Source organism: Runella sp. R5_40, assembly GCF_057652295.1.
The window spans coordinates 1-115,343 of the sequence record NZ_JBYFCH010000016.1; the positions used below are offsets into that span (position 1 = coordinate 1).

The 115,343-nt window shown below is 45.0% G+C and carries 105 protein-coding genes (1 of these 105 running past the window's edge); 23 read left to right on the forward strand and 82 right to left on the reverse strand.

From position 1 onward, the window contains the following. Positions 1-121: 121 nt before the first annotated feature. The 3 genes from AC23N5_RS21940 (at position 122) to AC23N5_RS21950 (ending at position 3,010) form a co-directional block, all read left to right on the forward strand. Entirely contained in the window at positions 122-1,579 is a 1,458-nt protein-coding gene (locus AC23N5_RS21940; protein WP_487757267.1) for a gluconokinase, read from the forward strand. 84 nt (positions 1,580-1,663) lie between these two features. Then, positions 1,664-2,188, forward strand: a complete 525-nt coding sequence (locus tag AC23N5_RS21945) for a thioredoxin family protein (protein ID WP_122931575.1) — start codon at positions 1,664-1,666, stop codon at positions 2,186-2,188. A gap of 30 nt (positions 2,189-2,218) precedes the next feature. Continuing rightward, the gene (locus tag AC23N5_RS21950) at positions 2,219-3,010 is read left to right on the forward strand and encodes a PhzF family phenazine biosynthesis protein (protein WP_487757268.1); all 792 of its coding nucleotides are present in this window, start codon (positions 2,219-2,221) and stop codon (positions 3,008-3,010) included. Between the two features lie 88 nt (positions 3,011-3,098). Here the strand turns inward: AC23N5_RS21950 and AC23N5_RS21955 are convergent, their stop codons facing one another. The 7 genes from AC23N5_RS21955 to AC23N5_RS21985 form a co-directional block, all read right to left on the reverse strand. Then, positions 3,099-3,476, reverse strand: a complete 378-nt coding sequence (locus tag AC23N5_RS21955) for a hypothetical protein (protein WP_487757269.1) — start codon at positions 3,474-3,476, stop codon at positions 3,099-3,101. A gap of 602 nt (positions 3,477-4,078) precedes the next feature. Beyond that, positions 4,079-6,085 carry an OmpA family protein gene (locus AC23N5_RS21960; RefSeq protein ID WP_487757270.1) on the reverse strand — a complete coding sequence of 669 codons (2,007 nt, stop codon included), beginning with the start codon at positions 6,083-6,085 and terminating at the stop codon, positions 4,079-4,081. Between the two features lie 42 nt (positions 6,086-6,127). Then, positions 6,128-6,457, reverse strand: coding sequence for an MGMT family protein (locus AC23N5_RS21965; protein ID WP_487757271.1), 330 nt, complete (start codon positions 6,455-6,457; stop codon positions 6,128-6,130). Between the two features lie 77 nt (positions 6,458-6,534). Continuing rightward, entirely contained in the window at positions 6,535-7,098 is a 564-nt protein-coding gene (locus AC23N5_RS21970) for a DUF3109 family protein (RefSeq protein ID WP_183973980.1), read from the reverse strand. Further along, positions 7,095-9,341 (reverse strand): LysM peptidoglycan-binding domain-containing protein, encoded by a 2,247-nt coding sequence (locus AC23N5_RS21975; RefSeq protein WP_487757272.1) that lies wholly within the window; start codon positions 9,339-9,341, stop codon positions 7,095-7,097. The genes AC23N5_RS21970 and AC23N5_RS21975 overlap by 4 nt, the downstream gene beginning before the upstream one ends. 23 nt (positions 9,342-9,364) lie before the next feature. Beyond that, the gene (locus AC23N5_RS21980) at positions 9,365-10,006 is read right to left on the reverse strand and encodes an O-methyltransferase (RefSeq protein WP_028522959.1); all 642 of its coding nucleotides are present in this window, start codon (positions 10,004-10,006) and stop codon (positions 9,365-9,367) included. A 176-nt stretch (positions 10,007-10,182) separates the two neighbouring features. Further along, entirely contained in the window at positions 10,183-11,427 is a 1,245-nt protein-coding gene (locus AC23N5_RS21985) for a M16 family metallopeptidase (RefSeq protein ID WP_183973976.1), read from the reverse strand. Positions 11,428-11,605: 178 nt separating this feature from the next. Between AC23N5_RS21985 and AC23N5_RS21990 the strand changes: the two genes are divergently transcribed. The 3 genes from AC23N5_RS21990 to AC23N5_RS22000 all read left to right on the forward strand — a co-directional run bounded on the left by AC23N5_RS21990 (position 11,606) and on the right by AC23N5_RS22000 (position 13,199). Then, on the forward strand, positions 11,606-12,145 hold the full coding sequence (locus AC23N5_RS21990) for an RNA methyltransferase (protein WP_487757273.1): 540 nt from the start codon (positions 11,606-11,608) through the stop codon (positions 12,143-12,145). Between the two features lie 30 nt (positions 12,146-12,175). Continuing rightward, on the forward strand, positions 12,176-12,673 hold the full coding sequence (locus AC23N5_RS21995; protein ID WP_487757274.1) for a hypothetical protein: 498 nt from the start codon (positions 12,176-12,178) through the stop codon (positions 12,671-12,673). A gap of 79 nt (positions 12,674-12,752) precedes the next feature. Further along, on the forward strand, positions 12,753-13,199 hold the full coding sequence (locus tag AC23N5_RS22000) for a hypothetical protein (RefSeq protein WP_183973971.1): 447 nt from the start codon (positions 12,753-12,755) through the stop codon (positions 13,197-13,199). Between the two features lie 249 nt (positions 13,200-13,448). On the opposite strand, the gene AC23N5_RS22005 is transcribed toward AC23N5_RS22000, so the two are convergent. From AC23N5_RS22005 to gloA2, 4 genes are read right to left on the reverse strand one after another with little or no spacing between them, the layout of a single operon-like run. Continuing rightward, the gene (locus AC23N5_RS22005; RefSeq protein WP_487757275.1) at positions 13,449-14,870 is read right to left on the reverse strand and encodes a 4Fe-4S binding protein; all 1,422 of its coding nucleotides are present in this window, start codon (positions 14,868-14,870) and stop codon (positions 13,449-13,451) included. 11 nt (positions 14,871-14,881) lie between these two features. After that, on the reverse strand, positions 14,882-15,814 hold the full coding sequence (locus tag AC23N5_RS22010; protein ID WP_487757276.1) for a 1-phosphofructokinase family hexose kinase: 933 nt from the start codon (positions 15,812-15,814) through the stop codon (positions 14,882-14,884). 33 nt (positions 15,815-15,847) lie between these two features. Continuing rightward, positions 15,848-16,447 carry a ribosome biogenesis GTP-binding protein YihA/YsxC gene (gene yihA / locus AC23N5_RS22015; RefSeq protein WP_028522953.1) on the reverse strand — a complete coding sequence of 200 codons (600 nt, stop codon included), beginning with the start codon at positions 16,445-16,447 and terminating at the stop codon, positions 15,848-15,850. A gap of 57 nt (positions 16,448-16,504) precedes the next feature. Further along, the gene (gene gloA2, locus AC23N5_RS22020; RefSeq protein ID WP_183973967.1) at positions 16,505-16,894 is read right to left on the reverse strand and encodes an SMU1112c/YaeR family gloxylase I-like metalloprotein; all 390 of its coding nucleotides are present in this window, start codon (positions 16,892-16,894) and stop codon (positions 16,505-16,507) included. 65 nt (positions 16,895-16,959) lie between these two features. On the opposite strand from gloA2, the gene AC23N5_RS22025 reads away from it, so the two are divergent. Continuing rightward, positions 16,960-17,952, forward strand: a complete 993-nt coding sequence (locus AC23N5_RS22025; protein ID WP_487757277.1) for a phosphotransferase — start codon at positions 16,960-16,962, stop codon at positions 17,950-17,952. 19 nt (positions 17,953-17,971) lie between these two features. On the opposite strand, the gene AC23N5_RS22030 is transcribed toward AC23N5_RS22025, so the two are convergent. The 23 genes from AC23N5_RS22030 to AC23N5_RS22140 all read right to left on the reverse strand — a co-directional run bounded on the left by AC23N5_RS22030 (position 17,972) and on the right by AC23N5_RS22140 (position 41,738). Continuing rightward, positions 17,972-18,166 (reverse strand): DUF433 domain-containing protein, encoded by a 195-nt coding sequence (locus tag AC23N5_RS22030; RefSeq protein WP_487757278.1) that lies wholly within the window; start codon positions 18,164-18,166, stop codon positions 17,972-17,974. 278 nt (positions 18,167-18,444) lie between these two features. Beyond that, positions 18,445-19,056: a hypothetical protein gene (locus tag AC23N5_RS22035; RefSeq protein ID WP_122931589.1), complete on the reverse strand. Its 612-nt coding sequence runs from the start codon at positions 19,054-19,056 to the stop codon at positions 18,445-18,447. Between the two features lie 62 nt (positions 19,057-19,118). After that, complete coding sequence (locus tag AC23N5_RS22040; protein ID WP_183973963.1) at positions 19,119-19,508, reverse strand: hypothetical protein; 390 nt, start codon at positions 19,506-19,508, stop codon at positions 19,119-19,121. A 19-nt stretch (positions 19,509-19,527) separates the two neighbouring features. Continuing rightward, positions 19,528-20,886, reverse strand: coding sequence for a vanadium-dependent haloperoxidase (locus AC23N5_RS22045; RefSeq protein WP_183973961.1), 1,359 nt, complete (start codon positions 20,884-20,886; stop codon positions 19,528-19,530). 168 nt (positions 20,887-21,054) lie between these two features. Continuing rightward, positions 21,055-23,151: a TonB-dependent receptor family protein gene (locus AC23N5_RS22050; protein WP_487757279.1), complete on the reverse strand. Its 2,097-nt coding sequence runs from the start codon at positions 23,149-23,151 to the stop codon at positions 21,055-21,057. A 148-nt stretch (positions 23,152-23,299) separates the two neighbouring features. Continuing rightward, entirely contained in the window at positions 23,300-23,809 is a 510-nt protein-coding gene (locus AC23N5_RS22055; protein WP_487757280.1) for a hypothetical protein, read from the reverse strand. 103 nt (positions 23,810-23,912) lie between these two features. Then, on the reverse strand, positions 23,913-25,070 hold the full coding sequence (locus tag AC23N5_RS22060; protein ID WP_487757281.1) for a DUF3179 domain-containing (seleno)protein: 1,158 nt from the start codon (positions 25,068-25,070) through the stop codon (positions 23,913-23,915). Positions 25,071-25,149: 79 nt separating this feature from the next. Further along, positions 25,150-25,719, reverse strand: coding sequence for a carboxymuconolactone decarboxylase family protein (locus AC23N5_RS22065; RefSeq protein WP_487757282.1), 570 nt, complete (start codon positions 25,717-25,719; stop codon positions 25,150-25,152). A gap of 12 nt (positions 25,720-25,731) precedes the next feature. Next, positions 25,732-26,796, reverse strand: a complete 1,065-nt coding sequence (locus AC23N5_RS22070) for a cobalamin-independent methionine synthase II family protein (protein WP_487757283.1) — start codon at positions 26,794-26,796, stop codon at positions 25,732-25,734. Positions 26,797-26,859: 63 nt separating this feature from the next. Continuing rightward, complete coding sequence (locus AC23N5_RS22075) at positions 26,860-27,408, reverse strand: carboxymuconolactone decarboxylase family protein (RefSeq protein WP_487757284.1); 549 nt, start codon at positions 27,406-27,408, stop codon at positions 26,860-26,862. Positions 27,409-27,457: 49 nt separating this feature from the next. Next, on the reverse strand, positions 27,458-28,912 hold the full coding sequence (locus tag AC23N5_RS22080; RefSeq protein WP_487757285.1) for a vanadium-dependent haloperoxidase: 1,455 nt from the start codon (positions 28,910-28,912) through the stop codon (positions 27,458-27,460). A 109-nt stretch (positions 28,913-29,021) separates the two neighbouring features. Then, complete coding sequence (locus AC23N5_RS22085) at positions 29,022-30,386, reverse strand: vanadium-dependent haloperoxidase (protein ID WP_487757286.1); 1,365 nt, start codon at positions 30,384-30,386, stop codon at positions 29,022-29,024. A 73-nt stretch (positions 30,387-30,459) separates the two neighbouring features. Then, positions 30,460-31,683 (reverse strand): MFS transporter, encoded by a 1,224-nt coding sequence (locus AC23N5_RS22090; RefSeq protein WP_487757287.1) that lies wholly within the window; start codon positions 31,681-31,683, stop codon positions 30,460-30,462. 5 nt (positions 31,684-31,688) lie between these two features. Then, the gene (locus AC23N5_RS22095; RefSeq protein ID WP_487757288.1) at positions 31,689-34,463 is read right to left on the reverse strand and encodes a TonB-dependent receptor; all 2,775 of its coding nucleotides are present in this window, start codon (positions 34,461-34,463) and stop codon (positions 31,689-31,691) included. 31 nt (positions 34,464-34,494) lie between these two features. Then, positions 34,495-35,052, reverse strand: a complete 558-nt coding sequence (locus AC23N5_RS22100; protein ID WP_183973941.1) for a carboxymuconolactone decarboxylase family protein — start codon at positions 35,050-35,052, stop codon at positions 34,495-34,497. 97 nt (positions 35,053-35,149) lie between these two features. Then, a complete protein-coding gene (locus tag AC23N5_RS22105) occupies positions 35,150-35,698 on the reverse strand; it encodes a hypothetical protein (RefSeq protein ID WP_487757289.1) in 549 nt (182 codons plus the stop codon). Positions 35,699-35,720: 22 nt separating this feature from the next. Next, entirely contained in the window at positions 35,721-36,164 is a 444-nt protein-coding gene (locus tag AC23N5_RS22110; RefSeq protein WP_487757290.1) for an SgcJ/EcaC family oxidoreductase, read from the reverse strand. An 83-nt stretch (positions 36,165-36,247) separates the two neighbouring features. After that, entirely contained in the window at positions 36,248-37,795 is a 1,548-nt protein-coding gene (locus AC23N5_RS22115) for a vanadium-dependent haloperoxidase (RefSeq protein WP_487757291.1), read from the reverse strand. Between the two features lie 8 nt (positions 37,796-37,803). Continuing rightward, positions 37,804-38,697, reverse strand: coding sequence for a hypothetical protein (locus tag AC23N5_RS22120; RefSeq protein ID WP_487757292.1), 894 nt, complete (start codon positions 38,695-38,697; stop codon positions 37,804-37,806). Positions 38,698-38,757: 60 nt separating this feature from the next. Beyond that, the gene (locus AC23N5_RS22125) at positions 38,758-39,861 is read right to left on the reverse strand and encodes a hypothetical protein (protein ID WP_487757293.1); all 1,104 of its coding nucleotides are present in this window, start codon (positions 39,859-39,861) and stop codon (positions 38,758-38,760) included. A gap of 160 nt (positions 39,862-40,021) precedes the next feature. Beyond that, the gene (locus AC23N5_RS22130) at positions 40,022-40,246 is read right to left on the reverse strand and encodes a hypothetical protein (RefSeq protein ID WP_487757294.1); all 225 of its coding nucleotides are present in this window, start codon (positions 40,244-40,246) and stop codon (positions 40,022-40,024) included. Positions 40,247-40,341: 95 nt separating this feature from the next. Then, positions 40,342-40,890, reverse strand: a complete 549-nt coding sequence (locus AC23N5_RS22135; RefSeq protein ID WP_183973929.1) for a hypothetical protein — start codon at positions 40,888-40,890, stop codon at positions 40,342-40,344. 83 nt (positions 40,891-40,973) lie between these two features. Further along, positions 40,974-41,738 (reverse strand): DUF2490 domain-containing protein, encoded by a 765-nt coding sequence (locus tag AC23N5_RS22140; RefSeq protein ID WP_487757295.1) that lies wholly within the window; start codon positions 41,736-41,738, stop codon positions 40,974-40,976. 86 nt (positions 41,739-41,824) lie between these two features. Here AC23N5_RS22140 and AC23N5_RS22145 point away from each other — a divergent pair, with 86 nt between their 5' ends. Next, positions 41,825-42,973, forward strand: coding sequence for a glycosyltransferase (locus AC23N5_RS22145; RefSeq protein ID WP_487757296.1), 1,149 nt, complete (start codon positions 41,825-41,827; stop codon positions 42,971-42,973). 36 nt (positions 42,974-43,009) lie between these two features. Here the strand turns inward: AC23N5_RS22145 and AC23N5_RS22150 are convergent, their stop codons facing one another. The 10 genes from AC23N5_RS22150 to AC23N5_RS22195 all read right to left on the reverse strand — a co-directional run bounded on the left by AC23N5_RS22150 (position 43,010) and on the right by AC23N5_RS22195 (position 52,233). Further along, a complete protein-coding gene (locus tag AC23N5_RS22150) occupies positions 43,010-43,426 on the reverse strand; it encodes a hypothetical protein (RefSeq protein ID WP_183973926.1) in 417 nt (138 codons plus the stop codon). Between the two features lie 87 nt (positions 43,427-43,513). Next, complete coding sequence (locus AC23N5_RS22155) at positions 43,514-44,176, reverse strand: hypothetical protein (RefSeq protein WP_487757297.1); 663 nt, start codon at positions 44,174-44,176, stop codon at positions 43,514-43,516. Continuing rightward, the gene (locus AC23N5_RS22160; RefSeq protein WP_487757298.1) at positions 44,176-46,878 is read right to left on the reverse strand and encodes a M4 family metallopeptidase; all 2,703 of its coding nucleotides are present in this window, start codon (positions 46,876-46,878) and stop codon (positions 44,176-44,178) included. The genes AC23N5_RS22155 and AC23N5_RS22160 overlap by 1 nt, the downstream gene beginning before the upstream one ends. Positions 46,879-46,909: 31 nt before the next feature. Further along, a complete protein-coding gene (locus AC23N5_RS22165; RefSeq protein ID WP_183973923.1) occupies positions 46,910-47,392 on the reverse strand; it encodes a hypothetical protein in 483 nt (160 codons plus the stop codon). Positions 47,393-47,422: 30 nt separating this feature from the next. Beyond that, positions 47,423-48,112 (reverse strand): TapB family protein, encoded by a 690-nt coding sequence (locus AC23N5_RS22170; RefSeq protein ID WP_487757299.1) that lies wholly within the window; start codon positions 48,110-48,112, stop codon positions 47,423-47,425. Positions 48,113-48,125: 13 nt separating this feature from the next. Then, positions 48,126-48,878: a hypothetical protein gene (locus AC23N5_RS22175; RefSeq protein ID WP_487757300.1), complete on the reverse strand. Its 753-nt coding sequence runs from the start codon at positions 48,876-48,878 to the stop codon at positions 48,126-48,128. Positions 48,879-48,881: 3 nt separating this feature from the next. Continuing rightward, the gene (locus AC23N5_RS22180) at positions 48,882-49,145 is read right to left on the reverse strand and encodes a hypothetical protein (RefSeq protein ID WP_487757301.1); all 264 of its coding nucleotides are present in this window, start codon (positions 49,143-49,145) and stop codon (positions 48,882-48,884) included. A 32-nt stretch (positions 49,146-49,177) separates the two neighbouring features. Beyond that, positions 49,178-50,119, reverse strand: a complete 942-nt coding sequence (locus AC23N5_RS22185; protein ID WP_487757302.1) for a hypothetical protein — start codon at positions 50,117-50,119, stop codon at positions 49,178-49,180. Positions 50,120-50,133: 14 nt separating this feature from the next. Further along, entirely contained in the window at positions 50,134-50,823 is a 690-nt protein-coding gene (locus AC23N5_RS22190) for a hypothetical protein (RefSeq protein WP_122931620.1), read from the reverse strand. Positions 50,824-50,835: 12 nt separating this feature from the next. Next, complete coding sequence (locus AC23N5_RS22195) at positions 50,836-52,233, reverse strand: OmpA family protein (protein ID WP_487757303.1); 1,398 nt, start codon at positions 52,231-52,233, stop codon at positions 50,836-50,838. Between the two features lie 253 nt (positions 52,234-52,486). On the opposite strand from AC23N5_RS22195, the gene AC23N5_RS22200 reads away from it, so the two are divergent. The 3 genes from AC23N5_RS22200 to AC23N5_RS22210 all read left to right on the forward strand — a co-directional run bounded on the left by AC23N5_RS22200 (position 52,487) and on the right by AC23N5_RS22210 (position 56,677). Then, positions 52,487-54,454: a histidine kinase gene (locus AC23N5_RS22200; protein WP_487757304.1), complete on the forward strand. Its 1,968-nt coding sequence runs from the start codon at positions 52,487-52,489 to the stop codon at positions 54,452-54,454. 139 nt (positions 54,455-54,593) lie between these two features. Then, positions 54,594-55,925: an ATP-binding protein gene (locus AC23N5_RS22205; protein WP_487757305.1), complete on the forward strand. Its 1,332-nt coding sequence runs from the start codon at positions 54,594-54,596 to the stop codon at positions 55,923-55,925. Continuing rightward, positions 55,922-56,677, forward strand: a complete 756-nt coding sequence (locus tag AC23N5_RS22210; protein ID WP_183973908.1) for a LytR/AlgR family response regulator transcription factor — start codon at positions 55,922-55,924, stop codon at positions 56,675-56,677. The genes AC23N5_RS22205 and AC23N5_RS22210 overlap by 4 nt, the downstream gene beginning before the upstream one ends. Positions 56,678-56,740: 63 nt before the next feature. On the opposite strand, the gene AC23N5_RS22215 is transcribed toward AC23N5_RS22210, so the two are convergent. After that, complete coding sequence (locus tag AC23N5_RS22215; RefSeq protein ID WP_487757306.1) at positions 56,741-56,947, reverse strand: hypothetical protein; 207 nt, start codon at positions 56,945-56,947, stop codon at positions 56,741-56,743. Positions 56,948-57,103: 156 nt separating this feature from the next. Here AC23N5_RS22215 and guaA point away from each other — a divergent pair, with 156 nt between their 5' ends. Together guaA and AC23N5_RS22225 are read left to right on the forward strand one after the other, a co-directional pair. Beyond that, the gene (guaA, locus tag AC23N5_RS22220) at positions 57,104-58,630 is read left to right on the forward strand and encodes a glutamine-hydrolyzing GMP synthase (protein WP_183973904.1); all 1,527 of its coding nucleotides are present in this window, start codon (positions 57,104-57,106) and stop codon (positions 58,628-58,630) included. Positions 58,631-58,721: 91 nt separating this feature from the next. Next, positions 58,722-60,152 (forward strand): hypothetical protein, encoded by a 1,431-nt coding sequence (locus AC23N5_RS22225; protein WP_487757307.1) that lies wholly within the window; start codon positions 58,722-58,724, stop codon positions 60,150-60,152. A 281-nt stretch (positions 60,153-60,433) separates the two neighbouring features. On the opposite strand, the gene AC23N5_RS22230 is transcribed toward AC23N5_RS22225, so the two are convergent. From AC23N5_RS22230 to AC23N5_RS22275, 10 genes are all read right to left on the reverse strand, one after another. Next, entirely contained in the window at positions 60,434-61,816 is a 1,383-nt protein-coding gene (locus AC23N5_RS22230; protein ID WP_183973900.1) for an L-serine ammonia-lyase, read from the reverse strand. Between the two features lie 109 nt (positions 61,817-61,925). Further along, complete coding sequence (locus AC23N5_RS22235; RefSeq protein ID WP_487757308.1) at positions 61,926-62,366, reverse strand: transposase family protein; 441 nt, start codon at positions 62,364-62,366, stop codon at positions 61,926-61,928. Between the two features lie 84 nt (positions 62,367-62,450). Continuing rightward, positions 62,451-63,434 (reverse strand): helix-turn-helix domain-containing protein, encoded by a 984-nt coding sequence (locus AC23N5_RS22240; RefSeq protein WP_487757309.1) that lies wholly within the window; start codon positions 63,432-63,434, stop codon positions 62,451-62,453. 119 nt (positions 63,435-63,553) lie between these two features. Beyond that, positions 63,554-64,642, reverse strand: coding sequence for a helix-turn-helix domain-containing protein (locus AC23N5_RS22245; protein WP_487757310.1), 1,089 nt, complete (start codon positions 64,640-64,642; stop codon positions 63,554-63,556). A gap of 205 nt (positions 64,643-64,847) precedes the next feature. Further along, positions 64,848-65,678, reverse strand: a complete 831-nt coding sequence (locus AC23N5_RS22250; protein WP_487757311.1) for a carboxypeptidase-like regulatory domain-containing protein — start codon at positions 65,676-65,678, stop codon at positions 64,848-64,850. Positions 65,679-65,724: 46 nt separating this feature from the next. Then, the gene (locus AC23N5_RS22255) at positions 65,725-66,735 is read right to left on the reverse strand and encodes a S41 family peptidase (protein ID WP_487757312.1); all 1,011 of its coding nucleotides are present in this window, start codon (positions 66,733-66,735) and stop codon (positions 65,725-65,727) included. Between the two features lie 9 nt (positions 66,736-66,744). Beyond that, the gene (locus AC23N5_RS22260) at positions 66,745-68,091 is read right to left on the reverse strand and encodes a hypothetical protein (RefSeq protein WP_487757313.1); all 1,347 of its coding nucleotides are present in this window, start codon (positions 68,089-68,091) and stop codon (positions 66,745-66,747) included. Between the two features lie 89 nt (positions 68,092-68,180). After that, entirely contained in the window at positions 68,181-68,828 is a 648-nt protein-coding gene (locus AC23N5_RS22265; protein WP_183973887.1) for a response regulator, read from the reverse strand. After that, positions 68,818-70,650, reverse strand: a complete 1,833-nt coding sequence (locus tag AC23N5_RS22270; RefSeq protein ID WP_487757314.1) for a sensor histidine kinase — start codon at positions 70,648-70,650, stop codon at positions 68,818-68,820. The genes AC23N5_RS22265 and AC23N5_RS22270 overlap by 11 nt, the downstream gene beginning before the upstream one ends. 36 nt (positions 70,651-70,686) lie before the next feature. Continuing rightward, complete coding sequence (locus tag AC23N5_RS22275; RefSeq protein ID WP_487757315.1) at positions 70,687-71,853, reverse strand: serine hydrolase domain-containing protein; 1,167 nt, start codon at positions 71,851-71,853, stop codon at positions 70,687-70,689. A 202-nt stretch (positions 71,854-72,055) separates the two neighbouring features. Here AC23N5_RS22275 and AC23N5_RS22280 point away from each other — a divergent pair, with 202 nt between their 5' ends. From AC23N5_RS22280 to AC23N5_RS22290, 3 genes are read left to right on the forward strand one after another with little or no spacing between them, the layout of a single operon-like run. Continuing rightward, positions 72,056-72,658 (forward strand): TetR/AcrR family transcriptional regulator, encoded by a 603-nt coding sequence (locus AC23N5_RS22280; RefSeq protein WP_183973881.1) that lies wholly within the window; start codon positions 72,056-72,058, stop codon positions 72,656-72,658. Between the two features lie 59 nt (positions 72,659-72,717). Continuing rightward, positions 72,718-73,410, forward strand: a complete 693-nt coding sequence (locus tag AC23N5_RS22285) for an aspartate/glutamate racemase family protein (RefSeq protein ID WP_487757316.1) — start codon at positions 72,718-72,720, stop codon at positions 73,408-73,410. 36 nt (positions 73,411-73,446) lie between these two features. Continuing rightward, positions 73,447-74,385, forward strand: coding sequence for a ketopantoate reductase family protein (locus AC23N5_RS22290; protein ID WP_487757317.1), 939 nt, complete (start codon positions 73,447-73,449; stop codon positions 74,383-74,385). A gap of 180 nt (positions 74,386-74,565) precedes the next feature. Here AC23N5_RS22290 and AC23N5_RS22295 read toward each other — a convergent pair whose 3' ends face one another. From AC23N5_RS22295 to AC23N5_RS22310, 4 genes are all read right to left on the reverse strand, one after another. Further along, positions 74,566-75,888, reverse strand: a complete 1,323-nt coding sequence (locus AC23N5_RS22295; protein ID WP_028522737.1) for an ammonium transporter — start codon at positions 75,886-75,888, stop codon at positions 74,566-74,568. Between the two features lie 93 nt (positions 75,889-75,981). After that, complete coding sequence (locus AC23N5_RS22300; RefSeq protein ID WP_487757318.1) at positions 75,982-77,229, reverse strand: porin; 1,248 nt, start codon at positions 77,227-77,229, stop codon at positions 75,982-75,984. A 376-nt stretch (positions 77,230-77,605) separates the two neighbouring features. Beyond that, a complete protein-coding gene (locus tag AC23N5_RS22305) occupies positions 77,606-79,321 on the reverse strand; it encodes a GMC oxidoreductase (RefSeq protein ID WP_487757319.1) in 1,716 nt (571 codons plus the stop codon). A gap of 35 nt (positions 79,322-79,356) precedes the next feature. Continuing rightward, positions 79,357-79,989 (reverse strand): gluconate 2-dehydrogenase subunit 3 family protein, encoded by a 633-nt coding sequence (locus AC23N5_RS22310; RefSeq protein WP_487757320.1) that lies wholly within the window; start codon positions 79,987-79,989, stop codon positions 79,357-79,359. Between the two features lie 277 nt (positions 79,990-80,266). Here AC23N5_RS22310 and AC23N5_RS22315 point away from each other — a divergent pair, with 277 nt between their 5' ends. After that, the gene (locus AC23N5_RS22315; protein ID WP_487757321.1) at positions 80,267-81,052 is read left to right on the forward strand and encodes a cupin domain-containing protein; all 786 of its coding nucleotides are present in this window, start codon (positions 80,267-80,269) and stop codon (positions 81,050-81,052) included. A gap of 213 nt (positions 81,053-81,265) precedes the next feature. On the opposite strand, the gene AC23N5_RS22320 is transcribed toward AC23N5_RS22315, so the two are convergent. The 10 genes from AC23N5_RS22320 to AC23N5_RS22365 all read right to left on the reverse strand — a co-directional run bounded on the left by AC23N5_RS22320 (position 81,266) and on the right by AC23N5_RS22365 (position 94,892). After that, positions 81,266-82,048, reverse strand: coding sequence for a polysaccharide deacetylase family protein (locus AC23N5_RS22320; RefSeq protein WP_487757322.1), 783 nt, complete (start codon positions 82,046-82,048; stop codon positions 81,266-81,268). A gap of 174 nt (positions 82,049-82,222) precedes the next feature. Further along, positions 82,223-84,163, reverse strand: a complete 1,941-nt coding sequence (locus tag AC23N5_RS22325; protein WP_487757323.1) for a sialate O-acetylesterase — start codon at positions 84,161-84,163, stop codon at positions 82,223-82,225. Between the two features lie 82 nt (positions 84,164-84,245). Then, a complete protein-coding gene (locus AC23N5_RS22330; protein WP_487757324.1) occupies positions 84,246-85,280 on the reverse strand; it encodes a glycoside hydrolase family 43 protein in 1,035 nt (344 codons plus the stop codon). 17 nt (positions 85,281-85,297) lie between these two features. Next, positions 85,298-86,575 carry a TlpA family protein disulfide reductase gene (locus tag AC23N5_RS22335; protein WP_487757325.1) on the reverse strand — a complete coding sequence of 426 codons (1,278 nt, stop codon included), beginning with the start codon at positions 86,573-86,575 and terminating at the stop codon, positions 85,298-85,300. A 184-nt stretch (positions 86,576-86,759) separates the two neighbouring features. After that, positions 86,760-87,518, reverse strand: coding sequence for an SDR family NAD(P)-dependent oxidoreductase (locus tag AC23N5_RS22340; protein ID WP_487757326.1), 759 nt, complete (start codon positions 87,516-87,518; stop codon positions 86,760-86,762). A gap of 64 nt (positions 87,519-87,582) precedes the next feature. Further along, on the reverse strand, positions 87,583-89,682 hold the full coding sequence (locus AC23N5_RS22345) for an alpha-glucuronidase family glycosyl hydrolase (RefSeq protein ID WP_487757327.1): 2,100 nt from the start codon (positions 89,680-89,682) through the stop codon (positions 87,583-87,585). A 154-nt stretch (positions 89,683-89,836) separates the two neighbouring features. Further along, on the reverse strand, positions 89,837-91,063 hold the full coding sequence (uxuA, locus tag AC23N5_RS22350) for a mannonate dehydratase (RefSeq protein WP_487757328.1): 1,227 nt from the start codon (positions 91,061-91,063) through the stop codon (positions 89,837-89,839). A 155-nt stretch (positions 91,064-91,218) separates the two neighbouring features. Beyond that, positions 91,219-92,118: a DUF6807 domain-containing protein gene (locus AC23N5_RS22355; RefSeq protein ID WP_487757329.1), complete on the reverse strand. Its 900-nt coding sequence runs from the start codon at positions 92,116-92,118 to the stop codon at positions 91,219-91,221. A 49-nt stretch (positions 92,119-92,167) separates the two neighbouring features. Then, positions 92,168-93,334: a Gfo/Idh/MocA family protein gene (locus tag AC23N5_RS22360; protein ID WP_487757330.1), complete on the reverse strand. Its 1,167-nt coding sequence runs from the start codon at positions 93,332-93,334 to the stop codon at positions 92,168-92,170. A 151-nt stretch (positions 93,335-93,485) separates the two neighbouring features. Continuing rightward, complete coding sequence (locus tag AC23N5_RS22365; protein WP_487757331.1) at positions 93,486-94,892, reverse strand: Gfo/Idh/MocA family protein; 1,407 nt, start codon at positions 94,890-94,892, stop codon at positions 93,486-93,488. A 339-nt stretch (positions 94,893-95,231) separates the two neighbouring features. Here AC23N5_RS22365 and AC23N5_RS22370 point away from each other — a divergent pair, with 339 nt between their 5' ends. Then, positions 95,232-96,383, forward strand: a complete 1,152-nt coding sequence (locus AC23N5_RS22370; RefSeq protein WP_487757332.1) for a LacI family DNA-binding transcriptional regulator — start codon at positions 95,232-95,234, stop codon at positions 96,381-96,383. A 25-nt stretch (positions 96,384-96,408) separates the two neighbouring features. Here AC23N5_RS22370 and AC23N5_RS22375 read toward each other — a convergent pair whose 3' ends face one another. From AC23N5_RS22375 to AC23N5_RS22395, 5 genes are all read right to left on the reverse strand, one after another. Next, complete coding sequence (locus AC23N5_RS22375) at positions 96,409-96,834, reverse strand: putative toxin-antitoxin system toxin component, PIN family (RefSeq protein ID WP_487757333.1); 426 nt, start codon at positions 96,832-96,834, stop codon at positions 96,409-96,411. After that, a complete protein-coding gene (locus AC23N5_RS22380) occupies positions 96,818-97,012 on the reverse strand; it encodes a hypothetical protein (RefSeq protein ID WP_487757334.1) in 195 nt (64 codons plus the stop codon). The genes AC23N5_RS22375 and AC23N5_RS22380 overlap by 17 nt, the downstream gene beginning before the upstream one ends. A 77-nt stretch (positions 97,013-97,089) precedes the next feature. Continuing rightward, a complete protein-coding gene (locus tag AC23N5_RS22385) occupies positions 97,090-98,667 on the reverse strand; it encodes an NFACT RNA binding domain-containing protein (protein WP_487757335.1) in 1,578 nt (525 codons plus the stop codon). Positions 98,668-98,819: 152 nt separating this feature from the next. Continuing rightward, the gene (locus AC23N5_RS22390) at positions 98,820-99,551 is read right to left on the reverse strand and encodes a hypothetical protein (RefSeq protein WP_487757336.1); all 732 of its coding nucleotides are present in this window, start codon (positions 99,549-99,551) and stop codon (positions 98,820-98,822) included. 111 nt (positions 99,552-99,662) lie between these two features. Further along, positions 99,663-100,337: a ClpP family protease gene (locus AC23N5_RS22395; RefSeq protein WP_229601323.1), complete on the reverse strand. Its 675-nt coding sequence runs from the start codon at positions 100,335-100,337 to the stop codon at positions 99,663-99,665. Positions 100,338-100,459: 122 nt separating this feature from the next. On the opposite strand from AC23N5_RS22395, the gene AC23N5_RS22400 reads away from it, so the two are divergent. From AC23N5_RS22400 to porV, 3 genes are all read left to right on the forward strand, one after another. After that, positions 100,460-101,071: a sprT domain-containing protein gene (locus AC23N5_RS22400; RefSeq protein WP_310586990.1), complete on the forward strand. Its 612-nt coding sequence runs from the start codon at positions 100,460-100,462 to the stop codon at positions 101,069-101,071. A 40-nt stretch (positions 101,072-101,111) separates the two neighbouring features. Then, on the forward strand, positions 101,112-104,486 hold the full coding sequence (gene porU / locus AC23N5_RS22405) for a type IX secretion system sortase PorU (RefSeq protein ID WP_487757337.1): 3,375 nt from the start codon (positions 101,112-101,114) through the stop codon (positions 104,484-104,486). A gap of 84 nt (positions 104,487-104,570) precedes the next feature. Then, entirely contained in the window at positions 104,571-105,782 is a 1,212-nt protein-coding gene (gene porV, locus AC23N5_RS22410; protein WP_487757338.1) for a type IX secretion system outer membrane channel protein PorV, read from the forward strand. Between the two features lie 118 nt (positions 105,783-105,900). Here porV and AC23N5_RS22415 read toward each other — a convergent pair whose 3' ends face one another. The 3 genes from AC23N5_RS22415 to AC23N5_RS22425 form a co-directional block, all read right to left on the reverse strand. After that, positions 105,901-107,784 (reverse strand): heparinase II/III family protein, encoded by a 1,884-nt coding sequence (locus tag AC23N5_RS22415; RefSeq protein WP_487757339.1) that lies wholly within the window; start codon positions 107,782-107,784, stop codon positions 105,901-105,903. A gap of 64 nt (positions 107,785-107,848) precedes the next feature. Further along, positions 107,849-108,298, reverse strand: a complete 450-nt coding sequence (locus AC23N5_RS22420) for a DUF5606 family protein (protein ID WP_183973830.1) — start codon at positions 108,296-108,298, stop codon at positions 107,849-107,851. Between the two features lie 156 nt (positions 108,299-108,454). Then, entirely contained in the window at positions 108,455-109,333 is an 879-nt protein-coding gene (locus tag AC23N5_RS22425; RefSeq protein WP_487757340.1) for a hypothetical protein, read from the reverse strand. 130 nt (positions 109,334-109,463) lie between these two features. On the opposite strand from AC23N5_RS22425, the gene moeB reads away from it, so the two are divergent. Together moeB and mnmC2 are read left to right on the forward strand one after the other, a co-directional pair. Beyond that, entirely contained in the window at positions 109,464-110,543 is a 1,080-nt protein-coding gene (moeB, locus tag AC23N5_RS22430) for a molybdopterin-synthase adenylyltransferase MoeB (protein WP_487757341.1), read from the forward strand. Positions 110,544-110,575: 32 nt separating this feature from the next. Next, positions 110,576-111,247 carry a tRNA (5-methylaminomethyl-2-thiouridine)(34)-methyltransferase MnmC2 gene (gene mnmC2, locus AC23N5_RS22435; RefSeq protein WP_487757342.1) on the forward strand — a complete coding sequence of 224 codons (672 nt, stop codon included), beginning with the start codon at positions 110,576-110,578 and terminating at the stop codon, positions 111,245-111,247. Between the two features lie 78 nt (positions 111,248-111,325). On the opposite strand, the gene AC23N5_RS22440 is transcribed toward mnmC2, so the two are convergent. From AC23N5_RS22440 to AC23N5_RS22460, 5 genes are all read right to left on the reverse strand, one after another. Next, positions 111,326-112,528 (reverse strand): NAD(P)/FAD-dependent oxidoreductase, encoded by a 1,203-nt coding sequence (locus AC23N5_RS22440; RefSeq protein ID WP_487757343.1) that lies wholly within the window; start codon positions 112,526-112,528, stop codon positions 111,326-111,328. Positions 112,529-112,813: 285 nt separating this feature from the next. After that, positions 112,814-113,203: a DUF983 domain-containing protein gene (locus AC23N5_RS22445; RefSeq protein WP_183973820.1), complete on the reverse strand. Its 390-nt coding sequence runs from the start codon at positions 113,201-113,203 to the stop codon at positions 112,814-112,816. Positions 113,204-113,221: 18 nt separating this feature from the next. Further along, complete coding sequence (locus AC23N5_RS22450; protein ID WP_183973818.1) at positions 113,222-113,725, reverse strand: DUF6691 family protein; 504 nt, start codon at positions 113,723-113,725, stop codon at positions 113,222-113,224. A gap of 19 nt (positions 113,726-113,744) precedes the next feature. Continuing rightward, positions 113,745-114,317 carry a YeeE/YedE family protein gene (locus AC23N5_RS22455; protein WP_183973816.1) on the reverse strand — a complete coding sequence of 191 codons (573 nt, stop codon included), beginning with the start codon at positions 114,315-114,317 and terminating at the stop codon, positions 113,745-113,747. A 43-nt stretch (positions 114,318-114,360) separates the two neighbouring features. Next, positions 114,361-115,343, reverse strand: the 3' portion of a protein-coding gene (locus AC23N5_RS22460; protein ID WP_487757344.1) for an OprD family outer membrane porin. 433 nt of this gene lie beyond the right edge of the window; the window shows 983 of its 1,416 coding nt (coding positions 434-1,416); its start codon lies beyond the right edge, outside the window — the gene reads right to left on this strand; it ends in the stop codon at positions 114,361-114,363.

Sequence of the window (115,343 nt, forward strand, 5' to 3'; positions counted from 1 at the left end):
TGATTTTCAGGCTAACAGAATGGCGCTCGCAAAATAATATTTGCCTTACTATTTGGTTTTTAACACAGTTCATAACCCCGTACAATGAAGACCTATCAGTAACCAAAAACAATTTTAAAGAATGAAAACTTGGATTGGGGTGGATATTGGTACTACCAATGTCAAAGCAACAGCCATTGATGAAACGGGAGAAACCGTCGCACACGCCTCGGCAGCCTGCGTTACTTACCACCCAAAGCAGCGCTACGTTGAGCAAAATCCTGACGAAATTTATGGTTTGTTCGTCGCTGTCATCCAGCAAGTTTCGGAGCAATTGCGCCACAAAAACGCCCACATCGAAGCCATTGGCTTGTGTTCGGCCATGCACAGCGTCATTCCCATCGACGCCCAAAATCGTCGGCTTACGCGTTCACTCCTTTGGGCCGACAACCGCAGCGAAGCCCAAGCCGATGCCCTTAAAACGCACTCCATCCTCACAAAACTATACCCACAAGTAGGCATACCTGCCCATCCGTACGCACCATTGACCAAAATGGTGTGGTTTCGCGAACAAAAACCCGCCGTTTTTAGTAAAATCAGCCGTTTTGTTTCCCAAAAAGAATACATCTGGTACCGACTTTTTGGAAAATTTCAAATCGACTATTCGATGGCTTCGGGCACTGCCCTGCTCGACAATCGACGGTTTTGGTGGAGTGCGTTGGCCATGGACTATGCGGGTATTAACGCTTCCCAACTCTCCGACCTAGTTCCAACTTATCACCAAGAAAAACTTACCCAACGAAGCCTTGCCAAGCAACTAGGCATTCCTGTTGGTACCCCGTTTGTGATTGGCGCGGGCGATGCCTGTTTGGCCAATTTGGGTTCAGGAGCGTTGGAAACGGGCGTCACTACCCTCACCATTGGCACCAGCGGAGCGGTGCGTCAAACCGCCGCTACTCCCGCCCGCGACCCTCAGCAGCGTTTGTTCACCTACGTTTTGGACGAAACCCATTACGTATCGGGTGGCCCCACCAACAACGGCGGAAATGTGCTAGAATGGCTTTCCAAACACTTGCTTTTAAAAGATACCAGCGAACTGCTTGCCATGGCCGAAAGTATTGGCGCAGGTGCCGAAGGGTTATTGTTTGTCCCTTACCTTTTGGGTGAGCGCGCGCCCGTTTGGGATGCCCACGCTTACGGGAGCTACCAACGCTTACAATGGCAGCACACCCAAGCCCACATGGCCCGCGCGACCTTGGAAGGAGTACTGATGAACCTTAACCAAATTCGCCAAATTATCGACTCTCAACTCAACAAAACCCGCATCTTGCACGCCAATGGTGGCTTTACACGCTCAAAATTCTGGGTTCAATTGTTGACCGATATTTTCAATACGCCCGTTCGGGTTAATGAAAGCAACGAAAGCGGCTGCCTTGGGGCGACTTTGTTGGCCATGAAATCACTGGGTAAACTTGAAAGTTTGGAAGAAGGCGTCCATCAATACGTTCGATTTGCCGATACTTATCACCCCGACCCTTCGCAGACCAAAGTCTATCAAAAAGCCCAGCGTGAATTTGTAAAAGCGATGGCTGTGAGGTAACTACAAAAATGGCTTGGTATTTGTATTGGAACAAATTGAAAACTTTAAACGTTAAACAATCATCTTAAAATAATACGCCAAACCATGAAAAAGATTGGAATCGCCGCCGTCATCACTACTGTAATGGTAAGCCTTATGGCTTTTAAATCCGTTGAACCCAAAACCGAAGAAGCCAAAATTCAGTGGGTGACGTTGGAAGAAGCCTACAAACTTAACCAAAAACAACCACGCAAAATTTGGATTGATTTATACACAGAGTGGTGCGGATGGTGCAAAGTAATGGATAAAAATACCTTCAAAAATGCGGAAGTGGTTCAATTTACGAACAAGAAATTCTACGCCGTAAAATACAATCCTGAAAAAGATGCCGACGTAATGTTTGGAAAAGTGTCGTTCCGTAGCCTAATCAATGGCAAAGTGACGGGCTATCCAACCACGGTTTTCATGGACGAAAAAATGAACCTCATCCAACCGATTGCTGGTTATTTGGAACCGCGTATGTTCCACCAAGTGCTCGCTTATTTTGGCGACAACAATCACCAAAAAGAGCCTTTTGACCAGTTTCAACAAAAGACTTACCCTACTAAATACACCGCTAAAGCACAATAACGGGGTATTTTAGTTCTTCTAATTACTCTTATGCAATTATCACTTTATCAACTCGACGCGTTTACCGACAAAGTTTTTGGCGGTAATCCTGCCGCTGTCGTACCACTTACCTCATGGCTTTCTGACGAAACCATGCAGGCCATAGCCGCTGAAAACAACTTGGCCGAAACGGCCTTTTACGTCCCAACGGAAGCAGGTTTTCACATTCGTTGGTTCACCCCTACGGTGGAAGTTGACCTCTGTGGTCATGCCACTTTGGCGAGTGCCTATGTCTTGTTTGCACTCGAAAATTATGCCCACGACGAAATAAACTTCGACTCTCGAAGCGGTGTTTTAAACGTTCGCAAAGAAGGCGATTGGCTTGTTCTTAACTTCCCCGCTGACAGCATTCACAAGCAGTTGCTTTCGCCTCCTGCCTTATTGGAAGCGTTGGGGGAAATCAGTCCCGTTGAAATTTTACGCGGCAAAACCGACTTTATGGCGGTACTAGAATCTGAAGAACAAGTACGCACGCTTCAGCCCGACATTATCGTTTTATCGACTTTACCAGCACGAGGTGTCATTATCACTGCTCCTGGCGATTCGGTCGATTTTGTGTCACGCTTTTTTGCCCCACAATCAGGCATTGCCGAAGACCCAGTCACGGGTTCAGCACACACCACGCTCACGCCTTATTGGGCCGATAAATTGGGCAAAACCGAGATGGAAGCCCTGCAAGTTTCTGCCCGTGGTGGTGTTTTAAAAACAAAACTTATCGGTGACCGCGTAGAAATAGCAGGCCAAGTAAAACTCTATTTACGAGGCACGATTGAAATTGGGTAACCCCATTGGTTCACAAATAGAAGTTGGTTTTGAGAAATCAATGGCAAAGCGTCGGCAGGGGAATTTCCCACCGACGCTTTTCTTTTCTCTATTTTTCCGTTATAGCCTTCGCCAAACGCCTTCCTTTTAAAGGCATTTCCTTAGACTCTTCGTCTGGCAGGGTCAATGGGCGTTCAGGCTCTTCTTCTACAGGAGCAATTTCGAGGCCCGAGGCTCTCAGTTTTTCGATAATGGAAATAATCTCGTTTCCACGCCGACCTTGCTCCTCAATCGCAAGCTGATTGTATTCTTTTTCGCGCGCGGCTTCCCAGATAAACAGCTCTGTTTTAGCATCATAAATCCCTAAAGGCAATCCTTTTGAGATTTGGGAAAAGTTTTTAATCGCATCTTCCGCCTCGGGACGCGTGCTGTATGTTAGGTGATAAAAACTTCCTTTGAACAAATATAAAATTGAAAAACGGTTCATAGCAGTAGTGATTGAAGTAGGGCTTTATTGAAAAGCAAAAACGAATAAAACAATGGATTCTTGTACCGAATGATTTTCGGTAGGGCTTCCTCGTTAGAGTGGTTTTAATTTGTAGGTTGATTGATGAGCTGTAGCATTGTAGGGTAAGCTACGTTAGGCTCTGAAATAGACAAAAGAAAGAACAAGGTCTCTTTGAAGCGAGATATTTACTTAAACAAATATCAAGAAAATATAGCATTAAACAAAAGAACCGAAGAAAATATTTTTACATTTCCTTCGGTTCAATTTTATCAAAATATGATTTTTTCTAGTTTTGAACCATATAAGACATATAAGATTTTCTTATAATCCCTTGTATTTCTTAGATGATTCAGGTTGAACGCATTAAAAAAAGTAGCCTCAGCGAGGCTAAATCTTAGTAGAAAAAAGAGGTAAGGGACATCCAAAAGCCCCATCGGGGTGACATCTTTCACCGAACGTCGGCCGCCCAGATAGGGATTGGGGGGATTTCATTCATTTTTCTACTAAGATGTAGCTCCTCTGGAGCAATCAATAGCCATTCTACATTTTAATGCGTTCAACCTGTAGATGGTTCAAAAAATTTACTTCTTCAAAATCGTAAACTCTACGCGGCGGTTTTTCTTCCGGTTTTCCTCCGTCGTATTGGGGGAAACTGGCCGTGTAGGGCCATAACCTTTGGTCTGAATTCGGTCGCCCGCAACTCCTTTGGTGCCCAAATAACGCTTCACCTCCTCTACCCTATCTTTTGATAATTGTAAGTTGGCGTCAAAATCCCCGACGTTATCCGTATGCCCTTCGATGAGCACTTCCATCGTCCCATTTTCGGTCATCATTTGCGCGATTCGGTCCAATTCTGGCAATGAAGCAGGCAACAAATCAAATTTACTTTGGGCAAAGCCAATCGTGTTTAGCGTCACTTTTTGACCAATTTCAATGGGTGATAAAACGATTTCGCGGCGAAGTTCGCGGTACTGCGTTTCTTTGGTCAAATCAATCACCATGCCCCCCGACTGATACCCTTTTCGTTGGGCCGTTAGGCCGTATTGTTTTTGGGTATCCAAGACCACTTTGAAATCACCCACGGCAGGATCGTAGTCGATGCGTTGAGGGGTTTGTTTTTGGTCCAAATCCTCCACAATTACCTCCGCTGCTACTGGTTGTTTCGTAGTTTGGTCAAGCACCACACCTTTCAACATCACCGTCGGAACGGGGCGAATCTGCTCTGGAAGCTTCATTCTGAAAATATCAAATTCGCCCAATGAGTTTTCGGACGAACAAAAATACGCGTATGCCCCCGAGGCAGGAATGGTAAAATGAGCTTCAAAATCGGAGGTATTGAAGGCTGGGCCAAGGTTTTCTGGCTCCGACCAACGCGTCCAGGTTTCGTCCAAACGACGACTTACGTAAATGTCCATTTCACCGTATCCGCTGCGACCACTGGAGGTAAAATAAATCGTTTGATTATCGGTAGCCAAAAAAGGCGTAAACTCGTCATCGGCCGTGTTCAAATCAGCCCCCATGTTTTTAGCGGGCGACCAAGTACCGTCAGCTTGTTGGAAAGACACGTACAAATCTGCTCCCCCTTTGGTATTTCCATCTTGCAACGACAACACCATTACTTTTCCGTTGGGGCCAATGTAAAACCCTGAAAATGAGTGCTCGTTGACATAGCTCTGAAGGCGTAGCTCCTGCGGTGCCGTCCAGCCTGTGCGGTTTTTACGGCTCACCGACACCCCCTTCGACAAGCTTCCGTCGGGGTGATAAATGTTCATTAAGAGCGCTGTACGGTCGTCGGGAGAGATATAACAAATAGAATTTTCTTGGGCGTTGTTGATGGGCTTACCCATGTTCTGCGCTTTTTGCCACACCCCATTTTTTTCCTCGGCATACCAAACATCGTAATCTTCGGAAGTGCGAATATTTTCGGGGTGATCGTAGCGGGTAAAATAGATGGTGCGCCCATCGGGAGAAATCACAGGCGCTACTTCATTGGCTTTGGAGTTGACATTCGGACCAAGATTTTCTTTCTTCAATTCTTTGGGAACATTCTTGGCGAGGTTAATCATGGCCTCCACGGGCTTTTCGGACGCCGATATTCCAATGGCATCTATTTCGTTCCAACCTTCTACCAATTGCGTGTTAAGGGTTACTTTCAAAGAAGTTACTCTAAACGCCGTGAGTTGCGGTAGCCAAATACGGTGCATTCCTGCGCCGCGTTTACTGGCTTCGGGCTTGGCTTTGTAAAAAGTATATTCTTTGTTGTCGGTATCGTACCCCACAACGCTCGTCACACAGCCAGCGCCGTAGTTTTCGGCAATGACAATCTGACGAATCTGTGCGGGAGTTTCAAAGCCCACTTTTATCCATTCTTCGCCCGCGTCAGGTTGCGCTGGCCGCCAAGCAGATGCGCCACTTTCTCCCTGAGGAAGTTTGTTGGGTTTACCCAAAAGTTGAGACGGGCGGTACTGCGCACCGTTTCCTTGAGCATATTCGGAGGATACACCAATGACTTTTGAAGCCCACTGAACTTCCTGTGAATGAAGCACATAACTAGCAAGAAACAGTACAAAAAACGAAAAAAAACGCATGATTACAAGTTTTTTTAGGTAGCCACACATTTATCGTGCCAATTACAACAATTCGTCCGAAGGATTCCAAAAGACTTTCTTAAAATCGACGATTTTATCATTTTTCACTTTCACACCTTCCTGCTCCAGAAGTTCTTGCATGGCCGTAGGCGTTCCAAAAAAGTGTTTGCCCGTGAGCATTCCGTCACGGTTGACCACGCGATGTGCAGGGACGTCGGGCATTCCGTGGCAGGCATTCATGGCCCAGCCAACCATGCGAGCCGTCAATTTTGTTCCTAAAAAAGTAGCGATTGCCCCGTAAGAAGTAGCGCGCCCTTCGGGTATTTGCCGAACAACGTCATAGACGTCATCAAAGAAGTTTTTTGATTCCATGGCTCTTTTTGAACCATATAAGACATATAAAGGCAAATAAGTTTTTCTTATAATGTCTTATATGGTTACAAGTCGTACTAAGGCTTTTCGATTTTATTGACCAGCTCGCCATACCACTTTTCTCCATATTTGGTAATCAGCGGGTCTTTCAAGAACTTATACAAAGGCACACCTAGCTCCCGCCCATTTTCACAAGCAGGGCGACAAATGTGCCAGCGGTCGTAATTGAGCGCATCAAAATGGTCGTATTTAGTGATGCGAATGGGGTATAAATAACAAGAAATCGGTTTGCGGAACGTAATTTTTTTGTCCAAAAACGCTTGCTCAATCCCACATTTCAAAATTCCTTTTTGGTCGTAAATGGCGTACGCACACTCCCGCCCATTGACGGTTGGAGTAACGTAATCCCCATCAGCATCTTGTTCGTACAAGCCCGTTTTCTCAATAGCATCAAGCCCTTTTTTATTCAAATAAGGCTTCACTTTAGGAAAAACCTCTTCTAATTTCTCCAGTTCGTCTTCGTTGAGCGGCGCACCCATGTCGCCTTCAATACAGCAAGCTCCTTTACATTTTGTCAATTCACAAACAAAATACTGGTCAGCAATGTCATCGCTGATGACGGTATTATCAATGACTATCATTGTTTCTTAATCTTAATTTGTTGACCAATCTTTACTCCCGTATCAGGCAATTCGTTCCATTCCTTGATTTGATCCACTTTTACGCCGTATTTCTGCGAAATGCTAAACATCGTTTCGCCTTGTGCTACGGTGTGCGTGACAAACTCAGTGGCCTTAGGTTGCTGGTCAAGGGTATTCCCTACGGGGCGAATGTTCAACTTTTGTCCGCTCAACAACTTCGCATCTTGCGGTAGGTTATTCCAATACAAAATGTCGTTGACCGTTACATCGTACATTTTCGAAATGCTGTAAAACGTTTGCCCTGCTCCTACTACGTGTACAATTGCCTTGCCAGTCGAAGTTGCTGGTGTCGTGTTTTTAGGCGTTGAGGGAGCGGGTTCTTCGGTTGCAGGCTTAGTAGCAACTTTGTCCTGTTTTGGCGGAGTAGTAGTAGCCGTCGTAGGTTTCTGAGGGGTATCGTTGGTCGTAGGTTTCGTAGTTGGCGTTGTTGACGACGAAGCTGGGGTCGTATTTTTAGTAGTTGACGATTTAGGCTTTGAACTAGAAGTCGTCGATTCATCATTGATAATGACTACACGATCATCATCGCCTGGATTAAACGATGGCGCGCGACGGTTCGGCTTAGTCGTTGAATTCGACGAACTTGCTTGTTTGCTTGGTTTAGGCTCTGCCGATGTACCCGAGTCCGTAAACTCCACCCCTCCACCTTTGGAATCAGTTGTTGTTTGGGGCTGAGTTTGGGCGGGTGTAGAGGTTGTCGCAGGGGTATCCGCCATTTTTGGGGTATAAACCTTACGCTCCGACGCATTTTGTGGAACTTTATTGTTTGTTGTATTCGCTCCCGCCGTTTGCTCAGTACGCACAGGCTCTTGAACCGCTGGACGAGGTTGCGACTTATCCATTCCTGGCTTCCATTCATCTTGCGGGGTTTCAATGATTTCTACGGGTTTGCTTCTTGGGCGTTTTTTGGTCAACCAAAGCACACGTCCCGTTTGAAGGCGTGTGTTGCGGTTATCAATGCGGTTGTAACGAACCAAAAATTTCAAACGAACGCCATAAATCTGCGAAACTTTCCACAACGATTCTCCTTCACGCACGGTATGAAAAGGCACCACGGCACGTTTGTTTTTCTTGGCCAAATAATACACTTCCCCTGGCACCACTGGCCCGCGTTCCGACATATCATTATAACGTAAGAAACTACTAAAACTCACGCGGGCTTTTCTGGCCAACGACTCCACATTATCATTACCACCCGCCATAATTCCAGGCAAACCGTTGATTTCGTATAAAAGCAGGTCATTGCTATATCCTTCTGCCCGCACAAGCACTGGAAAACCAATGTCTTTTTGGGTAAAATTATCACGTTGATTTGGTTTTTTGAACACCGACAAACGCGAACGCACCGTTTCGTACTGGTCGTTGGTTACTGGTAACAACAAGGAATAATCTTTATCGCTAGGAATATCGTTGGTAGTCACCCAGCGGTTTTGGGCGCGAAGATTTGTTTCATCAACGGCAAATTCTTTGGCAATTCCTTCCAATGAGCGACCACCTGCTTGTGGATACTCCAACAACACAAACTGGTTAGGCGACTGATAGCGTTCGATGGCCGACTCAATGGCAATTTTATGGGCCAAAAAGCGCAAAATATAACGGTCAGACTTACCATCTAGCTTGATTTCGCGGGCATATCCCCATTCGGCGGGTATCGTTTTACTAATTCCACCCGCTCCCAAATAATACGAATACAACGACGCGACCCAGTTATTAAACTGCGTATTGCTTTTTTTAAGGTACTTTGCCGCAGCCCGCGTTGACGAAGTAATGTTTTTACGCTCGTCTATCTGGTCATCTACACGCAGACCATAATCCAAAGCCGTTTCTTTCTTGAACTGCCAAAATCCTACCGCATTTGACGCCGAGACGGCATCGGGCTGTAGGTTGCTTTCTTGCACTGCTAAATATTTAAAATCAACTGGTACATCTTCATCAATCAAAATTCCTTCAACGATGGGAAAAAACAGCAGGCACCGATCCAATTTCGCTTCCCAAAATTTTTTGTTGCCCATCAGAGCCTTTACATCTGTTTGAACTACGGCCCGCGCATCTTCATCAAGCTGCACGTTCATCCCAGCAAAGCCAACGCTACGCGGTACAGTAGGCACGGCAGGGGCTTGCGCAACGACAAATCCTACCAAAAAGAATGAAAAAAGAGTGGTTAGGGCTACAATACGTTTCATTGTGGTTTCGGTTCGCTTCATAACTAATTTTTATATGCAATCATCAAGCCGTCGCGGATAGGCAAAAGTAGGTTGCTTACCCGTGGGTCGTTGTGTACTTTTTGATTAAAGTCTAAAAGGTTCTGCGTATCCTTATCTATTTTTTTGTCTGTTTGTACAACTTTTCCGCTCCAAAGCACATTATCGGCAATAATAACGCCGCCTGGGCGCACTTTGTCAATGACCAAATCGTAATAGAGCGCGTAGTTAAGTTTGTCGGCATCAATAAACACCAAATCAAACGTATCGGGCAAGGTAGGAATCAATTCTACGGCATTGGCGATTCGGTAATCAATCTTGTTTTTATACGGAGATTTGTCAAAAAACGACCTCGTAAAATCCTCTAACTCTTCATTGACATCAATGGTTATCAGAAGCCCATCTTCGGTTAATCCTTCCGCCAAACATAAGGCTGAATACCCTGTGTAGGTACCTATTTCGAGAACCCTGCGCGGGCGCATCATGGTAGAAAAAAGTGCCAGCAAACGGCCTTGCACGTGCCCCGACAACATACGAGGCTGCAAAACCTTTGCGTGCGTTTCTCGATTGAGAAGAGCCAACAGCGTACTTTCGGGCGAGGTATGCGCCTGCGAATATCCCTCTATGGCCTCTGACAAAAACTCCATTTAGTGTAGGTTGTTTAACAAATATAAACGGAAAAACGCCTAAAAGTATATAAAATGCCCTTTTTTCACAAGACAGCCGTTTGTTCGGGTTGTGAGCAACACGTGAGGAGGGTTGCTCACAACCCGACTACTTGCCGTGGGAAGGGTTGCTTACAACCCGACTTTTACCAACCCGACTACTTAGAATCGTCTTCAGGCACAAAGCACAAGCTACTCCATTGGCTTTCGTCGAGCATTTCTTGGGCAATATCTTGGAGTTGTGAGGCAGTTACGGCTTCAATCTCCCGAAAAATTTCTTCCAACGAATCTATTTTTCCCGTATCTAAAATGCTTTTAGCCATCATCAGCATAAAGCTTTGATTACCTTCTTCCGACATAGCCAATTGCCCCATAAGCTGCACTTTCAAATTACGAAGCTGAATCGTCGTCAACGGTTTTTCTCGGACTTGGCGCAGTTCGCGATGTATCAATTGCATAGCACGATCAAGGTTTTTGGGTTCTGTTCCAAAAAAGACACCCAAAAAGCCTGTATCCAAAAAGGGGGCATACGTGGCTTCGATTGAATAAACTAGGCCGTATTTTTCCCGAAGCGTCATGTTAAAACGGGAATTCATGCCAGGGCCACCGAGCAGGTTAATCAGCATAAAAAACGGCAAACGTTTTTCATCCATCATTGCATACGCTGGCCGCCCCATCGCCACTTGGGTCTGGGTCATACCACGAGCTACCCGCAGCGTTTGAGGCACATAAATACTCGGCGATGTACGAATCCGTTGGCTGGTTGAATGAGGAAGGTCATACAGGTATTTTTCGGCTTGCTTCACCGCCTTGTTGAAAGGCAAATTGCTCACCAACGACACCACGATGCGTTCGGTATCCAGGTTATCGGCAATAAAAGTTTGTAAATCGTTACGCCCAAACGAGCGAACGCTTTCGGCTGTGCCAAGTATATTTTTCCCCAATTGGTGATTTTGAAAAACCAGTTCGTCAAAATCATCTTGGATGGCATCTTCGGGCGAGTCGTGGTACATGGCCATTTCTTCCAAAATCACGCCTCGTTCTTTTTCGATTTGTTTTTCGGGGAAAATGGAGTGAAACGTGATGTCAGACAACAATTCAATCGCTTTATCGCTGTGCGATGCCAACAATGACGCATGAAAACACACTTTTTCTTTCGTCGTGTAGGCATTCAACTCCCCTCCGACTGTTTCGAGGCGATTGATGATGTGGTACGATTTGCGTTTTTGAGTTCCTTTGAAAGCCATGTGCTCCCAAAAGTGCGCGAGGCCCTGCTGGTGTGGTTGCTCGTCCCGACTACCAATGTCGAGCATAATCCCCCAGTGAGCGATTTGGGTATGTGGTACTTGTTTGTGTACAACACGGATGCCATTAGGCAAGGTGTGTAAGCGGTATTCTTCCATTCTTTGCGATTATCACTTCTACAAAGGTAACAGTTTTTGGTGGATGTGGGTTTCGTCAACGCACCTTAAAGCCTGCTGTTCCTTGAGATTTTGCAGTTTTCTGCGTTGTTTTGAGGTTTAATCAGCCCCTTTCCGAAAGTTTTAAACCTTCAGGAAAGGTTACAATTTAATAAACCGTATGGCATTCCAAAAACTTTCCATGGACGAACTCAACCGCTTGTCGGTCGAAGAATTCAAGTCCGCCGCCAAACATTCCTTTGTATTTATCCTCGACGATATTCGTAGCCTCAACAATGTGGGTTCGGTTTTTCGCACTGCCGATGCCTTCAAAGCCTCGAAAGTCTATTTGTGTGGCCTGACGGGCACCCCTCCTCACCGCGACATTACCAAAACTGCCCTCGGTGCCGACGAATCGGTGGAATGGGAGCACGTGGAAGAGATCCTTTCACTCATCGCCCGCCTCAAATCGGAAGGCTACGTGATTGTCGCTATTGAACAAGCCGAAGGCAGTACGTTTTTACACGAGTTTAAACCCGTCGCTAACCAGTCGTACGCGTTTATTTTGGGAAATGAAGTTTTTGGAGTCAACGAAGACGTTGTGAATCAAAGCGATATTTGTTTAGAAATTCCTCAATTTGGAACTAAGCACTCGCTCAACGTATCGGTAACTGCTGGAATTGTGGCGTGGGATTATGTGTCTAAATCTATCAATATTTAACTGCTCCGCAGCTACGTTTTCAGACTAATTATGCGCCTTATCATTGACCCCTTAGGTGACGGCCATCATGACCTTTTCTTAAAAATTGACGTGATGCCAAGTCAACTCAAAATTGCTGACAGTTATTATCTTTTTGATTTTTTGGAAATTGGTCAAGAAGAAATAAAAGTGATAACACAACAAAAAATGACACCGATAGCCTATGGTACCTTACGGCTAATCGACTATTGGGAAAGTCGTATTTGGGCAATGACGAAAGGGCAAACTTTATTCTTATTGTTTGATTTATCGGATCAGTGCGTCGGAGGATTTCGAGTTACGAAAGTAAAATATGGGTATCAGTTTGAAGAGGTCTTTTCTGAACAAACAACCGGCTACGCTGTCAATAAATCTACACTTGACTCCGTTCTTCCTCTAACATTGCTTCAAACAGGCAAAAACTCTTCGTCTAGGTGGCTGATTAGCGAAGAAAAGCTGCGAGAGGGGCTGAATTGGAGTAAAAAAGAAATTTTAAATAAAAATCCCTGACCAAAGTTTTTGTTTTAACGACATTTGTTGTATCTATTTGTAAAATCTTTTCTTTCAAACTATATCCTCTGTTATCCCAATGAAATCAGACAAGAAAAAAGCAGCGACCGATATTGCGCAGAAAATATCAGCTGCCCTTACCACCGAAAATGTTTCTAAAAAAATAGCCAAGGCGATTGAAAAAGCCTCTGAGAAATTGGCTAAAAAGCTCCTAAAAATCAGCAAAGAAGCAAAAAAAGCCCAAGAAGCGGCCGAAAAAGAAGCGGCTAAAAAGGCGAAGAAAGCTGCCGAAAAGGAAGCTAAAAAGGCTAAAAAAGAGCCTAAGAAGAAAAAAGAGCCAAAAGTAATTACGCCCAAAGTGGAGGAGTCTGTAAAAACAGTCACTTCTGAGGTAACACCCGCACCGCCCAAAGCAGCCCCAAAACCTGCGGCGGCTAAACCCGCGGCTCCTGCCAAACGCCCCGCTCCTAAAAAAGCCCCTGCCGCATCGAAGCCAAAAGAATCGGATACATTAGCCGAAAGCTAGGTATCTCATTGATTTCTTGAAGGCGGTCTGACTATCGTCTGACCGCGACACAGGTCAGACGATAGTCAGACCGTAAAACCGCGGCAAAGGTCAGACCGTAAAACCGCGGCAAAGGTCAGACCGTAAAACCGCGACAAAGGTCAGACCGTAAAACCGCGACAAAGGTCGGACCGTAAAACAACGAAAGCCTCCCAAAGAGTTTTATGCGATGCATTGTCTTTGGGAGGCTTTCGTTTATTGTTACCCTTTTTATTCTTGTTTTGGTTTCTTAGGCACAAAAACAGGCTTAGGTCGAGCAGCAGGCTTTTCTTCCGTCGGCTGCGGACTATCGACCGTGGACTCTGGACTTAAAATTGGCTTCTTCGGCACAAAAACTGGCTTAGGTCGAGCAGCGGGCTTTTCCTCCGTCGTCTGCGGACTATCGACCGTGGACTCTGGACTTAAAATTGGCTTCTTCGGCACAAAAACTGGCTTAGGTCGAGCAGCGGGCTTTTCTTCCGTCGTCGGTGGACTATCGACTGTGGACTGTGAATTAGATTTATCTTCCGTCGTCTGCGGACTATCGACCGTGGACTCTGGACTTGAAATTGGCTTCTTCGGCACAAAAACAGGCTTAGGTCGAGCAGCAGGCTTTTCTTCCGTCGTCGGTGGACTATCGACTGTGGACTGTGAATTAGATTTATCTTCCGTCGTCTGCGGACTATCGACCGTGGACTCTGGACTTGAAATTGGCTTTTTAGGCGCAAAAACTGGCTTAGGTCGAGCAGTAGCCTTTTCTTCCGTCGTCTGTTGACTATCGACTATGGACTGTGAATTAGATTTTTCCTCCGTCGTCGGTGGACTATCGACCGTGGACTCTGGACTTAAAATTGGCTTCTTCGGCGCAAAAACTGGCTTAGGTCGAGCAGTAGCCTTTTCTTCCGTCGTCTGTTGACTATCGACTATGGACTGTGAATTAGATTTTTCTTCCGTCGTCGGTGGACTATCGACCGTGGACGACGGACTTGAAATTGGCTTTTTAGGCGCAAAAGCAGGTTTGGGACGAGCAGCGGGTTTTTCTTCCGTCGTCGGTGCACTATCGACTGTGGACGCAGGATTCGCCTTTTGCTTTTTCAGCTCTTCCTTCTCCCGCATGAATTGCTCATACAAAGCTTTCTTTTCATCGGCTTCTTCGGGCGAGAGGTTAGCGTAGTGATAGTTCATATCACGCACATCAAACTCACTGTAATCGAAGGTTTTAGTCATCGTCAAACACTCCGTGGGGCACACTGTCGTACACAGGCCACAATAGCAACATTTAGCCATGTCGATGTCAAACTTGGCCGCATACAAGCGAATGGGTGAACCATCAGACGCTTTTCCGACTTCTCCCGTTGCTTTAATTGGCTCAATATCAATACAATCGACTGGGCAAACCTTGGCACATTTATCACAGACAATGCAATCATCCATTTCATTGTGCAAACGATAACGGCCATTATCGGGAATGGGCATGACTTCGAGTGGGTACTGCAACGTCACCATTCCTTCTTGTTCATTGAAATAACCACTTGTCCCGACATTGTGGTTGCTTCGACGATTTCGCGCTTGCCACAGGTGCCTAAAGGTGAGTTTTAATCCTCCTAACGTGGTACGAATACCGTCGTTGATATGTTCAAAATATGTTTTCAAAGAATTTGTTTTTAACTCTTCCCAAATCGTTTCAACCAATCCATTAATCTTTCAACATCAGCGCGGAGAAAAAGTTGCGTTCCTTCGTTCATGGTTGCAGCCGAACCGCAAGCCACACCCCAGCGAATCATTTCGGAGTACGTCAGTCCTTGCATCAGTGCCCACGTCATTCCTGCTACCATGCTATCGCCCGCTCCTACTGTACTTCGTTTCTGAACGGGGGGAGCGGGTACGTGCTCACACAGGTCTTTCGTAACCAAAATAGCTCCCTTAGGCCCCATCGACACAATCACCACTTCACATTTTCCGTCTCCTATGAGCATTCGAGCGGCGTCATCCACGTCGTCGATTTGTAAATCTTTCGCACCAACCAACGCTTCCAGTTCGCCGATGTTGGGTTTCAACAAAAACACGCCTTCATCACAAGCAGCCCGAAGGGGTTCTCCCGAAGTATCCAACACCAGCCTTGCTCCTATTTCTTTGCTGATAGATGCTACTTTTTCGTAAAAATTGACGTCCATTTGGGGCGGTAAACTTCCACTTGCTACGACGTATTCGGCTTTTGACTGCCGTAATGTTTCCAAAACAGCCTCGGTTTCGGCTTCGCTCAAAGCGGCTCCTGGCATCCCGAAACGGTATTGGGCGTTGGTAGAAGTTTCGGCAACAATAAAATTCTCCCGCGTCCACTGTTCGGTCTGAATCACCTCACAGTCAATCCCTTCTTGAGACACCAAATCGCGAAGAACTTGTCCCGAAGGACCACCTGTTGTAAAAATAGCGGTACTTTTTCCTCCCAATCGCTTGATGGCTTTGGAAACATTGATACCTCCCCCTCCCGCATCAAAACGTGGCGCATCACAACGCAGTTTTTGTTCTGGAATCAGTCGGTCGATGTGGGTGCTTTTATCTACCGCAGGGTTGACGGTTAGGGTGACTATTTTCATCGTGTGTCTTGTCGTTATTTTAGGATATTAGACTTATTTGGACGCCTTATTCCACTCCTCAATTTGAGCCAAAATATCTTGTTGCCCCACTCGTTTTTCCGATGAAGTAACAAAAATAAGCGGCAGCTCTACCCACGTTTCTAACAGGGTCTTTTTGTAGTTTTCAAGTCGAGTTTGCAACTGGTTCGCAGTTAGTTTATCTGCTTTTGTAAACACCAAACAGAACGGCACTCCTTTTTCTCCCAGCTTTTGCATAAACTCAAGGTCTATTTTTTGGGGCTCAATGCGGGAGTCAATAAGCACAAAAGTACAGGTAAGGCTTTCACGGTTGAAAAGATAATCGTCTATCATGATCGACCACTTTTGGCGTTCGGTTTGCGATACTTGGGCGTATCCGTAGCCAGGCAAATCGACCAAATACCAAGCATCGTTTATCATAAAGTGATTGATTACCTGCGTCTTACCTGGCTTACCTGAGATTTTAGCAAGGTTTCCGTGGTTGGTAAGCGCGTTGATAAGCGACGATTTACCTACGTTCGAGCGGCCGATAAATGCGTACTCGGGACGGTCGGGCTTAGGGCACTGTTCGTGCTGCGAAGAGCTTTTGACAAAAACGGCAGTTTTGATTTTCATAGTGCAAAATTACAAATAACTCACCAATGACGTCGGGATTTGTTTGTTTTGACCAAATTAGTTTTCGTAAAACTCAATCGGAAGGTCGTCGGGATCAGCAATAAAGAAAAAACGCTTGTGGGTAAATTCATCCACCCGAATCGCTTCACATTCAACACCTTTTTCGGTCAAATAGCCGTGCGCTTGCGAAACATCTGCCACACTAAAAGCCAAATGCCGCAGTCCAGCGGCTTCGGGGCGAGAAACCCGCGCAGGAGGATTCGGAAACGAAAACAATTCGATTTGGTAGTGGTCATTGATGGCCAAATCAAGTTTGTACGAATCGCGTTCGGCACGATACACTTCCGCGACCACCCTTAAACCCAGTAATTGCGTATAAAAATGCTTTGAACGCTCGTAATTTGAACAAATAATGGCTACGTGGTGAATGTTTTGAAGTGAAAGCATGTTGTTATTTTCCTTGTTTAAAACCTCCTTGGTTGTCTTTTGCTCAAATTTAAAAAAATTTAGCCATGCCCCATTTACCCGTTTACGACACTCGTCTGCAAGCCGCACCATTAGCCGAGTACCTGCAAACCTTGTACCCATTTTTAGACATAGTCGAAGCACGCATTCTCAAAACGGGTATTAATCATACGTACTTACTTCGCACAGCGACCGATTCGTACATTTTTCGGTTGTACTTTTATCAGTGGCGCAGTCGGTTGGAGATTGAGGAAGAAGTTCGACTGCTACTTCACCTAAAAGCATCAGAAGTACCTGTTTCGTACCCAATTGCCGACAAAAATGGGGTATATATCCAAGAAATAGAAGCACACGAAGGCTTACGTTTCGGCGTCCTTTTTTCGTTTGCGGCAGGTGAGAAGGTTCGTTTTTTTAGTTCCGAACACAGCTACGGCATCGGACAAGCGATGGCACGTTTTCACAAAGCAACTCAGAACTTTGATTTACAACGCGTTACATACAATTCTGAGATTTTGCTCAAACAGTCACTGGGACGAATCCGCACCTATTTTTCTCCCGATTCAGAAACCATGAAGTACATTGAGCGAATTGTTCCTTTGCTAACCGATGTATTGGATTCAACCGACACAGCTTCGATTCGTGCGGGGGTCGTTCACCTCGACATTTGGTTTGACAACTTGAACATTGCTACCGACGGGAAAGCGACGTTCTTTGATTTTGATTTTTCGGGAAATGGCTGGCAATGCCTAGACTTGGCCTATTTCAACATTCAACTGTTTAATACCGAACCTGACACCCATCGCTACGAAGAAAAATTAGCTCGTTTTTGGGCGGGTTATGAAGCGATACAACCTGTATCTGACGAAGAAAAAGCGCTGATTCCTCCGCTTGCCGTGTGCATTTGGTTGTTTTACTTAGGTACTCAATGTCAACGCCACGACGACTGGTGCAACCTTTTTATCAGCGAAGATTACCTAAAACGCTTTATCGGCATGGCGCAGCGTTGGAGTGATAAGCATGGTTTGTTCAAGGGAGAATAAAGAGCAAAGGGGCAAGGTCTTAAATTATACATTGTAAGCAAGCATCTATATCTTCTTTTTCAAGAAATGGATATGCTTCCAAAAGGTTCTCGACTGTTTCACCTGCTGCAATGTATTCCAAAATTGTTCTCACTGTAATCCGATACCCCCTTATTGTCGGTTTACCATTGCATACATTCTCATTAATAGTAATTCTTTTCAATAAATTTTCCATGAGACTTTTTTTATACAAAATTAAGAATTTGTTTTCACTGCAGGTTAAACACATAAAAAACCAGCCTCAGAGAGGCAAAACCTTTGTAATAAAAGTAAACAAACCCCTCCCCAAAGCTCCATCGGGGTGGCCAACGGGGCTTCAGGCGAGGCTAATTATTTCTTTCTACGAAGATTTGGCTCCTCTGGAGCAATAAATAGTCACTTTATATTTTTTATGCGTTCAACCTATTTTCACTGGGACAAAGGAAACAAAGAGGCAAAATGGCAAAGCCAAACCTACTCTACCGAAAGCATTTTGGCATTTACTTCTTTTTCGATGGTGATATAGCCTGGGTAATTGATTTGTGAATTACCAATCCCCAAAGTAGGTCGTAGTTTGATGGTCAACTTCGAGGGCGTTGTGTTGGCTTTTCCCGATAAGTTTTGCATCATATTGACGATGGCTTCTCGGGCTTTGCTGTCGGTAATAAACCGATACGCGTTGGTGGTCAATTGCATCGGAACGCGGGTCGTTCCGCCTTTGGGTTGTACTTCAATACGCTGGTCGTACAGCCCCGTAAACAACTCATTTTCTGACAAAAATACCTTGTACTCAAACTGGTTGATACCTGCCAAGTTTTTGGTTGGATTGGTGATATCAAGATTAAGGCGGAGGTTGAGCGGGACGTCTTTGGTCAATATCGCTAACCCTATTCTTGGCGACTGCGACAAATCAAGATTTTGTAGGCTTCTAACATCTACGCCTGCTAACGTAATATTATCGGCCGACGCAACAGTGTATCTGCAGTCGCCAAGGGTTTTTACTTCTGAAATTTGTTTCGTAACAGCGCAGCGCTGAAACAGGCCAATCAAGGCCAAAATCACTACCAAAAGGCTAATTCTTTTCATTCTAGTACGGATGTTTGATGTACCCAACGTTTATTAGCCCGTAAAATTGCGACCTAGAATAGTTACTGGCAAATCTTTTGCAACACTTTTTCCGTTGCCTCATCAAGTTGCCCACGTTCTTCTTGACTACGGTATGTAGTTGCAAAAAGGCTGTCCATTGTTTTCGTGATTTTATCGGCCAACTCTCCCGTCCGAATAGTATAGCTTTCTTTCACCGAATCAATTTCAGCTATTTTCTTTGGTGACAATCGAAGTTTATTTTTGGTCAACGAATCTTCCATAAACCGAATGTCGTTGGCTACTTTAAAACGTTCTTCTTTCAATTGACGGGCTTGGCACTCCAATTGAGCCATAAGTTGAGCGTCGTTTTCCAGTTGGGCTTGGTTATTTTTTTGACAACCTAGCATCAACAAGCTACCCAACATTACCCCCACTCCTATCAGTCTCTTCATCTTCATTAGGCGTAAAATACTATTTAACATTCTGTGGCCATTGAATCGCACTAAGTACATTGTTACCAATACCGCGCCCCATCAACAAGCCATTTTCGTTGTCCATAACGTAGTGAATACCACCGTACAAACGCGAATTGGCACATTCTTGAGACATGGCCGAAAAGTTGGTAAACTTACGCGGCTGGAAACCATGCTGTACTTGCGAACGGTCAGTAAAGGTATAATTGCCGTCACCGTTGGTAAATAATTTGATAAAAATCCGCTCTCCAACGCCAATTTCTGTGGCGTGCCCCGATGTATAAGCAGGGAAAGCAGGAGTTCCAATCACCGTTTTAAAAGCTGGGTCGATGTATTTTTGGATGTAAGAAACTGGGCGAATCAACGAATAATCGTATTTCGCTTTCCAACAAGCAATAAAAGCATCAATTTCGGCAATACCCAACATGGCATAGCCCACTACGGCCTTCTCAAGCGTCGCATTTGTTTCTTCCAACAGTTGGGTAAGAATGTTAAATGTGTGTCCTGTAGGCGTACAAGTGGCAAACGGATCGTCGGCCCAAAACTTCGTAATTTCAACCTGCTCAGGTGTGTTATTTTTCACTTGATTATACACATCCAACGCCTCTTTGTAAAACGCAGAGCTTTTATCGGTTGAGAACGCAAGAGGTTTCACAGGATTGGCATAGGTCATATCAGAAGCTAAAATGGGGCGGCACTTAGCCCAATAAGGACTCAACGGTGTAGCATTGTTGGCATCAGTAGGTACCCATTTGTCAACACCAGTTACGGGCGTAAAAGGCCGCGAAAACGGATTTAAGTACGAATCGTGCCCACCGTCGGTGAGCGAGTATTCGTAAATACCCTGCGAAACGGCCCGCCCATGCTTTACCGACTCATCAATCAACAACTTTGAGGTTGTTTTCAAAAACGCCGATAGGTTATCGGCTTCCATCTGGTTAATTTTTGCTAGGTTGTCGGCGCTCAATTTTTTGTCAAACATCTTACGCATCATGTCAGCTACGGCGGCATTGACTACCGCACCCCAATGATAACGTACATTGAGCGGAAGCGGCACGGGCATCGTTGCGGGCATCAAGCGATTGATTTGACCCGCCAGAGGTTTTCCATTGGGGATTCCACTATAAACGGCTTCGTAGGCCGTAATGCCCACATACCCAAACGCCCGAGACGCTTGCGGAGGCAAAAAGCCTGCGGTCTCTTTCACAATTCGACACTCAAGCTTCATCCACTCACGCAGAAAATCAGCCGAATAGTCCGATACATTGTTTGTTTTGGTGGGTTCTACCACCTCAGGCGTTGTTGTACATCCTGCCAACAAAGCCACAAAAAGCACAAAGCACAGTAAACGTTTCATAATCATTACAAAGAAGGATTTGGTGTAGTTCGCAAATCTGTTTTAAGTTAAAGTTCTTATCTGACCTTTGTTAGACCTACCAAGTTTTAGAAACTTGGCAGGTATTCTCCGTTATTAGACCTACCAAGGTTTAGAAACTTGGCAGGTCTTTTCTGTTTTATTTTCTCTTTACAATTTCACTCCTACCGACAGCGCCACACTCCGCCCATCCGACGACCAAATACCTGGTCCTGGGTAAAATGTAGGACGTTTGGTAAAATAAGACGCATTCAATAAGTTGTTGATGCTCAAACGCACGGTGTATCGTTCACTGATACGAACCGTGGAGTTCCAGTCGATGATGGTGTAACTTGGAACCACCCCTTTCGCTCCGTTAGCCGAAGGTTGCACCGTATTGAGGGCGTCGGCAAACGTTTTTGACACATAACTACCCAACAATGTTGTGCTCAACCAGCGGTGGTTAAACTCAATCCCATTGCGGCTTGTCCACTCAGGTACTGACTCCACTCGGTTGCCTACAATGTCTTGGTTGTCTTTTCCGTTGCTCACTTTGCCTTTTACGTAACGGGCATCAATGTAGGCCGTTGAGGTAAATACCGACAAGCGAGTACGACGGCTACGCAAAAACTCGTATTCTAAGTACATCTCAACGCCTTTGTTGAGGTTGTCGCCGATGTTGGTTCGGAAGATGTACGACGTGCCATCGGGGTCGCTCAAAATCAGGCTACCAAGGCGGTTTTTGTAGCTTAGGACAAAACCAGTGATGTCGTAATGTAGCTTGCCAGTACGGCCGCTCATTCCTACCTCAAGATTGTACCCATGCGCATCTTTCAGGTTTTTATCAGCCCGCTCCAACACTGAGGCAGGGATAATATCCTTCAAAATCACGGGGCGATACGCTTGCGACCAGCCCGCATAGATTCGGTTTTGTTCATTCAAACGGTACTGCGTACTGACTCCAAACAACGGAAAGCGATGCGGAATACTGTTGGGAACTACCTCAGGTTTGAGGTAACGGATGTATCCCGAAAAATCGGTTTGACCACTTTCCAAACGGAAACTTGGGGAGACTGTCCAGCGGCGGGTCAAATACAATAAGTTTTCGGCAAATACTGCCACGTTCTTGGTTTTAAAGTGCATGTCACGTCCCCAGCCGTCGGTTCCTACGAGTGTCAGGTCGTAATCACTGCCTGTGGTGCCTTTGCCTAGTTGTCTGCGGTTCAAATCGTTGTTCATCACCTGCACTCCTGCCACCAATACCGAGCTCATCTGCCCAATTTGGTAATCATGCGAAAGTTTAAGTTCAGACGTAAAACTGTTGAATTTGTCAACATCCACTTGGCGATTTTTGTACTGCAACGTACTAGCTTCGATGGCGTCTTTGACCGTGGCAAAAGCATCAATCATCACGCTGTTGCGCGCTCCAAGGACCATTGAGTTTACCCATTGCAAACGCGTCCGAGGCGTTATTTCCCAACGCAGCGTGAGCGAAGGCAGGTAGATGTCTGGTTCATAATAATTGCGCGAACGGGTGGACATTCGTGGATTGGCCAAAAACATACTGTCGGTCAGCGGCCCAGGAATTTGATACACATAATCGGTATGTCCTACTTCCGCTTTTAACGACAATTTTGGCGTAAAATCGTATTGCAAACCAACGTACTGCGACTCCGATTCCGAGCGGCTATTCTGACGATATCCGTCTGACTTACGGCGGTGGTAATACGCATAATACGTCAGCTTTCCGACTTTCCCGCCAATGGCATTGTAAGAACTTAGCAAGCCAAAAGAGCCCAACGAACTGATGTTTTCAAACCCAAATTTGCGGGTAGTGTCCGCTTGTTTGCTCACGTAATTGACCATTCCACCAAACTGCGCGCCGTACTGGAGCGAGCCCGTGCCGCGCACCACCTCAATCCGCTCAAACGATTCGGCAGGAGGATTATAGTGGCTGGCAGGGTAGCCATACATATCGGTATTGCCAATGACGCCATTGTAACGGACATTAAACTCCCAGCTACGGTGCGGGTCAAGCCCCCGCGTGGCAATGTTTATTTGGTTGCCCGAACCGTCCATGTCATACACGAATATGCCAGGAATTTTGGCAAAAAGTTGACGAGGATTGCGTTCGGCGATGTTCGCATTTAGTCCCAACAAATGAATCACTTCGCTCTTTTTTCCTGCGGCAATCAGCATTTGATGCACGTCAGGTAAGCGTTCGATTTGGATTCGTTCACGCAGCCCAACAACCTCTACTTCTTTCAAGTTTCGAGTGGTGTCTGGCTTCGTTTTTTGAGAATAACCCTGTAGGCCAAGGCATAACCCTAGCAACAGGAATGATGTATTTTTTATCATTCAATAGCTCCCTAATAATTGGTTAGTAAACTTTTTTAGCTGGCACAAAGCCAAGAAATTACGCAAGTTTACCGAACTCGGGAGGGGGCGACAAAAGATGAAAAAAGGAATCTGAAGGAATCTGAGAAGAAAGGTAATAGACGGATTTAGGCAAATAACCTGCAAATAGCAACGGAGGCCAAACCAACTCTGCATTGGATACGTACGACTTGGATAACCCTAAAAATAGCGCAATCGTTTTTTTCACAGGATTCAGTGGCGCTTTGGACGTAGCATCCAACGACTCCTGAATTTGATTGGAAAGTTCGGTAAAACGCTCGCGGGCGTCGTGGTTGGTTTTCAGGACAATGTAGAGCGTATCGTCTTTGTGATACTGCTTCACAATATTATAAAAATCGCCGTCTTTTCGAATCAGCCCTTCCTGTTCGGCAGGGATTTCTTGGTAAGAAACGTAAGGCAATTCTTGAAGAGGTATCTTAATTATATCCCATTGGTCATTTTTGGCAACGGGAGAAGCGCTTTGGTATTCATCTTCAAAACACAACAATGCCACCGACAGCCCAAACATGTGGTAGAGCAGTACGATTAATAGACCGGTGGAGAGTAGTTTTTTCAATGAAATTGGCACAATAACGGGTACAAATTTAAGCCACCAATTATCATGCCAAAAATTATTTATACCTTTTTGTATTGGGATGAAACGTTTTCCAACTGTGCCAATACTCTTGATACGCATTGGCTCTTTCCAAATCAGGGATACCTTTTCGGTGCGACTTGCCCAGCAAATCATACACGCAGCCTCCCTCATCATACAGCGAATCGTTTTTCATACTGAGTTTTTGCCCAGGCGTGGCCCGTTGTAGTGCCACAAAACTCTGTTTATCAGATGTCAGCACCACCGTTACTGGCAAATAACCAATCATGTCATTGATGATTTTTTCTTTTTGCAATTGATTCCAATCATACGCTTTGACCCCTCCGTTGACCTCTACACCCACCACCCACGATTTATCATTCCACGAGCCGAAGTCACGTTTGGTCAGCTCTCCCGTCCGTTTTCCTGTTTCGTATTTACTTAATGAATCATATTTTTCTTGAAATTTTGCATCGGGTTGCATCACCAACGTCGTTGGGTGCAGCTCCATCCATTTCGCCAAAGTAAGTTGCATCACAGGAACTTCAGGTAAAAATTTCCCTTTTAGCTCACCCGCTATCGCCTCCCCGTTGGCCTGCCGCCACCAGCTACCTGTGGTTTTATCTTCAAACATGGCGTTGAAATGATCCATCCCGACCAATCGGAACGTTTCCTTTTTCCCGTCCACCAGCGGCTCAAACACCCTACCCGTGCGGCAAACGGTACAGTACGTCACAATAATCGGTTTTCCTCCCAACGTATCTTGCACTTGGTGGTGATACCCAATGTATTGAATCGGATACGCCCGCGTTTGTCCATTGACTTCCACCCCAATCACAAGACGTTCTTTGGCTACTTTATTATCGATTCTATTTTTCAGCGTCAGTACTGAAGGCTGGTAAAACATCGAATCGGCCGCCATTTTGAAATTGGCAGCGTAGGTAACTGCTGCCACCGCAAGGATACAAATACCAGCGACGTACGGCTCCCATTTTTTCCCTCGGAAAGCTACAAAAGCCCCAACCAAAGCCATTGCCCCGAACACCGCGCGAAACACCCACCGACACGTATGTAAAAAATAGGCCGCGTCAATGCTGTTCATGCGTTGGCTGCCTGGCATGGGCATGATGAAATACACGTTGGCGATTTCAAAAAGAATCAGGCCAATAATACCGATGTAAAAAAGCTTTTTCATAGAAAACTATCCATTTTGATAGGGTTAATTTTGGTAAAAACTCCCAACAAAACTGCTGGGAGTTTTCAATCACTCCAACCTATGATATAATCTTTTCAGAAGTATATTTCCCTTCCGATGAATATCCTTTTTCAACAACCCTAGCAGCTCTCGAACGATAGACCTCAGGGTTTTGAGGCGCAATCGTCGCTAACCCATCCACGTACCGATTGAACATGCAAAAAGCCGCTGCAATGAGTACCGTGTCGTGAATTTCACGGTCGGTAGCACCTTGTACTTTTGCAGCCTCTACTTGTTCGGTCGTAACGTGTTTTCCACCTTTTTGCACGCTACCCGCAATCGCCAACAATGCCTTCATTTTGTCCGAAAGCGCGGTTTGTTCGTAATCACATTTTACGGCTTTAACCAACGACCAGTCGTCGTCTCCCAAATACTCACTTGCCACCGCTCCGTGAATGGTTTGGCAGAAAAAGCAGTCGTTTTGGGATGAAACGTAGGTGGCTATCAGTTCACGTTCGCCACGGCTCAGTCCTTCGTCGGTTTGCAAAAGCGCATTGGCCAGTGCATTCATCGGTTCGGCCGTATGTGGACTAAAATTCATGGGACCCAAAATCCCTGGTAAGTCGTTTTGAAATTGTATATGTGGCATGGCCAGTTTGTGTTACTTAATTTTTTTCTCCGCCAACTTGGTCCCTTCTATTCTTGATTTAATTTTTGCAAAAGCAATGCTACGTGCCGTTGATACATCATCAGCAAAAGGGGAAAAACCACAATCATCCGTAGAACCCAGTTGAGAAACGGGAATATAAGCAGAAGCTTCTACGAGCAAATCACAGATTTCTTCGGGTGTTTCGATACGAGGGTCAAGTACGTTAGTTACTCCCAGAAATATTTTTTGATTGGGGTTAATAGTGGCCTGAATCGCTTCTAAAACCGTTTTTTTATCTTTTTCAGCAGCATATTCCAAATAAAAATTACCTGCTTTTAATTTAAAAAACAGGGGCAAAAGTTCTGAATAAGGAATATCAGCACTATGGGTAGAGTCATGATCGCCGCCAGGACAGGTATGAATGCCAATGCGACTGCGCTCTGCTTCGGTAAATCGATCTAATACTTGATTATTCAAATCAATAAACGCCGATAAAAGCCCTTTGCTCGGGTCTAACTTTAACGCTAATCGCGCTTCTGTAAAGTCAATCTGAACATTGTAAGCACCACTATTGAAGCATTCACGAATATCCGTTTCAGCCTGATTGATTAAATCAGCTAAAAATTCGGCTTGCGAGTAGCCTTCAATCCCTTCTTGCGGATACAGCAAACTGATGGCTGATGCAGTAATAACAGCCTGTTTAATGGGTAAATTTGTATATTTTTTTGCTCGTTCGAGGTAGCTACTGGCAAAAGTATGGTAGCGAAAAGGACCTGCTGTCAATTTAGGAAGTTGACGGGTATGTCCATCTGCAAAAGGAATGATGACCCCATCAGCAGCCAAATTTGTCAGCCCCGCAATAGGATATGTGGCAAAACTCGGTTTTGATTGCTCACCATCAGAAATAACGGGTGAACCAGTGGCTTCCAGCTCTTTGATGGTTTCCTGCGTGGCTTTTTCAAACAATTGCGACAATTCTCCCTGCTTTATTTCACCTTTTCCAAAAGCCTGCATGGCCTGTTGCAAATACGCTGGACGTGGAATACTCCCAATCGGTTCAGTTGCTATCGTGCTCATCTGTTTTATCGTTTTAATTTGTGAATACCTTTTTGCGACTTACATGTTCAATTCCTTTATTACTCAAACAATCGGCTTCGGCGGCACATATCCCAGCGTACCCATACGTTCACCCATTGGGATATAATCAGCAACATCGGTAGGGGTCACGGTGGCCAAGCCGTCCACGTAGCGATTGAACATGCAAAACGTGGCCGCAATCAGCACTGTGTCATGGATTTCGCGGTCGGTGGCTCCGAGTAAGCGAGCATTGGCCACTATGTCTTCCGAAACAGTGCGGGCGTCTTCTTGAACACATTTGGCAATGGTCAACAACGCTTTCATTTTATCCGAAATCGGTGCAGTGTGGTAATCCGCCATGACTGCATCGACGACGTCTTGGTTGCTTTCAAACAGAAAACGGGCAGCGGCGGCGTGGCTACACGTACAAAAAGTACATTGATTGAGCGACGAGGTAAAGGTGGCAATCAACTCCGCGTCAGCTTGCGAAAAAGACGAATCGCCCCTCAAAAGTGCTTCCGCCAGCGCATACAAAGCCGCCCCCGTATCAGGACGATAAGCCGCCAAACTACGGATTCCAGGAAAACCTTCGGGTAATGAAATATGTGGCATAAATGTATTTTAAGTTAACAAGGGTTGTTTTTTGAATAACTTTTTACGCTTATTTCCGCCAGCGTAATGCGTTGATATTCTGGCCAATTTTAGTCCCTTCTGCGAGTCCAACGTCATTGTCGTGCCGTGTATGAATCCCCCCTTTCAAACGCGACTCCGCACATTCTTTGGCCGCCTCCCAAAATGAGCCATAGTGACGTGGCTGAAATTTCACTTCTTTTTCAAGGTACTCGGGGATGTAGTCTCCCATTGCTAACAGTTCTTCATATTTGGCAGGAAGCGGTTTGACTACGTAGTAACGTTTGGGACTGCGCCCCGCATGTGTAGCGTCGGTGAATGAAAAGTTGTCGCCGTACATTTCGGTCAACACAGTAGCCGTAGCTGCCGACTGCACAGCATGACCCGAATAAAATGCGGGGAAAGGCGGCTCTAAGAAGAACGGCAACCAATTAATCATTTCTCCCGGATACCGCTCTTTTTTCCGATGAGTTTGCCTGATAAATGACGACGGGCGCTGAACCATGTGGGCAAACTTTGCTTTCCAACAACAAATGAACGCATCTGCCACGGCCATCCCGACGCGGGCGTAAGTTTCGGCCGCTTTGATGGCATCGGCATTGCTATTCAGAATGGCGATGGTCGCCAAATGGTACGAATGCCCTGGGGGCGAGCACGTTTCGGTAGGATCATCGCCCCACCACATGACTATCGCTCGATCTTCTTCTGTTAGTTTTCTTTTTTGCTCTGCTACTTCGGTATATTGTTTATAGTACTCACTGGTGGTGTCTGTTGAGTAAACCAAAGGCTCGGGCAAAGGCAATTGGGCATTTTTTGACGAAAAAGTACGGTTCTGCCCCCACGTTGGATGCATCGGAATTTTAGAATTTGATTGACCAACAGTAGGCGGCACCCACTTCCCTTGTCCCTCTGGTCGCTTATAGTCTTTGGGGAAATTTCTCAAATGCCCCTCATGCCCACCGTCTAATTTGGCCCATTCATAGATACGATTCGCCAGCGCCCGACCGTAAGCAACCGAGGCTGCGGCGACCGCAGGCGAAACGTGGGAAGAATACTGTTGGTAAATGGCATTTTCCAACGAGTCGATGCCGCTCGTTTTTTGGGCATAACCATAAAACGCCTTCACAATGTGCGCTTGACCTGCATTCATGGCCAATTCCCACGAATAGTTCTTATTGGGTTTAGCGAGCGACAATGTATCACAAAGCGATTTCGCGATGGAACGATGCGTTGAAGACGCAGGCACCAACGTTTCGTACATCGTAAGCCCAATGTATCCCAATGCCCTGGAGCCATACGTAGGGGTATTGTTTTGCGCTTGCGCCATTACTTGCACGGTCATTTTAGCCCAAGCCGTGGGCAGCGAGGCATCTTTTAGGTTGCCTTTATCTCTGTTTTGAGCCTGAAGCAATGGCGTCACTAAAAAGATGATTCCAAGTCCCAACCAACTGCTTACTTTCGCTATTGTCTTCCGTTTTTTATCCATTTTTACCATACGTTCTACTTGTTAGGTTTTGATAAAAAACAGGCTTACCAGGCGATAAGCCTGTTTAAGTCATCAATTACCTATCAATTATTTTGTATTGTCTTTTACACTAATTCACTGGTTTCCATTTCATTGCATTCACTTTTCGGCCTACATTATACCCCATTCTCAGCCCTTCGTCGCAATCCATGCGGTAATGCACCCCGAGCAAAATCCGTGAGATGGCATTTTCATAGGCCATCTCGTTGAAATTGTGGAAGCTTCGAGGTTTCCCAATAAACTCCACCCGAAACTCATGGCTTTTATCGGTCATTTCGTACTTATAGCCAAAGATGTTTGACAATATCTCGGCGGCAACGGCCCCAAACGTCGAATGCCCCGATGGATAAGCGGGAAAGGGCGGCGTAATTCCCTTCATTTTTCTTACCGTATTGTCAAGCAGCGTTATCCATTTCGGATTGATGGAGCGATTGATGTAAGAAATCGGGCGTTCTACGTTGTAGAGGTATTTAGAATTCCAACAAGCCACACCCGCATCACTCAGCCCCATTCCTAGTTTGGCATACGTATAAACGGCCGTTTCGAGGTGGGCTTTTTCTTGTATCATTACTTGGTTAGCAATCGCAATCCAACGTGCGGCGGGCTCGAACGTCTGTTCAAAAATATCGTCGCTCCAAAACTCACCAATCCATCTATTTTCGTAATTATCTGGAAACGAGCACACTTCCAGCGCTTGCGCAAAAAACTGCGACGTGATTTGCGAACTGTATTCGATGGGTGGCTTGGCCACTTTGTCTTCTACCGTAATAGCGAAAGTGCGCGTGCGCCCCCAGTAAGGCAACAAAGCCCTCGTAAAATCGGGTTTTGTAGGTTGCCACTTTCCTACCCCCGTCGGCGGTACATAATCCGTAGGATGCGGATTCAAATACGCCTCGTGTCCATTTTTATCCGTTTTTGAATACTCAAACATGACCGAAGCCACGCTTTCGCCCAACGCCCGCGAACGCGCAAAAGTCTCCGCATCGGTTTCTGCCTGAAACTCCTTGAAGAGCGATTCGCCCAACTGGTTTATTTTTGCCTTTTGGTCGGTACTCACGTGCGGAAAAAACTTCAACATCATCGACAGGTACGAGGCATTCACTGCCGTTGGCCAATGGTACGCTTTTCCCGCTTCGGCTTTTGGTATGCTTATTCCAGCGTAATAAGGTGCAAGCGATTGGTATTCTTTTGTACCCGACACCACCGTTTCGTAAGCCGCTAAACCAATGTAGGCAAAAGCCCTCGCCGCCACGGGCGGACGGTAGCCTGGTGCATAGCGATCAAGTTCTAAAAACAATTCCCCCCATTTCAGCACGACTTTCGCGTCGTATTCATTCAGTTGTTTTTGGGGAGTAACGTCTTGGGAGCGATTACAGGCGGCCACGACCGCCATTAGCATCATCCAAGGGATCCATTTTTTTATCAACGAGTTCATAATTGATTCTTTTAGATTTGAGTCATCAAATTCTTTATCAATTATTTATGGGTTATAAAGCAACCCCTATTCGTCATCTATTTTTATTGAGAATAGCCCCCACCAAAGCGACCACAAACGCCGCTGAGAATGTCAGTAGGGCATTGCCTAAACCTCCCAAAAAGGAGACCATCGCCCCTACAAAAAAGACGGAGGTTGCCGTGAAAAATCGGCCAATGTTGAAACAAAAGCCCGTGGCTGTGGCGCGTACTGCAATCGGAAAAAGCAAGGGAATATAGCTCGAAAGCGTGCCTTGACTTATCCCAAAGAAGAGCGACAAACAGGCCATTTCGATATATACCAATTGACTAAAATGCCGATTGGTTAAAAACAATATCAAAGACAGAATAGCGCATCCCAAAAACGTTAAAATCAAGGTGGAACGAACACCCAGTTTTTTGATTAAAAAGCCCGACAGAATTCCGCCAACGATGCCTCCCGAACCGAGCAACATCATGGTAAAACCACGCTCTTGCTGACCGCTTTGCCCCTCGGGCAACAATGACTGAATCCAAGTTGGAATCCACGAAAAGATGCCCCAAAGTCCAATCAATACCGACCCAAAAATGACCATACCCATCAGCAGATTATAACGATTTGAGGTACTCCACAGGGGGGATTTCGAGGCTGTTGAAGCCATTTTCGACGCTCCCCAAGCCCATGATTCGGGAAGCCACAGCGACATGGCAAGCGCCGTCCCGATGGGAATCAGTCCTAGCCAAAACGCTTGACGCCATTCTTCAAAAAGTACGTTTAGGCCACCCGTAGCTACAATGCCAATCGGGAAAGCCACCGCCAATATGCCCAATGCGATGGGGCGAGATGATACGGGCCATATTTCTGAGATATAAACCGTTGAAATCAACAACACTCCTCCAATGCCCATTCCCGCAAAAAAACGACAAACCATCAGCGAGTACCAGTCTGGAACAAAGGCCGTTAGTAAAGTAGCCGTGCCATAAAGCCCCGTCACCAAGGTCAATGATTTTGCGCGGCCGATGCGGTCGCTTACCCAGCCAAAAAGTAGCCCTCCAAGCCCCCATCCGTATAAAAAGGCCGCGCCCACGAATGCGCCAATTTCGCCCAAACGAGCTTCCGAAATACGGGTTTCTCCCAATAGTTCTGGAATGGCCACGGGCAAATAGACCGACATGAGCGTAGCCGCAGTTCCGCCAAATAAATAGCTAATAAAACAGCACCCAAACGCCCAAAGGGGGATTTTTGACGATACCTCCCTTGTATGAATCGCTTTATACATGTGGCTTAGTGGGTATCAAACGTCAAACTCACGTAATACAAGCCCCCTACTGCTGGCGAGCCAAACGCCTGCACCACGTAGTTGTTCCCCAAATTAGAAGCACCCAACTTGAGCATCGTTTTTAGCTTCGTCAATTTGTACGAAACCTGCGCGTCAATCAAATTGTAAGCAGGAACAGGGCCTGGGCGGTTTTCAGTGAACGTACCGTACCACAAAAAGGCGTCTTGCCAGTGCCACGACACGCTAAAACCGACTTTTTCCGTTAGGCGCGCGTTGCTAAACGTGACGTTGGTTTTCCACTTGGGAGTATTAAAAGCGGGAACGTTGTTGGGGTTAGCATCCAAAATATTGAACTGCGCCCACGTGGCATTCGCGGCCAAGCGATAGCCTTTGTCCAACAACACCGTCACTCCTCCGCTGGCACCGTCGGTCGATACTTTATCGGCGGCATTGGTATATAATTGGAAGGTCTGACGCGTGGTAGTGCTCAAAATTTCTTGGGCTGCGGCAGGATTGATGCTTCCATCGGCCGCCAACACCGCCGCCGAGTTGGGGCGAATCACCACTTGATTTATCAGGAAGTTGGTGTATTTTCCGTGGTAATAACTCACATCAAACAACAAACGGTTGTTAATGGCGCCTTTGTACCCAATTTCAAACGCCTGCATTTGCTCAGGACGAATGTAGGGAACAGCCGATTTGACCAATTTGTCTTTGTGCTTCGCAACGGCCTGCGCAAACGGCGTTCCTGCGGCTGTTTCTTGTCCGAAAGCCGCCCCAAAAGCACCCACCGAAGCCGCCGTGAAGGAATTTTCGTAGGCATTAAGCCCTGCCGAGTTGGAAGGGGCACCGCCCAACAAAATCAACGGACCAACGTTCAGTTTGATGTATTGGTCAACGACCGTTGGGTTACGAAAACCCGTTTGGTAACTTACCCGAAAATTGTGGTTGGTATTGGGTGAAAAAACGGCCGAAGCTCGGGGGGTGAAGTTCCCCGCAAAACTTTGGTTTTTATCGTAACGACCTGAAACGGTCAACTTTAACTTGTCTTCAAAAAGCGTTTTCGACGCTTGTACAAACGCCCCGTATTCTTTGACCCGCACTTTATTGGTTTTGTCGTCAAACAATGTTCCGTTGGTATTCATGTCATAATAGCGCAAGTTTCCTCCTGCTTGGATGCTCACCCACTCAAAGTGCGGCGTAAAATCGTACAACCCTTCGACGTGGTACATTTTGCATAAACTCAATACGCCTGCGCCTTCCAAACCGTACAAGTGACTGTACTTGTCTTTGGCTGCGTCAAAAGCAGGTGTTCCTGGCAAAATCCGCCCTTCGTCGGCAAATGCCCGTGCTGCCGTGTGGTTTTGGGAAGTAATTCCGTTGACTTTTCCGTTGTAAGCCGCGCCATAACGCTCAAACCAAGTGGCATCTGCTTTCCCAATGGGCACCACGTTTCCGCTCAAATCTTTTACCCAAGTACGGTTGATAAATTGCCCCAACGAACGGGTATTGTACGCATTTTGGGAGTTTTCGGCCACCGAATACGCGCGGATAAAAAAGTTGGCTCCTTTCAACTCCAAACGCTGTTGCGTAAAACGAAAATCGCGCAACATGTTACGGCTACTACTGGTATAATTGGCCGTTCCTTGGTTGACGTTGATTTGGTAAATGGCCTCAATTTTATCCGAAATGCGGTAGTGAAGCGCGGCATTGGCTTTCAGGCTATATACATCGTAAGTGGTTACGTCTTTTTCCAAGTAACCCGTACGAGACACCCGTCCGATGCCTGGCAAAGTCGAAGCTACTTCGTCTCCGTAAATGTTCAGTCCGTTCTTCCCTGGGTTGTTGTTTCCTCTATTTTCAACGGGTGTATTGGGGTCAATATCGCTATAATCCGTTGCGTACCAATCGGTTCCTTTGATGTACGAAGCATTCAATTTAAACGCCAAACGGTTGTTAAAGGCTTTGGCATAACGAATTGCCGTTTCGGAAAATGGCTTCGCTCCGCCTCCATTTGGATCATTGACGTGATTGATACCCACTTTTTGCTGCACCGTAAGTCCCTGAAAATCAAACGGGCTTTTGGTTTTTGTCATCAACAAACCATTAAACGCGGTTGGGCCGTACAGTGCCGAAGCTGCCCCAGGAATTAGCTCAATCGACTCCACATCTAGGTCCGAAACCCCGAAAAAGCTCCCCGCTGCAAAACCCAAACCCGCCGATTGGTTATCGACGCCATCGGTAAGCTGCAAAAAACGGCTATTTCCGATGTTGTTAAACCCACGGGTATTGATTTGGCGCAAGGTCAACCCGCTCGTTACCATGTCCACACCTTTCAAGCTGTTTAAGGCTTCAAAAGCCGTGGCAGCGGGTGCTTGTTGGATAGCACGAGCTTCCATTTTTTCGATGGTTACGGGCGTCCTTAAACTGCTTTCTTCCACCCGCGACGCTGATACAATCACCTGATTCAGCTCGGCCACGTCCGATTTTAGGGCAATCGCCAAAGGCTGTTTTTCTTTCACCATCACTTCTTGACGTTCGTAGCCTACCATCGAAATCACCAAGGTAGCTGGCGTGGCCGTAGCCAATTCAAAATGCCCTTTGGCGTCGGTCACTGTCCCGATTACTTTTCCTTTCACCGCCACCGAAACTCCCACCAACGGCTGCTGATTTTCGGGGTCAGTGACAGTGCCTGTCAGGCGCGTTTGCTGGGCTAATAATAAATTGGTAGTCAATCCGAGACAGCTCAGAAAGACTAAAAATGATATATATTTTTTCATTGAATTTAACGATTTTGACAAAGAGGGTGCATTATTTAGGAGCCACAAAACCACCTGGTGGGCGGGTATAACCGCGTCCCACGATGCGTTCGCCCAACGTCTGGTAAAATGCTGGGTCAGATGGCGCGACCGTTGCCAATCCATCCACGTACTTGTTGTAAAGGCAAAACAACGCCGTAATCAACACCGTGTCGTGAATTTCAAGGTCGGTAGCACCCGCCAAGCGAGCGCGCTCCACCGCTTCGGTTGTTACCGATTTCCCATTGATTTGTGCCAAGGCAGCGATGTTCAGTAAAGCTTTCATTTTGTCGCTCACGGGAGCGGTTTCAAAATTTTGCTTTACCAAACGCGCCGTTTCCGATTCGCCCAGCAGCAAATCAGCAGCTTTGGTGTGCGCAGCTTCGCAAAAATTGGTGCAGTTTCGAGAAGAAACCAGCGTCGCAATCAGCTCGCGTTCGCCTTGCGTCAGGGAAGATTCTCCCCGCAGTAAAATCTGCGTAAGGTCACGAATCGGCAGCGCTGTGTCCAAACGGTATTCGAGCAGCCCTGTAATACCAGGCAGATGCTCAGGAAGAGGAATATGTGGCATGAGTTAATGTCATTGATTTTCAGGAAATAGTCAACACTCCACCCAATACCCTACAAAGGGCAAAAGGGAAACGAGCAAAACCAATAAAAGCTAAAAATCACGCTAACTCAGGTGGCGGAGAAACGACTCGCATTGTGCGAGACAAGAAAGAAGACAAAGAAGTTGTTAACGGTGTGGAGTCGGTCAGCCATTCTACTACGTAAAATACGTGTAACCGTTGAAACGAAACGTATTCTTTTAGCCACTGCCCTGCCCAAGCCTTTGACGGCTTCGGAAGTTCAGTAGTCTGATTTTTAATGTGTTGGTCAATGTGTTCTGACAACGCCTCAAAATTGGCGCGGGCGTCGCGGTTGGGTTTACATTTGATAAAAAGTGTATCATTGAGCATGATTTGCTCCACCATTTCGTAAAATTCACTCCCTGCTTGGATGGTGCCTTGGACAGGTTCGGGTGCCGTCCAATCGGTTTGGTACGGCAGCGAAACGGGCACTTTTACGGTGACAAAATCACCTTCCTGTACAGCAGAAAGAGGTTCGTCTTTTTGTACTTCAAGCGCCACATTGCCCCCCAACCAATAGACTACCGAGTAGCCTACCATGTTGTAGAGCAAGAGCCCAAAAAGTAGTATAGAGACGAACCTTTTCACGTTGCTAGTACCTTGTTTTTACTTATTTTTTCTCAGGAAAGGCCGAAACGTGTTGTTCGATAATGAGCCATTTTCCTCCTCTTTTTTCATACACAAATAAATAACGGACGGGCTTTTTTTCGCGGCTACTATCGGCGGCATTTACGTCAAACATCCACGTCCCTGAACTTGTGGCTACATCCCCAAAAATGCGAATCCGTTGGTCATTATTAACAGTCGCTACGGGCTTTTTGGCAATCAAGGTTGTCAAGAACGCTTTACGCGCTTCTGGAGTATTGGCACTATTGATAAACGTCGGAAAAAAGACCGCGTCGCTCGCATACATTGCGTTTACTCCTTCTAAGTCTCCTTTTACCAAGCCATTGTGCCAATTGGTCAATAATTGTGAAATTTCAGAGGGTGTGGTTTGGGCTGCTACAAACGTGTAACTAGCCACTGTCAAAAGTAAAGTAACGATTAGTTTCATTGTTTTTAATATGAAATCGCTCAATAAAGCGATTGTTTAAATGAGTATTAAGGTGAGTTTTTCATTGAAAGTTAAACAAGTCTTTACAAGCCAGAACCGTCGGCTTTTCCGCGAGCAATGGCGTATTCTCCAATCACTTTGCCGTGCTTTAAACCTAAGTCGCAGTCGATACGGTAGTGAATCAAGCCGTAAATACGTGAAACCGAAGCTTCCTGTGCTTGAGCGTTAAACTTCTCTGCTTGGTCTGGGAAAATATAACCCAATACCGTTGCTCCTGCGGCCGAGAACGTAGAGTGGCCTGATGTGTAAGACGGGAAGTTAGGCAAACCCACCGACGTCTTTGCCCCAAACTGCTGAGGGCGAGGCGTATAGTAATAGTATTTGGTTTCCCAACACGCAATACCCGCATCCATTTCGGCCGTTCCGAGCAAGGCCAACGTACGAGCCATTTTGATTTCGCTGAACTTAGCCTCGTGCGCTGCATTGGCAGCGGCACGGTGCCAGTGGCCTGGAGGCGTGTAGCTACCTGCTCCGTCGGCCCAGTAGTTGGCGATGCGCGCTTGTTCGCGCGTTTGTTTATTTTGGATGCTTTTCAACTCATCCAACTCTTTTTGCCATTCTGCCGAACCTACTACGTACGGCATCACGGGACGAATTTGCTCCAACGTTTTACGGTCAAAATTCCACGTTTGTACTGCTCCGAAGTTAGGCAACATCGGCGGACGAGCAGGCGCTTCTTGGCTTACCCACGGCTCTTTGATACCACGGCTTTTGGCCGCTTCAATCATACCTGCGGTCAGTGCTTGGTTGTTAGCAGCCCCCATTCCATCGGTTCTAGCACGTCCCATTACTTTGGCCGCTACCGCATTGCCGAGGTTGGTACCTGCTGTCAAATCAGAGGTAACGTTCATCCCTGCCCACTGACGACTCGCCAAATGTTCCTTTAATTTTGCATCCAAATAGGGTACTTCACCAGGAAACATCGCCTTTAAAATCGTCACCGAAGCTGCCGCCACCACCGCATCTTCTGAAGGGTAACTTGGCAAAGCCGATACAGGCAACGCTGCGGGAATACTTGCATCCACTTTTGAGGGAGCAGAACGCTTAAATTTGTACTTAAAATTCCACGCCGACACCAACGCATCGTACTGAGCTACTGACAAATACGCCAACGCACGCGATGTATAAGGCGGGTTAGCAAACGGAAATTTAGGGTCAGCCAATGGATTTGCCGCATCGGGTACAGGATATTTTCCGTCGGCATTAGATGCGGGAGGAATATTATAACGCGCCGCTAACTCACGGGCAATTTCGTTCCAACGATACACCGCTCCAGCTCCCCAATACACCACGGCTTCTTTTTGCTCTTGGCTCAGGTTACTGGCCAAACCTTTCAAAGCGCTTAATTCGGCCACATAATCCGATGACGTTACGGCCGTAGGTGCAGGTACACTGATTTCCTCAGCAGAAGCCAACAAATAGGTTTTCCACGCCCCTGCTTTTTCATCGACACTGGCAGGGGTATAGCCTACTCGTTGTGGTTCTTCAATGGTTTTATCACAGGCAAACACGCCCACTAAAATTGCCAGCGTAATGCCGCTATATTTCAAATATGGAAAATATTTTTTCATGGCCATTATTACTTTTTGAAATTAAACAAATACAATACCCCTACCATTATGCTCGTACTTTGTCCCATGTTGAGGCCGTTGGTTACGTAGCTTACGCGGGCGTTCATTCCCAAGGCTTTGGGCTGAAGTTTTCCGTACCAGCCCACGGTAGTGGCTTCCATGTTGTTGGTTGGGAAAGGCATGTCATTGCGGCGAATATTATCCCCGTTTACACAAGAGAAGTTCTCCACAAACACTTCTGTTTGCCATTTTCTTTTCAAAATCCCTACCCTTGCGCCCCAATCGGTGGCATTAGGAACACTCACTTCGTTGGTATTATAGACACGGTCATCGGCCTGATACGCATCCCGATCCACGTGAATGTTGCTGCGCCATGAGTACGTCCAATGCCCCGTCACATACGCCCCTGATTTGTGCTGAAAGCTAGGCAAAATACGCGCTGACACCGTACGGCACTGAAGCCCAATCGACATCGGTAAAAAGTCGGGCACGTACTTACTCACTGGGATAGAAGCTCCAATTAAACCATTTAAGGAGAATCCTTTCACATCAACAGCTTTCCACTTGAGCCATCCCGACAAATCTTGTAAACCTTTCTGTCCCATCAAGTTACCTGCCGATGTTTGTGTCCAAACATAAGGCAAAGCCAACATCACGTTTAGGCGATTGCTCACCCCAATGGCTGGCATCACCATCACGCTCTGAGTGGTATGCGTGCCAATGTTGAGGTTTTCGCGCTTGAGGGTATTTTCCCAGTATTCTTTCCAAGAACTATTGGTGTACATGGTAGCTACACACACCTGCCCTTTCGACATGTAGATCGCGTCGTTGGGCATCTGGGCCATGGCCGACAATGAGAAGCAAATTGCTGCTATCGTCGATAAAAGAGGTAACTTTTTCATTCAATAATCTATTAATACGTAATTATAATTCATCAAAAAATATAACGCTATACCTATACGTTAGAACCAGCGACTAATGTTTACCGAAACCAAGTAGTCGGCAAATGCTGCATCTCCGTGACGTACCCCAAGTGGGTCGAGGCGGTCAGAATAGCTTCTAGTACGGTTGCGGTAAAGTGCATAAGGCACCGTAGCGGCGGCCGAAAATTTACCCTTCATAAAAGCAACACCAGGTTCTACCGAAATAATGTAGCCTGGGCGGCGGAAACCGCTGCTTCCACCGATGGCATCAATGGCAGGAACTCCTTCGGCACGACCACCCAACATCACCGAGAAATATTTGGCAAACGTTTGGCTCACGCCCGCACGCGCTGCAAATTGGTCAGCCACTGAAAATGTCCCCGTGACTAAATCAATGGTAGTAGCTTCTGGGCTACGTACGACACCGTTGGTTTCTTTGGGGTTAAACAAATAAAATCCGTTGAAATAAGCCGTTGTTGTTTTAGCAATTTGCCAATAACCTTGGGTTTCTAAGCTAAAACCTACGCCACCATCCCCCAACTGAATCGACTGGTCAACGGGTTTGACGATGGTATAATCTTGTTTTTCTTTATTGAGTTTGTGAAACGCGTCGGTAACGTGGTAGTTGCCCGTTGGCAATTTAAGACCACCACCGATGGCAAAATTAAACTTTGGTAGTTTGTAAGGATTTATCATCCAATACGTTGCCGAGATACGTACGTCGCCAATACCCTGCGATTTTGTGTGAAAACGTTTTTGATCAGGATTGCCACTGACTGCATTTCCATAATGTTCGTAAAGCGAAGAACGGTCGTTGTATTGAATGGGCAAATTAACCCCCAAAGACAAACGGGCGTTGGGTTGGTAGCTAATTCCCAAATCTAGTGCGTGCGACAAGTTGATTACTTCTGTTCCCTGTTCTACGCGGTGTTTTTGCTCTTCATCGCCCACAAAGTGTTTGTACGAACGAAAATAGCGGTAGCCCATGTTGACCTGCCACTGGGCATTTTTTTGTTTAAAATATTCGGAAGATGTAAGCGAATTAGTAGCTGCACAACTCATGTGACGAACCGCTACGCAACCTTGCGAAAAGCTTTCATTGGCTAAAAATAAACCGATTAGAGAGTATATAATTTTTTTCATCTGGTTATGATAATCTTAGGCTTCCGTGTACAAACGAGGAGCTACGTCAGAAAGCAATTTGCTCAATAACGACGGCCTTTCGTCAGCTTACGAAAGAGGGTTGTTGAAAATGATTTGTTTTCAACCCAGCATTAACATAGATGAATTTGTTACAGGAGCGTTATTGTACTACCTTTTCTAGCTGCGCCATTGGCAAAGCACACCCCACTGGCGGTATGTCTTTTACCGATGTTTCACTGGTTGTTGAAAGGCTAAACGTACGAACTTCGTTCGGACGAGTACATAATTGCGCGCTTTTACTAGACCACTTTTTAGCTGCTTGCGTATCTCTACAGGTAAGCAGAGCCGTAGCCAATAGTAATAGTACCCCTATAAGTGTCTTCATTATGAGCTTGGGTTAATGAAAAATGGTTGTCAATAGGCGATAAATAGCCTATTTGAATGAGCTACCCTTGAGGCAGTCTTCACCCATAGTTTTCATTAAACGTGCTCTGGAGGCGGACAATGAAGCAATAAAACAGCTTGAAGCAATGAATGTGTTGGTGTGGCATAGTTCTCTTGGCTCAAAGTTTTAATCACCTGAGCAGTAGGCCATTCCATGATAGAAGTGGGAAGATAAACTTTCAATAAATCGGACAAGAGTTTCACCGCTTTCCCCATTGGGCTATCGGGCGACTGCGCCGTTTGGTCGGTCATCTCTTGAATTTGATCGGCCAACTCAAAAAAGCGATCACGCGCTGTTTGGTTGGTTTTCATAGTTACGTACAAAGTATCATTTTCGTGACGTTGTTCGGTCACGTTATAAAACTCATCCCCATGTCTGATTAATCCTTCCTGCCCTTGCGCATTTTCCCAGGTTGTATTATAAGGAAGCGTAGGGAGGTGCATTTTGAGGGTTTGCCACTCGTCGTTTGCGGCGGTCGGCGATGCTGTTCTAAAATCCTTGTCAAAAAGCAAAACGGTTACTGTCAGCCCAAACATATTGTAGAGCAGCAGTAGTAGGAGACCGATTGCAGTTAATTTTTTCAAGGAATAATGAAATTTTACCCCAAAGGTATTGAAAACTTTAAAATACTATCATACAAACAATAACAATTTTCGTGCCTAACTTCTCACAAATACCACCAATATTGAATATCATTCCAATTAATTGTGTGATAAATATTAAGTTGGAGCAGGTTAAAGAAACGATAGTCTTGGGCTTTATTACGTACCAAAGCCTGAAAACAATATCCCAATTCGGCCCGAGTCAGTCCAAAATTATATCCTCCGCCGAGGTGCATCCAGTTTTCCGAAACCAATGACCCGTTGCGTGAGCTCACTGGACCGTTTGTTGCTCCTTTAAAGTATAAAAATGCTTCGTTAGAGGCCGACAAGAAAAAGCCTTGTTTTTCTTTTTTGGGATCGTACAAAGGCAAAGTTGCCCATACTTGATAACGTCCAATGGACGCCTGAGAAGTGATACGGGTCTGTAAGTTAGTGGGTTGCCGCCACTCGAAGCGGCCACGGTGGGTTATGATAAAATTCCCAAGTTTGTGTTGGTATGTCGCTTGCGCTATCAGGCGATGTTCGTTTTCGCGGAGTCCAAAAATACTGTGTCTCCCAAACGCGTACCCAGCGGCAATCGTTAGCGGTTTTGACACCTGATAAGTTGCCAAGCCGTGTAAAACAAGGTGCGTGTGCCCACTTGGAAAACGTTTTCCATCGACGGTCTGGCTAAAGGCATTCATCACCGAAGAGGCATTTATATTGTACCCTAGCTTTTTGGTGAATTTCCCTGCTTGGGAATAACTAGGCGAAATTCCGTATAGCATTAAATCTTGGGCTTGAGTAGCAATGCTCAATGCACACCCTAACACTAGAAGTAGCTTTTTCATCAAATAATGGGTCTTAATATGGTATAGAAAACCCTTCACAAAGAGCGTGCCAAAAAACTCCGCGATTCGTTTGTATCTTTGCCCCCATGAGAATCTTGAATATTTGCGCTTATACCTGGGCCATTGGTGGCCCCGCCCGAATCATTTACGACCATACCACGGTGGTGCTCAAGCTAGGGCATGAAGTTGATATTTTGAGCCCGATTACACCAGGCGACAAGGTGTATCCTGCCCCCGAAGGTGCCCGCGTCATTGTGTGCAAGCGCACGACGCCCATAAGCCGCGTTTTTCCCGAATTCTCGCTCGAAGCCTGGGATTATCTTCGACAACATATTCACGAATACGACGTGGTGCATTGCCACGGAATTTGGCATTTTGGAAGTGTAGCGCCGTTTTTGTTTAAAAATAACACCCCAAAGGCCATCACCATCCACGGCTTGCTCGACAAATGGGCGATAAATCACGGTTATTGGAAAAAGAAGTTATTTGGAATCTTGTTCCAAAAACGTTTTTTGAAAAAAGCGCAATTGATTCAAATCAATAACCACGACGAACTCAACGACTTGCGCCAATTTTTAGGTTTTCAGCATCCTAACGTAGCTATTATCCCCAACGGTATGCAGTTGGATGAATTGGCACACTTACCTCCAAAAGGGACATTCCGAAGCCAATTTAACTTGCCCACTGATAAAAAACTGGTTTTGTTTATGGGACGCTTGAACATCAAAAAAGGCTTGGATTTGTTGTTACCTGCGTTTAAAAAATATACCGAAAAGCATAATGATGCCTTGCTAATTTTGGCAGGCCCCGACGACGGCTACCAAGCCGAAACGGAGCGGTTTATTGCCGAACATCAATTGCAGGATAAGATGATTATGGTAGGGATGCTGACGGGTGAAGCCAAAAAAGCAGCTTTGGCCGATGCCGATATTTTTACGCTTCCCTCCTACTCCGAAGGCTTTTCCATTGCCGCCCTCGAAGCCATGACGGCGGGCGTGCCATCCCTCGTTTCAGACCGCATTGGATTTGACGGAACAGTGGCAAAATACAATGCCGCCCATGAAGCCCCACTTACTGTCGAAGATGTTTACGAGGGATTAAGAACAATGCTCCAAAACCCTAAATATGGCCAAATACTAGCCCAAAACGCCAAAAAGATGGTCTGGGAGCTTTACGACATCAACATTGTGGCGGGGAATTTGGCCAAGGAATTTGAGAAAATTCGTCGAAAATAAGCCAACTTTCGGGAAGCTTCGAGCTTCCCGAAAGTTTTATACGTGCAACACCCCGTCGAGTCCCAATTCAGCAATTGGCTGGAGGTTTTCCTCGACGATGCTATCGGGAACGAAGATAAATTTCTTGTCAAAAATCTTACTGCCGACGTAAAAACTCACCCAATACTCATTATTAAGGTGAAATACATCGGGCATGATGGTTTCTACTTGAACCCACTGCCCCGCCCCGATTTCAGTAAAAAAGTGGCGTAAGGTAGAGGTGCGTTCTTGGTCGGCTTTCGATTTAGCATCATCGCCCGAATACCCTCTGGAAGTCACAAAAACGTTGGTGATGGTCGTTTCATTCTGATTTATCAAATACACGCCCCACTCGGCTTCGTTTAGTTCGTTGAAACGGCGGGCAATGGTCACCACAACACCCTCAACGGGGGTAAAATCAATGTCTTTTTTCATATTCTTGGATAAATAAAGCCCCAAAATTAACCCTTTTTGGTACTACATTCCAAGTGATGAGAGAGGAGTGATGAACGATGAGTGCTTCTATTTTTTTGGGGGAAGCATTCTATACGGTCTCAAATCAATAAAGTATTCTGTGGGAGAAAGACTTTCCAATTTAAAAACCCCATCGGAGACAACCAACTGGTTTTTAGGTAAATAACTTGGATAATCAATCTGATTGAAAATGGGCAAATAATGCTCAATTCCCAACAAAAAATTGTAGGCATACAACGGACGACAATCAAACGCTACGGTTGACAAAAATACTTCTTGGGTCATCCGACCTGCGTTTATTTCAAACAATTGGGCTTTGAGCGTCGGCCAACCGTAGTTGTTTTTGCCAAATACTTGGGTTTTCCCCAACGCTTTCCCACTCACTTTTGGCGTATTTTTTCTCGCTAATGGCATGTCAAAAGTTTGACATATTTTGTGGTCACCGTCATCTATTCCACCAACCAAATACTTCCCATTAGGATAAGCCACCACAAACTCCAAACCATCGGCTGTACCCTCAAAACTATCGGCATTGGTAAATAGCCAAATCGAACTACGACGGTCGAGGTACACACTAAACTCCTTCTTTTGCCCATCTTTTTGGTACGAAAAAGTAAGCTGTTCGGTAAATTTCAAGGTTTTTTGGGCAAAACTAGCGCAAGTAATGCCAAAAAGCAGCACTATTAAAAAAGGAGCATGAATAGTTTTCATCAGTTAAATACAGGGCTTGGGGAGAACAAAGCGTTAAAGGTAGCGGGGATGGTTTCTTTGATATTTCGGACGCTTACCCCTCCAAACATTTTGAGCGGAAAACCCCTCATAAAATGGTCCACGCCCATGCGCAATTGGCCCGTGTTGAGCGGCACAAACAACCCTAGGTCAGAATACCGTAAGGGAATTTCGGTGGTGGATTCCCAGCTAATTCCTCCTTTAAGCACGTAGCGTTTTGCTACATACTTGCCTTGGTAGAGGTAAGAACCTTTGATATTTTCCTTATCAAATTCTCGCTTTCCTTTTCGCCCTCCCCAAAATGCCGCTTCGCTAGTCAGGTGAGTACCATCGCTCAATTCTTTGAGGTTTTTCTTGGTTTCGTTGGCTGCTTTGCGACCTTCTGCTAGGTATTTTTCTACTTGAGGAATCACTTCTTTTAACTCCGCTTTCCGCTCGGGCGGTGTGGCTGGATTACGAAGTTCGGCCTTTGCTTTTTCAAGTGCCTCTTCATTCATTTGATCCATCACGGGCTCAATTTCTTCCATTTTATTATAAATCGTTCCCGCCCAGTTTTTAGGAATGGTCAAATTTTTCACCCCTTCCTCATCTTTCGACACAACGTGCATAAACGCGCTATTTCGCTCAGAATAGGTTTTTACCCAGCCGTCTTCCGTACGCACTACCGACACGATGCTATCACCTTTGACGTAAAAGCGAATGGCTTTGTCAGGCTCGGGGTCATACGTCCAGTCAAAGGTCAAATCCATGCAACGGGCGGGGGCATCCTCAAATACGCCCACGGCATACCAAGCGTGTTTGACGCGGTGGGTTTCGGTAGCGCACTTCCCAAACATCTGTTCGGCCGTTTTGACGGTGGCTTCTGCAAAACGTTCAAAGTTGGTGTAGGGCGACAGGCTAAAAAGCGTTTCATACACCAATTTGGCTGCTTTTTGGATACCAATTCCTTTTTCAATGTTATACATTTGATTGTGGTCGTTGGTCCCTTTTCCACCTTCCGACAACAGATAAAACCAATGCGACGCAACCGTGCTGTTGTTATGAACCCAGCAATTACCATTTTTTTTGTCTGCTATACAGCCATTCGTATCTTGCCAATACTTCCCTTCGTAGGTATCAGGGTGCGGGAGAGATGTTCTGGTTTGAAAGGTTGTTTTAGGCCATTTTAGGTTTCGGATACCATTGGGCAAGACATACGGCGCAATCACCCAATCAGGCGTAGCGGGATATCCCCAATGTTTGATGGCAATCCCCAGCATATCAGCAACGGCTTCATTGAGCGATCCAGACTCTCCTTCACTGATAAAATCGGCCACTCCCGAGCGTATAACCCCATGGGTGAACTCATGTCCAATCACCTCCAACGTTACCAAGGGTTTATCTACATAATTTCCAAAACCGATACGATTTTTCTCAACTTCCCAAAAAGCACCTTCCCTTAAATTGCCATCCTCATCGTAAGCCCGACGTAATACAAGCATAGAGCCTTGGTCATCAAAACTGTTACGTCCTAGTTGCGTTTTGTAGTAATCTATTGTTTTTTTCCCCGCAAAAGCCGCATCAGCAAGCCCTTCTTTGGTGAGGCGCGGATCAGTCCATTGGGTAGTAGGATAGTTGACAACCCATTTGGCCGTATCATACACTGACACAAAAGGTTCCTTGTGTGATACCAATATATATTTAGCAGAATCGTTATTGACGTGAATTTCGATGTTTTGAGGCCCATAATGGAACGTTTGCATCGTCGTAATCGTCGGTTTTTTATCCTCTTTACGAACGGGAATGTGTGAATCAAGACATTCTAAAATGAGCGACTCACTCCGCACGACATCCCCTCGATACGCATCCAAATAGTACCTCGTTTTACCTGCAATAATTTGGTGCGCAAGGCGCAACTTTTGGGTAGCTACGTTCAAACGCTCAGGGACAATGATTAAACTTTCGTAAATAGGAGCCGCAATTTTGGACTCTTTGGGTAGCTTTTGAAAAATTTGATTTTCATTAATCATTTTTCCCGTAAGCTCAGGCCAACGCGTTTTATCAAAAGCGTCGCCCGAGGCAAAAAGGGCTTTGCCGTTTGATTCGTGTCTTACTTTAAAATAAGCACCAAAAACGGGGTAATCTTCGATAAACTGCTGAAATGTGGTGATTTTTGAACCCGTTGGGAGTGCAACCGTCTTTTGTTTTCGTACTTGAACTCCGTATTTTTTCTGCATAAACGCAGCAAAGGTTTCAATCGTCACTTCGCTTTCCCGATAAAACTGAAACGACGAAGGAACTTTAGAATACGGACTTTCCACTTCATCAAAATTGGTTGGCACGGGCTGTTCTACTGGCTTTGGTGCGGGGGCAACGGTTTCGGTTGGTTCGCTTGGTTCTTCGGGTTGGGCGGGTGCAGGTGCTCCGCCCCCCTTGGCCATTTTAAGCATTTCAGCCCGCGCTTTTTCCAATTCCCTCAATAAATCAGGCGTGGCATGTCCCTTGGCTTTGAGTTCTTTGATTTGCTCATCGAACATCTTATTGATGTACGCAGGGTCTTTGAGCTTGGCCATTTCGGCCTCGGCTTCTTTGACCGCTTTATCAAGTTCGGCCTGTTGTTGCTTCGACGGTTTTTGCTGCGCCAAAACCTCAACAGAAAGCCCCAAAAACATGACCAATAACCAAGTGAGCTGTTTTGATTTCATGACTTTTATCGGAGTTTTTCGCCGCTTTTACTTATAAATTAATCACAAACGTACCCGACTGTATTTCTGCATTTGCATTGATATAATCCGTCACTTGGGCGTCAAATGTTCCTTCAATTTTTTTGTTGGTAAACGTCGAGAAGCGTACTTTCCCACTTTTAGCAAACAGCGGACTATTCTGTCTTTTGTAAATCAGATTGGCGTTTTTGTTGGTTTCATTGGCAGGAATTTCAAACAAATAATCTACGCCCGTTTGGATGTCTTTCCCCACCATCTGAATGGAAATTTCGTTGGCATCGTCTATTTTTCCAGCGATGGTTAGCAACCCTCCAACGACTGCAATGCCTCCGCTGGCAGCGTTGGCTTTCCAACTTTTACCATCCACTGTCGCAGCAAAAGAGTTGGAGCCGCCTGATGGCGTTGGGTCATCTTCTTTCGACGTTCCTAATTTACAAGCACTTACCAGCACCACTAAGGCTACCAGTGAGACAATAGATTTAAGATTTGTTTTCATTTTGTGTGGTTTTTGGATAACGGTACGATTTTATTTTTCCAGCTTGGTCAACAACATCGACGACTGTTTTTTCCCTTTTTCGTCAAATTGGTCTTGTTTTACAACCCCAACCCCTTTGGCCAAATATTCGGAGCAGACCAATTTTCGGTCGCCCAGAAGTTTCATTTTGGCATCCATGACATACGTAATTTTCAGGCACTCAAATTTTCCTGCGGGAGTTTCCACAGTCTCCATACTTTCCACTTTTCGGTTTGAGATTGTGGCGTTGATATTGATGAGATTCATGCCACTCGCCAACGTTGATGTGATATTTATGGCCGCATCGGGGAGTTTATCACCGACTTTCATTCCTGCGGGATACACCATTTTATCGCCGTCAATATTGAGTTTAATATCGGCCGATTTGGGAATCATATCGCTACTAATATTACGAATATCAGTGACATAGTCGCCCTTATTGCAAGTTCCAGATGCTTGTCCCTTAGCTAAAAGCCGCCCCTTGGTATCAAAAGTTTGAGAATCTAAAACCAACAAAATACCACCATTAACGGGCTTCATGTCCACTACTTCGGTTTTCACGGTAGCAGTTGGCTTGTCTTTTTTGTCGTAACTAACCATTTCAATTTTCATCCCTTTCGAGAGCTTGAAATATTCTGAACACTCTTGAGCAACCAGCTGATACGAACAAAAAAATGAGAGTAAGACTAAGATTTTTTTCATTGGAAATTTGTTTTTATTTACACTTAGCCAGCACTTCGGCGGCCAGTTTTTTTGCCAATTCGATGTTTTCGTTGTCATTATTACTGATTTCCACGCTCACTTGAAAGGTAATTTTACCCACCAAAACCGTCAGTTCTTTTTCTTTGATGCGCCACGAGGCCGCATCTCCTATCCCAGCAATTTCTTTAAACGTGATGTCATCACCCGATAAGTCTTTGGCCATCTTCGTGGCGGTTTCGGTGGTTTTGGCATCGTAGCCTTTTTCTTTCATCGACTCTCCCGCTTTTTTGAAAGCGGCCTCTTTTTCGGCGGCAGTGGTGTTTCGATAAAAAGCCTTGAAATTTTCCAAAGGAGTCGGTTTTCCCATGATTGTAAACAAGTCACTTCCTACCCATCTGAGTCCTATTCGATTGGACGAAGGATATTCAATTTCACGGCCCGAAATCGTCATTTTCCGCACCCTATCACTATCCCACGTGTATTCGTAGGTGTCTTTGTCGTGCTTTTTGGCCTCTGAGCGATAGCTATAACTTTTCTTGGCCTGCGCAGGAATAGTGTAATGTTTCTTAATGACATCAAGCGGCAGCAGTTGGTCGAGCGTCCCTTTATCAGCGTGTGATTTGAGGCAGTCGGCATTTCCTGAAGTTGAAACAGCTTCCGTTTTTTCTACTTCAGTGGTACTTTTTTCGGTGCTGTTGGCCGTGGTGTTGTTGCACGCTGTGATGGCAAAAGCTGCAATAACAGGCAGAAGAATGAATGATTTCATGGTTTATTCGCAGTCAATGTCTTTGATTTGGTCTTCATACACTTTTCGTTGGGCGGCTGTGTAAACGCTACACGACCGAATAATGTCGCTCAACGATTTTTTGACAGCTTCGCATTTTGTTTTGTTGTTAATGTCTTGCGACCAGGCGGTGAGTACCTTTTCATACTCGGCAGAGGCTTTTTCGCAGGTAGTACCCGTTGGGTCTAAAGCCCCTTTTTTACAGGACAACACTGCCAACAAACAGAAGAAAACGATGAGTTTTTTCATAGCATTTTGAATTATGTTAGTATAGAAATGGATTATCGGTGCTGATACGTAATGACAAGGCTGTGAAATCTGAGTGTGTCTCCCGTCCAGTTTCCAACCGACGAGATATTGACATAATACGAGTTGTTCTGATTGTCCACCGTTTCTGTCACCGACGCGGCTACACTTCCTATCGCGGCTACGTTCGTAGAAGTCTGTGCCGTTGCGATGGTTGTAAACGCATTGGTCGTGTGCGTGTTTTTACTAAACACAAAAGAGATATTAGAGGCAGAGTTGTCCAGCACGTACATTCTCACGTTGGTAATCACCACGCCATCAGGGAGGTTTACAGGCAAATACATGGTTTTTCCAGCGTTTGTCGAATTAAACCACGCGTAGCCACTTCCTTTGCGGAGTTGGTCGTCCCAGTCCTGTGCTTGCACACTGCTAAAATTGTAACTTTGGTAGTAGTTTGACGTATTGGAGACGCGCAGAATCCCGTCTTTATCGGCAAACACAGGGCGCCGTTCGCTATCGGATACTTGGTTAAAATCAAGCTCTCTGGAGCGGATGGTTCCTATTCCATTGGTTCCATCTACGTCCAATGCCGCTTTCGACTTCCCAGATTCTCCCACAAAGAAGCTCCCAAATTCAAAGTGAGCCGCTGGAATATCGTCAATCTGAAACTCCAACCCTTCATACCCCCAAATTTTCAATTGCTTATCTAGCCCATACATCCCGCCGACAAACGTGTTGTTTTTGGTATATAGTGGTAACATGATGAAACTCTGATCACTTTGTAGGGTCAAAGGCACGGAGCTTTTTCCGCGAATGACAACGGAATCCGAAGTGCTATTGTGAAGAAATGTGCTTTTAGAGGGGCTAATGACGACGCTTTGGGCGTAGCCAATTTCTCCTAAAAAAAAGAAAAAACACCCCACCCAAAAACAACGAACTACCGCAAAAATGCCAACACTTTTGTTTCTATTTTTCATTGACTATAAGCCGTTTACTTACGCTTAAACGTAAAGTTCGTTGTTACTTCGCAGGCAGCTTGGGTCGGTATCTGAAACGATACGTGGAGTGCTCCTTTGATTTCTTTGGTAGTGACTACCTCAAAATCGTAAACACTTTTAATCGTTGGCTTCGTTTCGGGCAAAATAATTGCCTTGTAGCTATTAGGGGCATTAGTAACCCAAGGTGTTTTGGGTGGCAATAAGTCCTCGGGCGTAAACGGTTTTTTAAATGTTTTATTCCCACTTTTTAGTCCTGCGGTACTTTTTAGCTGGGTCGCGAGTTGAGGGGAGCAGTTCTTAGTAACAGCGGGTTCGGTAATGGCCACCCAATTCCCATCTTCAGGCTGAATCACAGCCTCAAACGGAACGGTTCCACCCTTGGCCACAGGAGGCTCTCCTTTTCCTCCAAAATACGCGTGCAACTCCTTCAAATTACGTTTTGTATCGGGATAATGTACATCCTGATTTTGCTTATTTTTGAAAAAAACCAACGTGCCTTTGTCCTTCTCAAAAGTTCCCAAGTAATTAAACATTCCATCGAGCTGGGCGTAGGTGTATTGGGTTTGGTAAAACTTACAACCTCCCCCCAACTTACAGTACGCAATCGTCACTTGGGCACGAAGCTGCATCCCTAACGCTAAAGTAACGGTAAGTAGTAGAGCTATTTTGTTGCGTGTTTTCATGGCGCTGAATGGTTATAGTTTGACAAACTCCACGCGGCGGTTATTCGCTTTTCCTTCAGCAGTCGTATTCGGCGCAACGGGCTGCGACTCGCCTTTGCCATCCGTTTCCATGCGAGCGGCTTCAATGCCAAACTCCGTTTGAAGGGCGTTTTTGACCGATGCAGCTCGGCGTTTCGACAGGTCTAAGTTTTTGGCATCTTCGCCATCAGCATCAGTATGACCAATGATGCGAACTTTGACCGTGGCGTTTTCTTTTAATACCGTACCCAATTCTTTTAAAACACCGTACGATTCGGGCTTGATTTTATCAGAATTGACGTCAAACAAAATGCCCGTCGTGCTAAATTTCCCTTCGGTAATGAGCTTAGAACGCGTATCGGGTGCGCCTACCGCTACGCGCAGATTGGCCAGATAAACCGTTCCTTCAAAGATACTGGTCGCAAAAAGCATCGAATACTTGAGAGAAGAATCAAACGCCTTCGGCAAGTCCCATATCTTGGTTTCGTTTACGTAAATCCGCAAGCGGGTTTTCTGTTTCCAGATAGAAACGCGGTTGGCGACGTTGGTTTTCCACACCAACCGATTGGTATTTTCTACCACCTTCTCACTGTTTTTGTCGAATACCCACACACTGCTCGTGCTGCTTTCTCCGTCGGCCGTTGGGTGAATATCAATGCCTGCCTGGGCTGATGAGTTGAAGTTTTGGTCGAACGTCAATTTCCGTTCTTTAAACTCAGGAAAAAAAACTTTCAACCCCGACATATTGACGCTCAAGTCTTCAGAAGCCAACATATCAAACTCCATTGTGAAGTTCTCGGGCAATTCTTTCACAAATTCAGGGTAGTAAACGCCACTTTTGGCAAACTGCAAAAACTTTGCGCCCTCCATGGTCACCACTTCCCCACTGGCATTGGTATTCCATTTGGCAGGAAAATCGCCCACGGCATCTTGCGAAAAATCTTCAGTAGCGACGATTTTTTCGCCTGGCACAAAATCAAACTTAGAATATGCCTTCATACTCTTGGGCTCGTCTTTGGCCGCTGCCGCTCCTCCTTGCGAGTTCGCTTTTGTAGAACTTGCTTTGCTCGACGACGTTTCGTTTACTTGCGCATCATTGCTATCTTCCTGCTGCTGCTCGTCGTTGTCTTTCGTGGTTTTTCCTTTCGTTTTTTGGTCTTTTTCTCCTTTATTTTTCTTTTTAAAGATATTACCAATTCCTTCTTCAACTTTATCGAGACCTTTGTTAATACCTTGGTCAATACGGCTATTTACCCGTCCTTCTACGCTTCGTTCAGTCGTTTTTTTGGGATCTTCCACTCGAATTTGCGCCGTGGCCGAAACCGCCAACATGGCTCCAAAAAAACTACTTAGGCCAATTCCTCGAACCTTGAAAGCTACGTTGATTACCATAGTGTGTATGTGTTTGAATAAAAATCTGATGGGCTCAAAGTTGGGCAATCTCTTTTATACCATTTGGCTTCATTTCATACATCGCGATTTTCGCTCCATCAAACCGCCATTTCAATCAATAATTTCAATTTACAACGCCCATTGATTCAGACCGAGGCTTAATCAATTCAAAACCTACCTACATAGAGTGATAAAAGGAGATTGGAAAAAATTTGTCTTTCTTTGAGGGTATAATTTGATTCGCTCTGCCACTATGTATCGTCGGTTTGTGTTTTGGGTGTTGTTTGTTGTGGGCTTGCCACTTTGGGGCAAATCCGACACCCTCTATGTCAGCCACATCAATGGCCGTACGATGCTGTATGACATCGCCTACTGCACAACCAGTTTGCTCAACAGCGACAAAGATTCTCTTCAGCATTTGCTCCAACAGCCTCAACGTTGGCAACGGCTTACGGCTAAAACTCCCAGTTTCGCCCAGCGTTCGCACTGGCTTCGCTTTTTCCTGACCAACGATACCGACACGACGCAGACGTTTTACGTTTATCTCACCAACGCCAACCAACGGGTAACGCTCTTTTATGCGCACCACGGCCAGTGGCATTCTACGACCAATGGTACTATGGTTCCCACTTCGGCTTGGGCGGTGCCTTATTCGGACAACTATGTTTTGTTCAACATTCCTGCTCGCGCTACCTTTACAATAGTGAGCCGAATCGCCCACGAACAAGGTGCACTGCCTTTTTGGACGCATTTTACCAATCCCAAACCCTCGTGGGGGCTACAATTCCAAAAACCAGAATACCATGCCGAGCGCATCCTCGATGAGTATCGCCGCAATATGCCTGAGTTTCAGTACCGAAGCTGGATTCAAGGGGCTTTGGCGTTGGTTACGCTTTTTTTAGCCTTGCTTTACTATCAATACCGCCACCGAATTTATGCCTACTACGGGGCCTATGTCTTGTGTAGTTTCGTATTTTCTTTGCTTAAAACACGCGCTTATACCCCACTGGGTCAGGCACTTGGCGAGTGGCCATTGCTGAAAACCCACTTAATGGAATCATTGCTGTGGTGGGGAATTGGGGCGTACCTTTTTTTCATGACGGAGTTACTTGACTTGTCCAAAAACCACCCCAACATGAAAAAGTGGTTTTTACGACTGGCTTTTGTCTTGATGGGCTACGGAGGGTTATATTTGACGGTGATGTTGCTTACCAACGACCTTGGTTTTCAGCAATTTTCGTTTTGGGGCGGACGTTTTGTAGCTTTCCCGATTTACATCCTTACCCTTTTTTGGATTCGTCGCAGCGTTCGGTCGCCGATGGTGCCGTATGTCATTTGGGCGAATGTCGTTTTGGGCTTTTTTGGATTATTGGCGTGGTTGCGGGCGGGGCGCGTTATTTTGGAAGGGGTTAAACTTCCCGCCAACGTCGATGATTTGTTGACACTTTCGTTTGCCGTAGTGATGGAAATCTTGGTATTATCGTTGGCCATTGCGCATCGTTTCAGGTTAAACGAAAAAGAAAAAACCGAAAGCCAACGCGCTTATTTTCAAGAACTTCAAACCAAGGCAGCCAACGAAAAACGCATTGCCGAAACCGAAATGCTGGCCTTGCGGTCGCAAATGAACCCGCATTTTTTGTTCAATAGCCTCAATTCCTTAGAATACTTGATTGTTGCCAACGACGAACAAAAAGCGACCCAGTACCTTTCTAAATTCTCCAAACTGCTTCGGATGATTTTATCGCACTCGCGGGAAGAAGCCATTTCGCTCGAAGAGGAATTAAACGCACTCAATTATTATTTAGAGATTGAAGCCACCCGACTGGGCGAGGATTTTGCTTACCGCTTAGAAGTTGCCTCCAGCATCGACACGGCTTCGGTGATGATTCCCCCGTTGTTGTTGCAGCCATTTGTCGAAAATGCCATTTGGCACGGACTCATGCCCAGCGACGAACCCGAGAAAAAATTAGCGATTCGGATTACCCAAAAAAGCGAGCAACTGCTTGAGTTTGAAATTGAAGACAACGGCATTGGCCTAAAAAAAGCGACCGAAATCCGAAACCGTTCTACGATGCGTCGGAAGTCACACGGGATGGAAATTACCCAACGACGCATTGAGTTATTTAACCGAAATTACCCCAACCAACTCGCCATCGAAGTATTCGATTTGAAAAAAAGTAACCACACAGGAACGTTGGTGAAGATTGGGTATAATTTGTAATCAAATCCGAGGCACAACAGCAGATTTTATCATAACCCACAATCAATTGATTTGTAATTTTATCAAACAAATCACTTGTTCGGCTTGTAATTTTATCAAAAACTACCAATATTTGATTTGTAATTTTATCAAATAACAAATGTACATTCCCCGTAACATAGATTCTGAACTTGAAAATTGGCGAGTAGCGAAACTACGAAAGCCATTACTTTTGCGTGGTGCGCGACAGGTTGGAAAATCGGCGGCGGTACGACAATGTGCGCAAAAATTTGACTTTTTTATTGAACTTAATTTTGATGAAAACCCGCGTTACAAGGGTATTTTTGAACAAAACCTTGGCATTGATGAAATTATTGAATTAATACAAGCAGCGACAAATACATCACTTGTACCAGGTAAAACACTGTTGTTCTTAGACGAAATTCAAACCTGTATTCCTGCTATTTCGTCATTACGGTATTTTTACGAAAAAGCGCCTGACTTACATGTAATCGCCGCAGGGTCATTATTGGAGTTTGTGCTATCCGAAATCCCCTCATTTGGGGTAGGGCGCATCCGTTCACTTTTTATGTACCCACTTGATTTTGAAGAATTTTTGGGTGCATTTAATGAACAAATTTTACTAAAAACACTCCGCAACGCATCGCCTGAAAAGCCACTCCCCGATCTCTTACACGACAAGCTCAAATACTATTTTAAACGCTTTTTGGTGGTAGGTGGAATGCCTGAAGTTGTACGAAACTACGCCCAAAACAACGATATTCTTGAAACACAACGGGTAATAGATGACTTGATAGTATCGTTTGAAAGTGATTTTGCCAAATACAAAAATCGCGTCCCTGTTGCACGAATTCGAGAAGTTTTCAACGCCGTTGTTCGACAAACAGGTGCACAATTTACCTATTCATATCCACAAGCCACCCTCACAAATATTCAAATTAAAGAGGCGCTCGACCTACTTCAAAGGGCAGGATTGGCGCACTCTGTTACCCACTCCGCCGCAAACGGACTTCCCATCGGTGCTGAAATCAACCCCAAAAAACGCAAATGGATGCTTTTCGATACAGGTATAATGCAACGTATTTTGGGCCTATCCATCGGGGATTTGTTGCTTGAAGATACGTTGGAAGTCATTAATAAAGGAGCCATTGCCGAACAACACGTCGCACTCGAACTCATTAAAAGCCAATCACCTTACCAGCAAGTACAGCTCTATTATTGGCACAGAGATGCCAAAAGTAGCCAAGCCGAGATAGATTTTTTAGTACAAAAACACAGCGACATCATTCCTGTCGAAGTGAAGGCTGGCTCACGAGGAAGTATGCAAAGCATGTATATTTTCCTGAAAGAAAAACAAAGTCGCTATGGTATTCGGTTTTCGCTCGAAAACTTTTCCAGCCTCCCTTCTATCATGGTTTTTCCGCTCTATGCGGTCAAAAATGCAATGCACACTCAAGTCCCTCAAACATGATACGCGCTATTCTCATTGACGACGAAAAACCCGCCACCGAGTTGTTGGAGCTCAAGCTCAAACGACTCAACATGGGTGTGCAAGTCGTTGCCAAATTTAACCAGCCCGAAGCGGCCGTGGAATTTATCCGAATGACGCCGTTTGATGTGCTTTTTTTAGACATTGAAATGCCCCGCCTCAACGGCTTCGACTTGCTCGCACAATTTGCTGATTTTCACTTTGATGTCATTTTTACGACGGCCTATGACCAATACGCCATTCGGGCGTTTCGCGTGAGTGCCTTGAGTTATTTATTGAAACCCATTGAAGAACATGACCTCCGCGAAGCCCTTGGGCGTTGGCAACAGAAACGCATCAAACAACTACAAACTCCTCAAATTCAACTCTTTCACGAACATTCGTCGCCCAAACAAGCACCGCAAAAAATAGCCCTACCAACCAACGAAGGGCACGAAATCATTGAGATTGTCAACATCGTTCGCTGCATGGCCGACGCCAGTTACACGCATTTTTACATGAACGATGGCCAAAAAGTGATGATTTGCCGCACGCTCAAAGAAGTAGAACAGGCCCTCGACCCCAACGGCTTTGTGCGGGTACACCAGTCGCACCTGATAAACCCTCAGTTTTTAAAGAAAATTGTCAAACAAGAGGGCGGCTACTTGTTGATGTCCGATGGGGCGCAAGTGCCTGTTACCAAACAAAAGAGGGATTGGTTGATAGAGCAATTTCACGGCCTAAGTCGAAGTTAAGCACTTTGGCTTTGTTATCTGTTAATCGTTATCAGTTAACCGTATTGATTGACTGATAATGTATTAAACATTTTTATGCCTTAAATACTTCTGAATAAGCGACCCGATAAATGCAAACAAAAACCCGTTTAAAATGGCAGCAATTAACACCATCCCTGGCGCTATTTCATCGTTGGGTGGAATGGTGGGAAGTACAAATACTTTGAATGTCAAAAGGAAACCTACTAATCCAAGGGCAAATCCGATGATTTTGACTATGTTCTTTTTCATGGCTGTTGTTGTTTTGTGATTGATGGACAAAGGTAAAATAATTAACTTTGTTTTTCAAAGTACTTTTTATATTTTATTTTTCAACTGAAACGTTTTTTCGCAACGAATACGGTATTTCAGAAGGGTTTTGTACCTTTGCACCTTAGAAATACGTCTATGACCGAACAAATCCTAATTCTTGATTTTGGTTCGCAATATACCCAACTCATCGCTCGACGCGTCCGCGAACTAAACATTTACTGTGAAATTCACCCCTTCAACAAAATTCCCGAAATTACGCCTGCTATCAAGGGAGTCATTCTTTCTGGTAGTCCTTGCTCCGTGCGCGACGTCGATTCGCCACGCGTTGACTTGGATTTATTTCGGAATAAACTACCGTTGTTGGGCGTTTGCTACGGTGCCCAGCTCATGGCGCATACCCTTGGAGGCGAAGTAAATGCCTCTAAGCACCGCGAATACGGCCGTGCCATTCTCAACCATCCCGAACACTCGCTTTTGTTGGATTCGGTATCACCGACTACCCAAGTTTGGATGTCGCACGGGGACACCATCACCAAAATCCCTGATAATTTTGAATTGATTGGCTCCACCGATTCGGTAAAAGTAGCCGCGTTCAAATTGACGGGCGAACAAACCTACGGCATTCAGTTTCACCCAGAAGTAACGCACTCTACGGAAGGCAAAACGATTTTGAAAAACTTCGTGGTGGACATCTGCGGATGTACGCAAAACTGGACGTCGGAGTCGTTTGTGGAAAGCACCATCCGTGACCTAAAAGAAAAACTTGGCGACGATAAAGTGGTGATGGCTTTGTCGGGCGGGGTTGACTCTACGGTGGCAGCGTCGTTGGTTCACCATGCCATTGGCAAAAACCTCTACTGTATTTTTGTTGACAACGGACTTTTGCGTAAAGACGAGTTTGAAAGTGTATTGCACTCGTACCAAGACATGGGCCTCAACATCAAGGGGGTTAACTCGAAAGACCATTTTTACGGCCTATTAGAAGGTTTGACCGACCCAGAAGCCAAGCGTAAAGCGATTGGAAAAGCATTCATTGATATTTTTGACCAAGAAGCCCACCTCATCGAAGATGTAAAATGGCTTGGTCAAGGAACGATTTATCCCGACGTCATTGAGTCGGTTTCGGTCAAAGGCCCTTCGGCGACCATCAAGTCGCACCACAACGTGGGTGGTTTGCCCGATTTTATGAAACTTAAAATCGTGGAACCGCTCAATACGCTCTTCAAAGACGAAGTTCGTAACGTTGGGCGTGCCCTTGGAATTTCCGACAATATTCTCAAGCGCCACCCATTCCCTGGCCCAGGGCTTGCGATTCGTATTTTGGGGGATATTACTCCCGAAAAAGTAGCCATTTTGCAAGAAGTTGATGCCATCTTTATCAATGGTCTCAAAACGCGCGGCCTTTATGACCAAGTTTGGCAAGCAGGCGCTATGCTCCTACCCGTACAAAGCGTGGGTGTGATGGGCGACGAACGTACCTACGAGCGCGTGGTAGCGCTGCGGGCCGTTACGTCAGTCGATGGCATGACCGCCGACTGGGCACACCTACCGTACGATTTCTTGGCCGATATTTCCAACGAAATCATCAATCGTGTCAAAGGCGTTAACCGCGTTGTTTACGATATTTCGTCAAAACCACCCGCAACGATTGAGTGGGAATAAAGTATGAAGTCCACGGTCGATGGTCGATAGTCCATGGTTTTAAACCGTAGAGGATTGACTATCGACTGTGGATTATCGACCATCGACTCCAATGTTAAGTTTCTTCCGCGTTAATGCTCCTTATCAAATCTTGAGTTTCATCGTTGTGTTGATGATACTACAAGTGCCTTTGTACATCAGTTCGCCCGATTTGCTGATTCCAGAACTCCAATGGATGCTTGTCGGCGAAAAAATGTCACAAGGATTTATGCTTTATCGCGATGTGTGGGACAATTTGAGTCCGTTGTCGGCAGCCGTTTATTGGGGAATGGATGAGCTCTTTGGCCGCTCTCCTTTGGCACATCGAACGGTTGCCAATATCCTCATTCTTTTTCAGGCCATCTACTTCAATTACATTTCCAGCGAACGGCAGCTTTTTACCGAACGCAACTACGTTCCAGGAGTTCTTTACATTTTATTTTTAAACGTCTCTTTCGATTGTAGTACATTGTCGCCTGCCCTGATGGGTACGACCTTCATTTTGCTTGCTTTCGGCACACTCATTCGTCAAATGCAGCGCGAAGGGGTAACCGACGAGGTTTTTGAAATGGGCTTTTACCTGAGTGTCGCTACCCTATTTTATTTGCCCATGGGGCTTTTTGCTCTTTGGACATTTGCTTCCATGCTTTTGTACACGGGCGCTACTTTTCGTCGGCATACGTTGGCATTTTTTGGGTACATTTTTCCTTTAGCACTCCTATTGCTCTTCTACTTTTTCCGTAATGCACTGGATGATTTAAGCCAAAATTTGCTCACCTCAGCTTTTCGGACACGGCGTTATAATTTCAACGATTTTATTGGTGTACTTGGCGTGTTGGGAGGCGTGTTTTTGATAGCTGGCTTAGGCTTTTTTCAAACATTAAGCTATCCTCGGTTCATCAACTATCAGACGCGTATTCACCAAATCATGATGTTGTGGACCATCACTGCCGTGATTTCGATTGGCTTGATGCCGTTTATCGCTCCGATGCAGTTTTGTGTGTTTATACCGCCGTTGGTCATGTTTTCGGTCAACTTTTTTATGCTGATGAAACGTCGCTGGATGGCAGAGGTTCTTTTTTTGGGTCTTTTTGTCATTCTATTTTTCTTTCGCTATCAGTCAACATTCCTTGATAACGCATTCAGTATCAACGAATCTACGCGTTTGGAAAATCTAAAAATTCAGCCGTCATTGTTGCCTGAACAAATTCGTCAGCAAAAGATTTTGGTGATTGGTGAAGATGAAGGTGAATACAAAGACAATTTTCCCGCAACGGCGTACCTCAACTGGGAGCTTGCCCGCTACGATTTTGATAACTTAGACAGTTACGAAAGCGTTATTAGCATTTTTGATAATTTCCAAGCCGACCCACCCACCTACGTCATCGACAAAGAAAAGCTTTTGCCCATTTTATTCAAACGCCTTCCGGAGTTGGGCGAGTTGTACCAACCCACCCAATGGAAAGGAATCTATCAGCGCAAATCTTCTAATCTCTCGAAATAAAACGCACGGCGTGCCTCACCATGTGCCTGAGGTTGCTCATCATCTCAGTACTCGTCCTCCACATTCGCAGAAACGTCAGGTTGTGAGCAACCTGACCACCATGTGCCTGAGGTTGCTCACAACCTCAGTACTCGTCCTCCTCATTCGCAGAAACGTCAGGTTGTGAGCAACCTGACCACCATGTGCCTGAGGTTGCTCACAACCTCAGGACTCGTCCTCCTCATTCGCAGCAGCGTCAGGTTGTGAGCAACCTGACTCACGGCGTAAGAACCTGACTCACATTAACACTCCGTCATACTCAGGGCCAAGCCCGCTTCTGAAGTCTCTTTGTATTTTTTGGACATATCACGCCCCGTGGCACGCATGACTTTAATGACACTATCAAACGAAATTTTCTGCATTTCGGGGTCAATCGTCATGGCCAATAAATAGGCATTGTAGGCTTTGGCAGCCCCCATGGCGTTGCGCTCAATACACGGGATTTGGACATAACCACCAATGGGGTCACAAGTCATTCCGAGGTGGTGCTCGATGCCAATCTCCGCCGCTGCTTCCACTTGGCCCATCGTTCCGCCATACGCATACATCAACATCGCCGCTCCCATGGCCGATGCCGTCCCTATTTCTCCCATACACCCCATTTCTGCTCCCGAAATACTGGCATTGTGTTTAACCAAAAAACCAATGGCCGCCGCCGCCAGCATTCCTTCTCGCATTTTTTGAGGCGAGTAATGAAAATGGTTTTTCATCAAATACGTCAACCCTGGAAATACCCCAGACGCCCCCGAAGTCGGCGCCGTCACGACAATACTTCCAGCGGCGTTTTCTTCCGAAGCCGCCAAACAATAGGCGTTTAAAAACATCAAAAAGCTATCGGTTGTAGCGGCATGGAGTTTGGCTTTTTCGTATAACAAAGCTGCTTTCCGCTGCAAGCGAATACTGCCAGGCAACAGCCCTTTGGCCCGAATTCCCCGCTTGACAGCCTTGTGCATAAACTCTAAAATCTGGTCAATTTTTCGTACTATTTCTTTTTCTGGTACTCCCGTAATAGCTTGCTCGTTTTGAATCATCAACTGCGCCAGCGTCAGTTGGTGTGTTTTCAAATGTTTTTTTAATTCATCCATCGTACTGTAGGGGTACTTGGGTTCGCCTTGTGAGGTTCCTTCGGGCAATTGCCCTTTTTGTTGGATAAATCCCCCTCCTACCGAGTAATACTCTCCTTCCAGCAACACCTCTCCTTGGGCGTTACACAACCGCAAAATCATCGTATTTGGGTGCGGGAAGTTGGCTTTACCTTTATGATAAATGATGCTCTGCCCCGAAATGGGCACTTCCACTCCCTGAAAAGTGACGTAGTACTGTTCGGCTTCGTTTTTCATCAGACCGCTCAGGTTCTTTGGGTCGCAGGTATGCGGTTGCCAGCCCAAAAGCCCGCCTACAATGGCTCGGTCGGTGCCGTGGCCTTTACCCGTGGCGCTTAGGGAGCCGTACAAATGGATTTCGAGCGTGGTAGCACGCATCGCTATTTCAGTGGGCAGCGAGGCGAGGTCTTGTAAAAAACGATACGCCGCTTTCATTGGGCCAATGGTGTGTGAGCTCGATGGCCCAGGGCCCACTTTAAATAAATCGAACAGCGAGGTGGTGATGGTATTTTTGGAAGACATATAGTAGTTTGTAAAATGAAGTGCGAGATTGTTGCCAAAAATACAAGAAAAAACGCGAACAAATCAGCTAGATTCGTTCGCGTTTTAAAGTATTAGATGCCTTATTTTTCTACTCTTCCATTCCTTCTTCGTAGGTACTTGTGCGTGAAAATATAGCATCTCTTAGTTTCTTTTGCTTCCATTTAGGAATAATGTTCGGGTTTTTGAAAATCACTTGCAACAATAATTTTTGCGTAATTGTCAAATATCGGCTCACTTTTGGTTGGTCCATCCCAAAGGTTTCAGCCAATTCCTCTTGCAAAACACCTCCTTTGAGGTACGTCAACACGAACAAAAGTGCATCTCTCGAATCACTGAAAATGCTGTTTTTACGGACAGAAATTTGCTTTCTTTGGCGCTGCTGCCCCGTAAATGTGAAAAAGTAGAAATACAATTGCCATTCTTCGCGAAAAGCATAGTACAAAGCCAAAAACTCTTCGTTTTTAAGCCCCGTTAGTCTCCTAAGACCTTGTTCGTCGGCCTCAAGCTCGTTGTAGCGCCTTACTGGCATAAAGTTCATTGTCATGATGATATAAAAATTGAGAATGGGTGTGTTTAATTAACTTTTGAAAATGGGTTGATTATGAAATATAGGTTAGCTTGCGTTTCGTAACATCGTTGACGGGTTGACCATAAACCTTTTTTTGAAAGCCTTGTCAAAATTGGCCGTACTGGTATAGCCCAACTGCGACGCTATTTCTGAAATTGTCCACTTTTTTTCCAACAATTGATTTTTTGCTTCGTCTAGTTTCAGGTTCAAGTAGTACTCATACGGGGAAGCACCAAAACGAACTTTGAAACATTTCTTGAATTTTGAGACACTCATACCCGCCTCCTTTGCCAAGAAATCAATGGACGGCAAAATCATGTTTATTCCAAAAAATTGGGCTTCAATAGCCTCAATTTTCTGTAAATCCTGCCCATTCAACTGGCAGGCAACCGACTTTTTTCCTTTCAACTGCGAGCTTAAATCTGCAATTAACTGCAAACACTTTGCCTGCAACATCAATTTCCAGTTGAATGCCCCTACGTGTTCAACCAAATCGTCAATCCAGTCGGGGTAAGTACTGATGCACAAAAAACTCGCCGATTCTGACATCAATAACTCCCGTAACTTAACTTCATCAGGGTCCCCCGACTCGTTAATGCCCAGTTGCTCGCACAGCCAATCTCTGTGTAAGTTTACCGACAGTACAGTAGTTTCTTGGTTAGCTTCTAACTCCAAATCGACTATCATACTTGAACTAAAAAACACGCCAGAGGTATATGATTCAAATAATCTTACATCTCCTGAGTCGTTTCTTAATTCCAACTTGTGTTTTCGAGACGACTTGATTAATTGGAGCGTCCAATACTCATTTGTCCCAAAATTCTCCTTACAAAAACCCAATGGTTGCTGAGTCACCAATTTTCCAACAAATGGAATGAAGTTTTTGTTATAAGGCACCGTGTTGACTCTCAAAAAAGAGTCTTCATAACGCATTGTAAATGTTGTCGCAGTTTCGGGAGTTGTACCTAACTGCCTCGCAAGATCATCCAGCCATTTTTCAGATGGTTGGATATTAAAATTGATTTTCATTTTAGTACATACTTATGGCGTGTGAAACAAATGTGCTTTAGGGCATAAATTTTCGACCAAAGTTCGGGTAAAGCATGTAGTACAAATGAACATACAAATGCGCAACAAACACTCTAAAATTATAATTCTGAAGTAGATTTTATGGAATCTTTGAATTTTTTGGGAGAAAGACCCGTGTTTCTTTTGAAAACTGTGTAGAACGACGACTCCGAATTAAAGCCTGAGTCAATCGCAATGGCAAACATAGTGGCTGTTTCGTTGCCAGGTTCTAACAACAACTGCTTGGCACGGTTGATGCGATATACATTGAGAAGTTCATTAAAATTAAGCTCCCATTCGCGGTTAATGATGTAGGATAAGTGGTGCGGATTCATGCCAATTTCTTTGGCAAACTCGCTAAGGGACAACTTAACATTTAGATATAATTCTTTGGTTTCAAGGGCTTCTTTTACGCGCTGTACGTATTCTTCTCGCAACTCTGGCGCTAATTCTTTTTTCGGACTAAGGGTATTGGTCGCACTTGCGATGCGAACGGCTTGTAAACGCTCGTCTTTGACTTTAATAGGAAGCGAAACGGCAGGAACGCCCGCTTGAAACCATTCCATTGTCACGGCCAAAATAGTCAGTGCGCTGATTAAACCTACTACCGTTAAAGAGACATATTGGGGTACAACGAAAAATACCTCAACTCCCATCATTAAAATACATGTCAATATACCACCTATCAATCCCTGAATACTATAGAAAAGTTTATCTTTGGTAGCTATTTCGTAATGTTTAAATACCAAAGTTTCAAGGTATATGGCCGTACCGACATTAAACAGGAAAGCGCCTCCGAGTGCCGTAAAGAAAAACGTGCTTTGGTAAAAATTATCATGTTGAACCATTCCAGCAGCATACATGTAAGAAAATGCCTTCACATACAAACCCGCTGGCACCAGCAGCCACTTGGCCGAAAACGCCTCTGTGTGCCCCAAAGCAGTCCGAACCGACTGTACAAGGGCCACGGGAATCAATAATAACAACGTTTCGGGAATCCAGCGCATAAAGCCTTTCATCATACCTATTGGGAGCAACGAAAACGCTTGGTGAATGCCTAAAATCACAAAAATAGCCCCTAAATAGTAGGGGTAGCTTTCTTTTTTAAAGCGAAAGCAAAGCACGCTCGCCCACAAGCACAGTCCGATATTGATGATGTTTGCTCCCATTTCTGTGTAGCATCAGCTATTTTGGATATAAAAATAACTCAGTTTTTCGACATTTGTATTCCAAAATAAACACATTTTAATTAAATTTTCATGTTTTAATTTCATTTTTTACCCTCTTAGACTATTCATCTTCATATCTTTTCAATAAAAATAGAGCCCCCTTTTCAGAAGGCTCTATTCCTACTTTTCCTATCTTCAAGAACTATTATTTACTCATTAGGTAATAATAATATTCATTGGGGGAGATTAAGCCGTTTTCATAAGAACCCGACCCACCTTCAGGCTTAAAGTAATACTCCATACTGGCCAAAAACTCATCCGAACTACCACTCGCGACGTGTACTGCTTTTTTTACCCCATTTTTAAGGCTTGAAACTGTGATTTTATATTTTGTGGCGGGAATATCATTTAGATAATACGCCTGACCAACCCCTGAAGCAATCGTAAATTTGCGTTCAATCGTTTTACCAACAGCCGATGTTCCGTCAAGGTATTTAGCTTCTGCGACGGGGGTAAACAAGACCGAAACTTCAGTTCCTGCGGGCATCTCGTCGGTAAAGGCATTGTAATTGATAAATTTTATGGTGCCACCAAAATATCCTGTGCCGTTTTCTTTGCTTGCGACCCTGTCAGGAATTCGTCCGCTCAATTTCCAAACAAAATCTTTCGTTGTACCGCTTGCTGGCACATTAAACGCGTCGTAATCGCTTTCTTTTTCCATCCCTAACCTGATTTGGTAGAGTTGGTCTTCAAACACTGATTCTTTCCAAGCGTATATCTTGTACCCTCCAATAGCGCTCACTGTCACACTATACTTGCCCGCCTCGTTGGTAGTGGCTGTATAATGTATATTGTTTCCGTTTGGGTTTTCGACTCTAATCCTCGCTCCTCTTAGTGGGTTGCCAGCGGCATCCTTCACCGTACCGCTAATGGTGTAAGGTTGTGCATTGTTGGGATTCATGGGGGTAACCTCGCAGGACATTACCAATAAACCTGCTAATAAAAAAAAGAATGCTGTTAATCTTGACGTTGTCATCGTACATTAATGTTTTAAAATTTTGTAAATACGGTTGAGCGATTATTCAGTGTCTCAACCAATTGATGGCTGCTTTAACTATTTCATCCTGCATCAATTCCTGAAAAGACTCTTGACCATGGATGGGTATATTGGGTTGGATGGTCTCTGGGAAACAAACCTTCGACGCATCTGCAATACGGGCGGTAGAAAAAAGGAAATAGGTCTTGTTATCATTAAAAACAAATCCATTGGTGGCATTCGCTAAGCCCGCTGTAGGTGCTCCAATGAGTACGGTGTTGCTGCGTTTGCTGAAAACGGCCGCAGTTATCTCACCAGAACTGGCAGTGCCTGGCCCTACCAACACGGCTACTTTGGCAGCTGGAAATTGGGCAATTTTGTCGTTTATAGTCGCCTGCACTTGACCATCTATCACAAAATCACCATTTTTAAACGATGCCTCGTCACTAGCTTCCCCATTTCTACTGATATAATAACTGACGACCCCTTCACTAAAAAATGGAGCCAAGCCTGCCAACATAGGTCGAATATTCCCGCCGCTATTCAGGCGGAGGTCTATTATCCATCCTTTGGGGTGTTGTTTGTGAAGCTTGGCCACTTCATTATACAGCCAGTTGGCGTACCAGTCAATCTGTTTTTGTCCTTTTGCCCCCATATAGGGTACTACAAAATAGGCAAACCCATCAATCATTCGGGGGGCAATCTGCGGGCCGCGTTTCCATGCTGCTTTGAGTGAATCCGAATACCTTTCCAGCAGTGCTGTATTCTCTAGCCTAAACGACTTATCCTCATGGTAAAAAGCCGCGTGCATGTCCCCGAGTGATGTAAAAACTACTTTCAGCGCTTCGAAGGCTTCGGCCTTTGTTTTGGCCCTGGCTCGTACTTCTGCTTCTTTTTCCTTCCAATTGACACGATTGGCATACAAGGCGTTGTTTTTCAATACAATCAGGCAGGTATCAAGGTACGTTTGGACTGAGTCAGGCATCTGGGCTTTTCCTTGGTAGGCAAGGACAATCAGCAATACTACCGTCGTCAAGCAGGTATATTTGCTTCGCATACCAGCCGATTAAATGGTATTTTTAAATCTAAATTTGCCAGAAAGATTTTTACTTGAAGGTTTTTGGCAATACCCAAAACTAAACAGTGTGACCGTAAACTCCCCCTCAAAATACTCTCCTTTTCTGTTCGGAACCGCTTTCATGTTTAGAGCTCCAGGTGAAAAATAGAGTTCTGGGTCTTTACCGCTACAGTCTTTGGGGCGCATTACTATCATGCCACCTTTTCCCTCACTTTGTGACAACTCAATGACCGCAGCCCCTGGCGTACCGTGAAGATTGTATTTAAACCCTCCCACGCTTCCGTCATAGGTATATAAAGAAAGAATATAACCATTAGGAAAGTGAGCGACAAGCTGAGAGCCAACTAGCTGTATAAATTCGCCCGAAAAATCATGCGCTGACATTTCACTCCCGTTTTCACTTATTATAAAATACCCCTCTGGATTAATAACCACGGGCTGTCTTATCTGCATTTGCTGCACGACATTTCCGAGGTTATCTTTCCCAAGATTGCCATTGATAGTGACGTTGATATAAACCCGTTCCACCTTATCTACTTTTGCGGGAGCTTCATAAACAATAGAGCCCTCCCCTGCATTAACAATCAATTTGCCTATTTTGGGACTATAATCCCAGACTGTTTTCTTGATTACGTTGCCATAATTTACCTCTGGAAGCTGTATCTGACTGTATTCCCCTTCAAAGTTATCTTGAGGAGTTGCTTTCAATTCGATGGCGATTTCCTCTCCCTGCACAAGGCTTATTTCGCCGTTCAGGAGTTTGTTTTCTGAGTACAAATCATATTGCGAATAAAAAGTCCAATCGCTGAAGTGAGACGTTTGTACCGTCAACGTTTTATTTTGGCGGTTGCCTTTGGTTTTATTGGCCCAATAAAAATTTCCATCCTTATCTTGGTAAGCCAAAAACAACATATCAGGATTGGTGCCCTCCATCGAGATTTTATCGTAATGATAGGTAAGGGTTACAGGTTTTTTGAAGTCCACATTCTCGGGCAGCAACCTGAAAGACTTGCTTCTCGATTTTAGGACATTTTCAACTTCTTGTACGCTAAAAGTCGTGGCGGCATCGACAGCACCCGCAGGAACCTCAATCGTCATGATGCCGTCTGTACTGGTCAGTATGCCTCCCTCTTTACCTATCTGTGCCGTAGCAATTTCACCGATAGCTTTACCATGTGGCAACCTCAAAGGAGGACTAGGCGTGTCTGGGTTTTGGGAATTGATGTTGTTTCTCTCGCACGAAAAACAAATCAACAGTGCACATAATGCACTGAACGAAAGGGAGAAAGCGCGCCATAAACTGGGCTTTCGGGGAGTTGTTTTTTTGGATTTCATACCTATTTTTTTTTGTACAAAACTATGCCCATTGCCACTCAGCAGCAATGGGCATATCCCCTCAAATTCATAGGTAGTAATGCTTATAATTAGGCACTTATGTGCTCAATGGCAAAGCGAAGTAGGCTATTTTTGCCGCTGAGATCCAATTTTTTGGCAATATTCATTCGGTGGTTGGAAACTGTCTTTTCACTGATAAACAACTCTTCGGCTATTTCTTTGGTGGACTTATACTGAGCCACTTTTTCCAAGATATTCATTTCGGAAGGCGTGAGTGATTCGAGTCGGAAAGAAACATCGTTTCGGTTTCGGTTTTTGTGTTTCAACAAAAAAGACGACATTTCTGGACTGATGTACGACTGATAACGGTTGACGGCAGCAATGGCATTGATGATGTCCACCACTGCGTTTTCTTTCAACACATAGCCCGACACCCCTATTTCCAATGCCTTCAAAAAACCGTCCCTTGCTTTGTGCATGGTAAGCAAAATAATAGCTACCCCAGGTTTCTTGGCCAGAATCTGCTCAGCTACTTGCAATCCATTAGCCCCAGGCATATCTATATCTAAAATAGCCATGTCAATATCATAAATCAGTGCCAAACGAATAGCCTCTGTGCCATTGTCTGCTTTACAAACTACCTCCAAGTGTGGTTTGTCTTCGATTACTTCCTGCAACCCTTTCAGAAAAATCGGGTGATCGTCAGCTATCAGAATTTTGATTTTTTCATTGTCCATAAGAAGTATCAGTTAGCAGTGGAATGACAAATTCAAACAGCGTGCCTTTCGGCTGCTTGGTGGTCACGGTCATTTTTCCTTCTAAAATTTGTAAGCGTTCTTTCATCCCTTTTAGTCCAAAACCTGCGTGATTGAGATGATGATTAAAACCAACCCCATCATCACTAATCGTGATTTTTACTTGGTCGCTTTGGTGTTTTATGTGAATACTTACCTGAGAGGCAGCCGCATGTTTCACAATGTTGTTGACACATTCCTGAATAATTCTGTAGATGTTAATCTGCGCATTGTTATCAAAAAGCTGATCCACATTGTCTAAATAAATTTCATAGTCTATTTGCGCAGCGTCAAGCGTCTCTTCAACCAGGCTTTTTATAGAACTGCTAAGCCCCAGCAAATCAAGCTGGTAAGGTCGCAATCCGTATGAAATATCCCTCACTTCCTGTATTGCCTCCGCGACATTCTGCGACAATGCCTCGCCCGACAGGTGAATAGAAGCTGCTGCCCCAGGCTGCGCCGCTCGTAGTATTTTATTCTTAATCAGAATCAGTTTTTGCCCCAGTCCATCGTGCAGTTCAGAAGCGATTCGTTTGCGTTCAGCTTCCTGCATACTTATCAGTTCCCGAGCAAAACGGGTCGTTTGGCGATAGGCATCTTCCTGCAAGCGCTCCTTTTCTTTTTTGTAAAAATTGAATTTGTCGGCAAGCGCAAAAGAAAGAATAACCGCCTCTATGGCTGCGCCTATAAAGAGGGAAGAGTCCGTCCAGTAGCTTTCCTCCAGCCAACCTTTCATTTTTAATTCAAAAACCACACTCATCAGTGCCAACGCGCCAAATCCAATGATGTAGAAAATGGCGGGCGCAAAGCCTTTTCTATACACCCAAATACCCGCAACAAGCCAGTAGATAAAGAGGGTAAAAACAAAAATAGCAACCAACAGGATTGCCACTTTGTAGCTCCCAACGGCATAAAATACCAGCGGTAGCAGGCAGATAGCAATCATAGGCCATCGGATTTTGTAAATGAAAGGGGCGTACGTTTGGGTTTGTAAAAATGAGTTGGTAAACAAAATGCTAAAAAAGGAAACAATGGGAAGTATCGTCGTGGTATTCAACACATCGAGCCAAGGCAGAAACAATTGTACATGGCCCGCCACTAAGTTGGTATGTAAAATAGCCGTGGATATATACCCAATGTAGTAGAGATAGACTTTTTCTCGCAAAGAAAAATAAACAAACAAATTGTACAACAACAAGGCAACTGCTACCGCCGTAAAAAAGCCGTCTCCGTAAGAAATGCGGATATTGTCTTCGTACAACTTCTGCATTGTATTCAAACTCATGGAGGTCCGAATCAGCGTTTTACTGGTGGCCCGAACGTAGATTTTCAATTTTTCGCCAGAAGCCACGGGAATCGGGAAAACGAGGTTATTTGAAAACACGGGCCTCGACCGAAAATCGCCATCCCCGCTTAGCTTTAGTGCCTGAAAAGAGCCCGTTTCATGTTGCTGATAGACGGTCAGATGGTGCATAAACCCTCCCTTGATTTCAAGGTACCAATCGTCGGTCTTGCTTTTATTTATTACATCAAATCGGTACCAAATCGCTTTTGAAAAATTCCCGAGAAAATCAGGGACTTTGTCATTGGACTTCACAAATGCTTCTTTTTCAACCTGTCCAAGCGTAAAAGAAGCATCAGTATCTTCGAGGTAAGAAGGATACGAGATGGCATATTTTTGACTGGTATCCGATAACGTAATCACCTGCGCAACAAGGCGCAGGCTACTTACCAGAAACAATATAAATAAAGCGGATACTCTCATGGTTTCAAATATAACAAGTATTGTACCTGAGAGCGATTAATTTGCCAGTTTAGTCGCAATTTCTTCCATCATCTCCGCAATGTTTTCCAACACAGGCCCTCCGAGTTCCGCACCCGCATTGACACCTATAAAAAAGCTTACGTCGGTTTTAGGATTATAGAGTAAGAGCGTTCTTCCCCCAAAACTGCTACCAGCATAACCGTACATTTTGGCGCCATTTTTTTCATAAAACTCTAATCCTAAGCCATATACATCTGGACTGGCGTTTCCAGTATATTCCTTTTTCATCTCTGAAAAATAGTGGGCGTTGAGTAACTTACCATGCGAAAGACCATGAATAAAATCCACAAAATCTTTTGGTTTTGCAAAGATGCTATTGCTGCCTGATTCGTTGCGAAATTGTACGTATGACAAATCCGTAAAGTCAATTAGCCTACCCGCCCCTTCGACATCGGCATACAAACGTGGTGTATCTATGAGCAGGTTAGTAGGCAATTCTTTATAGAAAGTATCCGAAAGTTCGAGTGGATTATAAATGTATTTAAGAAAAGATATTTCGTGCCTCTGATTAGTGATGTGGTCGATAATGAGCGACAAAATCAGGTAATTGGTGTTGGAATAATAGACATCTGTCCCTGGCTCAAAAAATCGTCTCTTAGCTGCCTCCAAGTAATCGCTCACCTCGTAGGTACGGGCGGGGTTTTCGACGTACCCCTCAACATACTCAGAATTATGCCAATAGTCTTCAATACCAGAGCTGTGATTCAGCAGCATTCGGATGGTTATTTTGTTAGCATCAGGAATTTTGGAGAGCAAATTGGCTGGTAAGCAAGTATTAATTTTTTGATCAAGCGAGATTTTCCCAAGTTCAGCGAGCTTTAAAATAGCGGTGGCGGTGTACATTTTAGTGATGCTGTAGCCAGGCCATACTAGACACGGTCTCATTGACTTCTTTGAATCTTTGTTGAGTACTCCACTGTTGTACTGCCAATAGTTATCTCCCTTGCGTGCCAGAAATGTAATCCCTGGGAGTTTGTCAGACGTATAAGAATCAATAATGGCTTTCACCTCCGAAGCAGGAATGATTCCCTCATTAATCGCATTTTCCGCCAGACATGTCGTAGTCGGATTAGGATCTACATTGTTGTTTTTGCAACCAGTAAAAATCAAAACTGGTAGGATAATCATCAAATAGCGTTTCATATTTGTATTGCTGTAAAAATTATGAACGCAAAATTACTTGATGCCAAAACCCTAAAACATAGGCAGAAATAGTCAATTTCATAGGTAATATTGCCCAAATAGCTGACTGCCGCTACTGGTTTTACTTTAAATCTGTGCTCAAAATAAATTTTTACACAAAAAATACCGAACGGTATTTTTTGTCCGTTATATTTGCATCATCATGAATGAGACACTATCCAAAGCAGAAAGGACTAGACAATTTATTATTGAAAAAACGGCTCCTATTTTCAATGAAAAAGGGTACGCTGGGACATCCATCAATGACCTTATCCAAGCGACAGGACTAACGAAGGGTAGCATTTATGGAAATTTTGAAAATAAAGATGAGGTTGCGCTGGCTGTTTTTGATTATAACCATACGAAAGTCAATGACTACATCAAAGAAAAATTGATGGCAACCGAAAATTCCATTGAACGATTACTTGTTTATCCAGCTATATACCGTAATTATTTAAAAATACCTTTTTTACGGGCTGGTTGTCCTATTTTGAATACCGCCACTGAAGCAGACGACACTCATCCCCTTTTGAAAGAAAAAGTTACCAATGCCCTTTCTTTTTGGAAAGTATCGGTAGAAAATCAGGTTAAGCGAGGAATAAACCGAGGTGAAATAAAACCAGACACCGACCCTACAGAAATTGCAGTTATTCTTATATCATTGATTGAAGGGGCATTTATGCAAGCGAAAGTAACTGATAGTTTAACAGAACTTAAGATTGCGATGAATTTTTTAGAAAAAATAATAGTGAGTTTGAAAGATTAATTTTTTTAGCCAAACGAGTAGCCTCACTGGATTTATCATAACACTTTCTGACCAAAAAGATGAAAAAAATAGGGCTTGTAGGCGGTATCAGTTGGACTTCAACGCTGGATTATTACCGATTTATCAATGAAGAAACCAATAAAAGATTAGGCCATCTAAATTTTGCTGAATGTATTATTTACTCGGTCAATTTCGAAAATTTCAGCACATACAATGCTGATTATAACTGGGAGGGTACATTCCAGTTATTGTCAAACGCTGCATCAAGATTAAAAGACGCGGGTGCTGAAGTTATCCTACTTGGTGCAAATACTGCCCATATTGTTGCCGAACGAGTTGCCCAAAAAGTGGACTTACCTCTTATCGACATCAGAGTAGCCAATGCCATTCATAAAAGACAGTTAAAGAAAGTCGGCTTGCTGGGTACGGTTTACACCATGGAATTGGATTTCTACAAAAAGAAACTTTCCGAGGAAGGATTGGAAATAATCATACCTGCTACCAAAGCAGAAATAGATTTCATTGAAGAAACCCTTCTGCACGAATTGGGCAAGGGTATTCTTCTTCAACGTACAAAACAAGAATACATCTCCATCATAAACAGGCTTATTGAACAAGGCGCAGAAGGTATCATATTAGGTTGTACCGAAATTCCCTTACTCATTTCTCAAGAAGACATTTCTGTCCCTGTTTTCAACTCTACCCTGATTCATGCACAGGCAGCCGTTGAGTTTGCTTTAACAACCACCTAGCTTGGTTTATCTTTTAAAACAAAGCCCAAGTAATCTATGAACAGCAAGGCTATTTTCATCGTTGGAGCTGGCGCCATTGGAAAAGCACTGGCCGCTTTTTTAAAAAGTGAGGGCAAAGAAGTTGTTTTACTTCGCGGACATCTCGACGACCATTCGGCTTACACTGAGCAAATTGAAGTTGTATTAAAAAACAGCGAAGTGATAAAAGCAGAAGTCCCCATAAGCACGATAAGCAATTACTCAGAACTGAATGGCCTTGTGGTTTTAACCAATAAGTCGTACGGAAATGCGGCTATTGCTCAAAGGCTGAAGACAAAAATCAATGCTACTCCAATCGTAATTTTACAGAATGGGCTAAATGTGGAAAAACCATTTATCGAACATAAATTTCCACAAATCTACCGCTGTGTTCTTTTTGCGACATCCCAGCTTCTGTCAGAAAACAAATTACAGTTCATGCCAGTTTCAGATTCTTCGGTGGGCATTATTTCTGGAAACACCGAGGGTTTACTTAGCATAGTTAATGAAATAAATACGCAGCATTTCAAGTTTAAAACGGAGCCGAATATATACGCTAAGATATGGTCAAAAACCATTGTTAATTGTGTCTTTAACTCCGTTTGCCCACTATTGGAAATTGACAATGGGATTTTCTATCGTAACTCAGAGGCATTAAGTATCGCTAAGAGAGTAATAAACGAATGTATTGCGGTGGCAGCCACCCAAGGCATCTTATTGAGTTCCGAAGAGGTCATAAATAGCCTCTTGCTAATCAGCCAACATTCTGACGGCCAGTTGATTTCTACTTACCAAGACATCATTAACAAACGGAAAACGGAGATTGACACATTAAACGTCGCCATTGCTACTATTGCCGATAACTTACAAGAAAAGAGACTGGCCAAGGAAACAAGCCTTTTGGGCGAATTGATACAAATTAAGTCTCAAATAGCGTTGTCTTCTCTGTCTTCTTAAACTGCACCCAAAAAACAATATAGCCCTCTAAACGGCAGACTATCTTGTTGGCTTCACCGTATTCGATGCTACAAAAAAAATGAAGCTACCAGCAATGCCAGTAGCTTCAACGAGTACAACAAAACCACAGTCAATAGGGCATGCCCTCTGTGGTCTCGTTGTAACTTTTCTATTTGGTTTTTAAGCTTCTACCAAGAATTCATCGTGTTGGCTAATATCCAACCCAACTTTTTCGTCTTCTTCTGATACACGAAGTGGCTCGATGAAGTCTGTAATCATTAAAATAACGTACGACATTACAAAAGCGAATACTGACACCAACACTAGGGCAATCATGTGGTTTTTGAAAAGGGTAAATGTACCGTAAGCCAAGCCTTCGTCAACCACCGCTCCGTTTACGCCTTTTGAAGCAAAGATACCCGTCATGATCATACCCATCATACCACCTACACCGTGGCAAGGGAATACGTCAAGCGTATCGTCCAACGTAGTTTTGGTACGAAGGTGTGCCAAGTAATTTGATACCATTGATGAGATAGTACCGATGAAAATCGACTGAGGAATCGTAACGAATCCGCAGGCTGGTGTAATCGCAACCAAACCTACAACGGCTCCGATTGAGAACCCAAGGGCTGATGGCTTTTTGCCTTTTGCTGTATCGAACAATACCCACGCCAAACCTGCTGCGGCAGCTGCGGTGTTGGTAGCAGCCAATGCTGAAACTGCCAATGGACCTGCACCTACGGCCGAACCTGCGTTAAATCCAAACCATCCGAACCACAACAAACCTGTTCCTAACAATACGTAAGGGATATTGGCTGGTGGCAAAAAGTTTGCTTCTTCGTGTGAACGACGACGCTTCAAGTACAACGCACCCGCCAACGCTGCCCAACCTGCCGACATGTGTACTACAGTACCACCAGCAAAGTCAAGTACACCAAGCTTAAACAAGAAACCTTCTGGGTGCCATGTCCAGTGTGCCAAAGGAGCATATACGAAAATGCTGAACAACACCATGAACAAAATATACGAACGGAATTTGATACGCTCTGCCAACGAACCTGTCACAAGTGCAGGCGTGATTACCGCAAATTTCAATTGGAAGAATGCAAACAATGCCAATGGAATAGTAGGAGCCAATGACCAAGGCTTTCCGTCTAATACACCATTGAACATGAAGAATGTCATAGGGTTTCCTACCCAGCCACCGATTGAATCACCGAAAGCCAAACTAAAACCAACGACAACCCAAACGATACTGATTACGCCCATTGCAATAAAGCTCTGAAGCATTGTTGAGATAACGTTTTTGTGGTTTACCATTCCTCCGTAGAAGTAGGCCAAGCCAGGTGTCATCAACAATACGAACGCCGTAGCAACAAGCATCCAGGCCATATCGCCTGAATTTAACCCTTCGGTTACAATTTGGGTTGGGATAGCTGGCATTAAGACTCCTAAGAGGCTAACTACCAGCAAAATCACGAGTGGGATTAAATTTTTCATAGATTTACTTGACTGGTTTTGGTTGTACTTTAATAGTTATCAAGGATTTTAAGTGGAGGCGTTGAAGGCTCCACTTAAAATAGGAATCAATTATTAGAACTTGTAAATGAGTGCTAGACCAAGCGTTGACTGTGCGTTTTTAGTGAAAGCACCTTTTGAATCTTCAAATTGTTGTTGTCCGCTTTCGCCAGCGCCTGTCAATTTTTTGTATGAATCCATGCGGAACTCAGGCTTGATCAACAAGTGACCATCTGCTACGGTAAAGTTTCCAGTAAGGGTCAATGAATTTACCGATGTTCCATTTCCAAGACGGTTAAGAAGCGCACGAGCACCTGCCGTGTTGTCGAAGTATTCGTAACGCGCACCAATGCTGAACAAATCAGAAGCGGCGTAGCTCAAATAACCTGCTGCACCACCCCAAGGTGTTGACTCTGTCAAAACAGCGCCGCCTTGGTAAGAGCCTTTTTGTGAACCAAATGCTGCGTTTGCGCCAATCAAAAGCTTGTCAGTCGCTTGAAGCGTTGTTACAAAATCAAGAACGCGGTAGTGTGCATCTGGGGTATTTCCTTGGTCGTCAGTGCTTGCTTCGTTGCTGTTGATGAAGTTAAGATACACATTCCAGCCTTTAGCAGGATTCACAAACAACTGAGATACAAAGCCTTTTTTGCGGTTGTTATCGTTCAAGTTATCTACGTTGTTGACCAAACCAAGCATCAAAGACACTTTGTCAGAGAAAGCGTACGTACCTTTCACCCCAACGTGATAGAATGGACCGTTGTTGAAAAGGTTTGACAATGAATAGTTGAAGTTTACTGGAGCATCAATTACTTCATAACCGATGTGGGTACCAAACTGACCCGCCGTGAACGTCAATTTGCTAGATGCTTTCCAGTTAAAGTACGCTTGTTTGATGGCCAATGCTGTGCTTCCTGAACCAAGTGGCCCGAGCAAGTTTCCGTAGTTACCAAGGTCAGCGTTTGGACCGAAAGCCAAATCAATCACTACATCTGACTTTTCGTTGCTGTATTGCATTTTAGTTTGTACCAAACCCAACGAAATTTGTCCTGATCTCTGGTCAAATACGCGAGCATAGTATGCACCCAAGTTAGAACGTGAAGCTGGTTTGTTGAAATTGGCACTATAGTAAGAATCGATATATCCCGAAAATGTAAACGACCCTTTCTTCTCTTCTTCTCCTTCCGTTTTAGCTTCGGTCTTAGCTTCTACTTTAGCTTCGGTCTTAGTTTCTGTTTTGGCGTCTGACTTTTTCTCCTCAATTCCCTTAGGAAAAGCCAAAAACGTCGAAAACAAACATAAAACAAGTAATTGTAGCTTTTGCATAATATTATTTTGTTTAAGGTGGGCAATACGTGGTTTTGTTTTCCGATACAAACATGGAGCTATTTTTGTAAACATCCAAATTTTTAGTATAATTTTTGAGTATTTATTAGTAAAAAACTGCAAATTTTCGATTTTTAAGTTTATTTACGTTGAAATATTTAAGAATATATCAAAATTATCATATTTTTTATTTTATTCTGTCTTTAATCACTTTATCAAAATTTTCTTTCTCAATACCACAACCATAAAATCAACAAAACATTCAAATAGTTATATTTTAACCATACTAAACGCATAAGAGATAGATATACCAAAACACAAAAAAGCCCAGCTACCGAAGTAACTGGGCCACCAAAGGCGATAAAACGCTCGAAAACTAGAGGTTTTTCTTCTTCAATTCATCTACCGCAAACTTAGAAGCGCGTGCCGTAAATGCCATGTAAGTCAACGAAGGGTTCACACAAGACGCCGAAGTCATAAAGGCACCGTCGGTCATGAAGACGTTTTTGCAATCGTGCAACTGGTTATTTTTATTCAACACCGACGTCTTAGGATCTTTACCCATACGTGCCGTTCCCATTTCGTGGATACCGATACCGAGGTTTTTGCTGGTATCATCGTACGAACGAACGTTTTTAAGACCTGCCGCTTCGAGCATTTCGGCGGCATCGTTGGCCATGTCTTTACGCATCTTGCGTTCGTTTTCGCCGTAAGCAGCATCAAATACCACAATTGGCATTCCCCATTTGTCTTTTTTGGTTGGGTGTAATGTAAAGCGGTTGTTTTCGTTTGGCAATACTTCACCAAAACCACCAATACCCATCGACCAGCCACCGACTTTGCTCAAATCGTCTTTGAACGAAGCACCGAAGCCTTCCATACCTACGCCACGTCCCCAACCGCTACGGCTTGCACCACCTTGGTAACCAAATCCGCGTAAGTAGTCGCGCTTGTCGTTGCCCCAGTTGCGGTAGCGAGGGATATAAACTCCGTTTGGACGACGTCCGAAGTAGTATTGGTCTTGGAAACCATCAAACTCGCCCGAAGCACCTACCCCAAGGTGGTGATCCATGATGTTGCGGCCTACTTGATCGCTGTCGTTGCCCAATCCGTTGGGGAAACGGCTCGATTTTGAATTAAGTAAAATAGACGCCGACGGAATCGCCGAAGCATTCAAGAAGATAATTTTTGCGTAGTATTCTTTTACTTCGAGGGTATTTTGGTCGATGGTCCAAACGCCCGTAGCACGGCCTTTTTTCTCGTCATAAATTACTTCCGATACAATCTTATTATTGACCAACGTCAAACGCTTGGTTTTCATCGCCGCTGGCAACGTCGCCGACTGCGTACTGAAATAAGCTCCAAACGGACAGCCACGCATACACATGTTGCGGTACTGGCAAGCAGCGCGTCCGAGGGCAGTATGCCAGCTTTGTGGTTTTGAAAGGTGAGCAACCCGACCGATGGTAAGCGTCCGCCCCATCTTTTTCATTACTTCCGACTTCACGTGTTTTTCGAGGCAGTTTAGCTCCATCGCGGGCAAAAATTGCCCATCAGGAAGTACCGACAAACCATCTTTCGACCCACTGATTCCTGCAAAACGCTCGGCGTAGTCATACCAAGGGGCAATTTCTTTGTAGCGTACTGGCCAATCTACCCCAACACCTTCTTTTCCGTTAGCCATGAAATCTTCTTCGTTGAAACGGTAGCTTTGACGTCCCCACAACAACGAACGACCTCCCGTGTGGTAGGCACGAATCCAGTCAAACGGACGGGTTTCGAGGTACGGGTTTTTGCTGTCGTTTTCAAACAAGTAGCGGTGTTCTTCATTGGCTGTATAGCCCGTGCGCATCCCTGCCCAATATTCTTCGGCAGCCATGTTATCAGGGCGGCCACGGTGAGCAAACTCCCACGGCGCTTTCATGGCCGTTTCGTACCCTTCAACGTGCTTGATGTCGCGACCACGCTCAATACAAAGCACGCGCAAGCCACGCTCAGTTAATTCTTTGGCAGCCCAGCCGCCACTTATTCCTGACCCTACGACGATAGCATCGTACGTCATTTCTTTTTGTGCATCTATATTCAAATACATTGGACTCTTGAATTGAAATTTGGAGAATGTGAAAATTAAAGCGCGTAGGCTTTTTGGCCTGGTTTGAGCGGAATACACGCATCATAACGCCCAGGAATAGGCACATATTCAAGGGCTTGAGTCGCACCTTGTTCGGATGTAAAGTAGCCAAATAGCGTCAATTCTTTCAACAAACGCCAGAACGGTGTTCCTTTGAGTTTTTTAGAACTTACCACTTCTTTGTCCACGTTGTCGCCTACTTTTACTTGCTGTACATTGGCGCTCTTCATCAATTCAATCGTATCTTTTTCGACTTGCTTCAAAATAGCGACTTGCTCAGCCGACGAGGTTTCCAAAAATTTCTTGCTGTGGGCTTTGGTTGCTCTTTCATCGAGGTCTGCCAAGCCATCCAAAAAGTTTTGTTGCTCTTGCGGTTTGTAACAATCCGCTAACATCATTTCAATAAACGGCCCTACGCCCGCTTCTTTGGCACCTGGAGTACTGGTTTTAGGAATAATGTGTTCTGCGATTTCAGCAACGAGGGTTTTCTGCGCACTCGTTAGGCTAAAAGCAGCGCCTACCGCCTGTTTTGCGGGGGTTCCTTCGCCAAAAGCCATCAACGAAGGCGCCGAAAGAGTTCCTCCCATGAGAAGGGCCACCCGCGCGATTGCGTCTCTGCGATTCATCATAGTTTTTAAGGTTAGTTGTTACACGTTTAATTATTGGGCAGGTGTAAAATTACATATGAAATGTACAATTTTTACGCATAACAAACGGTTTTTTCTCCAAACCCATATACATCTACGGTATTAAAGTTTTGAATTTGAGCGCATTTGCTTGATTTGCTGCTATCTACGGCTTTTTAATGCAGTTAAAAAAAATCCTTTTTTTTCTTTTGGTAATACGCGACATGCACCCTCTCATCCTTCGGGCAATTTTCCTTTCATCCATTTTATCTTTTGTTGTATGGCTTTCCAACCTTTTTCATTCGTTTTCAAACTACTTGTTGGTTTGGCTTTGAGCTTTTCCCTCTCCGCCCAGCACCAACCCATAGCCTCGGGGGTATATGTATGGAAAGACCTGCCTGTATCGAAAAAGGCTTCGGTAGAACAACGGCAAATTTTAGAAGGAACGACGCCTGCTTTCAAACACCTCAAAGTGCATGCAACAACCCTGAAACCTCACCAAGCCCCCCACCCTAGCCACAAACACAGCGACGAAGAACTTGTCATTGTAAAAGAGGGAGAACTGACGGTGACGATTGAAGGAAAAACCGAGACACTCGAAACAGGGAGCATCGCGCTCATTATGCCTGGCGACGAGCACGGGTTTGAAAACAAAACCAATGCTCCTGTCACCTATTATATCATGCGCTATGAGGCTGTAGAAGGAGTCGATTTGGAGCGTGGCAAAAAGGCTGGAGGTTCGTTTGTGGTGCACTGGAACCAAGTAGAATTCAAACCACATGATAAAGGAGGGCGTCGTAATTTTTTTGATCGAGCTACCGCCCACGCCAAGCGTTTTGAAATGCACGTGACGACACTCAACGAGGGTTTAATGAGTCATCCGCCCCATACCCACAAAGCTGCTGAGATTTTATTGCTCACTCACCAACAAGCCGAAGAAAGTATTGATGGGAAGTGGTTGAGTTCGGACGTAGGTGACATTATTTTTTTACAATCAAACGTCCCCCACGCCCTACGGAATACCAGTAAAGGCAGCTGCACTTACTTTGCTTTTCAATTTGAGTAATGAATGGCATTTTCTCCCCGCAGAACACGCAGATTTAAAAAAAACGCTGACTTTCGCAGAAAATCGGCGGTTTGCGCTCCCCGTCTGCGTGAATGGCATTTTTTCCCCGCAGAACACGCAGATTTAAAAAAAACGCTGACTTTCGCAGAAAATCGGCGGTTTGCGCTCCCCATCTGCGTAAATCTGCGGGATAACATTACAAACGAAATTGATTTAACGCTTCTGCTGTTTAAGAAAATCGGCAACATCCACCAAAGGGGCTACCCAAATGTCTTTTTCGTGTTGTTTGAGGAAATGCACCAATTCGCGGTGCGCCGCCAACGAAACATCCAGCGAATGCTCCCCTCCTACGCCGTGAAACACAAAAATCAGAAGCGTATTGGTTTGCATTGCCTTTTTTACCAAAGAGGTCATTTTCTCCCCTGAGTCGTTGTTGACAATATACCCATCGGTGTAGTATAAATCAATCTGATCTACTGGGTGCATTTCGCCCCGTACGCCACGCGCCGCCATCAATTCCCCCTTGAGGCCATCCATAAAAAACTGCGTGCCCACTTTGGCATCGCCGCAGGTATAGGCAAACGTCCGACTTTTTTTCCCATCTACCGCTTCCAGCAGCACATTAGTCACTTTGATTTCTTCGGTGATGCGTTTGAGAGTGTATTTACTCAAATCATTTTCAGGATTAACCCACTGACGCCCAGGCAAGGATGCATCGCAAGGATGAAATAGGGTGTGATTCCCAAGCTCGTGGCCGCGTTGGGCCGCCTTTCGCCAATCTTGCAAGCGCTGGGTAAAGCCTGGAAAAGAGCCTGAAATGTAAAACGTTCCTTTAAACCCCGCCGAATCTAAAGCGGGAATGGCGTTGTTGAGGTGGACGTTTAGGGCATCGTCGTAGGTAAGTACGACGGCGCATTTTTTCCCGTTCCAAGGTTGTTGAGCAAAACTCACAAGTGATACGCCTAAAAAAAGACAAAGTAAGCGGATTGAATTCATGATTGTTAGTGATGAGTTATGAGATTTAAGTGATGAGGAGGGGTGTAGAGGGAGTGTGGAGGGTTTCTCAAAACCCGACCGTGCCGATTGTGCAAAGGGTTTCTCAAAACCCGCCTCGTCGCATCGTGAAGACTTAGTAAGTTTCCAAAACTTACTAAGTCTATCTCGCCCACGTTAGCGTTTTGCAGGTTCGTCCGTTCGGAAGGGCGACGCTGGCAATCCTTCTTTGTTGTAAAAATTGACATTTTCGGGGTTATCTGCCCACGCATACCGCACGTACAAAGGTGCAGAAACAGTGTCGTTCCAAACAACAATTTCATTTTTTCCTTCAATGCGTGCTTGCGCCCACACAAACTTTTTATCGGCTCCCGCTACGGCAAACCAGCGCAGTTCGTCGTCGTCTTTGGAAACAATGCCACTGCCTGTTTGGTCAAAACGCAGTCGAATTTTACCATTTTCGGTCGTAGCTGAGGTCAAAAGCGGCCCCGAATGCACTACATTTTGGTCGCCGTAGGCTAGTTTTTGGGCGGCTAATGATAAGCGATACCCAATGTCTTTTTTGTTTAACGGGTGAATATCATTCCATTCACCGAGATCAATCGTGACGACCAAAGCTGTATTGGGAACCGATAATAGTTTTAACTGTCCCTCGCGTAAAACCGCCCATTGGCTTTCGGACGGCAAATAATCGACCTCCATAAAATTGGCCAATTGTACCCCAAAGAAAGGCAAATCACCCTGCCCCCAGCGGCTGCGCCAATCCTGCACCAAGGCAGGAAGTAAGTCGCGGTAAGGCTCGGGATTTCCAGTATTAGACTCCCCTTGATACCATAAAAAGCCCTTGGCGGCAGTCGATACCAACGGCGCAATCATGGCATTAAATAAGGCGGAAGGTTGGTTTTGGGCCGAAAAATTCACGCCATTGTCTTTCACAGGAGGAAAAACTTCACCCACTTTACACCACCAATCTCCCTTAATGTCAACCACTTGCCCGTTGGCTACCAATGAATAGTTTTTGTCAGGAACAAATCCTCCTTTACCCGCTTGGTTGACCACCCGCACGACGAGGGTATTTTTGCCTTCTTTCAGCACTCCCGCAGGAATTTCGTAACGGCGGGGCGGGTATTGGTAGGTAATGTTTCCCACCTGTTTGCCGTTAACGTAGGCAATATCAGCGTCCACAATTCTTCCCAAAAACAATTTAGCCGCCACTCCCGTCATGGAGGCAGGGACGTCGATTTCTTTGCGGTACCACACTACCCCATTAAGGTCTTTGATGCCTTGGTCTTCCCAGTAGCCAGGCACGTTCATTCGACGCCACCCTTTCGGAACGTAGTCTGCTGAATACCAAGGGATTGTTTCGCTCATGCCTTTGTCTTGCGATTTTCGGGGGGTATTGGCCGCGGCCATTTGTTTCAGCAACGACTTTACGTAAAGGCTATCTTTATTTTTCTGTAATGTGGCTGTCAACTCTGGAAACTTCGTCAATCCCTCCTCACCAATCCACGCTTCGATGGGCGTTCCGCCTACGCTGGAGTTTATCAAACCAATCGGAACGTGGTATTTTTCGTACAGATTTCTTGCAAAAAAATACGCAATCGCCGAAAACTGAAGCACATCTTTTGGATTGGCTATTTTCCAACTTCCCGACGGAAAATCGTCTCGTTTTTGTTGCAAATCAGTCAAAGTAGCTACAAAAAACAGTCGAATTTCGGGGTAATTGGCCGACGCAATGTCTTCAGGATATTTTTCTTTTACGCGTTCCATCGGTATCACCATGTTCGACTGCCCCGCACAAATCCAAACATCACCAAAAAGTACATTGCTGACCTTCACTTCATTTTTTCCCCGAAAAAGCAAATCGAACGGCCCTCCTGCGGGTTGAGCTGGCAGCTTAATTTCCCATTTGCCCGTGGCATCGGCTTGGGTTTTGTACTGTTTGTCTTTAAACAAAAGGCTCACTTTTTCTTGGGGAGATGCCCACCCCCACAGCCGCAGCGATTGATCACGCTGAAGCACCATGCCGTCGCTAATGAGGCGCGGCAAACGAAGTTGAGCCACACACAGGGCATGGCTCAACAACAAAATTCCAAGGACGATTTTTAGAATCCTCATGGTTTGAATAGTACAATAGCCTCCCTCAAGTGGATAACTTTCTAAAGGCCGTTAACGATAGGTTAAAGAAACGAAAGCAAGGTTATTTATAAGGCTCAATTGTCTGAATAGAACCGTCAGAGTTGTGCTTTAATTCAGTGACTTTGATGTTGCGCAGGTGCGTTTTTCCCGTGAGTTGTACGTCGTGATAAAACAAGTACCACTTTCCTTTAAATTCCACAATCGAATGGTGATTTGTCCAGCCTTGCACAGGTTTTAAGACAATTCCTTTGTACGTAAAAGGGCCATAAGGCGTATCCCCGACGGCATAAGCTATGTTGTGTGTGTCGCCCGTTGAATACGAGAAATAGTATTTACCGTTGTACTTGTGTACCCAAGCTGCCTCAAAAAAACGTTTATCTTTATCGTCTTCCATGAGCAGTTTGCCATTTTCGTCCAAAATTTTCACCTCTTTTACTTCTTCAGCAAAACTCTTCATGTCGGCCGACAATTTCGCTACCCGTGGCAGCAAGGCCGTCTCACCTTTTTTGGGATAATCTGTTTTTCCCAAATACGTATTCCCTTTCCAGCGTTGCAGTTGTCCACCCCAAATTCCACCAAAATAGAGGTAATAACTGCCGTTTGTATCCTTAAAAACCGACGGGTCGATGCTATAACTGCCCTTGATTGGCTCTTTTTCGGCTACAAAAGGCCCTTCTGGTTTTTTGCTCGTCGCTACACCGATACGGAACACATCTTCTTTGTCTTTGGCAGGAAAATAAAGGTAATACGTCCCGTTTTTAAACTCTGCATCGGGCGCCCAAAGCTGACGACTCACCCACGGAACGTCTTTTATATCAAGCGCCACGCCGTGGTCTGTTACTTTTCCGTCGATGGCACCCATGGAAAAAACGTGGTAGTCTTTCATGTCAAAATGCCCACCGTCGTCGTCACGTTTGGTGTCAGATTCAATATCGTGCGACGGGTAAATGTAAATTTTACCGTTAAAAACGTGAGCAGATGGGTCCGCCGTAAACAAATGAGACACCAACGGTTGCGAAATCGGCGTTTTTTTCTGCGCTTGTCCTGTCAAAGCTGCTGCCAAAAGCAGTGAAATTCCAACGTACTTGAGTTGCATTATTTATAGTAAAAGGGTTAGTTGTCAATCAGTTTCAACAATTCATTCAGCGTATCAGGTGAACTTGGACGTGGTGCGTCGGGGGCAATGATTTTACCATTTTTATCAATAATCACGTAGCGAGGAATGCTCGTCACCATCAGTTTACGCAACATTGCGGCGTTGTCAGCGGGTTTTACGTGGCCATTTTCACCCTGTAACTGAAGTTGTTCCAACGCTTTTTTCCAAGCCTCTTCTTTTTCATCAATGGAGGCATAAAGAAATACGATTTTCTTTTTTTGCTTGTCGGTCAACTTCTCTTGCATGGCTTTAGAATGAGGAAATTCGGCACGGCAAGGTCCACACCAACTCGCCCAAAAATCAAGATAAACGACCTTCCCCTTGAAATCCGACAACCGAAACGTTTTTCCCTCGGCATTTTGTAGGATAAGTTCGTCTTCCTTACCAGCCTTTGAAGCTACCTCGGCGGGTTTCTTTTCCTCTTTGCGCGTGAGGACTTCGTTGCACTTCTCGGTCGCCAAACGGGCGTATTTTTCCGCTTGGGGCGTAATTTTCAACAAATCCAACGTACTCACTACGGCATCTTTGGGCGTATTGACGCAGGTTTCGCGCATGAGTCGGCACAAATAATAGGGCAATGCCTGCGAACCCGCAAGGTGTTTTTTGGCAAAAGCTGCTTTATCATTCATAGCCGCTCCCATGTCGGCGTATTTATTAAAGGCATGGTCGCGGGAGTTGAAATAGGTCACAAAAACCACCAAAAAATCACGGTACGAACCCGTTAGAAAGGCTTCTTCGTTCGCAATTTTTTTAGGGTCAAGCGCTTCAGTCATAACGGCGGGCAACGACGACATTTTCAAGTTTTTGGTATCAGCATTGCTCCGTGCCACGGCGTGATTGAGCACCCAATACCAATAATTCCAACGAATCGTATTTTCAACATAGCGTTTGAACGGCTCCGAAAGCTTGGCCGCATCGGGGTGGTTTTTTAGGAACTCCTGCTGCTTGCGGCGTTGGTTGAAAAGGTCAATTTCTCGTACGTCAATATTCTGAGAAAACAGCAATTCTCCCTGTTTTTTGGCATCAAAATCTGCCGCAAATTTCTCTTGAAACTCGTTCCAAAACGACTTGTGAGCGGCATCATTCCAGAGCGCGTTGTACGCCTCCAAAACCGACATGGGCGCTCCTTCTTTAAAAATATCCAGCGAATCTTTGGCCGCAACGGCTACCGTGGCCTGCGCCAAAAGCGTTTGTGCCCACAGTAACAAAACCGATAGTAATAATCCAATTCTCATGAGATGGTAAATGGTTGTAAAAGTGACTTTACCCACCTAAACGCATTTTTCGTACCAGAAGTGCGGAGTTTGGGTTAATCGTTATCCGTTAACTGTTATCCGTTATGTGTTCAGCATACTTTTTTCTGGCTTTGCCCATCACAGTTACACCATTACCAAATAACAGTTAACAGCGAGCAAACGCCTAAAAACCAATCGAATTGCCTCCATCCACGGGCAATGAGACGCCCGTCACGTACTTGGCTGCCTCGGACGACAAATACACTGCCGCCCAGCCAATGTCTTCGGGTTTGCCAAAATAACCCATTGGCGTACGGTCGAGGGCCTTGTTCATGCGGTCGGGATCGCTGCTCATGGCGGTTTTCATCATGGCGGTTTCGATAAAGCCAGGAGCAATGGCATTGACGCGAACGTTGAACTTCGAAAATTCAGAAGTAAGCACTTGTACCATTCCCTCCACCCCCGATTTGGAAGCCCCATATGCCACCACGCGGTCGATGCCGTAATAGGCCGCCATGGATGAAATCATCAAAATAGACCCACTTTGACGCGCCACCATGCGTTTTGCACAAGCCCGAGTGAGGGAAAATACGGCACTTAAATTAGTATGAATGATTCGCTGGAAATCTTCGTCTGAAACCTCCAGTGCTGGTTTTTTCATGTTGATACCCGCGTTGTTGACCAACACATCAATGGGGCCAATCGTGGTTTCGATGTGTTCTACTAACGCCTCTAATTGCGACAAATCAGTCACATCGTTTACCACATAATGCGCTTTCTCCCCCAACTCTGCCACAGCTTCTTGAAGTGGGGTTTCGCGGCGGCCCGTAATGACGACCGTTCCTCCTGCGGCAATCATACATTTTGCGATGGCGTTGCCAATGCCACTACCACCGCCAGTAATGAGGGCGATTTTGCCCTCTAACGAAAAAATCGGATTCATTTATTTAGTAATTTTTTGGATTCGGTTTTACATCGGTGCGCTAAAAATTTCACGAACAAAAACTTTATCGTAAATGATAAATCTCCGTCAGCTTTTTGACATCATCTAAGGTTCGGGTAGGGGGCACAAGCGGCTTTGGAATCGGTAGTTTTGAAAATTCACCGAAATACAACACGCAGGCATCTCGCCACCACAACGCCTCTTTTTCTTGAATTTTCAAACGCCCTTTCACGTCCTCAAACGTCTCTTTATCAACATCTGACTTCACACTTTCCCAAGCTGATTGCAGCTTCCCGACTTGCCCAACCCCATCATAATAACGGTGACAAAGTTCGTCCCAAAGGCTACGTCCAGTGCTTAGTTTTTGAGTCCAAGGTACGTGATGGAACCAAAGCAGATAGTCGAGCGGGCATTTTTCGGGATTCCCCCAAAGTTGCTGAACTTCAGGACTATACAATTGAAGCGCATTGCTCACTTTTCCAGTACGGTCAAAGCCCAACCCAATCGAATCGGCCCGATGGTAATAAATGGACGTCCAGTCGGGGCGGGCGGCTTTGGTAAGCCACGGCTCAGGCCCGTAGTGATGCCCCTCTCCCATCATGTGCGACGTCCCCAACGGATAGGTATAACTCACGTATATCGGGTGTGACTTGAGCATGATGTCCGTAATTTTCTGCACCGACTGCGGCTTCTGGGTCAACGTCATGCGCGTCCATTCTGTCGCAATTTGTTCCGACGACAGTGTGTAATCCCACGCCAATCGACCAAAAGCGTACCAGTTGCTTTGGTTAAACGGATGGCCGCACCAGTTGGCGTCCGAACCCGTATTAGCCACCCCAGCCATGAGCGAAAGTGAGTGATTTTCAGCGCTTCCATCCACAATTTTGGCCACAGTTGTTCCTTTTCCTTTCACGTAAGTATCCGTATCCAAACACTCCTTAAACATGGGAGCAAGGTAGGTCAAGTGCGTTGACTGACCCAAATATTCTTGCGTAATCTGAAACTCCATGCCCAAGGTTGTTTTTGGAAAAGCCCCAAACATCGGATGGAAAGGTTCACGTGGCATAAAGTCAATGGGGCCGTTTTTGACTTGGACAATCACTTTGGGGTCAAATGTCCCATCCAACGGCTTAAATTGGGCATAACCTTCTTTAAAACGGTCGCCTTTGGGGTCAGCATTGTAAACAAACGCCCGCCAAATAACGATGCCGCTAAACGGTCGCATGGCTTCGGCCAGCATATTGGCCCCGTCGGCATGGGTACGCCCGTAGTCTTGCGGGCCAGGCTCTCCTTCAGAATTGGCTTTGACCAAATAACCCCCAAAATCAGGGATATAGCGGTGAATTTCTTTGGTTTTCTCGTTCCACCATTTGCGCACTTCGGGGTCGAGGGGGTCAGAAGTTTTAAGCCCTCCCAAGGTACGAGGCGAACGGAAATTGACCGAAATAAATACTTTGATGCCATAGGGACGAAGTACATCGGCGACGGCTTTGATTTTTTCGAGGTATTCTTCGGTCAAAAAGCGTGAACTTGCATTGACGTTGTTGATGGATGTCGCATTAATCCCCAACGAAGCATTCGCGCGGGCGTAGGTAATGTAACGAGGATCAATCCGAAACGGAAGTTCAGTCCACTTCCACATCGACGAACCTGCGTAGCCCCGTTCGACGGTTCCGTTGGCATTGTCCCAGTGATTCAGCATCCGTAATTTGATTTTAGGGCTGCTTTTTACCGAAAGATTTGTCAACGATTTCCCCGTTTGAAGGTAGCGAAGTAGCTCAAACGCACCGTATAACACACCTGCTTCTGATTTGGACGAAATGACGATATTTCCTTTTTCCGAAAACAACTCAAAGCCATCTTGTGGCAACGTGGAAGGGGAATTGGGGGCAACGTTCAGGATAATCCCCCCTGATTTGGTAGCGGTTTGAACGAGGGCAGGTGCTTTTCCCAACAAACCTTTTAAGCCCATTTCCAACTCCTGTACCGCTACTTTGATGGTGAGGTGCGAAGAATTAGCCGCCACAAACTGTGTCGATTTTAAGTACGTATCTCGCTGCTGGACGTCGGCCAAAAGATCGTATTTAAGCCAGAGGCGAGAGCCATCATCGGCGAAGACTGCTGTTGAGACTAATAGCAGAAATAGAAACAAATATTTTATCATAAGTAAACAGTTACCTAGTTTTTACCCGCAGAAAATCGCAGATTAAAAAAACGCTGATGTGCGCAGATTAAAACAAAATCAGCGTTTCTCTGCGGCTTTCAATCGGCGGAAATCAGCGGGTAGTAGTTAACAATACACTAAACCTGAAAGTAATTTAAAGCATAAGCCCTTTTTCAATAGCCATTTCCAAGCCTCGCAATTCTGCTAATCCCTTCAGTCGGCCAATCGCCGAATACCCAGGATAAGATTTATTTTTACCTGTTTTATTCAAATCGTCCAACATCTGGTGGCCGTGGTCGGGGCGCATCGGGATTTGGACATCTTCCAAGCCCACTTTGTTCCTTTTTTTACTTTCCAACACAAACGCTTTCACTACCGCGTACATGTCCACATCACCCGTAAGGTGGTCGGCTTCGTGAAAAATCAATTGATTATCAGGCGATTTCTCTCGCTTTGTTGCCCGCAAATGCACAAAATGAATTCGGTTTCCAAAACGCTCGGCGATTCCTGCTAGGTCATTGTCGGCACGCACTCCCAACGAGCCTGTGCAAAACGTAATTCCATTGGCCCGTACATCGCAGGCGGCCATCAATTGTTCCAAATCACTTTCGGTACTCACCACACGCGGCAAGCCCAGCAGCGGCATCGGTGGGTCATCGGGGTGAATACAAAGATTGACTCCTATTTCCTCCGCTAAAGGGGCAACTTGCTGAATGAAATAGTAAAGATTTTGACGTAACTCTTTGTCACCTATTTGTTTATAATTATTTAACAACCCTTGAAACGTGGCTAATTCAAAGGCTTCGTTCGAGCCTGGCAAGCCCAGCAACACCGTATTTTGCAACGTAGCGACTTCCTCGGGACTCATTTGCGCAAATTTAGCGCGGGCTTTGGCCTGAATTTCCTCTGAATAATCCGCTTCCGCATTGGGTCGTTTTAGAATACATAAATCAAAAGCGGCAAAATCTTCCCACACAAAACGCAGCGCCAATGAACCATCAGGCATCTGATAAGTCAAGTTGGTTCGCGACCAATCGAGCACGGGCATGAAGTTGTAACAGACGGTTTTGATGCCACAAGCGGCCAAATTGCGCAGCGAGATTTTGTAGTTTTCGATGTACTTTTCTCGGCTGGGAAGTCCTTTTTTGATGTCTTCGTGAACAGGCAAACTTTCTACTACGTCCCACGTAAGGCGGGTATAGCGATGATTATCTGCTTCAATGAGTTGAATGCGTTGCTTGATTTCTTCCACACTCCACACTTCTCCGACGGGGATTTGGTGAAGCGCTGATACCACACCCGTACACCCTGCCTGACGAATATCCATCAACGAAACGGGGTCGTTGGGGCCAAACCAACGCATAGTTTGAATAAATGCCATAACTATTGTATTTGCTCGGGTCAGACGACAGTCAGACCCGAAAGATTACTTTGTTGTGGTCTGACTGCCGTCTGACCACCTGTTTTGCTCGGGTCAGACGATAGTCAGACCCGAAAGATTACTTTGTTGTGGTCTGACTGCCGTCTGACCAAAGTTTACTCACTTTTATATTTTTCAAATAACTGAGCGACGTTGGCCGCTTTGTGGTCGCCAGCGTGTACCAAAACGCGGTAACGCAACGCTAACTTTTCCCCTTTTTTCAAGACCGTAGCTTTGTCGTCTTGCGGCCAATACATGGGCGTTGGAGAAAAGAAACCGTAGTCACGCGTAAACCAAGGCGACGGATACCAAGGGTTTGAAGGATGCTGCATAATGGTCATTCCTTCTACTTTGTCACCTCGTTTTCCTGAACAGTCAATCCACGGTGATTTCACGCCAAATGTGCCCTTTTCTCCCGTATTCCCTTCAGCGTTCACCATCGTTCCGCCGTTGATGACAGCCAAATCGGGATCCATTCGTCCGCTAAAAAGCGAGTGATTGGTTTTCAAGATTGTTACGTCCATGAGCATTTCCATCGTCACGTCGAAATCAATTTGGTACAAATCTTTCGAGGGAGCGGTAATGGTGATGGTTCTAAAGTCTTTTACGGGCGCATTGGCGTTGGGACGGCGCCAAATACATTCATTTTCAATCACTACTTTTTCTCCCCCCGACTGCACAATGTCGGTGCGAAGGGCGATGATCTGTCCTTTTTCTAAACCTTCTTGCCAATAATTACCATCGTTGACTCGGTCGCACCCAAAAAACAAGGAGCTATGGTGCGGATAATTTCCATTTCGCATCGACGTCACACTGGCATTTGAAGGGCCATTGACGGGGAAGAAAAAGGGGTATTTTTCGTCCTGAGAAAAAATATAGCTCGTGAAAAAGTTATTATTAATCGTAATATCAATCTTCGAATTGTACTTCGTCGCAGTGATTTTTGTTTGGGAAATCGCTACGCTACTCACCAACACAAATGCTGCTATAAACTGGTAGAAATGGGGACTTTTCATTTTCATCGCGTAAACCTGTAAGGTTTTTGAAACCTTACAGGTTTGGGTTTTACTTTGTTAAGGTAATTTTTTGGGCATTTTTCTGCGCTTTGATGGCCAACTCCATTGCCAAAAGACAATGAGCTTGCGACATAGCCGTTTCAGTACGGTTCAAAACGTCGTCCACTAATAAGCGACCATAAGGCAAATCTTGCTGCGTACAATCAATGTATCGAGTCTCTTTTTGATCCACCAAAAACAAGTGATTCCCACCCGAACGGCCGCCAATGTCAGTGTTCTTACGAATTTCAATGAAGCCTTCCGTTCCTAAAATCGTCAAGCGGCCATCGCCCCACGTATTGAGTCCGTCGGGGGTAAACCAGTCCACGCGGATGTAGCCCATCCCGCCGTTTCCGCGTAACATCACATCACCAAAATCCTCAAAATTAGGGTATTGAGGGTGGTTTGTATTGCCAATTTGCGAAGCCACAATTTCGCCCTGCGTAGAACCCGTAAAAAATAAAAATTGGTCAAACTGGTGAGACGCAATGTCGCAAATAATACCGCCAAACTGTTCTTTGTTAAAGAACCACTCAGGGCGCGTTTTGGGATTCATGCGGTGTGGCCCCATTCCAATGGTCTGAATGACTTTACCGATTGCTCCTGCTTTTACCAGTTCTCCCGCTTTTACGGTTGCTCTATTTTCGAGGCGTTCGCTGTACATGATGGAATAAATACGCCCCGTTTGTTTCTGCACTTTGCGCACTTCGGCCAGTTGCTCAAGCGTCGTTATTCCAGGTTTATCCGACATATAATCCTTTCCGCTTTTCATCACCCGAATCCCCAACGGAGCACGCTCGTTGGCAATGATGGAACTCAGTACCAACTGAATAGATTTATCGTCTAGGATTTCTTTTTCGCTTGAAGCCAGTTTTGCCTTGGGGAAACGTTTCGCAAACGCCGCTACCAAATCAGGTTCTTTGGCATAAAACGAAACCAGTTCTCCGCCTCCACGAACTACCGCCTCTACCTGACCATAAATATGGCCGTGGTTCATTCCAATAACCGAAAATTTGATACGCGATGTATCGTATTGAGGAACAACGATGGGGGCAACCGTCTCGGTGATTATATTTCCGTAAGCCATGGAAGGAAGCATCGGTAAAGCCATCATTCCTGCGGCCGAAGCAATGGATTCTTTCAAAAAGGTACGGCGTTGATTCGTTTTCTTTTTCATATTTTTTGATGATTGAACAGTTGGGTTTTGAGAAACCCAACGCACATTACATGATGTTTTTTATGCTTAAAAAGTCAGGTTTTGAGAAACCTGACACACATTACAATGTTTTGGGTGCTTAAACATTGGGTTTTGAGAAACCCAACGCACGTTACATTTTGATGTTTGTAGTTCCGTAAGGCTTACGCTGAGAACGGCTCAACATCGCGTTGGCTTCTTTATCGTTCACAAAACGTTCGGTTTTAGGATCCCACTGCAATTTGCGTGGCAATTTCATCGCAATGTGGCTAATGAGGCACACCGAACAAGCGCGGTGTCCAATTTCTACGGGCGAAATCGGTGCTTTGCGCGTTTTGATACATTCGAGCCAGTTGCCGTGTTGCTCATCGCTTTTATAAAGGTGAATTTCGTTTTCGCCAATCACCGAAGTAAGAATCTTAGGATCGCTGGCATCAAGGGCTTTGCTACTTTTTTCTCTCGATACTGGGTCGCTCGCCGAAGCCACATAGTCACCGCGAGATACCCAAATCCAACCTTCAGTTCCTTCGTAACGAATACCGTTCGGGAAGCCTCCGCTGGTGTACATCGTGATGCCGTTGGCGTATTCGGCCTTCACCATAAAGTCGCCGTGAACGTTCCACAAACCTGATTTTGGAAACTCCGCCACGGCCTGTACCGAAATGGGGCCTGTCAGTTCGGTATCCATTCCCCACGCTGCCGAATCGAAGTGGTGTTGCCCCCAACCCGTAATCATCCCCGCGCCATACTGCTCAAGGCGCAACCATCCTGGGCGTCCGTAGCCTTTTTGAGGATGCACCCCTATCTCAGTATAAGGAACTTCAGGAGTTGAGCCTAGCCACATATCATAATTGAAGCCTGCAGGCACAGGCATCGCAGGTGCTGCGGGGCCTGATGGGTCGCCTGGAAGTCCCACTTTTACGGTGTGAAGTTTTCCGATACGACCATTCCGAACCAACTCCGCAGCAATCCGAAACTGCGGAGATGAGCGTTGTTGCGTACCCACCTGAAGCACCGTACCTTTTTTCTGAATAATATCGCTCAACATTCGTCCTTCCGCAATGGTCAACGAGGTCGGTTTTTGCAAATACACATCTTTTCCTGCCAAAGCCGCCTCAATCGCAGGTTGCGAGTGCCAGTGGTCGGGTGTACTGATAATCACCGCATCAATGTCTTTATTGAGCAACATTTCACGGTAATCGTCGTACATTTTGGCGTCCACGTAGTTGGCATTGCCCGTTTTTTTGGCATAATAACTTTCAACCAATTTTTTACCATCCACCAAACGGTTTTTATCCAAATCGCACACCGCAATCATCCGTGCGGCATCGTGCTGCATCGTGCCGACCATGTCGTGGTCACGGCCGATACGCCCACAACCAATTTGGCCAATGTTGATTTTGTTACTCGGGGCATTTTTACCAAAAACCGAAGCGGGTACAATCGTTGGCACGCCAATGACCGTTGATGCTGCCGCTCCTTTGGCAGTCAGTTCAAGAAATTTTCTTCTCGAAACAGAGGGTTGAGATGTGGTTGACATAAAAAGGCTTGGGATATAAAGGTATTTTCTAAATCTACTTCCTAAAAAAGTACAATTCCACACAGAAAAGCACTGAGAAAGAAACGCTTGTTGCAAATTGCGCTCGTTTGATTCTAAGCTAATGTTACTACAACAAGCCCATTTCACCAACTTATTTACTGTCTTGTTTTGAAAAAAAGCATAAAATACCTATCGAAAACGTTTCCGAAAACGCCACCGATAGGTATTTTTTATTACTAAATTTATATATTTTTGTGCAATTAAAGTATTTAACCACAACGTCAGCTATAATGTAATCGCTAGACCCATTTTGCGGCTAACTAAAAAAAAGACAATTATATGGTGGAGTGCAGACAATGCCAATCGGCAGCCGAAGTAGTGAAAGCTGGTTTTTTAAGAGGGCGTCAGCGGTTTTATTGTAAAACGTGCCAAGTGCATTTTACGGTAGAATTACCCGCAGCTTCCCCTCAGAAAGCCGCTCGCCAAACCACCATTATCGACATTGCAAAGTCGCTCGGCGTAGCTCCTTCTACTGTCTCGCGGGCCCTAAATGGCAGCACCGACATCAATTCGTTGACGCGGCAAGAGATTCTACGGGTTGCGAACGAAATGGATTACCGACCTAACCTGCTGGCGCAGAGCCTTCACCGTGGCGAAACCCACACGATTGGAGTGGTGATTCCCAACATCGAACGGCCTTTTTTTGCGGGGGTGTTGGCAGGGATTCAAAACGTGGCGACGGAAGCTGGCTATCGCGTCATGATTTGTCAATCAAACGAATCGCATTCGACCGAAACCCTCAACGTTCAGGCGTTAATTGCCAGTCGGGTGGATGGTCTATTAATCAGTCATTCCAAAGAAACAACGTCGTTTGAACACATTCGTTTGCAGCTCAAAAAAGGACTTCCGATTGTCCACTTCGACCGCGTTTGCAACGAAGTGGAAACGGCCAAAGTGGTTCAAGAAGACTTTGAAGGAAGTTTTGCGTTGGTCGAGCACCTCATCCAGCAGGGTTGTCGGAGAATTGCCGTTTGTGCAGGACCGCCCCAATTATTAATCAGCCAAACGCGTTTGGAAGGCTACAAAGCCGCACTGTGCCACTACGGGCTTCCTCTGGATGACACCCTGATTTATCACACTGAATTTAAGCAAAGCGAGTCGTTGACAGCGCTTAACCATTGGCTTTCACTTCCAGAACCTCCCGACGGGATTTTTGCCATTCATTACGGCAATGCCATTGAACTTTTGGTCGAACTCAAACGTCGTAAAATTCAAATTCCCACCGAAATCGCCGTGGTAGGTTTTGGGGATGAACTCATTGCCGAACTGATTGAGCCTTCATTGACGGTCTTTCACCTTTTTCCGTTTGAAATGGGCGAAACGGCGGCGTCATTGTTGATTGACAACATCATTCACCGCGATACCTTTAGCCCTATTACAAAAAAAATGCGAGGAGAATTGCGCATTAGACAATCGTCGATGCGGCGGTAAACCACAAACGCCACAAAATGTATCGTCAAAGTATGGCCAATAACTTGATAAATTGGCCCATGGAGACAATCGTAGTATTTTGATACGTCTCTAAACTCAGTAAATCATCATCCCCTGTCACTAAAAAATGAGCATCACAAGCATCACATATTCCTAGTAAATAGTCATCATTTGCATCCCTTACTACAGAAGGAATTGAGGAAATCTTTACTTCCTTTAAAAACAATGTTGCTAGAGCGATAAATCTAATTACTTGGTTTGGTAGGATAATTTTTGAAAATTTCTTTCTCGAAATCACCCCTTCAAACTCATGTACCAGCTCTTTGGAGTAATACACCTGAAGATGTGGATTTCTAAAAACCCTGTAATATAGCGTCCTACGAGAATTTTTACTGATGCAAGCCGAAATATACCAGTTAGCATCAACTACAACCCTAATTTTTTTTCGCATTACGGAATGCTTTTATCTCCTTCTGAATCTCAGCTGTTGAAATATCCATATCTGGCAACTCGGCATCTAGTTCGTCAAACAGCTCATCTGCCATTTGTAACTGGATTTTTTTTGCAATTGCCAATCTTTCTTTTGCCGAAAAAGCATTGAATGTTTGTATAAATTCAACTTGTGTCATTGCCTTCATTTCTTTCTGCCTTAGATCATACCTAAACAAAAATATCATTTTCTACCCCAATTATCAAACCACCCACGTTATAACCCCCGCGGCTCCACCATCACGACTTCTTCTTTGTCCAGCACGACTTCACCTTCTGGCAATCCCTTGGGCTTACGCACAAACTTTTTGGGAGTAACTATCACAGGACAAAGCGTTTCCGTTCGCCGCTTTGAATACCAAGCCGCCAACTGCGCCGCGCGTTCGATGACACTGTTCGGGATTTTTCGCCCCGCCTTGTACTTGATGACCACGTGCGAGCCCGATACGTCGCGGGCGTGCAACCACAAATCTTCTTTGTAAGCGTATTTTTTGGTCAACAAATCGTTGTTTTTGGCATTTTTTCCAATCAAAATCACGTAGCCTTCAAACTCAGTATGTTTGAATAACTGGGTGGGCGAAAGGATGGGAGCATCGGTCAGCAGGCTATTGTTTTTCAAATACTTACGCAGCAACTTCAACGATTCAAATGCCTCTATTTCTTGTAAATGACTCTTTAAGTCTTCCAATTCACCCTCACGCAACGCAATGTTTTCTTGCAGTTTATCAATTTCAATCCGTTCGTTTTTTGCCTTTCGGTAATACGTTTCGGCATTTCGTTGGGGCGAAAGGTCAGACTTGAGTTTGATGTCAATGTCTCTATCTCGGTAAAAATCAAATAAGGTAACTCGCTCGGCACGCTCGGGAATTTGGTGAAGATTGGCCATCAAAATATGCCCAATTTCCTCATTTTTCACATCACCATCCACCGTTACCAGTTTTTGAAAGGCTTCTTCCAAATAATTTTCGGTGCGTTGAATGCGCTTTTGAAGCACCCGAACCGCTTCCGATTTTTCTTTGGAAATGACCCCAATCCGATTGTAAGTAGTATAAAAATCGTTGAGGGCCTCAATCGGGTCGGTATGACTGCGAATGACCTCGCCCAGCGGCACTAACGAAAACGTAATTTGGTACTGCCACGTAGAAATGTAATACGTTGGCTGCTCTAGCTTCTGAAGCACGTCTTGAATCAATGTCCACTTTTCTAAGCCAACTGACGGCTGACTACTGAGTGCTGACTGCTGCTCTAAATACGCATTTACTTCCTTTCCAAAAGTCGGAAATAGCTTCCGATGGTCGTGCCCTGCCGCTTCAAATGCCTCCCAAGATTGGTCGAGTTCGCGGTCGAGTTTTGCTAGTTGCAAGTTATTATCTGACACGAGTTTGTAATGAAACACATCAATCACGGCCTCTTCTTGAAACAACACCGCATTGGAACGATTTCCGAAAAGTTTAAACACCAAGGTGTAATTATTTTCCAGCACCAACCCAAAGGCTCGTTCGTTTTTAAACTGCCGAACATCAACTACTTCCAAATCATACAATGTCTCAAACAAATCGACGCTGTTGTGGCGAGCGCGGCTAAAATCTTCGGGAAAATGCAGGCAGGCAAAGTCGGGACGCAGGGTAGCACGAAGAAAAAACGGGCGATAATAGTTGTTTTTGCCTCGGGCGTGCGCCAAGACAATCACTAACTCGTCTTTCTCTTGGCTGAAACATTCCATGAACTTCAACCCAACCACCAACGGCCGCAACGCTTGGCTCAACTGCCGTAAAAAATGATAATTCTGATACATCTCAATTTGTGTTTCACGGCGTTAATTCATTGATTTCAAACACAATAAAAACGTGAAACTTTTGACAAAAAAACTATTTTTATTTACCTTTGTACTGTAGGTCTGCCTTGCATGAACGCCGACTCCATGTCGTTTCTTGAAACTTTTCAAGATTAGTGCAAAGGTGGGCTTATTTTATTTTTGATTGTTAAAGGATTTTTTGGCGTATAGTAATTCTCCCATTTCCCTGAGTTATAAGCACTACTGTCGTACACATCAATCACTAGGGATATTTTTTCCTTTAAAAAGTTATAATAACGCATTTCCCCTCGCTCAAAAACTCTCTGAATAGCCCAGCAAAAGTAGTCTGCAATATTGAGAAGCGGGTCTTTTGTGGGATAATTTACGTTAAATAATACTTCTGTAGTAATTTCTTTCGTTTCGCCCTTGGCCTTGTGGTACCTTTGAATTGCTTTTTTTAGGGACAAATCCAAGTTGGCATTTTTCGTACTTTTTCCTCTCTCAGAAATGTGAAGCACCATCTTCTCCCCTTTCGACAGTTTGTTTTTCAATAAGTGTGAAAGTAAGTCCGCGTAGAAATACTCCTCCTTGCCTTTGTGTTTTGTTTCATACCGTTCAATATTTTTTCGGCCAACGACGGCTTCAAATGAACAACCAATGCTGTTTATAAATTTAAAAAACTCAAATCTCACTTCTGGCACATCATCTGTTGCATGGAAATAATAACCTCCTTCAGAGTTCTTCTTCTTGATGATGCTAGGTAGTTCAAAAAAGGGATTATCTGTTCCGATAATTGAACGGCGCCCTTTTGCATAAAAAGTGGTATCTCCCGCCTCATCTAAAAAGCGATGATTTGTCCTAATTTTTTTATTTTTCTTTGACATTTACTTGCTCTTAAAACCAGAAGGTAACCAAAGTAAGTAATACTAACCCTTAAAAACAAAAAAACGCCAGTAGGCTTACAACCCACTGGCGTTCATTACAAAGAGGTTAGCTTATTTATCTCTTACCAAAACTTCGTCGATAAGACCGTACGCTTTTGCTTCTTCGGCGCGCATCCACTTGTCGCGATCAGAGTCTCTTTCGATGGTTTCGATTGTTTGTCCTGTGTGGTTGGCCAAAATTTCGTACAACTCACCACGTAATTTCACAATTTCGCGGGCTGTGATTTCAATGTCAACCGATTGGCCTTGCGCACCACCCGACGGCTGGTGAATCATGATACGAGCGTGTGGAAGTGCCGCACGCTTGCCAGCTGCACCACCCGCCAACAGTACCGCTCCCATCGACGCCGCGAGGCTTGTACATACCGTGGCTACGTCGGGACGAACGTACTGCATCGTGTCATAAATACCCAAACCTGCATATACCGAACCACCTGGGCTGTTGATATACATCAAAATATCTTTCTTAGGATCAGCCGATTCCAAAAACAACAATTGCGCTACTACGATGTTCGCAATTTGGTCATCGACAGGCATACCAAAGAAAATGATACGGTCGGCCATCAAACGCGAAAATACATCTACTTCACGGAAGTTCATGGGGCGCTCTTCGATGATAGCGCGGGTCATATTTTCAACGGTATGGTTCATGTATCCATCTACCGTAAGGCCATTCATGCCGAGGTGTTTTACTGCGTACTTTCTAAATTCTTGTCCGTGATTCATGGTAACTTAACTTTATATGTTTATTTTGTGTTTACTGAACATAAAACGCAAACGCTTGGTTCGGCAGGCAAAAATGCAGAATTTAGCGTTTGATTGTAGTCGGTTTAACCAACAAATTATCGGTGGAAGCGAGATTAGCGATGTGGAACATCCTGGAACGTCATGTTCCAGCCCCTTCTGTAGCTTATTGCTACGACCTATGGGAACGTTATCAGTTTGATTTTGTGGTGACTCGCCCTCGACATACCCGTTTGGGCGATTTTACGGCAAAACCCAATCAACGTGAGCGAATTACGGTCAATAACAACCTCAACCCTTACAATTTCCTCATCACTTACCTTCACGAAATCGCCCACCTTGAAGTGTATCGTTCGTACAAACGCCGCCAACCTCCGCACGGAAAAGCGTGGAAAACACATTTTCGTGCTTTATTGCTGCCTACCCTGAACGAACAAACGTTTCCCACGTCGATTTTGTCCCCGCTTACGCTATATTCCCATAATCCAACCGCCTCTACGGGGACATTCTTACCCCTCATGCAAGCCATTAAAAACGTGGATGCCCCGCATTCGGATTTGGTCATGGTAAGTGAGTTGTCAGAAGGGCAGGCGTTTCGATTACAGCAAAAAGTCTTTATCCGAGGCACGCAGCGCCGCACTCGCATCGTTTGTATAGAGAAAACCTCGCAAAAAAAATACTTGGTCGCAGCCCATGCTTGGGTGGAGCGGCTGTAGTTGTCTTTGAGAAACGATATACAAAAGCAGCATCTTATTCGTGAAACTTTTACTCACATATCGCTTTATTGGAAAGGTGCTAAGCGCGTTCCTCCTATTCTTACTCTTATTGACTACGACAAGTTGGGGGCAAAATCAGAGTTCGGTACTTGCTACTGGAAAGTGGTTCAAAATTGGGGTAACGCAAACAGGCGTGTATCGAATTGATGCGCCATTTCTCAAAAAACTGGGGATTGCCACTAGCGATATTAACCCAAAAAACCTTCGCCTATTTGGAAACGGTGGCTATATGCTTCCTCAATCAAACGCCCAAAACAGGGCAAGCGATTTAACCGAAAATGCTGTTTTCGTTAAGGGAGAAAACGATGGCAAATTTGACGAAGGTGACGCACTTTGGTTTTGGGGGCAAAGTCCGCACGAAATTCGCTACAATACAGCCGAAAAACGCCTTGAACACCAGCTCAATCTCTACGCCGACACTACTTTTTACTTTTTACAACTAGACGCTACCCAAGCGGGGCTTCGACTATCGACCTATCCCTCAGGAAATTCGGGAGCGATACAAACTACCTTTGACGATTACGTTTTTCGGGAAAGTGAAATTTATAATCGGGTGCAATCGGGACGAGAGTGGTGGGGTGAGTATTTTGGCAATCAAACACGTCAAGATTTTTCGGCCGATTTGGAAGGTTTACTTCCTAACAGCCCCGTTAAAGTGACGGTCGCCAGCGTAGCCGCCGCGCAAGTCACGACCAAATTTGTGGTGGGAATCAATGGGCAAACCTTAGGCGAACAAACCATGGGAACGGTCACAACTTATCGCTACGATTCCAAAGGTTTGCGAACCCAAAAAACCTACGATGGACAACTTTCAAACGCAACCACGCGAGTCACTACCTCCCTGACCTTCGATAAAGCAGGACAAGCCAATGCCGAAGGGTATTTAGATTTTTTTGGATTGCAAATTCAGCGTAGCCTTCGTTTATACACCCAACCCACTGTTTTTCAATCCCTTGCTTCGTTAACCCAAGATTCAGTTCGCTATCAGATAAGTCAGGCCAATGCTCAAATGCAACTTTGGGATGTCACCAACCCACAACGACCTGCCACTCAATCGTTTCGCTTATCGGGAACAGAGGCTATTTTTGGTACTTCAGGAAAAATATTTCGTCGGTTTGTGGCTTTTTCGGAAACACAATTGTTGACTCCAATTTCTGCACAAGCTGTTTCCAACCAGAATCTTCGCGCTCTTTCAACTCCTAACTTACTCATCATCACGTCCCCCATCTGGCTTAAACAAGCACAACGGCTTGCTACTTTTCGCCGTCAAAACGATGGTTTGGAAGTCATCGTCGTTACCACTAATCAAGTCTATAACGAGTTTGCGTCGGGACAAGCTGACCCGACCGCCATTCGCGATTATGCCAAGTTTTTGAACAACCGCCAGCCCAATACCCTCAAGTATTTGTTGCTTTTTGGTGATGCAACGTATGATTATAAAAACAACCTCAAAGCGTTTTCTCCGCTTGAGATGACCTATTTTGTACCATCCTACGAAAGCCGCGAGTCGGGGCATCCTGTGCTGAGTTTTACGTCCGACGACTATTTTGGGTTTCTTAAACCTACCGATGGAGAATGGATTGAGGATTTTAGCGGAAATCATTTACTCGACATTGGCGTGGGTCGGTTGCCCGTCAAAACTACTGCCGAAGCCGAAACGGCAGTGGATAAATTGATCCGTTATGTAGCCAAACGCGGGCGTGGAAAATGGCGGCAAAAAATCGCCTTTGTAGCCGACGACGGCGATGCCAACTTACACCAACAAGATGCTGAAAACTTATCGACGCAAATTGCCTCGAAGACGGCCTCTTACGAACTTCAAAAAGTCTATGTCGATGCATTTCCCCAAATTGGCACGCCCATTCACGCCCCTGAAGCAAACAAAACCATCGACCGATTGATTGACGAAGGCGTTTTAATTATGAATTACACGGGTCACGGCGGCATTTCCATTTGGGCTGACGAACAGATTGTTACACTTCAAAACATCCTTAACTGGCGCAATCTTGACAATTTACCTTTGATGATTACAGCCACTTGTGAATTTGGACGGTATGACAACCCAGGCGAAGTTTCGGGTGCTGAATTGGCCGTTTTGAGTCCAAGAGGCGGCGCCATTGCCATGCTGACCACCGCACGACCAGTGTATGCCAGTACCAATTTTTTATTGAATGAAGCATTTTACGAAAGCGCGCTCGAACGTACCAGCGGGGATGTACCGCGCTTGGGAGATTTGATGCGAATGACCAAAAATAAAAGCTTTAGCGGCGTTTTTAACCGAAACTTTACGCTCCTAGGCGACCCTTCTTTACGCCTCAATTACCCCGACTATGACGTAGAAATAACAACGAAAGATACCCTAAAAGCGGGCGGGAAGGCGCGCATTAGTGGTCAAATTAAAGTTGGGAATGTCCTTGTAAACGATTTCAATGGAGTGGCAAGCATCAGTGTCTATGACAAAGAAAATCAGCTAATGACACTCGGTACCGAAGACGCCAAGATGCCTTATAAGCAGTTTAAAAGCAAAATTTTTGAAGGGAAAGTAAGTGTTAAAAATGGCTTGTTTGTCGTCGATTTTGTCGTACCCAAAAACATTGACACAAAACTTGGGAATGGGCTAATACAAGTCTATGCCATCAAAGCCGACACGAGCGCCGATGCCATGGGAGGTACCAACCAAGTGTGGGTTGGTGGCACTGCACTTTCTAACCCCGATACCAAGCCGCCCGTGGTTCAGCTTTACCTCAACGACCAAAATTTTGTGGAAGGCAGCCAACTAGATGATAGTCCATTGCTCATTGCCCAGCTGACGGACGACAGCGGCATTAATCTACTTCAACCCATCAGTTTGACCCTCAATGATACATTGACCCTACTCGTAAACGACTATTTTACGGCAAATCAAGACAGTTATCAAAGTGGCAGGGTTAATTATTTACTCAAAAAACTCCCTGCGGGTGACTATGTACTTCGCTTAAAAGTTGCCGATATATATAATAATTGGAGTGAGGGTACGTTAAGCTTTAAGGTAGGCAAAGAATCGGCCATTGTAAAAAGCGTCATTGCCTACCCAAATCCATTTGTAGAACAAGCCACCCTACAAATAGAGTTGGTCAATGAAGGAGAAGATGTCGAAGTAACAACAACGATTTTCGACGTCAGTGGGAATTTGGTACGGAGCGAAACACAGACCATTTACAATTCGGATGCTATCCTAACCACCATGACTTGGAACGCCGCTACGCAACACCGCCAACCTGTACCTGCTGGCGTATATGTGTATCGAATCGTTGTGAAATCTCTTACTCGCCAACAGACTCAAACCGTGGGTGGTAAGTTAATAAAACCAAAATAGATTTTGAAAATAGGAATTACTATCTTTGCGTGTTTTAAAATAAATGTACGTCTCTTGACACAGTCACATTTCTTCCATTTCCTTATGCTAAGAAAAACCTCTCCCGTCGTCACTTTGGTGGGTCTCTGTATTTCTTTCATTTCATCAGCTCAAGGTACAACAACCGCAGGCCAAGACAGTTCTGGTATCAATCCAGTAATTTCGTCGGTTCCCTTCGCTGCTTTTACCCCTGATGCTCGTAGCGCCGCGTTGGGAGATGCAGGTGCGGCACTTAGTCCAGATGCAAATGCTATGTACTGGGGTGCGGCTAAATTGGCTCAAGCAACCAAAAACTACGGAGTCTCTTTTTCATATACGCCATGGCTTCGCAACGTAACTGAAGATATGTATTTTGCGTATCTGTCTGGCTTCAAAAAAATTGGCAAAAATCAGGCTGTGGGTGTCAGCCTTATGTATTTTGACCACGGCATGTTTCAAGCGCGTAACAGCTTTGGCACCTTGCTTGGCAATTATTATTCCAACGAATTTTTTGCTTCGGTAGCTTACTCACGCAAGCTTACTGATAAGTTTTCGATGGGGTTGAACCTTAAATACATCAACTCCAACCTCGGAGGAGGAGTTCAGGTAATGGGTAACTCTGCCCTCAAGCCTGGTACAACTGCTGCGGGTGACTTGAGCGCCTTTTACCAAACTGAAAATATCGACGAAGGTACTGGTGCTGGCTGGGGATATTCGTTTGGCTTGATGCTTCAGAACATTGGGGGTAAAGTAAACTATGGCGGTACTGACAGTGGCTTTATTCCTACCACATTTAAGTTTGGTGGAGCAGCAACTCGCCACATCGACCCATACAACAAGGTTACGTTTACCATGGATCTGAACAAGTTGATGATTCCAACGCCTCCAATTCGTGATGCGTCGGGTAAAATCACGGCTGGCAAAGACCCCAACCGTAGTAGTATTGCCGCTATGTTCAGCTCGTTTTCGGATGCTCCAGGTGGTGCAAGCGAAGAACTTCGTGAGTTCATGATTTCGGCAGGAGCTGAGTATTGGTACAATGAAGTTTTTGCCGTACGGGCGGGTTATTTCAATGAAGCTAGAACCAAAGGAAATCGCAAGTATTTCACTGTTGGTTTTGGGGCTCGTATTCAACAACGCTATGGTATCGACTTCGCCTACTTGATGCCGCAAACACAAGGTAGCCCATTGGCCAATACCTTCCGCGTGTCGCTCATCGTAGATATGTTTAAAAAAGCCGCCGACATGGTGATTGATAACAACGAAAGCGAGAATTAATCGTCCTCGTTTTCCAAAAAGAAGCCGCTTACGAGATTTCGTAAGCGGCTTCTTTTTTTCAGGCTATGAACAAGCTTCTGCGCAGAATTCGGGTTGTGAGCAACCCTCAGCACGGTTGCTACAACCCGCTCTCGACGAGAATTTCTGTCTTGATGTAATGCTCCGAATGACTTATTACCCAGCGTTTACACGCTTCTTTTTTGCCGTAAAAACCTGAGTACCATCCCTCTTCCTTCAAAATGGCCAATGGATTTCCCTGTTTATCAAAAGCCGTCAACTCAACGCTGTTTTCAGCTACCTCCGACGGATGCCAAATTTGATACATGGGTAGGTCGGCAGGTGCATTTTCTAGCCAATCTTCGATTACCCAAACCAATTCCCCTTGTTTTTTCTGAACTTTTCTACGGTGGATAATGCCTTTTCCAACCTGCGCAAAAGCTTCTATTTGTCCCTCAAAAATCCATGTTTCATCTCGTTGTTCCCATGAAGCTGCGGCTTTTTTCACCCAGTTATACCATACAAAGCGAGGGCCTTTTAGCATTTGGTCGTAGGTTCCGAGCATCACGGTATTATGCGAAGCCGTTCCAGCAAAATAACGCACCCATTTTTCATCGGTATTGTACAAGTACGAGCCCGCATCGCGCAATAGATTTTGACCGTTGACCCACATATCTAAATGCAGGTTATCTGCCTGAAAAGGGCGGTCTTTGTACGCTCCACATCGAATAAACGTCACACTCTCATCCACATCGCGTACGACGTAGTAACCTCCTTTTTCAAAGGAAGAAGTACCTGTAAACGGTTTTTGAGTGAGTGGTAAAATCGTAGTTATTCCAAACCAAAAGCAGTCTTCCATCATTTGAGTTGGAACGCCCAATGCTGCTTCCAGCGCCGACAATTGCGGGCGGTAGTCGCGGTAGTGCGCCGCATTGAGGGGGAAAAACAACGCGCCATCGTTGTTGCCATAATTGGGCAACCAGCCCGTTTGGGTATCTTGGCACACTCGTAGAAACTGCAACGACGCTTTGGCACGGTGGTACACCCGTTCTGAAAAAAATTCGCCATTGAGTTCACTCAAACGAATTGCCCACGTAAGCAACTGAATCACAACGCGATGGTAATTCATCGAAAACTGTAGGAATGTACCGTCTTCGTAGATTTGGTAAGCTATTTCTTCTTCAAACCATTTTTTTCCACGTTGTTTCCAGCGCGGTGCCTCGGGAAAAAACGGGTACAAAAGTCCCACAAGGTACAAAGCCAACGTTTCGGTAATGGCGTGGTTATTACGTACGGCAATGCGTGAAAAATGGATATTCTCTTCTACGTGCCGCATTTGCCAGTACAACACGTGCATTATTTTCTCAAAACGAGCTTCCGTCAGCGCCGATGAATTTTTATAATAATGTAGCGCAAAAGTCCAGTTCAACACCCGCAGCGAAATCTCTTGGCTACAACGCCAGTTAGGTCCGCAGTTGATTGGATTGGCGTCTATCCAGTTTTCTATTTCTTGAAAAACAGTTTCGGCATTGTTTTCTCCCAAATGAAAATCACCGCGAATCAACGGATACAAAAACGCAAATCGTGATTTTTCCCAAACGTATTTAATATCTCCCGCTATGGGCGACAAATCAGGAATGTCTGTCCAGTGCTTGTTGGCGTCGTAGCGGTAGCAGTTAGAAGGGTTCGTGAGCCAATCAGTCACTTCGTAATACGTGGCACTAAACATCAAAAGGCGACCTTGTCGGTATTCGTTAAGTTGGCCAACCAATTTCTGTCGTTCCTCCTCCGAAAGCTTCATGCCCTCCGCTAAGCTTTCTTTCGCCTCAAAAAGAAACCGCACGTGCAATTCTTTCCATGCAGCTAATGATGAATAGGCTTCCGACGGGGGCTGCGTAGGAAAAGCCGCTTTGAGTAAGCCCGTTCGGCGGCGGACTTCGTACCACAGGCGAAAGGCCACGTATCGCGGCCCCATGTTGGTTACTATATTGAGTACTTTTTTCATAAAAATTCCTCAAAAGAAAAAGCCGTGATGGATGTCACGGCTTCTACGTTTTTTCTAAAGTCGCTTACTTAGCTTCTTCTTCGGCTGCTTCGGCGGCTGGTTGTTCTTCGGCTGCTTGCTCAAACACTTGAGGTAATTGAACCAAAAGAATGTTGTACCAAGAAATAATTTTACGAACATCCGACAAATACACGCGCTCAGTGTCATACCCTGGCAATACCGACGTCATAAAGTCCACCAATTGGTAATCTGACATGGCTTTAGCGTCAAGGGTTTCGCCTTGGTATTTGCTGTGAATATTTTCAAAAACAGTAGCAAGGGGCGTCGCTTGGTCTGTATCTGCCATAAAGATGGAAATATCTTTCAACACAGAAACGCGCGCCGAAGCTCCAATCATTGATTTTTCACGCTTTGCGTCCAAACTTTCTACGATTACTCCTCCGCGTCCTGGTTTTAGGATGCGATACAAGCCCGACTTACCCGAGAAGTTGGCAATCTCTTTCAACAATTCCATATCTTACAAATGATTTTTGCGTAGTTATTTTTCAGAATTAGGGCACAAAAGTAATGCTTTTTCTTGAAAAACACGAAAGTCGCCGGCTGCTTGAAAACAACTAACGACTTTTTCTTTTGGAAACCAAACTTCACTAAAAATGGCTGTATGGGACGGTTATTTTCGTGTTTTTGTTTCGGTTACTCCGTTGGTAGTCACGGTGTAAGTACGGTCGCAGGCACCATCTCCATAATCTACTATTGATTTTGGTTTATCTGGGCGCACAATTTCGATGGTTCCCGCCACAGGGAAGCCCCCACTGGTGGATTTACATGCTGCTTTTACGATAATTGATTTTGTAATCGTTGAAGAAAATGTTTTGCCATCGCTGCCAGTGGCGGTCGTAAATCCTGTAATCACAATTTCGTCATCATTTACATTCAAAGGCGTGCCTTTGGTGTCTGTTTTTCTGGTTTTAGTGCTGTTAAATAATATTGTTTTACCGTTTTCGGTCGTGATTGATGTTTCAGTAAAACTCTCTTTGGTTACTAATTTGCCATTTTCTACCACCAAATTCACCGAATGTTTTCCCGTAATCGTTCTTGGGCCACGTTGAAAGTTTTCGTAAGTAATGGTTTGTGTCAACAAGCCCGAAGTATTGGCGGCAGGTCGAAGAGGCATCAGAATGGTCATTTTTCCACCTACCTTTCTTCCATCACATTCTTTAGAAGCTCCATAATCTACAACGACCGTTATGCCCCCATTGGCTTGGGTTCGAGTAATCGTCGCGCAGTTATCTTTTTTAAGCGGGCGCATTCCTACACCAGTGCTATCAGCTCCCGTAGTGGCAGCCTCGCGTGCTCCCGAAAAACCACCAAACAAATCCTCGTTGTAGGTAAAAACTGCTTCAGTTTCATCCACAATCGCCTGATTATCTTCGGCGGTCACGTTGTCTATATCAGGATTAACTGATGTATTATCCTGATTACAAGCACCCATAGTAACGATAAGTAAACAGATAGTGGCAAGCTTTTGCCAATTCAAATTGGTTTTCATGGAACTTTTGTTTTGGGGTTTAACATTTGTTTTTTGACTGTTTGTGTTCACCTTTGTCAGGGTTCACAAACACTTAGAATTTTTATCATACCAAAGGTTTAATCGCCTCGTTAACAAAATTTAACAAAACATGCTTACGCCCGAAGAACTGAAACGTTACAGCCGACATTTGCTCATTCCTGACCTCGGAATAGAAGGCCAACAAAAGCTAAAAGCGGCCCGCGTTTTGGTCATTGGGTGCGGTGGGCTAGGAAGCCCTATTTTGCTGTATTTGGCGGCGGCAGGCGTAGGTACAATTGGAATTGTAGACGGCGACCGAGTGGATGATAGCAACCTGCAACGCCAAATTATGTACGGCAGCGAGTCGGTAGGAAAATCCAAAGTGGAAGAAACCCAAAGGCGGTTACAATCGCTCAATTCGTTTGTGCAGGTGAATCCGTACTTTGAAAATCTGACCTCTCAAAATGCGCTTTCCATCATTGAGTCGTACGATTTTGTGGTGGATGGTTCTGATAATTTCCCTACGCGGTATCTGGCCAACGATGCCTGTTTGCTCCTTCACAAACCCTTGATTTACGGTGCTATTTACCGTTTTGAGGGACAAGTAGCCGTTTTTAATTACCAAAATGGCCCCAATTACCGCGATTTATTTCCGACTCCTCCCCCACCCGAACTCGCCCCCAACTGCGCCGAAGCAGGGGTTTTGGGCGTATTACCTGGCATTATCGGCTGCCTCCAAGCCAACGAAGCCTTAAAACTAATCACGGGAATTGGAGACGTTCTTTCGGGGAAATTATTTATCATGGACGCCCTCACGATGATTAGTCGCACGATTCGGATTCCTAAACTTCCCGAACGACCAACTGTCACTCAACTGATTGATTACGAAGCTTTTTGTGGAATTACAAACGATGTAGAAAGCGATATTTCGCCCGAAGAACTCCAGGAATTGATTAACAAGGGCATTGATTTTCAATTAATTGATGTCCGTGAACCCCACGAATACGAACTGGACAACCTCGGCGGTGAGCTTATGCCACTTTCCCGATTGGAAGAATTTGTGCCGTTGATTCAGCGCAACAAGCGGGTCGTTGTGCATTGTCAAAGTGGCATGCGAAGCCAAAAAGCAATCGCCCAATTAAAAGACAAATTCGGTTTCTCGCAGCTTTCCAACCTAGTTGGAGGAATCGTGGCCTATCGAAAATTGTAATTGATTTTAATGTATTTGATTTCTGTAAGAAAATGACGACTCAACTTGTCCTTACACGCGATGGCTCGCATACCCTACACAACGAAGCCTTGCATGTTTATTACCACTCTATCAACGGTGCGCTGCAAGAGTCTCTTCATATCTTTATCAATTTAGGACTTAAAGAAGCCATTCGCCAACGGCGCGAAACCAATTCAGAAGCTCCTATTTACCTTTTTGAAATGGGGTTTGGAACTGGGCTTAACGCTTCGCTTACGTGGCTCGAAGCCGAAATAAACTTACTTCCCGTGCATTATGTAACGATTGACGCCTTTCCAATAGCACCCGAACAGGCTCTTCTGCTCAATTATGATGGCTTACTAAACACCCAGCAACTCTCTCAATTACATCATGCCCCTTGGGGCAAAACAACCGAGCTTTCACCTTATTTTCGGCTAGAAAAACACCATATTCCCCTCCAAGATTTTGAAACGTCACACCAATTTGACGTCATCTATTACGATGCGTTCGCACCCAGAGCGCAGCCCGAACTTTGGACAGAAGGGATTTTTCAAAAGTTGGCAGGATTGCTCAAAGTTGGCGGAAATTTAACCACCTATTGCTCAAAAAGTTACGTCCAAAACAACCTAAAATCCGCTGGTTTAGTCATTGAAAAACACCCTGGCCCAAAATACAAACGTGAAGTGATTCGGGCTGTGAAATAGCTCAACACAAAACCTCCCGAAAGTTTTAGAACAAAAAAACTTCCCGAAAGCTTTAAGCTTTCGGGAAGTTGGTTCCTACTACGCTTTACCCGTCAGGATTCGATTCCAATACAACCACGGTAACACGTATTTTTTCAGCACCCACATACTCCATCTCGGTACTGTTTGGTCAAAAGGGAAGGTCATTTTAGGGGTGTTGCTGTAATCAAATTCCGCCAGCATCAGTTTGCCATATTGCGTCGGAATCGGACAGGCGCTGTAGCCATCGTATTGTTCTTTGAGGCTTTGCTGTTTGAGGTACGAAAGCAAATTGCTCACCACCACAGGAACTTGCTTACGAATCGCCGCGCCTGTTTTACTGCAAGGTGCATTGGTACAGTCGCCACACGCAAAGATGTTGGGAAAGCGACTGTGCTGCATTGTATTTTTATTAATCTCTACGTAGCCAAACGGATTGTTGGGGTCGGCAAGTGGACTATTTTTGATAAAATCGGGTGCCGACTGTGGCGGTACGGTGTGACACAAATCAAACTTTATTTCCTTGCGAACCGTTTCGCCTTGCTCATTTTTTGTTTCATAATATAGCGTTTGATTTTCTCCGTCAACCTCCACCGTATTACTCAAAAAATGAGGCTTAATATTATTACGATTTACGATGCCCGTCAGGGTTGCGGCGTATTCTTTTACGGCAAAAATAGCCCCTACGCCCGAGATATAATGGACGTCGCATTTGTCCAAAATTCCTTTTTTACGCCAATAATCACAGGCTAAGTACATGATTTTGTGAGGAGCGCCGCCACATTTGATGGGGCTAGAAGGGTTGGTAAAAACGGCCGTTCCTCCCTCAAAGTTTTTGATTAACTCCCAAGTATAGGGAGCCGCATCAAACGAGTAGTTACACGAAACGCTGTTCTTCCCGAGGGTGTCTTTTAACCCTTTTATTTTCCCCCAATCCACCTGAATCCCTGGCGCTACAATCAGGGTATCGTAGGTATATTTTGCCCCACTTCGGCAAGTAACCTGATTTTGTTCGGGTTGAAACGTTGCCACGGCGTCTTTGAGCCAGGTTGTTCCTTTGGGGATAAAATCGGCTTCGTCTTTTTCGGTATCTTTAATATCAAATTCGCCCGCCCCTACAAGTGTCCACGCGGGTTGATAGTAATGTTTTTCGGAAGGTTCAATGATACCAATGTGCAGCGATGGGTTTTTGATTAACAACTGAGAAGCTGCTGATAATCCTGCATTGCCGCCACCAACGATAAGAGTCTGATAATGTGCCATATACAAAAAGAAAAGGGATGTTACAGGGTTGCTTTTTACATAGTCAAAAATCCAACTTTCTCTTTTCTTTGTTTGTAACAAATATCACACAAGCAAGAAATTTAATTCATTTTTCAAGAAAAAAAACTTCTCGAAAGTTTTATAACTTTCGAGAAGTTTGAGTATCGACTCTATTCGGGTTGTGAGCAACCCTCAACACGATATAGCAACCCTCAGCACGGTATGGTGAGCAACCCTCAGCACGACAAAAAACCTCTCGAAAGTTTTGAACTTTCGAGAGGTTGGTTAATTGATACTTTCTTCTGCTTTTTTTGATTTGTACTTCACAAAAATATTTATCCAAATGCGGCGCCCTATCCGAAAATACAGCGGCATCAACAAAATAAGCCCTGGAATCAAAAAGGCCAGGAGCCGCAGCTCATCTCCTCCAAGAAAAATAACATAGCCCAAAAATGACGTCACGATGGTCGCTACATAAAGCCCGTAGCTGGTGTACATAGCTCCGAAATAAAAACCTGGCTCCCGCTCAAAATCTTCGTCGCAGTGAGAGCAACGTTTGTGCATTTTGTCAAAATTTTTGAGGTCGTAAGCCGTTTTTGTAACAAAAAAGTCTCCTTCGTGGCAGCGTGGGCACTTGTTGAAGAGAATACTGTATAGTTTGGTTCCTTTTAGCATGTCAGCACGTTTACACGTTTAGTTTGGCAATCTGTCTTTTAAAAGCCCGTACGTCCAAGTTCCTGCAATCGCACTGAGGAGGGTTACAATCACTGCCACATAACCACTTCCAATTTGGGCAAACAAAGGCCCTGGACAAGCCCCTGTGATTCCCCAGCCTAAGCCAAAGAGTAAGCCGCCGTAGATTTGTCCCCGCATAAATTTCTTCGGGTGAAACTGCACCGTTTCGCCAGCTAGGGTTTTGATGTTGAATTTTTTAATCAGAAAAACCGAAATCATCCCCACTACTACCGCCGAGCCAATCACGCCGTACATGTGAAAGCTATGAAGACGGAACATTTCTTGAATACGAAACCACGAAATGATTTCGGCTTTGACGAACACGATGCCAAACATCACCCCAACCACCAAATACTTGAGGTTGCCAAGGGTGCTTTCACGCTTCACCATGTCGTTGGGCGCATCGCATACTAAGTGTTCTGGAAAAGATACCGTATTTGTATTTGTTTGATTCGTTGCCATGAGATTCGTTGATTGAAGGTTAGAAAAGTTTGAAAATGAAAGGAAGAAGTACTTGTACCATCACAAAGCCGCCAATCATGAAACAACAAGTCGCAATCAACGACGGGAGTTGCAGGGTTGAAAGCCCCATAATCGCGTGCCCTGACGTACAGCCACCTGCCCAACGCGTACCAAAACCTACCAAAAAACCACCAAAAACAAAGAAAATGAAGCCTTTGAGCGACAAAATATTTTCAAGAGCAAACAAATCCGCAGGCATCAAGCCTTTAAAATCCTGAATTCCAAGCTCTCTGAGGGCAGCTATTGTCTTTTCAGAAATCACAAAATCATCAGGATTTTCGAGAAATTGAGTTGCTAAAAAGCCCCCAACCAATACTCCCACTACGAAGAACAAGTTCCAGATTTCTTTTTTCCAATCGTATTTAAAAAAGGAAATGTTAGCAGGAAAACACGCCGCACAGATGTGGCGCAACGACGACGAAATCCCGAATGATTTATTGCCAATGAGCAACAATGTTGGCACTGTCAGGCCAATCAATGGCCCTGCTACGTACCACGGCCACGGTTTTTTGATGAGTTCGATTAATTCCATAAGTCAGAGAATGAGTTACGTATGTGCAAAAATGATGATTAGATTAGTAATGATAATTGAGGATAAAATTAAAATGAGACATGTTTACTTTATTGAACACGTAGCGGTCGTTTTCGTACGTTGCTCCGATGTTATCTTTCCGAACAACCAAAAGTTGGGCATCTAGTCCTTCAAAAAAGCCTTTAAATTGGTAACTCATGCCTGCATTTAGCTGCGTATAAGCTGGCATTCCGTACTTATTTAAAAACACATTTTTTACATCAGAAAGTTTATAGTAGCCCCAACTTACTTCCCATTTCAGCTGAGTTCGAGGTTTATAAAACGCATTAACCGAAAATGCATTGACGTCACCCATCCCTTCGTTTCGTTCGCGTGGCATAAACGTATAGAACGGTTCTCTTCCCCATTCTCGCGGCATCAAATAGCGTCCTTCGGCTGTAATGCGCGTCGCGTTTATGTTGACATCGTATTTGGGAGAACGATACCCCACCCTACCCGAAAAAACCGCCGAACGGCTATCGGGTGCAATATAGGCTTTGGTTACGTCATGATTTCCTCCGTTTCCGACCGATTGCTGGCGAACGGCTTGAAAGCCTGCCACCCAAGCGTGTTTATTTTTAAATTTTGACTTCCAATCAACTTGCACAAAAGCAGTGTTGAAGACATTTTCGACGTAAGTATCCCACGCCTGAACCGTCACGGGGCCAAGGGTTTGCGTGATTCCACCAATCAGTATCCCCTTTGACTCTACGTTGTTGGCATAGGTAGAAGGTTTTCCATCCAACCCCACTCCAACGGGGTAAATTCCCATACTTTCTCCCACCCTAAACCATTCAACGGTCGAACGGGGCGAAATTCGGAACACGTATTCTAGTTGAATTTTGGTGTTTTTCCATTCATTAAGCTCTACAACTGCCGCTTCTGTCAGTGTTGGGCGCATTCGTCCGTCTTGAGGATTGATAAAAGGCGTTTTGGGTACTTGACGGCCAACGGTAATTTTTGATTTTTTCCCAAAATGATAGCGAA

Bases quoted from the DNA above. Each gene is read 5' to 3' on its own strand.
- AC23N5_RS21995 (WP_487757274.1), top strand. From the start codon at position 12,176: ATGCGCCTTATCATTGACCCCTTAGGTGACGGCCATCATGACCTTTTC.
- AC23N5_RS22315 (WP_487757321.1), top strand. From the start codon at position 80,267: ATGGCTTTCCAACCTTTTTCATTCGTTTTCAAACTACTTGTTGGTTTG.
- AC23N5_RS22290 (WP_487757317.1), top strand. From the start codon at position 73,447: ATGAACAGCAAGGCTATTTTCATCGTTGGAGCTGGCGCCATTGGAAAA.
- AC23N5_RS22445 (WP_183973820.1), bottom strand. From the start codon at position 113,203: ATGCTAAAAGGAACCAAACTATACAGTATTCTCTTCAACAAGTGCCCA.
- AC23N5_RS22060 (WP_487757281.1), bottom strand. From the start codon at position 25,070: ATGAAAAAGCTTTTTTACATCGGTATTATTGGCCTGATTCTTTTTGAA.
- AC23N5_RS22455 (WP_183973816.1), bottom strand. From the start codon at position 114,317: ATGGAATTAATCGAACTCATCAAAAAACCGTGGCCGTGGTACGTAGCA.
- AC23N5_RS22155 (WP_487757297.1), bottom strand. From the start codon at position 44,176: ATGAAAACTATTCATGCTCCTTTTTTAATAGTGCTGCTTTTTGGCATT.
- AC23N5_RS22450 (WP_183973818.1), bottom strand. From the start codon at position 113,725: ATGGCAACGAATCAAACAAATACAAATACGGTATCTTTTCCAGAACAC.
- AC23N5_RS22210 (WP_183973908.1), top strand. From the start codon at position 55,922: ATGATACGCGCTATTCTCATTGACGACGAAAAACCCGCCACCGAGTTG.
- AC23N5_RS22230 (WP_183973900.1), bottom strand. From the start codon at position 61,816: ATGTCTTCCAAAAATACCATCACCACCTCGCTGTTCGATTTATTTAAA.
- AC23N5_RS22175 (WP_487757300.1), bottom strand. From the start codon at position 48,878: ATGAAATCATTCATTCTTCTGCCTGTTATTGCAGCTTTTGCCATCACA.
- AC23N5_RS22295 (WP_028522737.1), bottom strand. From the start codon at position 75,888: ATGAAAAATTTAATCCCACTCGTGATTTTGCTGGTAGTTAGCCTCTTA.
- AC23N5_RS22215 (WP_487757306.1), bottom strand. From the start codon at position 56,947: ATGAAAAAGAACATAGTCAAAATCATCGGATTTGCCCTTGGATTAGTA.
- AC23N5_RS22245 (WP_487757310.1), bottom strand. From the start codon at position 64,642: ATGGGAGCAAACATCATCAATATCGGACTGTGCTTGTGGGCGAGCGTG.
- AC23N5_RS22340 (WP_487757326.1), bottom strand. From the start codon at position 87,518: ATGAATCCGATTTTTTCGTTAGAGGGCAAAATCGCCCTCATTACTGGC.
- AC23N5_RS22305 (WP_487757319.1), bottom strand. From the start codon at position 79,321: ATGTATTTGAATATAGATGCACAAAAAGAAATGACGTACGATGCTATC.
- AC23N5_RS22380 (WP_487757334.1), bottom strand. From the start codon at position 97,012: ATGACACAAGTTGAATTTATACAAACATTCAATGCTTTTTCGGCAAAA.
- AC23N5_RS22150 (WP_183973926.1), bottom strand. From the start codon at position 43,426: ATGAAAAAAGACATTGATTTTACCCCCGTTGAGGGTGTTGTGGTGACC.
- AC23N5_RS22260 (WP_487757313.1), bottom strand. From the start codon at position 68,091: ATGAAATCCAAAAAAACAACTCCCCGAAAGCCCAGTTTATGGCGCGCT.
- AC23N5_RS22335 (WP_487757325.1), bottom strand. From the start codon at position 86,575: ATGAGAATTGGATTATTACTATCGGTTTTGTTACTGTGGGCACAAACG.
- AC23N5_RS22310 (WP_487757320.1), bottom strand. From the start codon at position 79,989: ATGATGAATCGCAGAGACGCAATCGCGCGGGTGGCCCTTCTCATGGGA.
- AC23N5_RS22130 (WP_487757294.1), bottom strand. From the start codon at position 40,246: ATGAAGACACTTATAGGGGTACTATTACTATTGGCTACGGCTCTGCTT.
- AC23N5_RS22120 (WP_487757292.1), bottom strand. From the start codon at position 38,697: ATGAAAAAGTTACCTCTTTTATCGACGATAGCAGCAATTTGCTTCTCA.
- AC23N5_RS22040 (WP_183973963.1), bottom strand. From the start codon at position 19,508: ATGAAGAGACTGATAGGAGTGGGGGTAATGTTGGGTAGCTTGTTGATG.
- AC23N5_RS22360 (WP_487757330.1), bottom strand. From the start codon at position 93,334: ATGAAAAAGAAAACGAATCAACGCCGTACCTTTTTGAAAGAATCCATT.
- AC23N5_RS21970 (WP_183973980.1), bottom strand. From the start codon at position 7,098: ATGATAGTCATTGATAATACCGTCATCAGCGATGACATTGCTGACCAG.
- gloA2 (WP_183973967.1), bottom strand. From the start codon at position 16,894: ATGCTTTCACTTCAAAACATTCACCACGTAGCCATTATTTGTTCAAAT.
- moeB (WP_487757341.1), top strand. From the start codon at position 109,464: ATGCTTACGCCCGAAGAACTGAAACGTTACAGCCGACATTTGCTCATT.
- AC23N5_RS22370 (WP_487757332.1), top strand. From the start codon at position 95,232: ATGGTGGAGTGCAGACAATGCCAATCGGCAGCCGAAGTAGTGAAAGCT.
- AC23N5_RS22235 (WP_487757308.1), bottom strand. From the start codon at position 62,366: ATGCCAGTAAGGCGCTACAACGAGCTTGAGGCCGACGAACAAGGTCTT.
- AC23N5_RS22440 (WP_487757343.1), bottom strand. From the start codon at position 112,528: ATGGCACATTATCAGACTCTTATCGTTGGTGGCGGCAATGCAGGATTA.
- AC23N5_RS21965 (WP_487757271.1), bottom strand. From the start codon at position 6,457: ATGGAATCAAAAAACTTCTTTGATGACGTCTATGACGTTGTTCGGCAA.
- AC23N5_RS22035 (WP_122931589.1), bottom strand. From the start codon at position 19,056: ATGAAAAGAATTAGCCTTTTGGTAGTGATTTTGGCCTTGATTGGCCTG.
- AC23N5_RS21945 (WP_122931575.1), top strand. From the start codon at position 1,664: ATGAAAAAGATTGGAATCGCCGCCGTCATCACTACTGTAATGGTAAGC.
- AC23N5_RS22045 (WP_183973961.1), bottom strand. From the start codon at position 20,886: ATGAAACGTTTACTGTGCTTTGTGCTTTTTGTGGCTTTGTTGGCAGGA.
- guaA (WP_183973904.1), top strand. From the start codon at position 57,104: ATGACCGAACAAATCCTAATTCTTGATTTTGGTTCGCAATATACCCAA.
- AC23N5_RS22165 (WP_183973923.1), bottom strand. From the start codon at position 47,392: ATGAAAACAAATCTTAAATCTATTGTCTCACTGGTAGCCTTAGTGGTG.
- AC23N5_RS22425 (WP_487757340.1), bottom strand. From the start codon at position 109,333: ATGAAAACCAATTTGAATTGGCAAAAGCTTGCCACTATCTGTTTACTT.
- AC23N5_RS22275 (WP_487757315.1), bottom strand. From the start codon at position 71,853: ATGAAACGCTATTTGATGATTATCCTACCAGTTTTGATTTTTACTGGT.
- AC23N5_RS22085 (WP_487757286.1), bottom strand. From the start codon at position 30,386: ATGAACTCGTTGATAAAAAAATGGATCCCTTGGATGATGCTAATGGCG.
- AC23N5_RS22160 (WP_487757298.1), bottom strand. From the start codon at position 46,878: ATGAAATCAAAACAGCTCACTTGGTTATTGGTCATGTTTTTGGGGCTT.
- AC23N5_RS22195 (WP_487757303.1), bottom strand. From the start codon at position 52,233: ATGGTAATCAACGTAGCTTTCAAGGTTCGAGGAATTGGCCTAAGTAGT.
- uxuA (WP_487757328.1), bottom strand. From the start codon at position 91,063: ATGGCATTTATTCAAACTATGCGTTGGTTTGGCCCCAACGACCCCGTT.
- AC23N5_RS22075 (WP_487757284.1), bottom strand. From the start codon at position 27,408: ATGCCACATATTTCATTACCCGAAGGTTTTCCTGGAATCCGTAGTTTG.
- AC23N5_RS22375 (WP_487757333.1), bottom strand. From the start codon at position 96,834: ATGCGAAAAAAAATTAGGGTTGTAGTTGATGCTAACTGGTATATTTCG.
- AC23N5_RS21980 (WP_028522959.1), bottom strand. From the start codon at position 10,006: ATGGAGTTTTTGTCAGAGGCCATAGAGGGATATTCGCAGGCGCATACC.
- AC23N5_RS22030 (WP_487757278.1), bottom strand. From the start codon at position 18,166: ATGGAAAATTTATTGAAAAGAATTACTATTAATGAGAATGTATGCAAT.
- AC23N5_RS22095 (WP_487757288.1), bottom strand. From the start codon at position 34,463: ATGAAAAAATATATATCATTTTTAGTCTTTCTGAGCTGTCTCGGATTG.
- AC23N5_RS21990 (WP_487757273.1), top strand. From the start codon at position 11,606: ATGGCATTCCAAAAACTTTCCATGGACGAACTCAACCGCTTGTCGGTC.
- AC23N5_RS22355 (WP_487757329.1), bottom strand. From the start codon at position 92,118: ATGAAAAGTCCCCATTTCTACCAGTTTATAGCAGCATTTGTGTTGGTG.
- AC23N5_RS22240 (WP_487757309.1), bottom strand. From the start codon at position 63,434: ATGAAAATCAATTTTAATATCCAACCATCTGAAAAATGGCTGGATGAT.
- AC23N5_RS22090 (WP_487757287.1), bottom strand. From the start codon at position 31,683: ATGTATAAAGCGATTCATACAAGGGAGGTATCGTCAAAAATCCCCCTT.
- AC23N5_RS22200 (WP_487757304.1), top strand. From the start codon at position 52,487: ATGTATCGTCGGTTTGTGTTTTGGGTGTTGTTTGTTGTGGGCTTGCCA.
- AC23N5_RS21975 (WP_487757272.1), bottom strand. From the start codon at position 9,341: ATGAAACGTATTGTAGCCCTAACCACTCTTTTTTCATTCTTTTTGGTA.
- AC23N5_RS22415 (WP_487757339.1), bottom strand. From the start codon at position 107,784: ATGAAAAAAGTACTCAATATAGTAACCAACATGGGGCCGCGATACGTG.
- AC23N5_RS22125 (WP_487757293.1), bottom strand. From the start codon at position 39,861: ATGAAAAAAATTATATACTCTCTAATCGGTTTATTTTTAGCCAATGAA.
- AC23N5_RS21955 (WP_487757269.1), bottom strand. From the start codon at position 3,476: ATGAACCGTTTTTCAATTTTATATTTGTTCAAAGGAAGTTTTTATCAC.
- AC23N5_RS22110 (WP_487757290.1), bottom strand. From the start codon at position 36,164: ATGAAACTAATCGTTACTTTACTTTTGACAGTGGCTAGTTACACGTTT.
- AC23N5_RS22385 (WP_487757335.1), bottom strand. From the start codon at position 98,667: ATGTATCAGAATTATCATTTTTTACGGCAGTTGAGCCAAGCGTTGCGG.
- AC23N5_RS22265 (WP_183973887.1), bottom strand. From the start codon at position 68,828: ATGGACAATGAAAAAATCAAAATTCTGATAGCTGACGATCACCCGATT.
- AC23N5_RS22285 (WP_487757316.1), top strand. From the start codon at position 72,718: ATGAAAAAAATAGGGCTTGTAGGCGGTATCAGTTGGACTTCAACGCTG.
- AC23N5_RS21940 (WP_487757267.1), top strand. From the start codon at position 122: ATGAAAACTTGGATTGGGGTGGATATTGGTACTACCAATGTCAAAGCA.
- AC23N5_RS22115 (WP_487757291.1), bottom strand. From the start codon at position 37,795: ATGAAAAAATATTTTCCATATTTGAAATATAGCGGCATTACGCTGGCA.
- AC23N5_RS22180 (WP_487757301.1), bottom strand. From the start codon at position 49,145: ATGAAAAAACTCATCGTTTTCTTCTGTTTGTTGGCAGTGTTGTCCTGT.
- AC23N5_RS22100 (WP_183973941.1), bottom strand. From the start codon at position 35,052: ATGCCACATATTCCTCTTCCTGAGCATCTGCCTGGTATTACAGGGCTG.
- AC23N5_RS22255 (WP_487757312.1), bottom strand. From the start codon at position 66,735: ATGCGAAGCAAATATACCTGCTTGACGACGGTAGTATTGCTGATTGTC.
- AC23N5_RS22325 (WP_487757323.1), bottom strand. From the start codon at position 84,163: ATGAGGATTCTAAAAATCGTCCTTGGAATTTTGTTGTTGAGCCATGCC.
- AC23N5_RS22320 (WP_487757322.1), bottom strand. From the start codon at position 82,048: ATGAATTCAATCCGCTTACTTTGTCTTTTTTTAGGCGTATCACTTGTG.
- AC23N5_RS22070 (WP_487757283.1), bottom strand. From the start codon at position 26,796: ATGAGCACGATAGCAACTGAACCGATTGGGAGTATTCCACGTCCAGCG.
- AC23N5_RS22190 (WP_122931620.1), bottom strand. From the start codon at position 50,823: ATGAAAACACGCAACAAAATAGCTCTACTACTTACCGTTACTTTAGCG.
- AC23N5_RS22225 (WP_487757307.1), top strand. From the start codon at position 58,722: ATGTTAAGTTTCTTCCGCGTTAATGCTCCTTATCAAATCTTGAGTTTC.
- AC23N5_RS22145 (WP_487757296.1), top strand. From the start codon at position 41,825: ATGAGAATCTTGAATATTTGCGCTTATACCTGGGCCATTGGTGGCCCC.
- AC23N5_RS22280 (WP_183973881.1), top strand. From the start codon at position 72,056: ATGAATGAGACACTATCCAAAGCAGAAAGGACTAGACAATTTATTATT.
- mnmC2 (WP_487757342.1), top strand. From the start codon at position 110,576: ATGACGACTCAACTTGTCCTTACACGCGATGGCTCGCATACCCTACAC.
- AC23N5_RS22420 (WP_183973830.1), bottom strand. From the start codon at position 108,298: ATGGAATTGTTGAAAGAGATTGCCAACTTCTCGGGTAAGTCGGGCTTG.
- AC23N5_RS22170 (WP_487757299.1), bottom strand. From the start codon at position 48,112: ATGAAAAAAATCTTAGTCTTACTCTCATTTTTTTGTTCGTATCAGCTG.
- yihA (WP_028522953.1), bottom strand. From the start codon at position 16,447: ATGAAAATCAAAACTGCCGTTTTTGTCAAAAGCTCTTCGCAGCACGAA.
- AC23N5_RS22270 (WP_487757314.1), bottom strand. From the start codon at position 70,650: ATGAGAGTATCCGCTTTATTTATATTGTTTCTGGTAAGTAGCCTGCGC.
- AC23N5_RS22365 (WP_487757331.1), bottom strand. From the start codon at position 94,892: ATGTCAACCACATCTCAACCCTCTGTTTCGAGAAGAAAATTTCTTGAA.
- AC23N5_RS22010 (WP_487757276.1), bottom strand. From the start codon at position 15,814: ATGAAAATAGTCACCCTAACCGTCAACCCTGCGGTAGATAAAAGCACC.
- AC23N5_RS22250 (WP_487757311.1), bottom strand. From the start codon at position 65,678: ATGACAACGTCAAGATTAACAGCATTCTTTTTTTTATTAGCAGGTTTA.
- AC23N5_RS22345 (WP_487757327.1), bottom strand. From the start codon at position 89,682: ATGATAAAATATTTGTTTCTATTTCTGCTATTAGTCTCAACAGCAGTC.
- AC23N5_RS22140 (WP_487757295.1), bottom strand. From the start codon at position 41,738: ATGAAAAAGCTACTTCTAGTGTTAGGGTGTGCATTGAGCATTGCTACT.
- AC23N5_RS22065 (WP_487757282.1), bottom strand. From the start codon at position 25,719: ATGCCACATATACAATTTCAAAACGACTTACCAGGGATTTTGGGTCCC.
- AC23N5_RS22390 (WP_487757336.1), bottom strand. From the start codon at position 99,551: ATGTCAAAGAAAAATAAAAAAATTAGGACAAATCATCGCTTTTTAGAT.
- AC23N5_RS22300 (WP_487757318.1), bottom strand. From the start codon at position 77,229: ATGCAAAAGCTACAATTACTTGTTTTATGTTTGTTTTCGACGTTTTTG.
- AC23N5_RS22185 (WP_487757302.1), bottom strand. From the start codon at position 50,119: ATGAAAAATAGAAACAAAAGTGTTGGCATTTTTGCGGTAGTTCGTTGT.
- AC23N5_RS21960 (WP_487757270.1), bottom strand. From the start codon at position 6,085: ATGCGTTTTTTTTCGTTTTTTGTACTGTTTCTTGCTAGTTATGTGCTT.
- AC23N5_RS21950 (WP_487757268.1), top strand. From the start codon at position 2,219: ATGCAATTATCACTTTATCAACTCGACGCGTTTACCGACAAAGTTTTT.
- AC23N5_RS22000 (WP_183973971.1), top strand. From the start codon at position 12,753: ATGAAATCAGACAAGAAAAAAGCAGCGACCGATATTGCGCAGAAAATA.
- AC23N5_RS22055 (WP_487757280.1), bottom strand. From the start codon at position 23,809: ATGTTTGGGCTGTCGGTGGCATTGTTGTGTTTTGAAGATGAATACCAA.
- AC23N5_RS22080 (WP_487757285.1), bottom strand. From the start codon at position 28,912: ATGGATAAAAAACGGAAGACAATAGCGAAAGTAAGCAGTTGGTTGGGA.
- AC23N5_RS22025 (WP_487757277.1), top strand. From the start codon at position 16,960: ATGCCCCATTTACCCGTTTACGACACTCGTCTGCAAGCCGCACCATTA.
- porV (WP_487757338.1), top strand. From the start codon at position 104,571: ATGCTAAGAAAAACCTCTCCCGTCGTCACTTTGGTGGGTCTCTGTATT.
- AC23N5_RS22205 (WP_487757305.1), top strand. From the start codon at position 54,594: ATGTACATTCCCCGTAACATAGATTCTGAACTTGAAAATTGGCGAGTA.
- AC23N5_RS22330 (WP_487757324.1), bottom strand. From the start codon at position 85,280: ATGCAACTCAAGTACGTTGGAATTTCACTGCTTTTGGCAGCAGCTTTG.
- AC23N5_RS21985 (WP_183973976.1), bottom strand. From the start codon at position 11,427: ATGGAAGAATACCGCTTACACACCTTGCCTAATGGCATCCGTGTTGTA.
- AC23N5_RS22395 (WP_229601323.1), bottom strand. From the start codon at position 100,337: ATGAATCACGGACAAGAATTTAGAAAGTACGCAGTAAAACACCTCGGC.